This is a genomic window from Sorangium sp. So ce375 (assembly GCF_051473855.1).
Classification (GTDB): Bacteria; Myxococcota_A; Polyangia; order Polyangiales; family Polyangiaceae; genus Sorangium.
Genome location: NZ_CP150335.1, coordinates 11,655,534 through 11,770,876, shown reverse-complemented (window position 1 = coordinate 11,770,876; position 115,343 = coordinate 11,655,534). Strand labels below are relative to the sequence as shown.

The following is a 115,343-nucleotide window of genomic DNA, read 5'->3' as shown; positions in this document are numbered from 1 at the left end:
TGGCGAAGGCGCCGACGAACTTCGTCCCGTCGTTGTACTGCGGGCACGCCTCGACGCAGCAGCCGCACGTCATGCAGCGGGAGAGCGGATATCGCTCCTGCTGCCGCTCCGGCGACTCGCGCGGGCCGGGGCCGAGCTCGTGCGTGCCGTCGATGTCAATCCACGCGCGCACGCGCTTCATGTCCTCGAACATCCGGCTCCGGTCGACGAGCAGGTCGCGCACGAGCGGGAACTTGGACATCGGCTCCAGCGTGATCACCTCGCCCTTCGGCGCGATCTGATCGATGAGCGCCGAGCAGGCCTGACGGACTCGACCGTTGATCACCATCGTGCAGGAGCCGCACACCTCCTCCAGACACACCGCCTCCCAGACGACAGGAGCCACCTCCTTGCCGTCCACGGTCCGCGGATCCCTCTGGATCTGCTGCAGCGCGCTGATCACGTTCATCTGCGGCAGGTAGGGGACCTTGAACTCCTCCCAGCGCCGCGACTCCGTCCGGTCCGCGGTGTCCTGCCGCCGCACCCGCAGGTGCACGAGCCGGCCCTCGCCCTTCGGCTGCGCCGGCGCCGCCGCCCCGTTCGCCTCGTCTCCGCTCGCCTTGGCCATCCTACACGCTCTTCTGCGACAGCTTGCCCGTCGTGGTCTGGACGTTTGCGACGTTGGCGGCGCTCGCTGCGCTCGCCGCGCCCGCCTGCTCGTACTTGCGCTCCCGCGGCGTCACGAGCGACGTGTCCACCGCGTCCGTCACGTGGATCGACTGGCCGGCGCACGCGTAGTCGAACTCGCGGACGAACTTCACCGCGCCCTTCTCCTCGTGGCGCGCCAGCGTCGTGCGCAGCCACGAGGCGTCGTTCCGCGCCGGGAACGCCGGCTTGTAGTGCGCCCCGCGCGACTCGTCGCGGTTCCTCGCGCCCTGCGCGATGACCCGCGCGAGCACGAGCATGTTCTCGAGGTGACGCACGAACTGCGCGCCCTGGTTCACCCGCGGGGCCGTGTCCGTACACTTGATCCGCCCCGCCCGCTCCTCGAGCTCGCCGATCTTCTCGAGCACCCGGTCGAGCGCCGCGTTGTCGCGCTCGATCGTGCAGTCGCGCAGCATCGTCTCGCCGAGCTCCTGGTGCAGCCGGTACGCGTTCTCCGGCTGCTTCGCGTCCTGGTTCTGCGTCAGGATGCGCTGGTAGCTCGCCTCCGCGCGCTTCTCGGCCTTGTCGAAGATCGAGCGCGGCAGGTCGAGCGCGCTCCGCTTGATGCTCCGCTGATAGGTCGCGACCGCAGGCCCGCACACCATGCCGCCGTAGATGCACGAGAGCAGCGAGTTGGCGCCGAGCCGGTTGGCCCCGTGGTACTGGTAGTCCACCTCGCCCACCGCGTAGAGGCCCGGGATGCTCGTCGCGTGGTTGCGCGGCGACCCCGCCTTGAGCGAGCCCCGCGCGTCGGCCTCGTAGTCGACCCACAGGCCGCCCATCGAGTAATGGACCGCAGGGAAGACCTTCATCGGGTTCTTGTACGGGTCCGTGCCCGCGAACTTCTCGTAGATCTCGAGGATGCCCGCGAGCTTCGACCGGAGGAACTTCTCGTCCTTGTGCGTCAGGTCGAGGTAGACCTCGTTCTCGTTCCGGCCCGTCGCGGCGTTCCAGATGCCGCGCCCCTCGTGGAAGCACGTCTTGAAGATCGCGCGCGCGGCGATGTCGCGGGGGACGAGGTTGCCGTAGCCGGGGTACATCCGCTCGAGCAGGTAGTCGCGCTCCTTCTCGGGGATGTCCCGCGGGCTCCGCGCGTCGGTCTTGTCCTTCGGCACCCAGACGCGGCCGCCCTCGCCGCGCGCGCTCTCCGAGATGAGCCGCAGCTTGTCGGCGCCGGGGATCGCCGTCGGGTGCACCTGGATGAACTCGCCGTTCGCGTACACCGCGCCCTGCTGGTAGACCGCCGACGCCGCCGTCCCCGTGCAGATGACGCTCAGCGTGGAGCGGCCGAACACGATGCCGCAGCCGCCCGTCGCGAGCACGACCGCGTCGCCCGTGAACGCGCGGATCTGCATCGATTTCAGGTCCTGCGCGACGCAGCCCACGCACGTGCCGGAGTCGTCGAGGATCGCCTCGAGGAAGTCCCAGAACTCGAACTTCCGGACCATCTTCTCGCCCGGGATCGCCACGCCGTGCTCGTCGGTCACGTCGGCGAGCTCGAACCGCCGCACCTGCTCGTCGAGCGCGTAGAGCAGCTGCTGCCCCGTCGTCGCGCCGGCGAACGCTGTGCGGTGGTACAGCGTGCCGCCGAAGCGGCGGAAGTCGAGCAGGCCCTCGGGCGTCCGGTTGAACGGCACGCCCATGCGATCGAGCATGTTCACGATGCCCGGCGCGGCCTCGGCCATCCCCTTGACGGGCGGCTGGTTCGCGAGGAAGTCGCCGCCGTACGCCGTCTCCTCGAGGTGAACCTGGGGGCTGTCGCCCTCGCCCTTCGTGTTCACCGAGGCGTTGATGCCGCCCTGCGCGCACACGGAGTGCGAGCGCTTCACCGGCACGAGGGAGATCAGGTCGACGGGGACCTTCGCCTCGCACAGCTTGATCACCGTCATCAGGCCGGCGAGCCCGCCCCCGACGACGATCACGCGCCGAACCTTCCCCCCCTCGCTCCTCGTCGTGCTCTTCGCGGCCATATTCGATCCCGATGCTCCCGCGCCGCTCCCCCGAAGGGCGCGGCCGATATGGTCAGTGCGAGGCCTGCGCGGCCGCGCCGGCGCCGACAGACGCGCCGGTCGTGCCTCCGGTCGAGGACGACGCGATGTCCGCGCAGGTGCGGCCGCCCTCCGCGGACGGGCCCGGCGTCCCGGGGAACGGCGCGCCGGTCGCGAAATAGATCACCGTGTTGGCGCCGAACAGGAAGGCTACGAGGCCCACGGCGCCGAAGACCACCGCGGCCATCCGCTGCGCCCGGCGCGACACGGTGACCCCCCACGAGAAGCAGAAGCCCCAGAGGCCGTTGGCGAAGTGGAACACGCTCGCCGCGATGCCGAAGAGGTAGACGAGCGCGATCACCGGGACGCCGCCCACGGTCGACGCCATGTCGGCGCAGAGCCGCGGGTAGAACTCGTCGGGCGACATCCGGCCCAGCCACTTCTGCGCCCAGTACGCCCAGAGGTGGAACCCGATGAACGCGAAGGCGAGCACCCCGGTGACCCGCTGCAGCGTGTACATCCAGTTGCGCGAGAACGTGTAGCTGCCGACGTTCGGCTTGCCCTCGAGCACCAGCTTGACCCCGTAGAGGGCGTGGAACGCGAGCGGCAGCACGACGAGCCCGATCTCGAGCACGGGCAGGTACGGCATGTGCGAGATCTCCGCGACGGCCGCGTCGAACCGCTCCTGCCCCTGGAGCGCCTTCGCGTTCGTCCAGAAGTGGAAGAGCAGGAAACCGCCCACGGGGAGGGCGCCGGTGAGAGAATGCAGCTTGCGCAGGAGAAAGGACCGGCGGCTCTGGTGAAAGAGCGATCTCGCGGGGGTTGCCTCGGACACACTGACCTCGATGGAAGGCGGGCGCGGCGGGTGTATGGGATGCCCCGGGTGACGTCAAGGTGAACGAAGTCAACGGTTCCGGCCGGTTTTCCGCTGCCTTTGGCGCGTCGCTCGACGGCGCCGCGGCTCACCCGCGCCCCCGCGCCGTCCGGCGGCGGCGGCCGCTCCTCGCCCGCGCGGCCGCGATCGCGGCCGCGGGCCTGCTCGCGGTGGCCGCGGCCACCGCCGGCGCCGGCTGCGGCGCGCAGGACGGCGGAGAGCCGGTGAGCCCGCTGCTCGCCGGGTCGCCGGCGGCCCAGGCCGAGCTGCGCCCCCTCCTCTCGCGCTTCGCGAACGGCGCGCGCGCGGAGCGCATCGCGCTCGAGCCGGAGCTCCTCGCCTTCCGGGAGCGCCACGCCTCCGACGACCTCGCGCGCGTCGCGAGCGTCCACCTCGCGTGGATCGCGCTCGAGCGAGGGGATCTCCGCCGCGCCGAGGCGCTCGCGGCCGAGATCGAGGCGCTGGGGCGGAGCGCGACCGGAGATCTCGCGCGCGTGGTCCGCGGCGCGGCGCTCCGGCGCGCAGGCAAGCCGCGGCCTGCCTTCGGCGTGCTGCGCCCGCTCGTCAGCAAGATGATCGACGCGTACGTGCGCTCGCTCCTCAACGAGGAGGTCACCGCCGCCGCGATGGAGGCGGGCGCGTGGACGCAGGCGCTCGAGCTGATGAGCGTCTGGCTGCGCGAGGTCGACGACGATCGGCGCGCCTCCGTCCGGGCGCAGATCGGGGCGGAGCTGCGCGAGGTGCCGATCGATCACCTCGTCCGGGCGCTGCGCGCCGGGCGGGCGACGAGCGAGGTCGTGAGCCCGGAGATCGATCTGCGCTCGCTGGTCGCCGAGCGGCTCGCGATCGTCGCCCGCGAGCGCCGCGACGTGGCGCTCGCGAAGGAGCTGCTCGATCGGGCCGACGCGTCGCTCGGCACCCAGCGCGACGCGATCTTCGAGCTCGCGGCCGGCGCGGGCGCCGCGCGCGTCGAGCCGCCGACGGTCGGCCTGCTGCTGTCGACGCGCACGCCCGCGTCTCGACGCCGGGGCGTCGAGATCGCCGCGGGCGTGGCGCACGGGCTCGGCCTGCTCCGGCCGGGGTCGGACGCGCGGCTCGTGAGCCGCGACGACGGCGGCGAGGGCAGCGTGGACGAGGCGCTGAGCAGCCTCACCGCCGAGGGCGCGGCGGTGCTCATCGCGGGCTCCGATCGGGAGCAGGCGACCGCGGCGGCGAAGTTCGCGCGGACGCACGCGATCCCGGTGCTGCTCGTCCACCCGCCGGAGCCGGCGGCGCTGGACGGCGCGTTCGTCTTCGTGGTGGGCGAGGAGCCCGCGAGGAGCATCGAGGTGCTCGCCGCCGCGCTCGCGGAGCGGGGCGCGAAGCCGGTGGCGCTCGTGGGCGGCGACGCCGCGGGCGCGCTCGCCACACCGCTGGCCGAGCACGGCATCGCGCTCGCGCTCCCCTGCGACGGAGCCCTCGATCCGCGCGCCCTCCGGCCGCCAGCCATCCGCGGGGTGGTCCTCGCCGGCGACGCGCGCTGCGCGGAGCAGGCGGCCCGCGCAGCTCCCCGCTCGGTGACGATCGCGCTCGCCTTCGAGGCGGAGATCGCGCCGCCGCCGGGATCGCTCGTCGCGACGGCGGGGCTGTTCCCGCTCCTCGCGGCGCCGTCCGGCGCGCAGCCGTCGACGGGCGCGGGCGATCCGAGGGCGCCGCTTCCCTCGGGCGCGGGGGCCGCGCTCGCGGCGTGGCTCGCCACCCATCCGTCGCCGCCGAGCTTCTGGGCGGCGCTCGGGCGCGACGCCGGCGTGCTCGCGTGGGCCGGCGTGCAGCGGCTGCCGAAGACGGGCACCGAGGATCCGGCGGAGGTGAAGGCCCGGCGCCTCGCCGCGGCGAGCGCCATGAGCAGCGCGAAGGCGGAGCTCTGGACGACGTCGACGGCCGGCTTCGGCGGACAGCGCGTGCTGCCGCGGGTGATCGGCTACCGCGAGATCGGTAAGGCGCGATGAGCGGGGCGATGGCGCGATGAGCGGGGCGAAAGCGCGATGAGCGGGACCGATCGCCTGGCCGGCGACCGCTCGGCGCAGGGGACGATGCGCGAGCCAGAGCGTGGAGACCGTGCCCGCGCGTCGCCGTGGGGCTGCTCCGACCTGCCGGCCGGCGTAGCATGGCGCCGCATGATCCGCCGAGCCCTCTCCTGTGCCGCCGCCGCCGCGCTGCTGGCGATCGCCCCGGCCGCGCTCGCCGATCGGGTGGCGCTCCTACCCGCGCGCGGGGGCACCGACGAGGCCGCCCGGAGCGCCGCCCAGGCCGAGGTCGCGCGCGGGCTCGCCGCGCTCGGCCACACAACGGCGCCGGACAGCGCGGTCGCGGCCGCGCTCAAGGACGTCCCCGATGGCGTCGCCGACAGCGCGGACGAGTACCGCGCCGTGAGCGCGCGGACGGGGGCGGACTGGGTCCTGACCGGCACCGTCGAGCCTGCGGTCACCACGACCCGGATCGAGCTCACCGCGTATCTCGCCTCGACGGGCCGGGTCGAGTCGGTCGCCAGGGAGATCGACAGGGACAAGGGAGCCCGCCAGACGCAGGAGATGCTGGCGGTGCTCCTCCGCCCGGAGGGCATCGGCGTCGGCGAGCTCCCCTGGGAGCGCGCCGCGCGCTCAGCGCCCCCGCCTCCTGCCGCGCCCCCATCCGAGGGAGGGGCGATCGTGCTGCCCCCGGTGCCCGCGCCGCCGCCCGCGCCGCCGGCGAAGGAGGTGCTGATGGCGTACCCCCTCGGGCCGGAGCGCGTGTGGCCCGCGTACTCGGGCGGGCGCCGGGTCGCCGTGTCCGCGTCGCTCGGGCTGGCCGTCGCGGCGGCGCGCCTTCCGGGCGCGAGCGGCAGCGCGGCCTCGCTGGTCGGGGAGGCGCGCCTCGCCTACGCGCCCGGCGACCGCGGGCTCGAGCTGTTCGCCGGCGGCGGCGGCAACCTGGCCGGCCCGTTCGCCGGCTGGATCGAGGCCGGCGCACGCCTGTTGCTGACGCCCAGCCTGACGCCGCACGACGGCGCGTGGCGCGCGTTCCCGCTCCACCTCGGCCCGGCGCTCCACGCGGGCGCGTTCTTCCGGTCCAGCGCCGGCGTCGTGGGCCCCGACCTCGCGACGTACCGCAGCGATCTCGACGTCTACCCCGTGCTCGGGGCGTCGCTCGACGTCGTGCTGGCGCTGAGCCCCTCGGTGCAGCTCGAGGCGGAGCTCGGCAACCTCCGGTGGGTTCCCACGGGGGACGGCTCCCTGTTCCTGCTCGGCGCGACGCTCGGCGCCGGGGCGCGGTTCTGACGTATGCGCGTCGAGCTGCCGAGCCGCCGCAGCACCATCCGCCTCGCGCGCGGGCTGGCCGAGCGCCTCGCGGGCGGGGATCTCGTCGTCCTCGCCGGTGATCTGGGCGCCGGGAAGACGTTCTTCGCCCGCGCCCTCTGCCGGGCGCTCGGCGTCCCGCCGGACCTCCCGATCACCAGCCCGACGTTCACGCTGGTCCACGAGCACGAGGGCCGGTTCCCGATCGCGCACGCCGACGCCTACCGCCTCGGCGGCGCGTCCTCTGGGGAGGGCGCGCGCGGCGACGCGGCCGCGGAGCTCGCCCAGCTCGGGCTGCGCGAGCGCCGCGCCGAGGGCGCGCTCGTCTTGGTCGAGTGGGGCGAGCCGTTCGTGGACGCCCTCGGCGGCGACGCGCTCCTGATCCGCCTCGCCGCGCCGGAGGATCCGGCCGCGCCGGGCCGCGCCGCCGAGATCGAGGCGACTGGCGCGCGGAGCGGCGAGGTGCTCGCGGCGCTGGGTGACGAGCTGCGGAGCGGCTCCGGGGGATCGCGGGGAGCCGGGCCCGGCGCTGCGTGACCGGCGTCGAGCGGCCGTGGGCAGGCGACGACGCGCGGGGACCGCTGCGCTCTCTGGCGGGCTCGACCGCCGGCCTGGACGCGCGCCGGCGCGAAGCGCACGTCGCAGCGCGGGCGAGCGGGCGCGCGGGGTCGTCGCGAGCCCGGCCCCGTGCGCGGCGGCGTTGCGTGGTACAAGAGCGCACGGTGCACGGTGACGGTGAAGGAAGGCGCTGAGACCAGCCGCGGCCAGCTGCTCAACAGGGCGCTGGAGCCGGTCCTCGCGTTCCTCGACAACATCGGCAACATCGTCACGCTCACCTTCCAGACGATCGTCTGGCTCGTGCGCCCGCCGTACCGCCCCGCCCAGTTCCTCGCGGCGATGGACTTCATGGGCGCGCAGTCGGTCTTCATCGTCGGCCTGACCGGCGTCTTCAGCGGCATGGTCGTGACGCTGCAGACGTCCTACGCGCTGCGCGCGTTCAGCGCCGAGGGCCGCGTCGGCGGCCTCGTCGCGGTCTCGCTCGCCCGCGAGCTCGCGCCGGTCTTCTCGGCCATCATGGTCACCGCCCGCGCCGGCAGCGCCATGGCCGCGGAGCTCGGCAACATGCGCGTCACCGAGCAGATCGACGCGATCGCGACGATGGGCGTGAGCCCGGTGCAGTACCTGCTCTCGCCGCGGCTCTTCGCCGCGACGGTGATGCTCCCGCTCCTCTGCATCCTGTACACGAGCGTCGGCATGTGCGGCTCGTACCTCGTGGCCGTGGTCTGGCTCGGCGGCGACGAGGGCGCGTTCTTCCAGAGCATCCGCGACTTCGCCCTCCCCAAGGACATCTCCATGGGGCTCATCAAGGCGTGCGTCTTCGGCTTCATCCTCTCGGCGATCTCGTGCCGCCACGGCTTCTACGCCTCGGGCGGCGCGCGCGGCGTCGGCGTCGCGACCACGCGCGCGGTCGTCGAGAGCTGCGTCACCGTGCTCGTCACGAACTACATCCTGACGCAGCTCTTGCTCGACATGTGAGCCGCTGCGGCGGACCGCCGCCCTCCCGGCGCACAGATCACCTAGATGTTAGAGTCGACTCTCTGGATCCAGGCTGCGATCACCTGGATGTTAGAGTCCATTCTCTGGATCCAGGCTGTGATCACCTGGATGTTAGAGTCGATTCTCTGGATGCTGCCTTCGATTAACCCGATTCGAGCGAGTAGATTCTGGGCTGAGGGCCCATTTATCTAGACAACCAGATTCATTCTTAAAATTACGTCGACTGAGCTGCTGGCACGTGAGTTCAGCCCGCCACCGGCACCCAAACGTCCTCGGCCGGCACCTCGATCAGGCGCGTCGGCCACGGCCCTTCACTCGGCGCGTCGAGCGGGTGAATCGACCACACCTCCATCTCGAACGCGCGCAGTCGCACGCGCCGCGCCGGCCCGTGCAGGGGGAGCGCCACCGCCTCTGCTCCGGCCGCCATCGCCGCGGCCGCGTCGAGCCCGGCGCGCGCGATCTCGTCTTCCACCATCTCCTCGCAGCCCCACCTCGCCGCGCATCGCCGCGCGAAGAGCAGCCCTGGCTCGCTCACCGCCCCTCCGGTCAGCGCGCGGAGCGCCCGATCGGCCCAGCGCGTCCGGCAGAGATCGAAGAAGCGGACGCGACCCATCCAGCCGGGCGGCTCCCCCGCGGCCTCCGCGGCGCGGCGCTCCGTATCGAAGCGGAGCACCGATGCCTGAAACGGCGCGGACCCACCGATCCGGTGGGCCCAGAGCGTGTCCGAGTTCCGCGTGTACCCCGCGACCCAGAACGGCGCCCCGCGGGCCTCTAGCGCGCGGCGCTGGGCGGCGTCGAGCGCGTGCAGCCGCGCGCGTCTCAGCAGGGCGAGGGCGTCGAGCTCTCGGGGGTCGCTCACCGGTGGGACATCGAGCTCCGCCATCTCGCGATCGAGCGCCTCGATCTCCGCGAGGTGCTCCTCGGGCAGCCGGATCCCGGCCTCAGCCCTCAGCTCGGGCGCCAGGGCGCGCGCGTCGACGAGCGAGAGATCGGACTTCCAGTCGTCGAGCTGCTGGAACTCCGGAAAGCCAGCGTCGGGCCCGAGCGCCACGTGGAGCGCGCCTCCGAACGAGAGGCTCGCCCGAGCGCGGACGCCGATCACCCCGGGGATGGAGAGGCGATCGACGTCGAGTCGAATAGGGCGATCGTGCGCGCGGGGATCCATCGCTCTCCTGCCTGGCCCCCGTCTCCTCAGACCACCACCGTCCCGGCGATCTTCGTGATCGCGAGCACGGCCCGCAGCACCTCGCGCGCGCTCGGCGCCACGTAATGCACGCGGCGCGCGTCCAGGCGGATCACCCCGGGCACGATCTCCGCCGCGTCCGCGTACGCGGTCGTCAGCAGCGCCACCGTCACGCCGATCGGCAGCGGCAGCGTGTACGGCCTCACGCGCGCGAGCCCCCGCAGCGCCTCGCTCGCCGCGGCCCGGATCTGCCGGCACGCCTCGTCCGGGTGGATCGACCGCGCGCTGTACCGCGTGATCGACTCTTTCACGGCCACCGTCGTCACGCCCGGGAACCTCTCGCGCGCGTGCGCCGTCAGGGCCTCATCCCCCGTGACCAGCGAGACGGGCACCCCCGCCTCCCCCACGACGAGCGCGTTGATCGCGGCCTCGTCGACCCACAGCCCGGGATCGTCCGCCGTGCCGTTCGCGGGGTGCAGCCGGATCTCGCCCACCACCGCGCCGTAGTAGGTGTGATCGAGCACGCTCGCGCGCAGCCCCGCGCCCCCGTGGTACCCGACGAAGAACGCGGCGTCGGGCCGCCCCGCGTCGACGCCCTGGACCATCGACAGCGGCTTCAGCGCGCCCGAGATCACCTCGACGCGCGGATCCAGCTCCTCGAACAGCAGATTGCGCATGTCCGCGTGGCTGTCGTTGACGACCACCCGCGTGGCCCCCGCCTCGAACGCGCCGATCGCGGCGGCGTTCGCCTCGCGACTCATCCACCGCCGCGCGCGCTCGTAGTCGCCGCCGCCCCGGCGCGTCTGGTCGACGTGCACCACCCCCGCGCACCCCTCCAGATCGATCGAGATCAGCACGAACATCGGTATCCCTCCTCGCGCCCCCGCGGCGGCCACGCGATAGGCCTACCCGTCTTTGATCGCCGTCGAGCAACAGGGCCACGGGCGCACCGCAGCCGTAAGCGGCGGTCCGGCCTCGACCGGCGGCCAGCGGGCGACGCTTGGCGCAACGTGACTCACCACGCGGACCACTCTGGAGGTGGAACGCGAGCGTCCGGGCACGGGGTCCACGGCTACCGGCAGCAGACGCTCATTGTGTAGCAGCACATCAGCCCGTCACCTGGATCCTCGACGGTCGGCTCGCTCTGGAAGCAAACACCAGGTTCGGGGTCTTGGAGCTCGGAGAGCGGAGGACAGTCCACGGTGGGGTCACCGTTGGGTGTCCAGGTGGAGCCGGGCTTCAGCGACGTGAGGATATGGCTCTCGCTGAAGCACGCCTTCGTCAAACACCCGTCGTTCCCCACGCCGATGTCACCGCCTACTCCGGCCGTCGTGTCCTCTCCGCCCCCGACCCCGGATGGGCCGCTACCGCCGACATGATCCTCCGCTCCGAGCGCCGTGCCCCCGCTGCCCCCGGCCCCGGACGGGCCGCTGCCGCCGGTGCCGTCGGCCTCAGGCGACCCTCCGGCATCATCCGGTCCTGTCCCCGAACCATCACGGATCGTGGAACCACAGCCGAGCACGAACAGGAGCGAGAGAAGTGCGAAGCGCATGCATCCACCTTTGAGCCCCAGCACTGGAGCAACCCGTCTTGGCACAGTGTGGCAGCCTGGCTTCGAGGCGTTGCAGGCTGTGTTCCATCCGATCCTGCGCCGCGGCCAGCCTCGATGTAGGTTCGGTGATCTGTTGTCAGACCCGTTCAACGAGGGCTGACACGGATGCAGTTCCAATAGCCATCGCCCCCGACTCCCTCGCGCTCTCTCCAATCGAGTAGGCCAACTCGAATGAGTCGATCCCCCCTGCTCCGGCGCCACCGCCAGGCCCCCGCCCCCGCCGCGAGCTACCGCAGCCCCCCCGGCGGCTCCGGCTCCCGCAGCGCGATCAGCGCCGGCGAGAGCTGCACCGGATACCTCGCCGGCCCCCGCAGGTGTGCCACCGCGTCTGGCAGCTGCTGGCGCCCCGCCATGGAGCGCTCGCGCCCGGCGCCAGGCGGCTCGGGCGACTCGAGCGCCCGCCCGCCGCGCATCGCCGCGCGCGCGAGCGGCGCGAGCCTCGCGACCCCGAGCGCGCGCGGCGCCAGCATCCGCTCGTGCGCGAGGTGGATCACGTCGAAGGCCGCGCGCCCCGCGTCGTCGTAGTAGCGCGCCACCAGCTTGCGCCCCGGGATCACCTCGCCGCGATCGCTCGTGCCCTGGCGGAGCGCCCACGCGCCCGACTCCTCGAGCGCCACGAGCTCGCAGCGCGCCGCCGGCGATCCTTCGGCGGCCTCCGCGAGCCCCGACGCGACCCAGCCGCCGGCGCTCGTGCCCACGCGCCTCGCCTCGAGGAGCAGCGCCTCCTCGTCGTGGCCCCCGAGGTCGATCATCCGATCGGCGTACCAGGGCCAGCGGCCCTCGAGCGGCGACGGCGGCGGCGCGAGCTCGCCGAGGTCGATCCCCGCCTCGCAGCGGAACGGGATGCCGAGCGCCGTGGCCGCGAGCGCGCTCGTCGTCGCCGCCGCGCCGCCCACGTGCGCCGCGCGCGCCAGCGCGAGCGCCTCCTCGGCGAACGGCGCGAGCGCCGACGACCCGTCGACGACGTCGCCGCCGCCCGCGGCGATGTGCAGCCGCGCCGCCCGCGTCGCCGCGGCCGTGCCGCGGCGGAGCGCCGGCACGAGCAGCGCGCCCACGAGCAGCGCCTCGATGAACGGCCCCTCGACCGAGGCGACCGGCGTGCCCGGGAACGCGATCGTCCCGTCGGGCATCGCGTCGATGTCGACCGACAGCGGCGCGCCGGCGAGCCGCTCCTCGAGCGCGTCGCTCAGGCCGCACGCCACGCGCGCCGCGGCGACCGCCGCCCCGTCGAAGCGCGCTCCTTCCGTCGCGAGCGCCTCGAGCGCCGCCTCGACGCCGGCGACCACGAGGAAGCCCGTGTGGGGCGGCATCGCCGTGAAGGCGAGCTCGAAGCTCGCGCGACGGCCTCCGACCCCCGCGTGGACGAGGCGATCGGCGTCGAGCAGCGCGCGTCCGTCGCGGAGCAGCGGGCTCGCTCGCAGCATGGACGCCGGCATCGGCCCCGCTCAGAGCCGCTCGGCCAGCATCCGCGTGCCGGCGACCGTCGAGGCCTCGTCGAAGAGGAACGGCAGCATCACCGTGGGCAGGTCGAGCGCGCGGCGCAGGCGGGCCAGGCTCTCGCGCTGCACCGACTCGCGGATCGCCCGCCGCGCGCCGGCCACGAAGGCGCTCTCGACGGTGTCCGCGGCGCGCGCCGGCGCCTGGATGTCGAGGTGCGCCGGATCGACGAGCAGCGCCCGCTGCTCCTCGGGCGAGAACAGCGTCGGCAGCACGCCGTTGATGATCACCCGGTGGACGGGCAGGCCGAGATCGCCACGGACCTCCGCCACGAGCTCGACGGTCTCCGTGGCGGGCATCTCCTCCGGGAGCGTCACGACGACGACCCCGCTCCGCTCCGGATCCCTGAACATCGCCCACGCCGCCTCGGCGTCCCGGCGCAGGATGCCCGGCGGCGCCACGTCGAGGATCACCTTCGGCACCCGCAGCATGTCCACCCCGTGCCCCGTGGCGGGCGCGTCGAGCAGGACCACGTCGAAGCGGTTCGAGCCGTCCGGGAGCAGCTCGGTCGTGTGGAACCACGCCTTGCCGAGCATCGCCCACTCGAACAGCCCGGGCACCGCGCGGAAGAAGGTGCGCGTGTACTTGTTGTCGAAGACGAGATCGGCCGCGGCGCGCATCTTGAGGACCATCTCGCCGTACTCCCGGAGGGCCCTGTCCGGCGCGATGTTCACCGCCCACACGCGCTGGGCGACCTGGGCGACCTCCGGGCCGATCGGCTTCGAGCCGAGGATGGCGGAGAGCCGCTCCTTCGTGTGGCACATCGCGACGAGCACACGCTTGCCGCGGGCGGCGAAGGCGAGGGCGAGGGCGCCGGAGATCGTCGTCTTCCCGACCCCTCCCTTGCCGGTCACGAACAGGAAGCGCCGGCGCTCCAGCTCCGGCAGGTCCTGGCCGAGCCCGCCCGCTTCTGAGGCTTGATGGACGCTGGTCATTCCTCGTCAGCGGAGTTAGGCGCAAGCTCAGGCGAAGGCAACCCGGATCAAGGAAACGGCCTCTGCTATGCATCGCTCATGCGCATCACCGAGCGACACCTCGAACCGCTGAACCAACGCTTCCAGGGCGCGTCTCCCGTCGAGCTACTCCGCTTCGTCCGCGAGTCCTTCGGCCCGCGCGCGGCCATCATGAGCAGCATGCAGCGCGCCGGGACCGCGCTGTGCCACATGGCCGACCGCGCCGGGCTCTCCTTCGACGTGGTCTTCGTCGACACCGGCGTGCTCCACGCCGAGACGCTCGCCACGCGCGACGAGCTCGCGCGGACCCACCCGAACCTGCGCGTCGTCACGCTCTCGCCCGAGCGCAGCTTCGCGCAGCAGACGCGCGACGAAGGGCTGCTCTACCTCTCGAAGGAGGGCCAGGAGCGCTGCTGCGACCTCCGCAAATCGGCCCCGCTGAGCGCCATCCGGGGCCGCTACGACGCGCTCGTCGCGGCGCTGCGCCGGGGCGAGGGCGGCGCCCGCGCCAAGGTCGCGCCGTTCGGCCTCGACCCGGCGAACAACACGCTCCGCGTCCACCCCTTCGCGTCGCTGACGGGCGAGGAGCTCGACGCGTACTTCGCCGAGCACAAGGACGCGCTCGAGAACCCGCTGCACTCCATGGGCTTCCGCACCATCGGCTGCTTCCCCTGCACGACGCCGGTGCTGCCGGACGAGCCCGAGCGCGCCGGGCGCTGGCGCCACCTGGCCAGCGTCGAGTACTGCGGGATCAACCCGGTGGACCGGGGAGACACAGACGGCGGCGTCGAGCTCGACGACCGCTACAAGGGCCTGTTCGCGGCGTGATGATCGCCTGCGAACAGCGGTTCGCGGCAGCTCGATCTTGACTCAAACGGCATGCAGGGAGATTTGCCCCGCATGCCGGCGAGCTACTTCGACGTAGACGGCACCCTGGTCACGACCAACCTCGTGCACCCGACGGTGTTCTACATGCTGAACCAGCCAACGCCGATGCACAGCCTCGCGAAGCTCGGCCGCGCCCTCGTGAAGGCGCCGTGGATGGCGATGGCGGAGCTCCAGGATCGGCGCCTCTTCAACGAGCTGCTCTTCAGCTCGTTCGAGGGCGTCTCCGAGGATCGCCTCGTGGCGCTCGCGGAGGAGGCGTTCGCGAAGGTGCTCAAGCCGGCCATCTACGCGAAGGCGCGGGACCTCGTGAAGTGCAGCCTCGACAAGGGGCACGACGTCATCCTCATCTCCGGCGCGCTGGATTTCCTGATGCAGCTGCTCGCCGATCACCTCGGCGCGACGGGCATCATCGCGAACCGCCTCGAGGTGAAGGATCGGTTCGCGACGGGCAAGCTCCTGCGCCCCGTGGTGGCCGGGCCCGAGAAGGCGCGGCTCATCCGCGAGCACGCCCACGCGCACGGGCACGACCTCGACGAGTGCTTCGCCTACTCGGACAGCTACTCGGACGTCCCGATGCTCTCGGTCGTCGGCTACCCGGCGGCGGTGAACCCGGACCGCAAGCTCAAGCTGCTCGCGCAGGCGTACCACTGGCCGATCCTCGATCTCGCCGCATGACCCCCGCCTCCCCCGGACGACGGCGGGAGGCCACCACGACCCAGCCCAACACGTCGCACCCCCTGCTCTGAAGGTCCCATGAGCCATCCTTGCGTCGTCACGCTAGACAGCCGCAGCGCCCCCCGGGTGCTCTTCTCAGGCGACCAGCTGGTCGAGGTCGACCTGCCCACCGGCACCCGGGTGCTCTACGCGAAGCCGCCCCTCGAGCCGCTGAAGGACGTCGACGCCGCGATCCGCTACGCGATCAACCACCCGTACAACTCGGAGCCGCTCTACGCGAAGCTCCGCCCGGGGATGAAGGTCACGATCGCGGTGGACGACATCTCGCTGCCGCTGCCCCCGATGAAGCGCCCCGACATCCGCGAGCGGGTGCTCACCATCGTGCTCGACCTGCTCGCCGACTACGGCGTCGACGACGTGGAGATCATCATCGCGACGAGCGTCCACCGGCGGATGAAGGACTGGGAGGTCCGCCACATCGTCGGCGACCGGATCTTCAACGCCTACTGGCCGAAGAAGCTCTACAACCACGACGCCGAGAACCTCGCCAACATGAAGCACGTCGGCACGACCGACCTCGGCGAGGAGGTCGAGCTCAACAAGCGCGCGGTCGACAGCGACCTCGTGATCTACGTGAACCTGAACCTCGTCCCGATGGACGGCGGGCACAAGTCGGTCACCGTCGGCCTGTGCGGGTACCGGAGCCTGCGCGCGCACCACAACCCGCGGGTGATGCGCGACTGCTACTCGTACATGGACCCGAAGAGCTCCGCGCTGCACACGAGCGTCGAGCGCATGGGCCGTGTGGCCAACAAGAAGCTCAACGTCTTCACGATCGAGACGACGATCAACAACCGCATGTTCGATCGCCCGCTCGAGTTCCTCGCGAAGAACGAGGACGACCTGAGCGCGGGCGAGAAGAGCGCGCTGCGCGCCCTCCGGTTCACGCTCTCCAAGGTGCCGCAGCCCGCGCGCCAGGCGATCTTCCAGCGCGTCCCCTCGCCGTTCGGGGTGACGGGGGTGTTCGCCGGCGAGACCGAGGCCGTCCACGAGCACACGCTGAAGCGCAGCTTCGACCAGTACCTCGTCCCGGTCACGGGCCAGGCCGACATCCTGATCACGGGCATCCCGTACATCAGCCCGTACAACGTGAACTCGTTCCTGAACCCGCTGCTCGTGCAGGTGATGGCGAACGGCTACATGTTCAACCTCTACCGCGGCGCGCCGATGCTCAAGAAGGGGGGGACGATGATCATCCTCCACCCCTGCACCGACCTGTTCGACAACGAGCACCACGCCCCGTACATCGAGTTCGTGCACCGGCTCCTGCCGGAGACGCGGGACGCGATGGAGCTGCACAAGCGGTACGAGAAGAAGTTCTCGGAGAACCCCGCGTACATCGAGATGTACCGCTTCGGGCACGCGTACCACCCGACCCACCCGTTCTTCATGTGGTACTGGGGCGAGGCGGGGCGGCAGCACATCGGCCGGATGATCGTGGTCGGCGCCGACAACGAGTACATCCCGCAGCTGCTCGGCTGGGAGACGGCGCGCACGATGGACGAGGCGCTCCGGATGGCGAAGCAGTCGGCCCCGCCCACGCCGGAGATCATGGCCCTGCACAGCCCGCCGATCTTCATGGCCGACGTGACGGCCTAGCGAGCCCGCGGGGGGAGCCACCTTGCGGCTGCACCTCGTCGACGGCACCTACGAGCTCTTCCGCGCGCACTACTCCAAGCGGCCCGAGCACCGCGCGCCCGGCGGCTGGGACGCGAAGGCGACCGTGGGCGTCGCCGCCTCGCTCCTCGCGCTGCTGCACGGCGTGGACGAGGAGGTCACGCACCTCGCCGTCGCCTTCGACAACCCGATCCGCTCGTTCAGGAACGACCTGTTCGCCGGGTACAAAAGCGACGAGGGGATGGATCCCGAGCTGCGCCGGCAGTTCGATCCGGTCGAGGAGGCGGTGCGCGCGCTCGGGGTCGTCGTCTGGTCGATGGACGCCTTCGAGGCGGACGACGCGCTCGCGACGGCGGCGGCGCGGTTCCGGGGCGCGGTGGAGCAGGTGCGAATCCTCAGCCCGGACAAGGATTTCGGGCAGTGCCTTGCCGGCGATCGGGTCGTGCAGGTCGACCGCCGGAAGGAGAAGGTCATCGACGAGGCGGCGATGCGCGCCGCGCGGGGCGTTTCGCCGGCGAGCATCCCGGACTTCCTCGCGCTCACGGGGGACGACGCCGACGGCATCCCTGGCCTCCCGGGCATCGGCGAGCGGACGGCGGCCGCGCTGCTCGGCGCGTACGGGCACCTCGAGCGGATCCCGGACGACCCGGCCTCGTGGTCGGTGGCGGTGCGCGGCGCGGACCGGATCGGGCGCGCGCTGGTAGCGCAGCGGGAGGACGCGCTGCTCTACCGGACGCTGGCGACGCTCCGGACCGACGTGCCGCTCGAGGAGGGCCTCGACGACCTGCGCTTCCGCGGCGTGCCGCGCGACCGCTTCGAGGCGTGGTGCGACGCGATGGACGTGCGCACGCTGAAGTCGCGGCCGACGCGCTGGGCACCTTAGAGCCTTCCGGCGATCTTCGTTAAGGCAGCTTCCTCGCCGGCGCCTTGAGCTCGGCGAGCACGCGCTCGCGGATGAGCGAGATCGGCGGCGAGCCGTGCGAGAGGAGCGCGTCGTGGAAGCCACGCAGCGAGAACGCCGGGCCCAGGGCCGCCTTCGCCTCCTCGCGGAGCTTCAGGATCTGGAGCTTGCCGAGCGTGTAGGCGAAGTAGCCGGGGTCGAACGTCGCGCGCACCGCCTGCTCCCGCGCCGTCGCGCGGTCCTGGAAGCAGTCGTCGACGAAGCGGCGCTCGGCCTCGTCGAGGGTCATGCCCTCGGCGTGGACCCCGAGCGACACGACCACCCTGCAGTCGCGCAGCAGCGCGTCCGCGAGCTGGCCGAGGCGGTTCTGCGGGTCCTCCTTGCCGAACCCTTGCTCGATCATCATCTGCTCGACGTAGTGGGCCCAGCCCTCCACGAACGAGTAGCTCCCGAACATCTTCTGCGTGTCCGTCGGCGCGCGGTTCTCCCACAGGCCCTGGACGAAGTGCCCCGGGTAGACCTCGTGCACCGTCGTCGACAGCAGCGTGCCCCGCAGCATCACGTACTCCTCCTGCTCCTTCCGGGGCCAGGAGGGGTCCGGCTTCGTGATGTAATAGAACGCCTCGAGCCCCTTCCGATCGAACGGCCCCGGCGCGTCGAGGAAGGCGGCGTTCCAGCGCATGTAGGGCGGCGTCTCCTTCACGATCGCCCGCTCGTCGGACGGGAGGCTCACGATCTCCTTGTCGACGATGAACTTGCGCGCCGATTCCATCAGCCGCGTCGCCTCGGCGAGGAGCTGCTCCGCCTTCGGCCGGGAGGTCTTCACCTTCCTGGCGAGCTCCTGGTAGGCCGCCTTGTTCGCCGCGAGGTCGTCCTCGCCCATCTTCTTGAACTCGGCGAGCGGCATCGAGAGCCCCTCCTGCGCGAGAAGGAGCTTCCTGTACCGCGCCTCCCCGAGCACGTGGCTCGCGTCGCCCTTCGGCAGCTCGACCTTCGCGAGGTGCTCCGCGAGCTCCGCCGCCGCGGCGGCGAACGCGGCGTTCGTCTTCTCGAAATCGGCCTGGAACGCGGGGTCGCCCACGCCCTTGAGCAGCTTGACGACGTCGCCGCGCAGGTACTCGGCGTAGCCCCGGAAGATCTTCACGGCGACCTCGATCACCGGCTTCGGCATCGGGCTCGCGAGGTTCTCGAGGATACGGGGCACCTGGACGAGCGCCGCCTTCTCGTGCTCGAGGAGGCGCCGCGCGCGCTCGGGCAGCGGCGCGTACGCGCGATCGAGGTACTGGTTCACGCCGAACAGGTCGCTGTAGAACTGCGGCCGCCGGCGCCACTCCTCGATGTCCCTCCCGCCGAAGATCTTGAGATCGATCTGCTGGAGGAGGAGCGCGCGATCGAGCGCCTCGTCCGGGGAGAGCGCCGCGGCGTCGACGGCGGCGAGCGCCGCGCGGTCGCGCTCGAGGCGCGCGAGCCGCCGCTCGATCGCCGCGGCGGCGTAGTCGCCGACCTTGCCGTCTTGCTCGTGCAGCCCGCGCGAGCGCGCGAAGGCCGGCTCGTCCGCGACCCACTCGCGCAAGATCCGATCGCGCAGCGCGGTGAACGGCTCGCGCGGCGCGTCCGCCGGCCGCGCGGGCTCCGCCGTCGCAGCCTGAGGCGGCGCCGCGGCCGGAGCGAGCGCCGTGCCGGGGGGCGGAGGCGGCGTCGAGACGCTCCCGCCGCAGGCGGCGAGGACCGCGAACGGCGCGAGCAGCGCGAGACGGCGCCAGCGCGAGCGGCGGAGTGGTGTGGGGGCGGGTGCGGCCATGACGCGCGCGAGCCTGTCAAAGCGGCCCGCGCAGGTCAACGGCGCAGGTCAGTCGCGGAGCGCGCGATCGATGATCGTGTCCACGTGCGAGAGCGCGTGGTCGAGGTCGAAGCAGCGCGCGATTTCGTCCGGGGCGAGCAGCGCGGCGACGTCGGCGTCGGCGGCGAGGTTGTCGCGGAAGCGGCCCTCGCCCGCGATGGCGCGCATCGCGCAGCGCTGCACCAGCTCGTAAGCCGCCTGCCGCGGCCTGCCCTTCTGGACGAGCGCCAGGAGCACCGCCTCGCTGAAGAAGAGCTCGCCCGTGCGGTCGAGGTTCTCGCGCATCTTCTCGGGGTACGCGACGAGCCCCTCCACGAGCCCCGCGGCGCGGTCGAGCATGAACCCGAGCGTCGAGGTCGCGTCGGGCGCGATCATCCGCTCGACCGACGAGTGCGAGATGTCGCGCTCGTGCCACAGCGGCACGTTCTCGAGCGCCGGGATCACGGCCGCGCGCACGATGCGCGCGAGGCCGCACAGGTTCTCGCTGAGGATGGGGTTGCGCTTGTGGGGCATCGCGCTCGAGCCCTTCTGCCCCACGGAGAAGCGCTCCTCCGCCTCGCGGACCTCGGTGCGCTGCCAGTGCCGCACGTTGGTCGCGAGCCGCTCGATGCCCGCCGCGATGAGCGAGAGCGCGGCGAACAGCTCGGCGTGGCGGTCGCGCGCGACGACCTGTGTCGAGACCGTCTCGGGGCGCAGCCCCAGGGCGGCGAGCGCGCGCTCCTCGATGCGCGGCGACAGGTGCGCGTACGTGCCAACGGCGCCCGCGATCTTCCCGACGGCGATCGCCTGGCGCGCCGCGAGCAGGCGCGCCTTCCCGCGCTTCATCTCCGCGAGGTGGCCGGCGAGCGCCAGGCCGAACGTGATCGGCTCCGCGGCGATGCCGTGGCTCCTGCCGATCATCGGCGTGCGCCGGTGCTCGTCCGCGCGCCGCGCGAGCGCACCGCAGAGGTTGTCGAGCCGCGCCAAGAGCATGTCGGCCGCGCGGACCAGGAGCAACGCGAGGCTCGTGTCGAGCACGTCGCTCGAGGTCATCCCCCGGTGCAGCCACCGCGCGCCCTCGCCCGCGAGCTCCTCGACGTGGGTCAGGAACGCGATGACGTCGTGCTTGACCGTGCGCTCGATCGCATCGATCCGCGCCGGATCGAGCGAGAGCTGCTTCGCCCGGATCCCCTTCGCGATGCCGGCGGGCACGAGCCCTTCGGCCTCCATCGCCTCGCAGGCGGCGAGCTCTACCTCGAGCCAGGTCGAGAATCGGGTGGCGGGCGACCAGAGCTCTTCGAATTCGGCGGGAGTGTAGCGGGGGATCATGGGCGGGACGCTGCGAAGGTCTGGAGGGTGCGTCAAGGATGGAGTGGTCCCGGGAGGTCCGGGCGCGCGCCCTGGGACGTTCGCGCCGGCTCGCGCTGCTCGCCCGCGCGAGCGTCCGCCTGTGCACGGCGGTGCATGGCGCGCGCGCCGCGCGCGGCGGGGCGCTTGCGGAGGCGCGGCGCGCGGCGAACGTTGGCGCGATGCCAACCGAAGCACCGGCGCCCGCGCGCGCCGATCAGGGCAGGCCGTTCGCCCGCACGCCGCACGCGGCGGGCGACGCCGGGCCAGAGACGCTGCCCGCCGGGGCGAGCGAGCCGAGCGGTGTCGGCCAAGCGCCGCGCGTCCCGTGGGGCGAGCCTGGGCGCCGCGAGCCCGCGGGGCGCGCCGGCGGCGCGGCCGCCGACGCGAGCGAGCCGGCCGCCGTGCGCGAGCCGGCGCCCGTGAGCGAGCCGGCCCGCGCGAGCGCGCGCGCGGGTCGCCGGGTGAGATCGTACATCGTGGTGGTCGCGATGGACCTGTCCGAGCCGGGCGGGCGGGCGTGGCGCTTCGCCTTCGATCTGGCGGCGCTCCGCGGCGAGACGGAGATCCACGCCGTGGTCGTCGGCCCGCGGCAGGTCGCCCCCGCGGTGCGCGACGTGACGACGCCGGGCGCGTCGTCGCCGCCGTCGCTGCGCGTGCTCCAGCACCGGTTCGCGGATGGCCAGGCCCGGCTCATGGCGATGCACTTCCGCACGGGCCGGCCGGACCGCGCCATCGTCTCGCTCGCGCGGGAGCTCAGCGCCGATCTCATCGTCGTGGCCACGCACCCGCAGTCGCGGCTGCAGCGGCTCTTCGGCGGCTCGACCGCCGATCGGATCGCGCGGAACGCGCCGTGCCCGGTCGTCGTGGTGCGCCCCAAGGAGGACGACGACGCCGACGCCGCCAACTACGACCCCAGGCTGCGATGAGGCGGAGGCGCGCGGCGGCCCGCCGCGCGCTCGACGTCGCCCGCGCGCGGATCACCGTCGCTGCGCGCTGGGGGGCTGCGCGCCGGCCTGCGCCGCCGGGCCGAGCTCGCCGGGCGCGCTGACGCCCTCGGCCTTGCCCCCTTCGCGCGTGTCCGCGTAGCCCCACGCGACGCCGGCGGCGTCGACGAGGAGGTTGTTCGCGTCGCCGATCGGCATCGGGTCGAGCACGAGGACGTGCCCTCGCCGCGCGAGGTCGTCGAGGGCGGCCTGCGGCGGAGGCGTCAGCCGCTCGACGCGCACGCGATCCGGCATCCACTGGTGATGGATGCGCGCGTGGCGGACCGCTTCGTCGATCGTCATCCCGTGGTCGACCAGGTTGCGGAGGACCTGCGCCACGGTGTTCGGGATCGTGTCGCCGCCGGGCGATCCGAGGACGAGCGCGACCTTGTCGTCGCGGCTCACGATGGTCGGCGTCATCGAGCTCGCCATGCGCTTGCCCGGCGCCACGGCGTTGATGCCCGTCTCGGAGAACGCGCCCATCGCGTTGCCGAGCAGGATGCCGGTGCCGGGGATCACGACGCTCGCGCCGAAGCTCGCCGACTGGGTGGTCGTGCACGAGACCGCGTTGCCCTGCGCGTCGATCACCGAGAAGTGCGTCGTCTGCGGGGACTCCGGCGCGGCGGCGCTCGAGGGCGCCGCGATGTCGGCCGCCGGCGTGGCCCGCTCGGGGTCGACCGGCGGCCTGCGGCGCATCAGGTAGGCCCCGTCGAGGAGCTGCGCGAGCAGCGGCGCCGTCTCGGGCCCGACGAAATCGGGATCGGCGCTCACCTTGCGCCGATCGGCGTACGCTCGCTTCGCCGCCTCGACGAACAGGTGCAGCGACAGGGCCGAGTCGACGGGCGCCTCGTGCGCCTTGAGCCGCTCGAGCGTGAGCATGATCTCCGCGAAGGCGACGCCGCCCATCGAGGGCGGCGGCATCGTGTCGACGGTGAAGCCGCGGTACGAGAACCGGAGGGGCGCGCGCCACTTCGCCTGGTAGGCGGCGAGGTCGGCCTCCCTGATGTGGCCGCCGCGCTCGCGCATCGCGCCGGCGATCTTCCGGGCGATCGCGCCCTCGTAGAACGCGCGCGGCCCCTCCGCGGCGAGCGTCTCCAGGGTGCGGGCGAGGTCGAGCTGGCGCACCAGCTCGCCCTGAGCGACCGGCCCCTTGCCCCGCCCCCAGATGGCGCTCGCGGCCCGATCGGCCTTCAGCCGCGGCCACGCCCAGCGCAGCGTCAGCGCCTGCCGCGCGCCGAGGCGGTGCCCCTTGCGCGCGAGGGAGATCGCCGGGGCCAGGAGCTCGGCGAGCGGGCGGGCGCCGAACCGCTGGTGCGCCAGGGCGAGGCCGGCGACCGAGCCCGGGACGCCGGCGGACGCATAGCCGTGCGCGCCGGCGCGCACCATCGCCATGTTCGACTCGGTGGTCACCGACGCCGGCGCGGCCTCGCGGAAGTCGATCGCCTGCGTCTCGCCGTTCGCGAGGCGCACCAGCATGAAGCCGCCGCCGCCGATGTTGCCCGCGCTCGGGTGGGTCACCGCCAGCGCGAACGCCACGGCGACCGCGGCGTCGACCGCGTTGCCGCCGTGCCGCAGCACGTCGGCGCCGGCGTGCGTCGCGTGCTCCTCGACCGAGGTCACGAGCCCGGCGTCCCCGCGCACCGCCCGCGGGCCGCCCGAGGCGAGCGCGATCGGCGGCTCCGGCGGCAGCGGCTCCGGCGCCGCGGCGCTCGCGGGAGCCGCGGCGGCGCTCGCGGCCTGCGGCGCGGCGCTCGCGCTGGCGACGGCCGGCGCGCCCGAGGTCGCGGGCGCCTCCGGGTGCGGTGCGGGCGGCGTGCGGGTCTCGCAGCCCGCGAGCAGCGCGAGGGCGAGCGCCCAGCGCAGCCTCGAACGACGGAGCAGGGTCATCAGGGTGGGCGCGAATCTACTACGGTGCCGGAAAGAGCCGGGCCGGGCCGCGCAGGGCGACCCGGCCCGGGGACGTGGTTCAGGGTGCGAGGGTGCGCTGCGGCGCGCGCTGGAGCCGCCCGGAGGCGCCTCCAGCGCGGGCCGTCAGCAACACCGGGCTCCGGCTCAGGAGCGCTTGCGGCGGCGCGCGGCGGCCACGCCCACGCCGGCGGCGAGCGCCGCGAGCCCGGTGCCCGCGAACGGCGCGGAGGAGGACCCCGGCGCGGCGGCGCAGGAGACGCTGGCCTCGGCCTCGGCGTGAGCGTCCACCTGGATCTCGAGCGAGCTCAGGTAGTCCAGGCAGTCCTGCAGGCTCCCGGCGACATCGACATACTGATCGTTGCAGAACAGGGCGCCTTCCGGCTCCGTGCACTTCGCTTCACACCCGCCCTGGAGCTCGACCGTGCAGTTCGCATTGCAGTCGATATCGCAGTCGAAGTTCGCCTCGGCCTTGCACTCCCCTTGGCAGCTCGCGTCGCATTTTGCCTGGCAATCTGCGCTCGGCGGCGTCCCCTCGCAGCTGGCGCTGCACTCGCCGTCGCAGCTCGCCTTGCAGGCCCCCTCGCACTCGGCCTGCGAGCCGCTGGAGTTGGCGCTCGCCGAACACTTGGCGCTGCAGTCCGCCTTGCAGCTCCCCGAGCAGCTCGCCCTGCAGTCGAAGCTCCCGGGATCGACGTCGCACTTCGCAGTGCATTCCCCGGAGCAATCGACGTTGCAGTCGGCGCTCGCGCTGGCGTTGCACGAGCCCTCGCACCGCCCGGCGCACGCCGCAGTCAGGCTGACCGGCTCGCAGCTCGCAGTGCAGCCGCCCGAGGTTCTGAACTCGCAGTTTGCGCTCGCCGCGAGCTGGATGTTTCCACATGCCTCCGGGCCGGGCGCCGCCCACGCGGACGAGGTGATGGCCAGAGGGATCGCAAAAGTAAACGCACTCACAAAAAGCTGAGCAATGGTCCGTCGCATGCCAATTCTCCTGGGTTCAGAGCGCGGTATCCGCGTGTGGTCTCCGCAGGTGTTGCAATCGGACGACCAGCGCCACCCTTTGAAGCATTTCCCAAGAAAAAAGTCTCGCCGGTCGTGCCTGCTCGGCCATGGCGTATCGCTAAGTTCACGGTCTCATGTTGCGCCATGCCACACTGAGCGCATGTCCGCACAGGTGCGGATATCTGCGACGTGGTGATCAGCGGCTCACAGTGTCGGCGATTTGCCCCGTTCCGTAGCGCGCCACCACGCCCTTGCGAGCTCTGCCCGGGGTCGGCTGGCTAAGGAAGTCCCCGCCGACGGCCCAGAAGGCCCCTTCCCCGTCGGCCCACACGGCGTGGAGATCGGCGTAGGGCTCGTCGGTGAACTCATCGATCCAGGCCCCGTCGACGAGGCGCTGCTTCAGACCTCCATACCCGACGATCGCGACCTCCCCCGGGCGACCGCAGGCGACGCCGTTCACGTCGTTGGTGAGCTCTATCTCGAGCCGGCGCCACGCCGCGCCGTCCGAGCGGAGCACGTCTCTCCCGCCGACCGCGTACACCTCTTCACGGCTGCAGCCGGCGGTCGTGAAGAGGGTGCCCTGCGCGAGCGGCGGATCGGACTGCAATTCCCAGGTCGTGCCCGAGCGGTGCCAGATCACGCCGAACTCGCCGACGACGTAGAGGTCGTCGGACGATTGTCCCCATACCTTGTAGAGCGCCCGGCCGGTCGCCACCGGCAGCGGCTCTGGCGACCACGCGCTGCCGTCCCAGCGGAGGACGATATCCTTCTGTGCGTCCGCGCCGCTGCCGGGCATGCCGCCGACGGCCCAGGCGTCGTCGGGAGAGAACGCGATCACGCCCCACAGCGTCGCGTCCGTCCCCGTCTTGTGCTCCGTGAACGTCGCGCCGTCCCACCGCGCGGCGCGGCCGCGCTCGCCGACCATCCAGACGTCGTTCGGACCGGAGCCGGCCACCCACCAGAAGGTCTCGTCCCCGCCCGCCGGGAGCTCGCGCCACGTCGCCCCGTCGTAGTGCAGCGCGAGCGTCGCGAGCCCCGTGTTGCCGAGCGGCCCCCCCACGGCGAACACGTCGTCGGGCGCCGTCCCCCAGATCGACAGGACCGCGCGATCGAGATCGCCCTCGTCGAGCAGCACGCGCCACGCCGGCGGCTCCTCTTCGGGCGGACTCACAGGATCGTCGGGGCAGCCGGCGAGGGCGACCGCGCCGAGCGCCGCCACGGCAATGGAGTGAAAGCGGGTGCGCATGGGATAGAAGACCAGCCTGGAGAGGCCCTGCCGTCGCGCCGCCGACGTCGGCCACGCACGCATCCGGCGAGCATCCACCTGGAGCGCCGCTGTGGAGGGGCTCAGTTGCAGAACACGTCGGTCTGCTTCGGATAGTAATAGACGAAGATGTTGCAGTGCTCGTTCTTCTCGACGATCGGCCCGAACGTGTAGCAGCAATCGAGCGCTTCGTCGGCGGTCCCGTTCTTTGTCACGTCGTACTCGTCGAGGCCGCTGCACCCCACGGACGGGTCCGGCGGCTGCCACTCATAGGTGCACCCGTACCAGACGCCGCCGTTCATCGGGAGCTCCCTGTCGAGCTCCGGCGCGATGAGCATCGGCGGATCGTCCCACGCGCTCGATGTGTAGAAGCGATCCGAGGCCGGAGGCGTGCCGATGGTCTTGCCGTCCCATGCGTACATGTCGAACCGCGTGCCTCGGCTGTGGAAATGGCCGTTGGCGCCGATGATCTTCACGGGCGAGGGGCTGTTGATCTGGCACGAGCCCTCGAACGTGGGCCGCGGGTTCGACTGACAGACACGGATGGACTGCTTTGTCGCGAAGACAGTGCCCATCTCGGCCTTGACCTCGGCGTCGGGCAGCGCCCAGAAGTTCACCCGGACGCGGCCGACCGCCGTGGGGGTCTTCTGCGACGCCGCATTGACGTAGTGCGTCTGCAGCATCAGCCACTCGTCGGGCGCGAGGACGTTCGCGACACCCTCGGGGAACTCCCAGTCGAGGTGGCCGTTCTGCTGGGAGTTGGCGATGAGCGGCCAGTCGGCCCAGTTGGGGCTCTTGAAGCACTCCCCCACCCCGTTCTGGTTCTTCTGGATGCGCCCGCCCTCCGGCCCCAGCCCCTTCACGGTCTTCACGCGGAAGATGTTCATGTGGTGTGAGCCGTCGCGCTGCGCGATCTGCACGCGGTGGAGGTTCACGGGCGCGCTCGGGTCCAGCCCGTTCGACGCGGCGAGCTCGCTGACCTTGAAGAAGTAGCAGTCCTGCTGCTCGACCCCCGGCGGCACCTCGGTCTCCTCGGTCTGCATCTGGAAGCCCTGGCCCGCGGGCGGCACATCGAGCAGCGACTCGTCGACCGGCGCGGGCGTCTCGCCCCCGCCCCCGTCGACGCAGGCCACGGCCCCCAGCACGAGAGGAAGCAAACCAAGCGTCAGCGATCGAGCAGCCATGAATCCCTCCAGGCAATCGCGCAGCGATGATGAAAGATATACACGGCTGCACATTTTCAGGGCGCCCGTGTCACCGGGCAGGCATGGTTCCGTCGGGCGCCGGGGCGTCGTGGCCGAGCGGGGGCAGGTGCTGCTAGGATGTGGGAGAGGTTCAACCATGGCGGCGCCCAAGAAATGCGGTCCACACACGGAGCTCGCCTCGAACGAGGCGACGCGCATCACCCGGTGCACGTGTGGCACCGTCCACGTGACACTCATCGGTCCTGGCGTGACGTTTCGCATGCCAGCGGACGCGTTCCGCGGCGTCGCCTCCGGGCTCAAGGCAGCGGCCGAGCGGCTTGACGACGACGCGCGTTTCGGCACGACCTCCATCAATTAGCTTGCGCGCCCGCTGCGGAGCGGCCTACCAGTGGCTTCGCCGCTGAGATCTCTCTCTCCTCGGATGGCCGCTGGTAGAAAGAGGCGCCTTTCGTGTACGACGACGACGCGGAGCACTGGGTCGGCAAGACGTTCGCTGGGACGTGGTGGATCGAGCGCGTGCTCGGCACCGGCGGCATGGGGAGCGTGCTGCTCGGGCGGGCGGCGGACGGCTCGCAGGTCGCGCTCAAGGTGCTGCACCCGGAGCTCAACGCGATCGCCGAGGTGCGGAAGCGCTTCCTGCGCGAGGGGTTCATCGGGAACACGCTCGGCGGGACGGACGCGGTGCCCGGCGTGGTCCGCCTGCTCGGCTCCGGCGAGACGCCGGAGGGGCTCGCGTACCTGACGATGGAGGCGCTCCAGGGCGAGACGCTCTTCGATCGGATGGCGCGCACCGGGACGATGCCTGCCGGCGAGGTGCTCGCGCTCGCGGACCAGGTGCTCGAGACGCTGGCGATCGCGCACGCGCGCGGCGTCGTGCACCGCGATCTCAAGCCCGAGAACATCCACCTCGGCAACGACGGGCGCGTGCGCATGCTCGACTTCGGCATCGCGCGCGTCGTCGACGGGCTCACGGGCCTGCCCGAGAAGACCGCCACAAAGACGGGCATGATCATGGGCACGGCGACGTACATGGCGCCGGAGCAAGCGACGGGGCTCATCCACGACATCGACGGGCGCACGGATCTCTTCGGGCTCGGGGCGACGATGTTCCGGCTGCTCTCGGGCCGACAGGTGCACGGCGAGGTCACGGAGGCCATGGAGGTCATCGCCGCCGCGACCGAGGCCGCGCCGCCGCTCGCCTCGGTCGCGCCCGGGATCTCGCCCGCCGTCGCGGCCGTTGTCGATCGCTCGCTGGCGTTCATCAAGTTCCATCGCTACCCGAACGCCGAGACCATGCGCGCGGACGTCCGCGCTGTACGCGCAGGCGCGCTGCCTCCGTACGCGCAGGCCGTCATCGAGGGGCGCATCCGCGCCGGCCAGCCGATCTCTCAGCCGGCGCCTCCGCTGCACGCCGGCGGTTCGCCGAGCGCGCGCCCGCAGCCGACCGTTGTGGAGCCGCCCGCGGCCCCTGGCCACTCGATGAGCCGACCGGAGCGAACGCTCGACGACAACCAGCCTTCGCATCGCCGCGCCGGCGCGCCGCTCTCGCAGCTGTCGACGGGCAAGCTGCTCCTGCTCGTCGGCAGCGCCTCGCTCGTCACGGGCGTCATCGTGGCGGTGCTCGTCGGCCTGCTGGTGATGAGCCGCTGATGGACCGCGAGCGCGCCGCCAGGGGCGCGCTCGTCGACGTGGAGGGGAGCGTCGGAGGATCCGTCGTCGCGCTGTTGCTGAGCCGCTGATGGGCCGCGAGCGCGCCGCAGGGGGCGCGCTCGTCAGGTGGAGGGATCGTCGGGGGAAGGTGCCGGCGGGGCAGCGGGGCCCCGCCGCGGTCACTCGCGCTCGTCGAGCGGCGTGTAGTCGACGGCGTTCTCGCCCGTGTAGATCTGCCGCGGACGGCCGATCTTGCCGGTCGGGTCGTCGTTCATCTCCTTCCAGTGGGCGATCCAGCCGGGGAGGCGTCCGAGCGCGAACATGACGGTGAACATGTTCGTGGGGAAGCCGAGCGCGCGGTAGATGATGCCGCTGTAGAAGTCGACGTTCGGGTAGAGCTTCCGCTCGACGAAGTACGGATCCTTCAGCGCGGTCTCCTCGAGGCGCTGCGCGATGTCGAGCAGCGGATCCTTGATGCCGAGCTTCGCCAGGATCTTGTCGGCGGCCGCCTTGATGAGGACGGCGCGCGGGTCGTAGTTCTTGTAGACGCGGTGGCCGAAGCCCATCAGGCGGAAGTTCGAGGTCTTGTCCTTCGCGAGCTTGACGAACTTCGAGACGTCGCCGCCGTCGGCGCGGATCGCCTCGAGCATCGTCACGACCTCCTGGTTCGCGCCGCCGTGGAGCGGGCCCCAGAGCGCGCAGATGCCCGCGGCGACCGAGGCGAAGAGGTTCGCCTTCGAGCTCCCGACGAGGCGCACCGTCGACGTCGAGCAGTTCTGCTCGTGATCGGCGTGCAGGATCAGGAGCAGGTTCAGCACCTTCACGATGTCCTCGTCGATCTCGTACGGCTCCGCCGGGACCGAGAACATCATGTTGAGGAAGTTCGCGCAGTACGAGAGCGAGTTCTGCGGGTAGACGAACGGCTGGCCGATCGACTTCTTGTACGAGAACGCGGCGATCGTGCGCACCTTCGAGAGCAGCCTCGCGATGGTGATGTCGAGGTGCTCGGTGTTCTTCACGTCGATCGCTTCCGGGTAGTAGCTCGACAGCGAGAGCACCATCGCGGACAGGATCGCCATGGGGTGCGCCGTCGACGGGTAGCCGTCGAAGAAGCGCTTCATGTCCTCGTGGATCAGCGAGTGCCGGGTGAGCAGCGTGGAGAACCGGGACAGCTCGCTCTTGCTCGGCAGCTTGCCGTAGATCAGGAGGTACGAGGTCTCCACGAAGGTCGACTTCTCGCCGAGCTGCTCGATCGGGATGCCGCGATAGCGGAGGATGCCCTTCTCGCCATCGAGGAACGTGATGGAGCTCGTGGTCGAGGCCGTGTTGACGAAGGCCGGGTCGATACAGACGTACCCGGTCTTCGCGCGAAGGGATGCGACGTCGATCGCCTTCTCCCCCTCGGTGCCCGTGATCACAGGCAGCTCGATCGTCTGCTCCCCACCGTTCTTCTTCAGCGTTAACTTCGCGGTCTCCTGCACGCCTCCTCCTTCCGCCGCAGCGCGGCGTAAGCTATCACGGGCCAAGGGAAGAATGCTTCCCCGAGAAAATGAGGTGATGCATTTGAGCGAGCCGGTCGTGCGGGGGGAGCTGGCCCACCACCCGGAGGCGCCTCGGTTCGCGGCCGAGGTGCGTCGAGTCCACGGGCGTTACGCCGACGAGGTCGTCGCTCGCTACCGGCTCTGCCCGTTCATGCGCGACGCTGCAACCGGATTCGGACGCTTTTACGTCCTGCTCGATCGCGAGCCCGTCCTGGAGACGGCGCTGGCGGCGATGGAGGAGGCCGACTCCGCGGTCGTGCACCTGGTTTTCCCGTGCATCCATACTCCGTCGCCTCAGTTCGAGCGCTTCGCGTCGCGCCTGGGCGAACAGCTGCGGCGGCGGCTCAGCCCCGCTCCGGTGCTGGCCGCGTTCCACCCCGAGATGGCAGGGGACGAGACGAGCTCGCACCGGCTCGTCGGTCTCCTGCGACATGCACCAGATCCGTTTGTGCAAACGATTCCAGAGGGGCTGAACCATACGGGGACCGTCCTCGCCGGGGCGGGCGTCGAGCCCGCGGAAGACCCCGCTGAGGACAATTACCGACGGCTTCAAGGGGCTGGGATCGCCGCAGTCAAGATGAGGCTCGAGGAGATCATGGCAGATCGGGACTCGAGTTATGCGCCCTCGCTCGCGCGGCTCGGTCTGAGCCGCCCCGGTCCGCGCTTCGACCCCATCCCGCCGCGATAGCGCGCAGCCGAACGGCGCGGTCTGTCGCGCGCGAAACCCACATTAAACGCACGCGAAACGCGTGCGAAACACGAGATCTCGGCGCCTCGCTGGCACTCGGTTCAACCCGCGGGCGAGCGGGGCGGCGCTGGACTCGATCCGTCGGAGCCGGCCTTTGCCTCGCGCTGGGCGAGCAGCGGCATCAGGTACGGGAAGCCGGCCGCCATCGTGTCGAGGTGGGGATCGATCTGGGCGGCCAGCCAGAAGAGGAGCACGCAGGCCCGCTCGACGTAGAACCAGTCCTCCGGGTACTCGAACGACCGCATCAGCTCCTGGAGCTCGCCGCGCTCCAGCTCGGGGTCCGCCAGCCGCTCCAGCTGCTCGGGGCGGGCGCGCATCAGCGCCGCCGGCGTGCGATCCTGGATCTTGAGCAGCTTCGCGAAATAGGTCTTCACGGTCCGCTCGAGGAGCGCGTCGTTGCCCCCGGGCGCGACGAAGCCCATCCTCCGGAAGCCGCGCACGACCGCCGCGTCGTCCTGCGCGAAGATGCCCTTCAGGATGTCGAGCAGCCCGTCGATGAGCTCGTCCCGGGCCTCGCAGATCGCGCCGAAGTCGAGGACGACGAGGCGAAAGCCGCCGCCTTCCTCCGCGCTCCGCGCCGCGACAAGGAAGTTCCCCGGGTGCGGATCGGCGTGGAAGAAGCGATCCGCGAAGAGCATCTTGTAGAAGGCCTGCACGAGCCTGAGCGCCACGTCGGAGGGCTCGACGCCCGCGCTCCGGAGCGCATCGAGGCGGGTGATCTTGATGCCCTCCATGAACGTCATCGTGAGCACGTCGCGCGTCGTGAGCTCGTGGACGACCTCCGGGAGCGCGATGCCCGCATCCCCCTCGAAGTTCTGCGCCATCCGCTCCATGCACGCGGCCTCGTGCAGGTAGTCGGTCTCGCGGCGGAGCAGATCGACGAGCGACTCGTGCACCCGCTCGATGCGCCCCACCGGGACGAACCGCTTGTAGACGAGGATCGCGAGGCGCAGGACGCGCAGGTCGACGGCGATGATGCCCCGGATGCCGGGGTAGAGGAACTTGACCGCGACCTTGCGGCCGTCGTGGAGGCGAGCGACGTGGACCTGCCCGAGCGACGCGGCCGCGAGCGGCGTGGGCTCGATCGACGCGAACAGCTCGCCCGCCGAGCGGCCGAAGCTCGCGCGCAGCGCGGCCTCGAGAGCGCTGAAGGGGTGCGGCGGCACCTGGTCCTGGAGCTGCTCGAGCTCCTTGCCGTAAGCGCGAGGCAAGAAGCCGCCCATGATGGACAGCACCTGGCCGAGCTTGATGAAGACGCCGCGCAGCTGGAGCATGACGCGCAGCAGGCGCCGGGCGTTGTTCTGATCGACGCGGGCGCGGCGCGCGACGAGCCAGCCGGGCGGCTCCCGCGCAGGGGAGCCGCTCCCCAGGCGCCTCGTAAACACCCGCACGAGCCCCAGCTGAACGAGGTAGCTCGTCAGGATGATCGAAAACGCGAGCAGCGCGCGGAAGAGTCGGACGGCGAGCGTCATGTGCGGCAAAGCAGCCGCACCATGCTACCGCAGGGGCCGCGCGGGGCCAGCGGTGCTCGCCCTCTAGGGACGGGTGAGCCCCGGCGAGGGGGCCGCCGCGGGCCTCCGCCGCGCAGAGGAGCCCTCCGGCGAGCCGGAGAGGCTCAGGAGAGCGAGTCCTTGATCGCCTTGATGGGGCGGGCGCGGACCGACTTGCTGGCCGGCTTGGCCGCGAACGTCATCGGCTGCTTCGTGAAGGGGTTGATCCCCTCGCGCGCCTTGGTGGCGGGCTTCTTGACGACGCGGAACTTCGCGAAGCCGGGCATCGTGAAGATGCCGTTCTTCTTGAGCTCCTTGTACGCGATGTCGGTCAGCGACTCGAGGATCGCCTTGACCTGCTTGCGCGAGATCTCGTTCTCGTTGGCCTCGACCACCGCGTTGATCAGCGCGCTCTTGCTGAGCGACGTGCTCTTCTTCCCATCCGCCTTCTTGGCCGCCATGTTCATTCCTCCTGAGGTTTGTGCCCTCTTGCGGGCCAAAGGAACCACAACGGCCGCCGCAGATCCAGTGTCGAATCGTCGATCGGAGCTACAAAAGAAGGGGTTTCATGCCCCGGGGGGCGCGTCGCTCCGCCGGAAGGACGGCCGGGGGGCCCTGGCGCGGGCCGCCAAAACCGCGGGAAAACAGCCGAAATCGACCCTTTTTCAGGCCTCACGCGCCCGCCGCGAGGGAGGTCGTATGCCAGGCGCTCGACGTAGGAGATCACCCGAACCCCTTCCGTTGAAGGCGATCGAGGCTGGCCGGGAGCCCCCGCCGGGTCGAGCCTCCTCGGTCGATGGCCCCGCGCGGCTCGCCCGCGGGCGCGATCGCGCCGCAAAGGCCCGCTCGATCCAGGCCCGCGAGCGCGAGATCACCTCGCCCCGGCGCGAGATCACCTCGCCCCGGCGCGCGTTCGCCTCGCCCCGGCGCGCGATCGCAGCACGGCGGCGCGGTCCCGGGGCGCCCGTCTTCCCCGGGGCTCCGCGCCGCTCCGCAGCCCCGGCGCCCGCTCCGCGGAGCTAGCGGCGGCTCACCGCCGAGCCCGCGCCCCACTTCCTCTTGGCGGAGAGGCCCAGGATCGTCAGCGACTGAGGCGCCTGCGCGAACTCCATGACGTCGCCGAAGCCGACGTTCACCGAGTGGATCGGCCCGTCGAAGAAGAGCTTCGCGTCGTGCGTCTTGCTGCGCACGACGAGCGAGGCGCCCGGCTGGATCAGGGCGTGGCGGAGGCGGTACTCCTCGCCGTGAGGGGTGTAGGGCTCGCGGACGACGAGCTGGAGCCGCTTCGAGGTGAGCGGCAGGACGCGCCCGCCAGCGGAGCGCTGCGCGGCCGTGGACCCGGCCGCGGGGCCGATCCAGAAGCCGCTCGACTTCTGCTCCTCCTCCGTCCGACCGAGCCGGAGCACGTAGCGCGACGTGGCCGCGGGGGAGACGTGGCAGAAGAGCGCGTCGTTCAGGACGCGCCCCGTGGCGAGCTTGTCGTTCACCGTGACCTGCATGCGCGCGAGCACGGTGCTGCGGAGCGAGCCGCTCAGCGCCCCCGCGATCGCGTCCGCCGCGTCGCGGCTCGTCGCGCCGCAGAAGAAGCCGACCGAGTGGCCCGGCGCGCTGTTGATGCCGAGGATCGGCACGTCGCCGACGTTGTGGGACGCGCTAAGGAGCGTCCCGTCGCCGCCGACCGTGATCACGAGATCGAGATCGCCCGCGTCGAAGGACTGCGCCGCGCTGGCGACGACGTCGATCTGGGCGCCGAGGTCGTCGAGCGCCGCCTTGACCTCGCGCACGGTCTGCTCGTGCGCGTCGTGGGATGCCTTGAGGCGAGCGACCGCGGAGTCGCCGGCCTCGATGAGCCGCGTGATGCGCGGGTCCTTCCGCTCCTCGCGGTAAATCCTCCAGGCGGAGCGCTTCACGACGAGCGCGACGCGGGGCGGACGCCGCGACGCGGGCGCGGGGGGTCGTTCCGCCATCAGAGCTCCGCGAGGCGCCGGAGCGCCACCTCCGTCTTCGCGTCCTCGATCATGCCGCGCCGGGTGAGCTCGATCGCCGCGTCGAGCGGGACCGCCACGATGGTGGCGAACCGCTCGAGCGGGGAGCCGTCCTCGAGCGGCGTCCCGCGGCGCGCCGGGTCGACCTCGACATGAAAGAAGAAGTGTCGCTCGCCCACCATGCCCGGCGCCGGGAACGTCGACGGGCCGAGCGGCTGGAGCTCCGACGGAGGCACGTCGAAGCCCACCTCCTCGAGCAGCTCGCGGGCGGCCGAGCGCCGCAAGCCCTCCGGGCTCCGCTCGTCGAGCTCGACGAGCCCGGCGGGCAGCTCCCAGATCGCGCCGAGCGTCGGCGGCTCCGGGACGGGCCACACCTCGGGCGAGCGGGTCGCGGCCGGAGGCCGGAGCGCCGAGCGGAGGAAGACGTGACGGCGCCCGTCCGCGTCGCGGTAGTGCGGGGCGATGACCACCGCGTCGAGGCGCGCGCGATCGACACTGTCGTAGGTGAACGCGTCGCTCAGCGAGCCGTCCGGGAACTCCACGCGGAACACCTGGCGCCGCACGTTGAGGAAACCAGGACCGTCCAGCGAGGGGATCGTCCGGACCAGCTTGAGCGCGAGCTTCGGGAAGGGAGGTAGCCGCATGCGTCGAGGCGGAAAGCATAGCGCCAAACGGCCGTCGATCGCGATGCACCTCGCCCCCGCGCCTGGGGCGACGGCCTCGGGCTCGACGGCGTGCGCTCGCCCCCGCGCCCGGCGCGCGCTCGCCCCCCGGGCCCGGGGCGGCCTCGGGCTCGGCGCCGCGCGCTCGCCCCCCGGGCTCGGGGCGGCCTCGGGCTCGGCGCCGCGCGCTCGCCCCCCGGGCTCGGGGCGGCCTCGGGCTCAGCGGAGCACGAGGACCCAGACGTCGTACAGCGCGTGGGTCCAGACGGCCGGCGCAAAGCCGCGGAAGACGTAGATCGCCGTGAGCACGAGCCCGCACACCATGCGGAACACGAAGGAGGGGAGATTCCAGGGATCGCCCAGCGACCCGACGTAGTGCCAGCCGGAGAAGACGGCGGCGGCCACGACCGCCCAGCCGACCATGAGCACAACCCCCTGGACCCCCCTGCCGAAGAAGAGCTTGATCCCGAGCGCGCCCAGCCCATAGAGGCCGGCGCGGAAGGCGATCTCCTCGTAGAAGCCCGCGCCGAGCGACATCACGACCCCTGTGAAGATGTCGTTCGACGCCGCGGGCGGGCCGAGCCGCAGCGAGCCGACCACGTAGGAGCCAGCGAAGCGCATCAGGATGGCGTAGAGCGCGCCCTCGGTGGCGAGCAGCGCGAAGCGCCTCGTCTGGAGGGCATGGCCGCGGCCGAGGATGGAAAGGACGAGGACGAACGCGGCGCCGACGGCGACGGTGAGGCCCGCGTAGAGCGGGAGGCTGTGCTTGGCCAGCGCGCGGAGCTCGGCGGTGACCGGATCCGCCGCGTTGCGGATGGGGAGGAAGGCGACGCCGAGGTGGTACAGGACGAAGATCGGCATCGTCAGCGCGAGATCGGTCAGCGCATCGCTCTTCGCGGTGGGCTTGTCGCCGGCGGGGGCCGCCCCCGGCCGGGCGAGCTCCGGTCCGGCGCCGAGCATCAGGACGGCCTCAGGCGATACACGATCACCAGCACCTCGGCCGACCACATGACGACGTTCAGCACGAAGGGCGTGTCCCGGAGGATCTCCTGGGTGGGGCTCTCCGCCTTCGCGCTGCCGGCCACGAGCTGGAGGAACCGGATCCCGCCGAAGAGCGGGTGGACCGCCGTGAGCCAGAGGTACGGGTTCTGGAAGAACCGCTGCGTGTCGTGATCGAGCGTGTACGCCAGGTAGGTGGCGAAGGTGGCGAGGCCCGTGACGGCGAGCGCCGCCGTCAGGGCGGAAGGCGTGTAGCCGTCCAGCGCCGCGCGCTGCTTCGAGGCGTTGACCGAGGCGAGCTCGTGGCGGCGCTTGCCGAAGCCGAGGAAGAGCGCGAGCAGGGCGGTGCACGCGATCATGAAGCCGGAGAGCGGCGTCTTCGTCGCGAAGCCGCCGGCGAGCACGCGCAGCACGAAGAAGATCGCGATGCAGCCGACGTCGAGGTACGCGATCTTCTTGAGCCGGAACGAGTAGGCGACGTTGAGGACGTAGTAGCTGGCCGCGACGACCGCGAAGAGCGGCGGGCCGAGCAGGCTCGCGCCGAGCGCGATGACCGCGAGGCCGACCGCCATCGCCTTGGCGACCGGGATCGGCACGCGGCCCGAGGCGATCGGCCGGAAGCGCTTGACCGGGTGGACCCGATCGGCCTCGACGTCGACGATGTCGTTCAGGATATAGACCGCGCCGGCGAGCAGGCAGAAGATCGCGAACGCCCCGATCGCGCTCATGATGATCGAGGGGTGGGTCAGGTGCTTCGCGAACACCACGGGGGCGAGGACGAAGAGGTTCTTCACCCACTGGTGGGGGCGCATCGCGCGGATCATCCCGCGCACGCGCCAGAGCAGCGTCCCCTTCGGAGAGTCGGGCAAGAGGGGCGGCTGCGCGATCAAGCCGCCCGAGGGGGGCCCGCTCTCCGGCGAACGGGAGCTCGGCGCGCCGGCGCTCCGCGGAGGCGACGAGGGGGGCTTGCCCGCGGGGACGGAGCTCACCGACGCGGGCGAGCCGCCCTGCTCGGCGGGCGCCGACGCCTCCGGCGCGCCCGCGTCCGAGCGAGCATCGGCGCCGGACGCCTCCTGAGCAGGAAAGGATGCGGCACTGTTGCGAAATAGGGGCCCCGAGGCGGTCACGGCGGGCGGAGCATACTCGGGCGCACAGGTCCCGGCCATTCCGCGGCAAGCAAAAGAACAGAAGGCCCGGGCGCCCGAAACCGGGCGCTAGCGGCGAATCCGAAGCCCCCGCCACGCAACGAACCCGGAAGAACGTGGCGCAGCGCACCCGAGCCAGCGGCCTGGCCTCGAGGTCGCGAATTTGCGTTCGCACCCGCCGGCCCAGCTCGTGGAACGCTAAATGCGCATCCGCGCAGGCGGGCCGTAACCTCGTGCTACCATCGCCCCCGATGACATCGGCGCTCTCGGTCGCGCGTGAAGCTTCGCCTCTTCTCCTGAAGCTTCGCTCTGCCGTGGAGCAGGCCCTCGAAGGGAAGCCAGAGGCGGTCGAGCTGGCGCTCATCGCGCTGCTCGCCCGGGGCCACGTCCTCATCGAGGACGTACCCGGCGTCGGCAAGACGACGCTGGCCCGAGCGCTGGCGAAGGCCGTGGGGGGCGAGCTCCGTCGCGTTCAGTTCACAAGCGATCTCCTGCCGAGCGACGTGCTCGGGGTCAGCGTCTTCGACCAGCGGCTCGGGCAGTTCGTCTTCCGGCAGGGGCCGATCTTCGCGAACGTCCTGCTCGCCGACGAGATCAACCGGGCGAGCCCGCGGACGCAGTCGGCGCTGCTCGAGGCGATGAACGAGGGGCAGGTGTCGATCGAGGGGACGGCGACGCCGCTGCCGTATCCGTTCTTCGTGCTCGCGACCCAGAACCCGCAGGATTTCGCCGGCACGTTCCCGCTGCCGGAGTCGCAGCTCGACAGGTTCATGGTGCGGATCCGGATCGGGTACCCGCCGCCCCAGGTCGAGATGCGGCTGCTCCTTCAGGGCGGCGAGCCCGACCGGGCGCGGAACGTGCCGCAGATCATCGATCCCGCCCAGCTCGTCGCGCTGCAGCGCGAGGTCGATCGCGTCGAGCTCGACTCGTCGCTCGCGACCTACCTGCAGGCGGTGCTCACGGCCACGCGATCGAGCCCCACCCTGTCGCTGGGCGCGTCGCCGCGCGCCGGCATGAACCTGGCGCGCGCGGCCCGGGGGCGCGCGGTCCTCTACGGACGCTCGTACTGTATCGCGGACGACATCCACAACCTCGCGGTCGCCGTGCTGGCGCACCGGGTCCGGCTCTCGGCCCACGCGGAGGGCTACATGCCGACCCGCGACGAGTGCGAGGCCGCGGTGCGCGACCTCGTGGCGCGGGTGCCGGTCCCCCTCTGAGGGGTGGGCGATGGGCGCAGAGGACAGGGAGCGGGGATCACTCAGCGGCAGCTCCCGCGGCGCCGACGCAGCGGCGCGCAGCGCCGTCCGGCCGGGCAAGCCGAGGCGCGACAGGCCCCTGGTCGAGCAGCGCCCGCTGCTGCCCCAGCGCGGGGAGAAGGCGTCGTCGTGGACGAGGTTCCTGCTCTCGCTCAGGCCACCCCGAAAGCTCAAGTTCACCCGGGAAGGAAAATACTACCTCGGGATCACGCTGGGCGTCGGCTTCGCGGCGATCAACACGGGCAACAACCTCCTCTACCTGCTGCTCGGGATGCTGCTGTCGCTGATCGTCGTCTCCGGCGTGATGAGCGATCTGTCGCTGCGGCACCTCACCGTGACCCGGCGGCTGCCGGCCCGCGCCCAGGTGGGGCGGGCTCACCTCGTCGAGATCGAGGTCTACAACCACAAGAAGCGCGTGCCGTCGTACGCGATCGAGGTGGAGGACCTGCGCGCCGGCCAGCCGGCCGACAAGCGCTGCTTCTTCCTGAAGATCAGCCCCTCCAGCGCGCAGGTGGCCGCTTACCGGCGGACGCCGGCGCGGCGCGGCCGCGACCGGCACACCGGGTTCCGCATCGCGACCCGCTTCCCCTTCGGGCTGTTCGAGAAGTCGCGGGAGGTCGAGGCCGAGGGCGATCTCATCATCTACCCCGCGGTCGATCCGGTCCGGCTCCCGGTCGAGGAAGCGGGCCGGCGCGAGGGCGGCGCGAGCCTCAGCGGGCGCGGGGGCGGCGACGAGACCTTCGGGCTGCGGCCGATGCGCGACGGGGACGATCCGCGCGACATCTACTGGAAGAAGAGCACGATGCGCGACCAGCTGGTGCTGCGGGAGCGCACGCGCGAGACGCGGCCCGACGTGCAGATCGTCGTCGACACGGTGCGCCCCGCCGGCGAGGGCGACGGGTTCGCGCCGGTCTTCGAGCGCAGGATCCGAGAGGCGGCGTCGCGGGCCGTCGCCCACATCAAGCGCGGCGACGCCGTGGTCGTCGCGACGACGCTCGGCGAGCGCGTGCGCGGCGATCGCAACATCGGCTCCGACGCGATCCTCCGGTTCCTGGCGCTGCTCGACGCGGTCGATGACGGCCGGGCGCCCGCGCTCGGCGCCGCCCGCGCGTCGCGGCGCGAGGCGTCGAGCCCGGGCCCGAGCAGCGGCGAGCGCCGCGCCAGCACGACGAGGACCGCGTCGTGAGGTTCGGGATGGTGCACCGGGTCATGACCGACGCGCTCGCGGCGCTCGGCGTCATCGCCCTCGTCGCGAGCGGGCAGTTCAACCGCTACGTGAGCTGGGCCGTCCTCATCGGCCTCGGGATCGCGCTCGTCATGCGCGAGTCCTGGCAGCGGCACCCGGCGCTCCGCCACCTCGACACGGGCGTCCTGCTGGCGGTCATCGCCGTCCAGGTGGTCCGCATCGTCGCCACGGACGCGAGCGTGCTCGACGTGCTCGTGGAGTTCGCCGCCGCGCTGCAGATCATCCGGCTCGCGACGCGCAAAGGGGCGGCGCACGACCAGCAGGTCATCGTGCTCGCGCTGCTGCACCTCATCGCCGGGACCGTCCTCGGCGGCGGCATCGGCTACGGGCTGTGCTTCCTGGGGGTGCTCGTCGTCGCGCCAGGCGCGCTCGTGCTCAGCCACCTGCGGCGCGAGGTCGAGGGCAACTACCGGCAAGGGGCGCGCGACCGGACGGGGCTGCCCGTGGACGTGCCGCGCATCCTGCGCTCGAGGCGGGTCGTCGGGCGCTCGTTCCTGGCCGTCACGTGCCTGCTCTCGATCCCGATCTTCGTCTTCACGGCGCTCCTGTTCGTCATCTTCCCGCGCGTCGGCCTCTCGCTGCTCCTGCTCAACCGCGGCCACACCGGGCGGATGATCGGCTTCTCGGGCAAGGTCGATCTCGGCGCGGTCGGCGTGCTGCGCAGCGACCCCAAGCTGGCGATGCGGGTCGAGGTCCCCGAGCTCCCGGAGCCGCCGCCCCCGCGCCTCACCATGCACCTGCGCGGCACCGCGCTCGACGCGTACGACGGCCGCAGCTGGACCCAGAGCGAGACCTTCAAGCGGCCGACGGAGAGCGACGCGGGGCTCGTGCCGATCGAGCGGTACCCGGACCCGGCGGTCGACCCGGTGATGCGGATCGATCTCGAGCCGATCGATCCGCCCGTGATCTTCCTCCCGCCGAACGCGACGGGGCTCCGGCTGAAGCACCGCGGGCAGCTCGGGGTCGACGCGAACACGATGGCCCACCGCGGACCGGAGGGAGAGCTCCGGTACCAGCCTACGGACGATCGCGGGCTCGTCTACGACGTCTTTCTGTCGCGGAAGCGGTCGCCGACCTTCCAGCGCCTGCCGGGGGTCGAGCGGAAGCGCTACCTGGAGCTCCCGAAGGATCTGCCGACGCGCGTCGCCGATCTCGCGCAGCAGTGGACGCAAGGCGTGGAGCGCCCGGCCGACAAGGCGCGGGCGATCCAGGACCACCTGCGCACGGAGTACCGGTACGACCTCGCGTCGCCCTCGGGGGCGGACCCGCAGCCGCTCGACCATTTCCTGTTCGAGTCGAAGCGCGGGCACTGCGAGTTCTACTCCACGGCGATGGCCATCCTGCTGCGCGCGGTGGACGTCCCGACGCGCAACGTGACCGGCTTCGTCGGCGGGACCTACAACCGCTTCGGCCGGTTCTATGCGGTGCGCCAGGGCGACGCCCACTCGTGGGTCGAGGTGTACCTCGACGGCGAGGGGTGGCTGACGTTCGACCCGACGCCGCCGGCCGACGCGGCGCCGAAGAGCGAGCTGGTCGGGGTCTGGGCGTACCTCCGCGATTTCATCGAGGCGACGAGCCAGCGCTGGGACAGGCACATCGTCGGCTACGACCTGAACCAGCAGGTGAGCCTGCTCCAGACGCTCACGTCGCGGTACCGGCGATCCGGGTCGAGCGGCGACATCGCCGCGCTGTCGCGCCCGCGGATCCTCGCCGTCGCCGCCGTCGCGCTCGCGCTGGGCGGCGGCCTGCTCTACTGGCGCTTCCGCCGCACGCGCCGCGGGCGCGACGAGCGCCGCGCCGACTCCGGGCGCACGCCGAGCGCGATCCTGGCGACCGCGCTCTACGAGAGCCTGGAGGCCGCGATGCTCGTCCAGGGCGTGGCGCGCCCCCCCAGCATGCCGCCGCTGCGCCACGCCGAGGCGCTGGAGCTCGCGGAGCACCCGCTGGCGCGCGAGATCCTGACGCTCACGCACGTCTACCTGCGCGCCCGCTTCGGCGGGGAGGCGCTCACCGAGGACGACAGCCGCGACTTCGAGCGGCGGGTCAAGGCGCTCCGCTCGACGGACCGGCGGGCGCGCGCGTCGGGCGAGGCCGGGCTCACCGCGTCGCCCTGATCGAGGTCGTGGAGGCGAGCGGCGCGCTCGAGGCCGCGCCGCGCGGCCGCGTCAGCGGCGGCGCACGGGCCGCTTCGCGATGAACGCCTGCCGGATGCCGGTGACGGCGCGGCGGCTCGGGCCGCCGGACACGAACGGATCGTCGCGCGCGAGCTCGCCCAGCCGGTCGAGGAACGACTGCGCCACGACGCGCTCGCCCAGCAGGGTGACGACGTCCGACTGGCCCCGCATCGTCGACGCGAGGACGGCCGCGGTCGACGTGTCCGGCACCGCGGCGATCGAGAGCGACTCCAGCACGCGCCTGAGCGGCACGATCGACTGCGCGGTCGCCAGCTTGCGATCCGAGGCGCCGAGCGGCTGAGGGGCGTACTCGAGCCAGATGCCGGCGACGTTCAGGTGGCCGAGCAGCTTCTTCGACCAGCGCGGATCGAGCTCCACGTAGAGCGGCCGGACGTCGGCCAGCGTGGAGAGCGCGAACTCGCTGGGCTCGCCCGCGAGCGCGAAGTCGCGCAGGAGCGGCGCGAGCTTGCGTTCGTCGGCGAGCAGGCTCGCGGCGACGTGGCCGCGATCGAGCAGCGGGATCGGGACGACGAGGACATCCGGCCGCTCGCCGCGCGTGATCCGCGCCGCCCACGCGCGCCACGTGATGGCCGGGGAGCGCACGAGGATCGCGGTCCCGGGATCGAGGCTCCCGTACGCCTCGTCGGTCCAGACCTCGGCGGCCGTCTGCTCGCTCCGGTCGGCGGCGAAGCCGGCCTCCTCGCTCGTCAGCGCGACGAGCGTCAGCTGGAAGACGACGAGCAGCGCCGCGCCGCTCCGCGAGAACGGCACGCGCGTGTGGAGCAGCGCCCGCACCGCGGCGTGCGCCCCGAGCGCCGAGCCGACGGCGATCGCCGCGACCGCGAGCGAGCGCAGCGGGGTGAGCGGATCCGCGGAGAGCACGCCGGCGGCCCGCGCGGGCAGGACGGTGTCGAGCGCGAGCAGGACGAGGAAGGGCGCGACGAGCCACCGCGCGCGCGGGCGCAAGAGCGAGAGCGAGAGCCCGGCCGCGGCGATCAGCAGGGAGGCGACGCCGATCTCGCGGCTCCACGCGGCGAGCGCGGTGGTGCGGGCGCTCGCGACGTCGATGGCGGCGAGGCTCCCGGCCGTGAGCGCGCGGCCGATGTCGGCCCATGCGCGCGGCGCGAGCGGCCTGAGCACGAGCGGCGCGAGCAGGAGCGCGGCCGTGAGCGCGCCTGCGGCGGCGGCGGCGCCGAGCACGCGCCGGGGCGGGCCGCCAGGCGAGGCCTCGGCGGGCTGCCCGCCGTGACCGCCGCGCGCGAGGAACATCGCGCACGACGCGGCCAGCGCGGCGAGGCCGGCGGGGGGGCTCTCGGCGAACGTGGCCCCGAGGAGCGCGCCGAGCGCGATCCACGCGCGCCCGGCGTGCCGCCCCTGCTCGGCGCACGTCGACGCGAGCGCGATCGCCACGAGCGCGCAGCAGGTGGCGATCATGGCGCCGCCGCCGACCGTCGCCTCGCGCTGCCAGGTCGGCGAAAGCGCCGCCGTGAGGACGGCGATCGCGGAGAGCACGGACGCGAGCCGCGGGCTCACGGCGCCGCCGAGCACGCCCGGCGCGGCTTGCGCGCCGACGGGCGCGCCAGGCGCGGCTTGCGCGCCTGGCGTGGATCGCGCGCCGGCGGGGGTCGCCTCGGCCGCGCCGCCGCGGAGCTTGCGCCAGAGCGCGAGCCCGGGGAGGGGCGCCGGCTGCGCGGACTCCAGGAGGAGGCGGCGGACCATCTCGTAGAGCAGGCGCGACGCGAGCGCGAGCGCGAGCGCCGATCCGAGGGCGGTGCGGAAGGTCCGGGAGCCCAGCGGGAGCAGGCTCAGCGCCTGCGAGAGCGCCGTCGACAGGCCGCCGCCCACGCCGACGGCGACGAGGCCGAGATCCCGGACAGCCGTGAGATCTTCCCGCCATTGCCCGGAGGATGCGGCGCGGGCCAGCGACAGCCCGAAGGGCAGCGCGGCCGACAGCAAGGCGAGCGACCGATCGAGCCAGCAGCGTTTCTCTCCGGAGCCCACCGAGCGGCCATGCCAGATCGGTCGTGGCCGGGCCAAGTTCCGGCGCGCTCCAGCGCCGCGGCGGCGGCGCGTGGCCCGAGCCGCGCCGCCGCCGAGCCGCGCGCGCGGGGGCCGATCCGAGCGGCTCGGCGGCGCGCGAGCATCCGGAGAGGCGGTGGGCGGCGACCTGGGCTAGAGTCGCCGCTTCCACGGAAAATCGGAGGTCGGCTCGTGTCCCGTTTCATCGATGAGCTCAAGAGGACGCACCGCTGCGGCGATCTGCGCGAGGCGGACATTGGCAAGCAGGTCGTGCTGTTCGGCTGGGTCGCGCGGCGCCGCGATCACGGCGGCTGCATCTTCATCGACCTCCGCGACCGCACCGGCGTGACGCAGATCGTCTTCGATCGCAGCTACCTCGAGGCGATCAGGAAGCGCGGCCTGAAGGCGGAGGAGAAGGACCTCGTCGACGCGCACGCCGCCGCCGAGCGGGCCCGGTCCGAGTGGGTCCTCGGCGTCCGGGGCGTCGTGGTAAGCCGCGAAGGCAACGTGAACGACAAGATCGACACGGGGGCCATCGAGGTCTGGGTCGCCGAGGCGACGATCTTCAACAGGGCGGAGACGCCGCCGTTCGAGATCGCGGACGAGATCGAGACGCGGGAGGAGATCCGCCTCCAGCACCGGTACCTCGACCTGCGCCGGGCCCCGCTCCAGCGGGCGCTGCGGATGCGCCACGAGGTCAACCGGACGACGCGGAACTACCTGTCGGACCAGGGCTGCCTCGAGCTCGAGACGCCGTTCCTCGTGAAGTACACGCCGGGCGGGGCGCGCAACTTCCTCGTCCCGTCGCGGATCTCGGCCGGCAAGTTCTACGCGCTCGCCGAGAGCCCGCAGCTCTACAAGCAGCTCTTCATGGTCGCGGGCTTCGACCGCTACTTCCAGATCGTGAAGTGCTTCCGGGACGAGGACCTGCGCATCGACCGGCAGCCGGAGTTCACCCAGATCGACGTCGAGCTGTCGTTCGTGAACCAGGACGACGTCTTCGGGTTGATGGAGGGGCTCGTCTTCGCGGTCTTCAAGGCGGCCCTCGGCAAGGATCTCACCGAGCTCTACCCGACGGGCCGCTTCCCGCGCATGCCGTACGCCGAGTCGATGCGCCGCTTCGGCAACGACAAGCCCGATCTCCGCTTCGGGATCGAGCACACCGACCTCACGGACCTCATCATCGAGCACAACGGCGGCGGGGTGCCCTTCTGGGTCGAGCTCGCCGAGAAGTTCAAGTCGGGCAAGCTGCGGCGCGACCTGCCGGCCGAGATCGTGAAGGGGCTCGTGATCCCGGCGAGCGCCAACCTGTCCCGCCAGCAGACCGAGGACCTCGAGCGCGGGCTGCGCGACGTGAAGGGCTTCCGCGGCCTCGCGCGCGCCAAGCTCGCCGAGGACGGCTCCTGGACGCAGTCGCCGCTCACGAAGTCGATCACGCCGGAGCTCCGCCAGAAGCTGAACGAGGCGCTCGGCGCCAAGCCGGGCGACGTCCTCTGCTTCCAGTTCGGCAAGGAAGCCATCGTGCACACCGTGATGGCGAAGCTCCGCATCGACGTCGCCAAGAAGATGGGGCTCATCCCGGAGTACGGGCATGGCGACCAGTGGAGGTTCCTCTGGGTGACGAACCCACCTCTGTTCGAGTTCGACGAGGACACGGGGCGCTGGGCCGCCGCGCACCACGCGTTCACCCGGCCGATCGACGAGCACGTGCCGCTCCTCGAGAGCGATCCGGCGCGCGTCGAGTGTTACCGCTACGATCTCGTGCTGAACGGGTTCGAGATCGGCGGCGGCTCGATCCGGCTGCACGATCCCGAGGTGCAGGCGCGCGTCTTCAAGACGCTGGGCATCGACGAGGGCGACGCGCGCGACAAGTTCGGGTTCCTCCTGGACGCGCTCCGCAGCGGCGCGCCCCCGCACGGCGGCATCGCGCTCGGCATGGACCGGCTCGCGATGCTGCTCAGCGGCGCGCCGACGCTGAGGGACGTCATCCCGTTCCCGAAGACCAACCAGGGCACCGACCAGATGACCGGCGCGCCCGTGACCGTCGACGCCGCGCAGCTCACCGAGCTGCACGTGAAGACGACGGTCGCGGCGCCGGGCACGGACGCCCGGCCGGGCGCGGCGGGCACCGGCAGCGCCGGCGCCTGATGCCGGCCCCGGGGACGCGCCCGCGATCGGACGCGTCTCCGGTGGCGCGACGGCGCGGCGAGCCTCTCGCGGCGCGCGGCGAGAGGCTCGCCTCCGCGCTCGCTGTGCTCTGCCTCGCCGCGCGCCGCCGTTCCCCTTGGCCTTTATGTTTGCAGGCCGCGCACTTCTGATAGGGTAGGGCCTGTATCCTTCGCCATGGCCTCCCCGGCGCGAGTCCTCGTTGTCGATGACAGCCCGACCATCCTGAAGGTCGTCAGCGCCATCCTCGCACGCAACGGGTTCGACCCGACCGTGGCGCGCGACGGGCTCGCGGGGATCGAGCTGATCAAGAAGGGGCCGAAGTACGACGTCGTCCTCCTCGATTTCGTGATGCCGAGGATGAACGGCTACGCGTTCTGCCGGGAGCTCCGATCGAACCCGTCGCACCGCAACGTGCCCGTCGTCCTGATGAGCGCCAAGGGCGACAAGCTCAGGGGGCAGTTCGTCCAGCAGACCGGCGCCGTCGACGCGATCACCAAGCCGTTCGACGCGCGCGCGCTGGTCGCGGTGATCGAGGGCGCGCTCTCGAAGGCGGCGGAGGGGCGCGCGCGGCCCGTGCCCGAGGGCGCGAAGATGCCCGACGAGGACACGATCGCCGAGAGCGTGCGGCCGAGCCTCCTCGCCAGGAACATGCGCCAGCGCACCGGCGCGGAGTTCGCGCAGCAGCTGGCGACGGTGATGACGCCGGCGATCATGACCCTCTCGCCCGAGGCGCGGACCAACGAGGCGGCGGTGATGCAGGCGGTCGCCCGCGTGATGACGAGCGAGGTGGTCGCCAAGCTGACGCTGACGCTCCGCGATCTCGACGAGACGCCCCCGGACGCGAAGGAGGTGATGAGCGGCGACGTCTCCGCGATCCCGCTCGCCGAGATCCTCCAGCTGCTCCAGATGCAGCGGCAGACGGGCGTGCTGCGGGTGACCACGAACCGCGCGTCGGTCACGATCTCGCTCCGCCATGGGCTCATCGATCTCGTGCAGGCGCGCAACTCGTCGGACGAGTTCAAGCTGGGGCGCTACTTCATCGAGCGCGGGCTCCTGACGCGGGAGCGGCTCGAGGCGCTGCTCCGCGCGAAGCGGCCGCAGGCGCTGCTCGGCCAGGTGCTCGTGGAGGCGGGCGTCGCGACGGACGACGACCTCACCGCCGTGCTGGAGCGACAGTCGAGCGAGCTCATCTACGAGGTGCTGCGCTGGCCGTACGGGCGCTTCTCGTTCACGCGCGAGCCGTTCCGCCCCGAGGTCGAGCAGGCGCACCTCGGCCTCCCGGTGTCCGCGCTGGTGCTCGAGGGGTTCCGGCGCGTCGACGAGTGGCGGCTCATGGAGGGGACGATCAACTTCGACCAGGTGGTGGTCGTGGATCAGGTCGCGCTCGACGGCGTGGGCTCCGGCAAGCTGACGCGGACCGAGCAGCTCGTGCTCGGGGCGGTCAACGGCTCGCGCACCGTGAACGAGGTGATCAAGGAGAGCGCGGTCGGCTCGTTCGACGCGATCAAGACGATCTACCAGTTCCTGCAGTCGCGCGTGCTGAGGACCAGGGCGGCCTGAGCGCCGCGGCCGAGAGGACCACGGGGCCCGCGCGAGGCCGCGACGGCGCGATCGCCGCACACGCACGGCTCGCCGCAGCGGCACGAAACGCGATGGCTACCCGCGCGCCGCCGCAGCAGCGCGAGCGCGCGGCCCGCACGCGTGCGGGTCGTCTGATTGTGATCGCGGTGCTCAGGCCGCCGCACGACGGGCGTAGCGCTGAGCGTTCTCGCGGCGGAGAGGGCGGGATTCGAACCCGCGGATCAGTTTCCCGATCGCACGCTTAGCAAGCGTGTGCCTTCAGCCACTCGGCCACCTCTCCTGGTACCCAGGATGGTCCGCCCGCCCTGTGCTCTGCGCAGGGGCAGCGCGGACCTGGATGCTTGACGATAAAAAGAACGCTGGCCCGTCCGACGCTCAGCGCGGCGGTCGAGGGAGCGGCAACATACCAAAGAGGTTGTCGCCGTGCACAAAAGATCGTGCAGGGGGATGCCGACGGCGACGGATCCCGATGGGCGGGACGGACGACCCGGAAAGCGGACCACCGGGCTCGGCCGTTGGTGCTCGGGTCGCCGATCACCCTCGAACGAACGAAAAGCGCTGAAGGCGCCGGGCCAGCTCGGGTGGCCAGGGGCGCGCGCGCCCGTCACTGCGGCACCCAGTAGGCCAGGGCGAGCAGCACGGCGCCGAGCGCCGCGCACCCCCCCCACGCGCGGGCCGCGCTGCGGGCCAGGAAGGCGACGCACATGGCCGCGAGCCAGAGCGGAACCACGAGCGAAAAGCCGACGGCAGACCGCGTGGCCTCGCCGAACGGCGCGAATCGCGCGAGACACACGCTCCCGAGGACGGCGAGCGGGAGGGTCCCGATCAGCGCCGCGAGCACCCGCAGCGCGGCGTCGAGCCGGGCGCGACGGCGGCTAGCCATGCAGCGCTCCGAGGAGCGAGAGCGCGGCGATCGCCGGCGGACACAGGCCGGCGAGGCCCCAGACGGCGCGCGGCCAGAGCGGCGCGAGCAGGACGAACGCGCTCGCGGCGACGAGGAGCGCCGCGACGGGGACGAGGAGCGCCGCCGCGCCGGCCTCGGCTCGGCTCCACAGCCACACCGACAGCGAGAAGACGGCCATCGCCAGGACCCGGGCCGATGCGCGCCACGCGCGCCTCGCGCGCAGCCGCGCCGCGAGGCCGAACGGCAGGCGCTCCGGCCGCGCCCCGTGGAGCAGCGCGAAGGCGAGGTACGCCGAGAGGACCGACGCGGTCTCAACCATGGGACGCCGTCTGCCGCCTGGCCACGAGCCCCGCCCCGCCGTGGACCAACGACGGAGGCGGCGCGCCGCGCGTCGAAAGGAGCCGCGCCTCGGGTCGCGAGGTCGTCCGGCGAAGCGCCCAGGCCGACGCGCAGAGCGCCGCGGCCGTCAGCAGGAGCGCGACGTCCACGGCGACGACGGCCCCGAGCTTCGGCCCGGCGCCGAAGAGCCCCGCCCCCGACCAGCGCGCCGCGAGCGCGGGGACCGGCAGCAGCAGGAGCCCCGCGAGCCCGATCTGCCGCGACCAGAGGCGCCCGCCGTCACGCGCGGCGAGCGCCCAGGCGATGCAGAGCCCGAGCGCCCCGAGGAACGTCAGCTCCTCGGCCGCCGCGCGCGCGCCCCAGTCGAACGGGAACACCCGGCTCGCCAGGAAGAGCGCCGCCGTCGCGACGACCGTCCCCGCGCCGAAGCCCACGGTGAGCCGCGCGAGGAGGCGGTTGCCGAGGCTCTCTCGCCGCGCCTCCCGTCGAGCGAGCCAGATCCAGTTGCCGGTGAGGATCGTGGCGCACGTCGCCAGGGCGAGCACGAAGAACAGGACGCGGAGCGTGGTGCCGCCGAAATCGGCGAAATGAAGGCCATAGACCCAGCGAAACAGCTCGCCGCGCGCGCCCTCGGCGCCCGGCGCGTTGCGCGAGAGGACCGCTCCGTCGATCGTCCGCAGCCGCAGGCGCACGGCGCCGCGCGTGAACGGGACGCCCTCGAGCGATCCGCGGATATCGACGGTCCCGCTGTCGAGGCCGAGGTGCCGGACACGGAGCCTCTCGGGCACGAGCCGGGGCTCCGCGGCGCGCGCGCGGGCCATCAGCTCGTCCAGCGTCAGGCCGGGAGCGGGCGCCCCGGGCGCCGGCTCGTCCGCGTACGACGAACCCCAGGCCGCGAGGTCCGCCCGCGCGGCGTTTCCGCCGAACACGGGCCCCGTGAACACCCCGACGAGCACCCCCAGGAACACGATGAACGCGCCTGTGTACGCGTACAGGAGCTGAAACGGCAGCCCTATCACGCCGAGCACCTTGTGCATGTCCGACCACAGGACACGGCGCGTCTTGTCCGGCCGGAACTGATGAAACTGCCGGACGATGTCCTTCAGGTGGATGAGAACGCCGGTCGTCAGCGCGAGCAGGAGCGCGACGCACAGGAGACCGGCGAGATAGAACAGCCACTCGCCCGTCGCTCGGTGCCAGAGATAGTGCAGGTCGTAGAGGAAGTCGGACAGCCGCTCTCGCTCGGGCACGAGCCCCTCGTCGACCCACGACGAGACCGCCTCGCCCTGCGAGAAGTAGAGGAGCCGCGCGGAGCCCAGCCCGCCTTCCGGCAGGTCGAACCAGAGCTGATCGGGCGTCGTCCCCGCGGCGGCGAGCCCCCGATCGAGCGTGGCCTGGAGCCCCACCTGCTCGACGGAGGAGCGCTGTTGGGTCAGGGGCTCCTCCCACACCGCGAGCTGTCGCCGGAAGAGCGTGATCCCCCCCGACAGGAACATCACGTAGAGCAAGAGCCCACCGATCACGCCTGTCCAGGCGTGCACGTCCCAGAAGGTCGTGAAGGCATGGCGGGAGAGCTTCTTGGCCATATCGCGAGTCACCCTGTCCCTCGCGCGGAGCGCCGCGCGCCGCGCGAGCTTATCTCACCTTCGCCAAACCGTGCAGGTACCCCGGCGCCTTCAGGCCGAGCTTCGGGCCGCCCTCGGCCGTGAGCTCGATCAGCGTGCTCTCCGCGGAGCCGCTCCCCTCATCGATCGTGAAGACCCGGCCGTCGACCTCGAAGTAGGAGACGTTCGACGGCGAGGGAGCCAGCGCGTCGATCACCGCGGCCTCGTTCGTCGCGGTGTCCCACCGCCACCAGCGCCACGCCGGCTGGCTCGTGACCTCGAAGGTCTTTGTCTCCTCTTCGATCGTGGCGAGGCTCTCGTCGAACACCCGGAGGAAGAGGCTGTCCCCGCCCGCGGGGATGGGATCACCCGCGATCGCGCCGTCCGCCAGCTCGCTCAGGAGCAGGTGGAAGTCCGGGTCGAAGGCGTCCGCGTCCTTCAGGACGCGCAGCGCGCAGGGCTCGGTCTCCAGCCGCTCGACTCGATGGGCCGCTGCCCCGAGCGCCGAGCTCACGAAGTAGGCGTCGCCCGAGGCCATCTCGACGGGCTGCGTGATCCCGCCGCACCGGTCGTCGACGTCGAACCGCACGACGGTGTCCGTCTCGGTGTCGATGGCGACGAGCCCGGTCTCCGGGAGCCAGGTGTCCGTCGTGTTCCAGTCGACCCACCCCACCGAGACGAGCAGCGTCTTGCCGCGCAGGACAGACCCGTATCCGTACAGCGCCAGATAGCCCTCGCGGTGCGTGTCCGGCAGCGGGATCGTCGTTTCCACCTCCATCGTCGTGGGGTTCCACACGACGATCTGCTCGCCCGCGCGATCAGGATGGTAGACCTTCGTCGGAGAGAGGACGTAATTCGTGGGCCAGAGGCTCTCCACGCCGAAGGGCTGGAAGCTGACCGCGTCTCCCTTGGCGAGCGCGCCGCTCCCATCGAGCGTGTAGCGCGAGATCGTCGGGGACTCGGCGTCACCGACGCCGAACCACCCTTGCTCCTCGAACGCGAAGAGCCTGGCCGATCCAGTGACCTCGAGCGCCTGGGTGGGGTCGACCGCCGTGCCCGCTTCGAGCGACGGCAGCACGTAAAAGTAAGAGTTTGTCGCGGTGTCGTCCCAGACCCGCGTCGCGACGATGAACGCGTCGCCGTCGCCGCCCTGCACGACAGGGGCCGTCGCTTCATCGTCGGCGCAGCCGCCGCCGAGCGCGCCGGTCAGGAGCACGAGCACGAGGGTCGTGGCGCTCGTGCTGTTCGATGGCCGCTGCTTTCGCTGAATCCCACTCATCTGCGTTTGCTCCTGTCGTGCGAGCGAAGGGGCTCGCCTCGACATCGTCGTCGTCACATCTCCAGCGTCGCCTTGGAGGAGAGCGTCCGTCCGGGCCGCTGGACACCGTGGAAATCGAAGGCTCGCTCGTCGGTGAGGTTGTGAGCCTCGATGGTGAAGCTCACCGCGCGCGGCTGGTCGCGCACGACGTAGGTCAGCGCGAGCGAGTGCAGGAGCTGCGAATCCACCTTGGCCTTGGACGAGGGCAGCCCGACGTTCGCCCAGCCGACGTAGAACTCGTGGACGTAGCGCGTGTCCCAGGTGAGCGAGATCGTGTCGCGCGGCGCGAAGACCTCTTGGAGCTGCACGCGCGCAGAGCCGTTGGCGAAGAGCCACGGCCGGTCCGGCATCCGTTCGCCCTTGGACCTGGCGAAGTCCCCCTCGTCGGACGTGTTGCGAAAATCGTCATAGGTGATGTTGCCGTCGAGGGAGACGTGCTCTCCCGGCGACGTCCAGCCGGCGGCGGCCTCGACGCCCAGCGACCGGGCCCCCGGGACGTTGATGTACCTTGTGTCGTTCGGGCGGTTGCGCAGCACGATGAGCCGCTCGACCCCGCGGACGAAGCCGTTCGCGTCGAGCCGCCACGCGCCCCAAGGGGTGTCGCGCGCGTCGATCGTGACACCGACGTTTCCGTTGTGGCTCGTCTCGGGCAAGAGCTCGAGGTTCTGGAGGAACATCGCCCCATCGCCGAACACCTCGTCGGGGCGCGGGAGCCGCGTCGCCCACTCGTAGGACGCCTTGGCGTAGAGCTCCTCGGAGAGGCGATAGCGAAGGCCGTCCCCGACGCCGAGACGGTGGGTGTTGCGCTCCTGCTGACGGAAGCGCCCTTCGAGCCCCGGGAGGCGGCTCTTCAAGCGGACGAGCTGCACATAGTCTTTCACGAAGAGGCTGTTCTCCAGGCGATCGTCGAGCAGGTTGAGCTGGTGCTCGACGCCCTGCACCGAGGTGAACAGCCTGCGCACGGCCCTGAGCTGATCGTGGGCCTGGGGGTTGTCCTGCCTGCGTTCTTCTCCCGTCCGCGTGATGAACGTCGGAGACACGGAGAGCTGCAGCGCGTGCTCCGGGTGGGGCCGGTAACGGAGGTTCAGGCGGCCGAGGCCGCTGTGCTCCCAGAACACCTGATCCCTGGGGAGCGACCCGGCCTCCCCTGGCACCGTGCGCTTGCGGGTGCAGCGACCGCTCCAGGCGTAATTGCACTCGCTGACATCGAGGAAGTTGGCGCGCCCGTACGTGTACCCGAGGAGCGCTTCGAGGGCGACGCCTCGGCCGAACCCTTGCTCGTACCGGAGCGTCGCGCCGGGCGCGGTCTCGCCGTTCGTGACCTCGCCATACGGCACGTCCACGACGCCGAACTTGTGCTGATGCTCCTTGTCGTAATCGGTGAGAAAGGCGCGCAGGAGCAGCCGCCGCGCCCAGGGCCGGTTCACGAAGCCGAGCTCGGCGCTCCCGCCCGCCGCCCGGTAGGCGTCGTGGAAGCGGCGGACGCGGGTGGGCTCGGTGTCCTTGTGCCCGGTCGCGTCGTCCCAGAGGACGACATCCACCGGGTAATCGTTCTTCGCATAGTCGAAGAAGCCGCTCACGCGGGCGAAGAAGCCGCTCGGCTCGTGCAGGTGCCGCGCCGAGAGGGTGAGCCGGTGGGTGTCGTAGGAGCCGACCTCGTAGGACACCGCGCCATGGGTGCCGCGGACGTCCCGATCCGTGACCAGGTTGACGGCCCCGCCCAGCGCGTCGGCGCCGAAGCGCACCGGGACCACGCCGCGGTAGATCTCGACGCGCTCGACAAGGTTCACAGGCACGTTCGTGACGCCGAACGGGTACCCCGCGAGCTCGAGCGGCACGCCGTCGAGAAAGAAGCGGATCTGATCGTCCGTCAGGCCGTTCAGCGAGAACCGCGCCCACGACCCGAGCCCCGCGCTCCGCCGCACGCCGACGCCCTGGGTCCGGGCGAGCACCTCGCCCATGTCGGCGGTCCTCCGCTGCGCCTCCTCGGTCTCGAGGACCGTGATCGCCTGCGCGGATTGCCGGAGGCGCTCGGCCATCGCGGCGCCGCGCACGGTCACCTCGGCGGGCGCTGCGTCGTTCGCCTGGGCGGGCGCCGTGGCCAGCGCCGGCGGGGGCGCCGCGCCTGCCGGGTGCGCGGCCTGGACCGCGGGCGCGACCGGGACCGCGGACGCAGCCGGAGCCGCGGGCGCGGCAGGGGCCGTCGGGGCCGCTGCGACCCCGGCGCCGCCCGCCGCGCCAGACGACGGTGCAGCCGGAGGCTCCTCGGGGAGCTGGAACTCGTAGCCGTAGAGGATCCGTGAGGCGACCGGCGTGCCGCCACGGCGCGCCGGCGCGAAGCGGAACCGGAGCGCCGCCGCGCGGGCCGCCTCGTCGAGGCCGTGACCCAGAGGGCTCGTGACCTCGGCCTCGGTCACGCGCCCGTCCACGTCGATCAGGAGCTTCAGCACGACCGTGCCCCCCTGTCGTGCTGCTCGTGCCTCCGGCGGAACCTCGGCCTCGACGAGCTCGAGGAGCCGCGGCGGCTCGATCCCCGGGACACCGGCGGCGGGCGGCGAACGCTCGCCGCCTGTCGCGCCGGCAGCAGGCGCGTGTGCGCCCGCGTCGCGGTCGCCCTCCGCGCGTCCAGGGCCGTCCGGCGCGCCGCGGTCCTGAGCGTGCGCCGGCGAAGGCAGGCCCGGCAGCAGCGAAAGGGCGATCACGCCTGCGAGCAGGCCTCGACGAGCAAGAGAGCGTCGCTTCACCGCATCAACCTTCGGCCTGGAACGCGACGCGTCGCGCCATGAGCGGGAAAACCGGGCGGGCGTCCATGGCTGTGTTGATGTCGGTACTCGAAATGAAAACCAAAATCAATTTCACTTTCTCGCCGGGGCGTCCCGTCCACGGAGGTTTTTTCCTTGACTTCCCCCTTCACCGTGTTCCATACAACCGCCTCCGAGAAATTAATAATCGTTTTCATTTTCAAAAACGAGACAACAAGCGGCGGCGGCTGCCACGACACCACCTCGGCACCCCGCGTTGATGACGCCAAGCGTCATCAACGCCGTGCGCCGTTCATGGTGAGACAGCCCACTCCGCGGTCTGACTTTTTCGGTCTGGAGCTGAGGTGGCGATGGAGTCGACTCGATCCCGTGGGCGTGCGACTGGCGATCGCGGCGCGGCCGAGCCCGCGACGCTTGTCGCGCTGCTGCGGCGCCGCGCGGAGCAGCGCCCGGCAGGGCACGCCTATACCTTCCTGCTCGACGGGGAGACGGACGCTCGCTCGATGGCGTACGGCGAGCTCGATCGGCGGGCGCGCGCGCTCGCCGCGGAGCTCCAGGCCGGCGCGCGGGCGGGGGAGCGCGCGCTCCTGCTGGTGCCGCCAGGGCTCGACTTCATCGCCGCGTTCTTCGGCTGCCTCTACGCGGGGCTCGTCGCGGTGCCCGTCCCGCTGCCGCAGCGCAAGAGCGGGCTGCTCCGCGTGCTGGCCATCGTGCGCGACTGCCGACCGAGCGTCGTGCTCACCACCGACGCGTTCCTCGGCGCGGTGGCGATGCTCCGCGACGATCCGAGCCTCGCCGAGCTGAGCCACCTGCGCTGCATGGCCGTCGACGCGATCCGGGACGGCCAGGAAGACGCGTGGCGAGCGCCGCGCGTGACGGCCGAGACGGTGGCGTTCCTCCAGTACACCTCGGGCTCCACAGGGACGCCCAAGGGCGTGGTGCTCACGCACGGCAACCTGCTGCGCAACGAGCTCATGATCCAGCGCGCGTTCGCGCACACCGAGGAGAGCGTGATCGTCGGGTGGCTGCCGCCGCACCACGACATGGGGCTCATCGGCAACATCCTCCAGCCGCTCTACGTGGGCGTGCCGTGCATCCAGCTCTCGCCCGAGCACTTCCTGATGCGGCCGCGGCGCTGGCTGGAGGCGATCTCGCGCTACCGGGCCACGACGAGCGGCGGGCCGAACTTCGCCTACGAGCTGTGCATCCGGAAGATCTCCCCGGAGCAGCGCGAAGGGCTCGACCTCGGCTCATGGCAGGTGGCCTTCAACGGGGCCGAGCCGATCCGGGCGGCGACGCTCGACCGCTTCGCCGAGGCGTTCGCGCCGGCGGGGTTCCGGCGCGAGGCGTTCTATCCCTGCTACGGCCTGGCCGAGGCGACGCTGCTCGTGAGCGGCGGGGCGGCCGAGGCGCCGCCGGTCGTGCGCGCGGTCGACCGCGCCGCGCTGGCGCAGGGGCGCGCGGCGTTCGATCCGCGCGATCCGGAGGCCGGCGTGTCCCTCGTGGGCTGCGGGGGATCGCCGGCCGGCGACGAGGTGCGGATCGTCGATCCCGAGACGCTCCGGGCCTGCGAGGACGAGCGCGTCGGGGAGATCTGGGTGGCCGGCGCGAGCGTGGCGCAGGGCTACTGGGAGCGGCCGGAGGACACGGCGGCGACGTTCGAGGCGCGGCTATCGACGGGAGGAGGGCCGTTCCTGCGGACCGGCGATCTCGGGTTCTTCTCGCGCGGCGAGCTGTATGTGACGGGCCGGCTCAAGGACCTGATCATCGTCCGCGGGCGCAACCTCTACCCGCAGGACATCGAGCTCACCGCGGAGGAGAGCCACCCGGGCCTCCGCGCCGGCGGCGGCGCGGCGTTCTCGGTGGACGTCGACGGCGAGGAGCGCGTCGTCGTCGTCCAGGAGCTCGGTCGGCGCGCGCCGGCGGCGACGGATCCGGCGGAGCTCGGCGCGGCGATCGAGCGCGCCGTGGCCGACCGGCACGAGGTCGCGGTCCACGCGGTCGTGCTCATCAAGCCGGGGAGCCTGCCGAGGACCACGAGCGGCAAGGTGCAGCGGAGGGCGTGCCGCGCGCGGTTCCTGGATGGGTCGCTGGACGCGGTGTGGCGGTCGACGAGCGGCGACCCCGCAGCGCGCGCGGGCGTCGAGGCCGAGACCGCGGAGCCGCCGCGGTCGGCGCTGGAGGGCACGCTGGCAGGCATCTGGGCCGAGGTGCTGGGGCGCGCGCGGGTCGGCCGGAGCGAGGAGTTCCTGAGCCTGGGCGGCGATTCGCTGCGGGCCATGCAGGTGAGCGGGCGGGTGAGCGAGGCCCTCGGCATCGACGTGGGGCCGGCGCAGCTCTTCGAGTCGACGACGGTCGCGGCGCTCGCGGCCTGGATCGAGGCGAGGCAGGCCGGGGCGCCCGCGGACGGCGCGGCGGGCAGGGCCGCGACGATGACGCCGGTGGAGCGGCCGGAGCGACTGCCGCTGTCCTTGGTCCAAGAGCGGCTGTGGTTCCTCGAACAGCTCGTCGCAGGCGCGCCCGTCTACCACATCGCGGCGGCCCTGCGGCTCTCCGGGGCGCTCGATCGGAGCGCCCTCGAGCAGGCCGTGACGGCGATCTCGGCGCGCCACGAAGGCCTCCGCACCAGCTTTCCCTCGGTCGCGGGGCAGCCGATCCAGCGGATCGCGCCGCCCGCGCCGGTCCGTCTGCCGCTCCACGATCTGCTCGATCTGCCCGAGGAGGACCGAGCGCCCGCGCTGCAGGAGCGCCTCCGCGGGGAGGCCCGGCGCGCGTTCGATCTCGCGGAGGCGCCGCCCGTGCGCTGGATGCTCCTGCGCGTGGGCGAGCGCGAGCACGTGCTCTCGTTCACCTGCCATCACCTCATCGCCGACGGCTGGTCGCTGCACGTGGTCTTGCGCGAGCTCACGCTGCTCTATGGCGCGTTCGCCGCCGGGCGCTCCCCTGCCCTCGCGCCGCTGCCGCTCCAGTACGCCGATCACGCGCTCTCGCAGCGCGGTCAGGCCGAGTCAGAGGGGCAGCGGAGGGAGCTGGCCTATTGGCGAGAGCGGCTCGCGCGCGCCGTGCCGCCGCTGGATCTCCCGACCGACCGGCCGAGGCCCCACGTCCAGACCTACGCCGGCGCGCGCGAGGAGCTCGAGCTCCCTCCGGATCTCCTGGAGAGGCTGGCCGCGCTCGGGCGGCGAGAAGGAGCCACGCTGTTCACGGCGGTGGCCGCTGGGTTGTTCGCCCTGCTGCACCGCACGACGGGCCAGACCGATCTGTGCATCGGGACGCCCGTGGCGGCGCGATCGCGGGTGGCGTTCGAGGGCGTCTTCGGGTGCTTCCTGAACACGCTCGCGCTGCGCGTCGACGTGTCCGGGAACCCCGCGATCGAGGAGCTCCTGACGCGCGTCCGCTCGGCGATCACGGAGGCGCAGGCGCACCAGGGCGTGCCGTTCGAGCGCGTGCTGCAGGAGCTGCCGCTCTCCCGCGACCTCGGCCGCTCGCCGGTGTTCCAGGTCATGCTCTCCATGCAGCCGCCGCAGGCGCCCGCGCCGGAGATACCGGGCCTCGATCTCACGTTCTCCCAGGTGGATACGGGGACAGCCCAGTTCGACCTCGCGATCGACCTTGTTCCGCACAGCCAGGGTGTGCGGGCCGTCTGGGAGTACAACACGGACCTGTTCGAGGCCGCGACGATCCGCCGGCTCTCGGAGCGCCTGCTCCTGCTCCTCGAAGGGATGGTGGCCGCGCGCCCGCAGGCCCGCCTCGGCGAGCTCCCGTTGCTGACCGAGAGCGAGCGGCTCCTTTCGCTGGGGGAGTCGGAGCGCGTGGCCGTGCCGCCGGTGTGCGTCCACGAGCTCTTCGAGGCGCAGGTCGCCCGCCAGCCCGAGGCGGTGGCGTTGATCCACGAGGAGGAGCGGCTCACCTATGCGATGGTCGACGAGCGGGCGCGCCGGCTCTCGCGCCGCCTCGTCCGGCTCGGCGTCGGCCCGGAGACGCGGGTCGGTATCTGCCTTGATCGCTCGGCGGACGTCGTCATCGCCGTGCTGGCCGTGCTCAAGGCCTCGGGCGCCTACGTGCCGATCGATCCAACGCACCCGGCGGACCGGATCGCCTTCATGCTCGCGGACGCCTCGCCCGCGGTCCTCATCACGCGAACGGAGCTGAGCGGGCGCCTCCCCGCGACGCAAACCGTGCTCTGCGTCGATCGCGAGGGAGACTGGGCCGCGGATACCGACACGGTCGATCACGACGAGCCGCGACCGACAGGGAACCTCGACCACCTCGCGTACATCATCTACACGTCAGGCTCGACCGGCCGGCCGAAGGGCGTGATGGTGACGCACCGGACGCTCGCCAGCGTCTTCGCGGCGTGGCAGCGGCTCTATCAGCTGCCGGCGGCGGATCTGCGGCTCCTCCAGATCGCGAATCCGGCGTTCGACGTCTGGACAGCCGACTGGGTGCGGGCGCTGTGCGCGGGTGGCACGCTCGTGATCGCGTCCACCGACGTGTTCCTCGATCCGGCGGCGCTCTCGGCGGTGATACGCCGCGAGCAGGTGACCCTCGTCGACGTGGTGCCCGCGGTGATCAAGCCGCTCATGGCGCACTGGGATCGCGAAGGGCAAGGCGTCGACAGCCTTCGATTGCTGATCGTGGGGTCGGACGCGTGGTCGGTGCGGGATTACCTGGAGCTGCGCCGGCGATGCGCGCCCCATACCCGCCTCCTGAGCTGCTATGGCGTCACCGAGGCGACGATCGATAACGCCTCGTTCGAGGGCGACGTGGACGCGGAGCCGTCTCCCGAGCGGAGCGTCCCCCTGGGCCGCCCCGTCGCCAATACGCGGCTCTACGTGCTGGATCGGTACGGCCAGCGGCTGCCGGTCGGCGTCCCCGGGGAGCTGGCGATCGGGGGAGCGGGCGTGGCGCGCGGGTACCTTCGGCAGCCGGGCCTCACCGCCGAGCGGTTCATCCCCGACCCGTGGAGCGGCGAGGCGGGCGCCCGGCTGTACCGCACAGGCGATCGCGCGCGCTGGCTCCCGGACGGGACGCTGGAGTTCCTCGGGCGCGTCGATCATCAGGTGAAGCTGCGCGGGCTCCGCATCGATACCGCCGAGATCGAGGCGTGCTTGCGGATGCACCCGGACCTCCGAGATGCGGTTGTCGTGCTCAGGGAAGACGCCGAGGGCGACAAGCGGCTCTTGGCCTACCTGGTCCCGGCGCGCGAGCCCGCCCCGGAGAGCTCCGCGGTAAGGCAGTTCCTTCGCTCGCACCTGCCCGAGGCGATGATCCCGTCCGCCTTCACGTGGCTCGACGCTCTGCCGCTCTCGCCGAACGGCAAGGTGGACCGGCGCGCGCTGCCCGCGCCCACGGAGCGGGCCGAGGCGGCGGCGAGCGCCGCCGCGCCGCCTCGATCCCCGCTCGAGCTCGCGATCGCGGAGGCCTGGCGGGAAGTGCTCCCGACGTCGCAGGTGGGCCTCCACGACAACTTCTTCGACCTCGGTGGGCACTCGCTCCTGCTCGCGCAGGTCCGGGCCCGCCTGCGCGAGAAGCTGAATCGCGAGATCCCGATGATGGATCTGCTTCAGCACCCCACCGTCGCCTCGCTCGCGGCGGCCCTGAGCGGCGACCCAGGCGCTCCGCCCGCGCAAAAGGCGGACGAGGGCGCGCAGGATCCCGCGCGAGCGCGGGCCGCTCAGCAGCGGCGCGGAGAGATGTTCGCGCGGCGGCGCGGCAGCCAGGAGAACAAGCGATGAGCAGTGGGAGCAGCGAAGAGCCCCGTCCGGGGCTGGACATCGCGATCATCGGTATGGCCGGCCGGTTCCCGGGCGCGCGCGACGTGGAGACGTTCTGGCGCAACCTCTCTGCGGGCGTCGAGTCGATCTCCGTCCTCCGCGACGACGAGCTGTTGAAGGAGGGTGTCGACCCGGCGCTGCTCGCGCGGCCAGACTACGTGCGGACCCGCGCGGTGCTCGACGATATCGATCGCTTCGACGCCGAGTTCTTCGGGTTCACGCCGCTCGAAGCCGCCGCGCTGGATCCGCAACACCGGCTCTTCCTGGAGTGCGCGTGGGAGGCCTTCGAGAGCGCAGGTTACGATCCGGAGCGCGCGGGCGGCGCCGTCGGGGTCTACGCCGGATCGAGCCTGAACGGGTACCTGGAGCACGTGCTCCCGCGCGGTACGCGCCTGGAGTCGGCGGCCGACATGGCGGCGTTCCTTGCGATCGACAAGGACTTCCTGACCACCCGCGTCTCCTACAAGCTGAACCTCGAGGGGCCCAGCATCGCGGTGCAGACGGCCTGCTCGACCTCGCTCGTCGCCGTGCACCTCGCCTGCCAGGCGCTCCTCGGCGGCGAGTGCGATCTCGCCCTCGCGGGCGGCGTCTCGATCAGCGTCCCGCAGAAGGCCGGTTATCTGTACCAGGAAGGCGCGATCGCCTCGCCCGACGGCCACTGCCGGGCGTTCGACGCAGAGGCCCGAGGCACGGTCGCCGGCAGCGGCGTCGGCGTCGTCCTGTTGAAGCGGCTCGAGGATGCCCTGGCCGATCGGGACGTGATCGTCGCGGTCATCAAGGGCTCGGCGGTCAACAACGACGGTCGCGCCAAGATCGGTTACACCGCGCCGCGCATCGACGGTCAGGCCAGCGTGATCCGGGCCGCCCACAGGGCTTCCGGGGTCGACGCGGGCTCGATCACCTACGTGGAGGCGCACGGCACGGGCACGCCCCTCGGCGATCCCATCGAGATCGCCGCGCTGACCCGGGCGTTCCGGGAGAGCAGCGACGAGACGGGGTTCTGCGCGATCGGCTCGGTGAAGACGAACATCGGGCACCTGGACGCGGCCGCGGGCGTCGCGGGGCTCATCAAGGCGGCGCTCTGCCTGTCGCGCGGCCGCATCCCGCCGAGCTTGCACTTCCGCGAGCCCAACCGAGCGATCGACTTCGCCTCGAGCCCCTTCTACGTGGCCACCGAGCTCGCGGAGTGGGCGCCCTCCGCCACGCCCCGCCGCGCCGGCGTGAGCTCCTTCGGCCTGGGCGGCACCAACGCCCACGTCGTCCTCGAAGAGGCGCCGCCGCCGCTGCCGGCCGGAGAGCGGGCCTCGCAGGGCGAGCTGCTCGTGCTGTCGGCCCGGTCGCGCGGGGGGCTCGACGCGCTGACGGACGCGCTCGCGACGCGCCTCGAGACGGACGCCGATCTCGACCTGGCCGACGTCGCGTTCACGCTGCAGCTCGGCCGGCGCGCCTTTGCGTACCGCCGCTCGGTCGTGTGCCGCACGCGGGAGGAGGCCGCCCGCGCGCTCCGCGATCGCAGCGCTTCGCGGAGCTCGGGCGAGCCGGTGGCCGGAGCGCGGCCGGTCGCGTTCCTGTTCCCCGGCCAGGGCAGCCAGCACGTCGACATGGGCCGCGCGCTGTACGAGGCCGAGCCCACGTTCCGGGCCGAGGTGGACCGCTGCGCCGAGGGGCTCGCGCCGCACCTCGGCGTGGACCTCCGGACGCTGCTGTTCCCCGCGCCCGCGGATCGGGAGGCGGCCGCGGCGCGCCTCGATCACACGTCGATGACGCAGCCGGCCCTCTTCACCGTCCAGTACGCCCTCGCCCGCCTCTGGATATCGTGGGGCCTGACCCCCGACGCGATGATCGGGCACAGCGTGGGCGAGATCGTGGCCGCCTGCGTGGCCGGGTGCCTGTCGCTCGAGGATGCCCTGGCGCTTGTCGCGGCGCGCGGGCGGCTGATGGAAGCGACGCCGGACGGCGCGATGCTCGCCGTGTTCGCGCCGGAAGACGAGGTCGCGGGGTGGCTCGGCGACGAGGTCGCGCTGGCCGCGACAAACTCCTCGCGCCAGTGCGTGCTGTCCGGATCGCGAGCGGCCATCGAGCGGGTGGAGCGCGAGGTCGCGGCGCGAGGGATCGAGGCCCGCCGCCTGCGCACGTCCCGCGCCTTCCACTCCCCCCTGATGGATGCGGCTCTGGCCGGCTTCCGCGAGGCGGTGGCCCGCGTCACGCTGCGGGCGCCGCGCATCCCGTGGATCTCGAACGTCACCGGGACCTGGATCACCGCGGCCGAGGCGCAGGACCCCGGCTACTGGGTCCGGCACCTCCGGAGCACGGTCCGGTTCGCGGACGGCGTGAAGACGCTGGCGGCGCGGCCGGAGCGCATCCTCCTCGAGGTCGGGCCGGGACAGACGCTCACCGCGCTGTGCAGGGAGCTCGCCGCGGGATCGCTCGTGGTTCCATCGCTGTCCGCCGCCCGCGATCCGGGCGGCGCGGGCGCGGCGCTGCTCGACGCGGTCGGGCAGCTCTGGGTGGCCGGCGCATCGGTGGACTGGACCGGCCTGCAAGCCGGGCGAGGGCGCCGGCGGGTCGCGCTGCCGGCGACGCCGTTCGAGCGGAAGCGCCACTGGATAGAGCGCCCCGGCGCCGGAGCCGCGGCCGCGCCGGAGCGGGCCGAGCCCGAGGTGGAGCGGGCGAGCACGGCGGCGGATCTGGAGGGGTTCTTCTATGTCCCGTCCTGGAAGCGCTCCCCGCTCCAGCCGATCGCGCCCCGGACCGACGACGCGCGCTGGCTGGTGTTCGCGGACGAGGAGGCGCTCGGCCTCCGGATCCTGGCGCGGCTCGAGGGCGCTGGCCGGCGGGTCGTCCGGGTCAGGAGCGGCGCTCGCTTCGAGCGCGTGACGGAGAGCGAGCTCACCCTCCGCCCGGATCACGCCGAGGACTACGCCGCGCTGGCCCGGGAGCTCGGCGCCGGCGCAGGGCTGCCCGAGCGGATCGTGCACGCCTTCGGGCTCGGCAGCGCGGCCGGGGCGCAGCTCGACGCCGGCACGTTCCAGGAGGCGCAGCGCCGGGGCTCGGTGAGCCTTCTGTGGCTCGCGCGGATGCTGGCAGGTCAGCCGGGAGGGTGCCGCCTCGTCGCGCTCGCCAGCGGCCTGCACGACCTGAGCGGGCGCGAGGCGCTGCGCCCCGAGCACGCCCCGCTGCTCGGGGTGTGCCGGAGCATCGCGCTGGAGTACCCGCGCGTGCGCTGCAGCGTGCTCGACCTCGATGCCGACGGCCCGGACACGTCGGAGGCAGCGCGGCTCGTCGAGCGGATCCTCGACGAGGTGCGGTCCGAGGCCGACGAGCCCGTCGTCGCGTACCGCGGGCTCCACCGCTGGGTGCCCACCGTCGAGCCGGTCGCGCTGAAGGCGGCGGACGGCTTGCCCTCGCTCCTGCGAGAGCGGGGCGTCTACCTCATCACCGGCGGGCTGGGGGGCGTCGGGCTGCAGGTGGCGGACTACCTCGCGCGCACGGCGCGCGCGCGGTTGATCCTCGCGGGCCGCTCGGCGCCGAGCGAGGAGCAGCGCCGGCACCTCCTGGCGCTCGAGCAGGCCGGCGCCGAGGTGCTGGCGGTGCGCGCCGATGTCGCCGACGCCGCGGCGATGCGCGCCGCGGTGGGCGAGGCGCTGGCGCGGTTCGGCGCGCTGCACGGCGTGATCCACGCCGCCGGGGTCGCGGCCGGCGGGCTCATCGACCGGCTGACGGCGGACGCGCTCTCCGCGGAGCTCGCTGGCAAGGCGCTCGGCGCGCTTGTGGTGGACGAGATCGCCCGCGAGCACCGGGCGGATTTCGTCCTGCTCTGCTCCTCGGTCACCGCGCTGAGCGGCGGCCTCGCGCGGGCCGGGTACGCGGCCGCCAACGCCTTCCTCGACGCGCTCGCCCACGCCTCCACGCGCCGGGGAGGACCGTACACCGTGTCCGTGAACCTCGACCGCTGGCGCGACGTGGGCATGGCGGCCCGCGCCGAGGCGCGCCTCCTGGCCCTCGGGATCGAGGGCGTGATCCTCGGCGGCATGAGCCCGGCGCAGGGGCAAGAGGTCGTTCACCGCGTCCTGAGCCAGGCGGCGCTGCCGCAGGTGGTCGTCTCGGTACGCCCGCTCCGCGGCCTGCCGAGGGACGACGAGGGCGCCGCCCTGGCCCGGCGGCTCGGCATCGGCGAGCCCCCGTCCTCTGGCGTCGACGGCGCCCGACGGGGCTCCGAGGCCCCGATCGCCGCGCAAGGCGAGCGCCTCTCCCCCGAGGCGGTGACGGCGCAGGTGGCGGCGATCTGGGCGCGGGCGTTCGGCATCGAGCACCTCGATCCGCAGAGGGACTTCTTCTCGCTCGGCGGAGAGTCGCTGCTCGCCCTGCAGATCCTCAACCGCGTCCGGGACACGTTCGCGGTGGAGCTGTCGCTCCGCGAGTTCTTCGAGCGGCCGACCCAGGCGGCGCTCGCGGAGCGCGTTCTCATGGCGCGAGGACAGCGGCCCGCGGGTCCGGAGCCGGCGCTGATCGCGCTGCCCCGGAAGGCGCGGCAGCTCCCCGGCGCGGACGGCTCGCAAGCGCAGGCGCAGGCGCGCTCGGAAGGCGGGCGCGGCGAGCAAGGCAGTCGCGGCGAGCAAGGCAGTCGCGGCGAGCAGGGCGTCGCGAAGGGAGAGGGGAAATGAGCGCCCTCGGCTTCCTGCTGCGCCACGCCTCCCGGCTCCTCGCGCTCGCGATCGCGGCCGGCGTCCTCAGCGGGCTCGCGGGCGCCGGCCTGATCGCGCTCATCCAGGAGGCGCTCTCGGCGGACGGCCGCCCCACCGCGCGGCTCGTGGGGGCCTTCGTGGGGCTCGCCCTCGTCGGCGTGCTGACCAGGGTCGTGTCCCAGGTGGTCCTGACCCGGCTCGGACAGGCCATGATCGCCGAGCTGCGCATGCAGCTCAGCCGGCGCATCCTGGGCGCGCCGCTGCGCCAGATCGAGGAGCTCGGCGCCCACCGGCTGCTGGCGGCGCTCAACGACGATCCGGCCGTGATCACGCAGGCCTACGTCTACCTGCCGCTCCTGTGCGTGAACGGCGCCACCGTCGTCGGTTGCCTCCTGTACATCGGGTGGCTCTCGTGGCCGGCGCTCCTCGTCACGCTGGGCGCGATGGGGGTCGGGGCCTTGCTCTTCCAGACGCACTCGCGCCGCGCGCTCCGCTCTTTCACGCGCGCCCGCGAGACGAGCGACGCCCTGTTCAAGCACTTCCGCGCGCTGACCGGGGGCATCAAGGAGCTCAAGATGCACCGCGACCGCGGGCAGGCGTTCCTGTCGCACGCGGGCCGCAGCGTCACGGCGTACCAGCGCGATCAGGTGGCGGGCACGACCGAGTACGCCATCGCGCTGGGCTGGGGCGCGCTGCTCTTCCACGCCGTCCTCGGGCTCACGCTGTTCGCCCTCCCGGCCTGGACAGGGCTGACGGCCACGGCCGCGGCCGGCGTGACGCTGGCGATGCTCTACCTGATGGCGCCGTTCGCGGAGAGCATCGAGTTCCTGCCGTTGATCGGCCGGGCCGGCGTCGCGCTGACGAAGGTGAATGATCTCGGGCTCGCCCTGACGCCCGGGGCCGAGGCGCCGAGCGCCGGAGCGCGGCCGGCGGAGCCGCTCGGCGGGCGCGATGAACGCGATGGACTCGATGGCTCGCGCGCGTGGACACGCCTCGATCTGGTCGGCGTCACGCACCGTTATTACCGGGAGCAGGAGGACGGGAGCTTCCGCCTCGGGCCCATCGACCTGAGCTTCCAGCCCGGAGAGCTCGTGTTCCTCGTGGGCGGCAACGGGAGCGGCAAGACGACGCTGGCGCTGCTGCTCCTCGGGCTCCATGCGCCGGAGTCCGGCGAGATCCGGCTCGACGGCGTGCCCATCGACGATGGGAACCGGGAGCAGTATCGACAGCTCTTCTCGGTCGTCTTCGCGGATTACCACCTCTTCGAGCACCTTCTCGGCCTCTCCGACGCCGACCTGGACGAGCGCGCCCGGCGCTACCTCGCGCGGCTGCGGCTCGATCACCGCGTGCGCGTCGAGGAGGGCGCCCTCCACGTGAGCGGGCTGTCCCAGGGGCAGCGCAAGCGCCTCGCGCTCGTCACCGCCTGCCTCGAGGACCGGCCGTTCTACGTCTTCGACGAGTGGGCGTCCGACCAGGACCCCGAGTTCCGGAGGGTCTTTTATACCGAGCTCCTGCCCGAGCTCCGCGCGATGGGCAAGACGGTGCTCGTCATCACGCACGATGATCAGTACTTCGCGCTCGCGGATCGCTGCCTGCGCCTCGACTTCGGCGTCCTGACGCAGACGTCCGGCGCCCCCTTGGGGAGCGGCGCGGCCCCGCGGAACGCGCTCGAAACCCGCCCTCGCAGGCGCGAGGCCGTGAAGGCCACGGAGCAAGACGCATGAAACGACCTGTGCGCTCATTCCTCGTCTCGGCGCTCGTCTCGCTCGCGGCCGCCGGCTGCGCGCCGGGCGCGATCCGGTCGCCGTCGCCGCAAGCCGACGGCGCGGTGACCCTGGCCGGCCTGGAGCACGCGGTGACGGTGACGTCGGATCACCTCGGGATCCCCACCGTCGACGCCGCCTCGCGGCAGGACGCCCTCAGGGCGCTCGGGTACCTGACGGCGCGCGACCGGCTTTTCCAGATGGATCTGCTCCGCCGGAGCAGCGGCGGACGGCTCGCCGAGATCCTCGGGCGCGAGCTCCTGGAGGCCGATACGCGGCAGCGGCGCTACGGCGTCCCGCGCGCCGCGAAGGCGATCCTCTCGCGCCTGCCGGAGGGGCAGCGCGCCGCGCTCGACGCATATGCTGAGGGGGTCAACGCCTATCTCCGGAGCGCGAAGACGCTGCCGATCGAGCTCCGCGAGCTCGGCTACAGGCCCGAGCCGTGGCGGCCGGAGGACAGCGTGCTCGTCGAGCTGGGCATGTTCCAGGCCCTCGGCGGGAGCGAGGACGTGGAGCGAACCCGCACGGTCCTTTCCCACAGCCTGCCGCCGAGCGTCGTCGCCTTCCTGTTCGAGGGCACCGACCCTTACACGAAGGCGCTGCTCGGCGCGCAGGCGGCCGCGTCTCCGCCGCTGCCACGGGAGGAGCTGCGAGCGCTCCTGTCGCGGGGCCGCGGCGCGCGCACCGCGGTGCTCAGCGCCGCCGCCGGCGAGGCGCCCCCCGGCTCGAACGGCTGGGCGGTGGCCGGCTCGCGCACCCGCGACGGGCGCGCCATCCTCGCGAACGACATGCACCTCGATCTCGGGGTGCCCAACGTCTGGTATCGCGCGGAGCTCCGTTATGGCGACACCGAGATCGCGGGCGTCGTGCTGCCCGGGATGCCCGTCGTGGTCGTGGGGAGTAACGGCCATGTCGCCTGGGGGCTGACAAACCTCGACGCCGATGTGATGGATCTCGTGCAGCTCGAGGTCCATCCCGAGCGCCCTGACGAGTACCGGACGCCGTCCGGGTGGCGGCGGTTCGACGTCGCGCGGGAAACGATCAAGGTCCGCGGCGAGCCCGACGTCGCCGTCGAGGTCCGCGCCACGATCTGGGGCCCTGTCGCGTCGAGGCCGCTGCTCGGGCGGCCGGTCGCCGTCCGCTGGACAGCGCTCGATCCCGAGGCGGTCGACTTCGGGCTGATGGAGATGGACCGGGCCCGGAGCCTCGAGGAGGCCGCCCGGGCGATGAACGCCGCCGGCGGGCCGGCGTGCAATGCCCTCCTCGCGGATCGCCGCGGCCGCGTCGCGTGGACGATCACCGGGCGCATCCCGCGGCGCCGCGGCCTCGACGGCGCCCTCAGCGTCCCGTGGGCGGACGGGCGCGCGGGCTGGGACGGCTTCGTGCCTCCCCCGCAGCTGCCGCGCGTCGTCGATCCGCCGTCGGGGTTCGTCGTCAACGCCAACAACCGCATGCCGCTCGGCGAGGGGGCGCCGGCGCTCGGCCGCGAGTACGCGAACGGCTACCGCGCCTACCGCATCAGCGAGCGCCTGCGCGCCGCGCGCCCGGTCACCGAGGCGGACATGTTCGAGCTGCAGCTCGATACGCGGACCGAGTTCTTCGACTTCTACCGCGACCTCGCGCAGCGCGCGCTCACGGAAGAGGCCGTGTCGCGGCGGCCGGCGCTCGCGGAGGCGCGGGCGGCGATCGCGGCGTGGGACGGACGCGCGGAGGCGTCGGGCATCGGCCTCCCCTTGATCACGAGCTTCCGGCGCGTCCTGGCCGACGAGGTGTTCGCGGCGTGGCTGGACACGTCCCGCGCCGCCGACCCGACCCTCGAGCTCTCGCTGACCGACATCGACACGCCGCTGCAGCGCGCGCTGAGCGAGCGGTCGCCCGATCTCGTGTTGGCGCCGGCGGGCGGCTGGGACGCGTTCGTCCTCGCCGCGCTGGAGAGGGCGATGGCGGACGTGAAGCAGCGGCACGGCGGACGGCCGCTCGATGCGCTCGAGTGGGGCGCCGTGAGCCGGGTGAAGATCGCGCACCCGCTCGGCGTGACGCCGGAGCTCGGCGCGCTCCTCAACATGCCCGTCGAGCCGCTCTCCGGGTGCGGCTTCTGCGTGCGCCTCGCGGCAGGCACGCTCGGCGCCAGCGAGCGGCTCGTCGTCTCGCCGGGGCACGAGCCGGACGGCATCCTGCACATGCCAGCAGGGCAGTCCGGCGACCCGCGCTCGCCGCACTACCGCGATCAGCAGCGCGCCTGGGTCGACGGCCGCCCGCTGCCCTTCTCGGCAGGTCCGGCCGTCGAGAAGCTCACGCTCTCGCCCGAGCGGGCGGAGCGCCGCGCGCCGCGCGGGGATCAGCCGGCGCGCCGGTAACACCGCTCATCCCATCTCGAACGGAGGAAGACATGGCGAACGAGGAACAGGAAGACAGCACAATTTACAAAGTCGTCGTGAACCACGAGGAGCAGTATTCGATCTGGCCCGAGTACCGCGAGAACCCGCTCGGATGGCGGGACGCGGGCAAAGCCGGCACCAAGGCGGAGTGCCTCGAGCACATCAAGGAGGTCTGGACCGATATGCGGCCGCTGAGCCTGCGCAAGCAGATGGCGGCGCAGGCGGGCCGGTCGTCGTGAGCTCGCTCGACGCCGTGTCGCCCGCGGGGGCGCGGGGCGAGGCCGATGGGCTCGCGCGGTCCAGCTTCCCCGGCGCCGCGCTGCCGCTCGTCGTGAGCCCGCTCCGGCGCGGCGACGTCTCAACAACGTTCGCGGCGGCCATCCGGGCGTGCGCGGAAGCCGAGTTGACGTCGCGCGGAGCGGTGCTGTTCCGCGGGTTCCCGGTCCGCGGGCTGGCCGACTTCGAGGCCTTCGTGAAGCTCGTCACGCCGGATCTGCTGGATTACACGTTCGGGTCGACGCCGCGCTCTCACCTGCAGAGTCGCATCTACACGTCGACAGAGTACCCGGCGCACCAGCACATCCCGCTCCACAACGAGCAGTCGTACACGCGCGAGTGGCCCCTGAAGATCTGGTTCCACTGCGCGGAGGCCGCGCCCGAGGGGGGCAGCACGCCGCTCGCGGACAGCCGCGAGGTGCTCCGGCGCATCCCTGCCCGGATCCGAGAGCGGTTCACGGCCAAGAAGGTGATGTACGTCCGCAATTACGGCGGCGGGCTCGACGTGCCCTGGCAGAAGGTCTTCGGCACGACCGACCGGGCCGAGGTCGAGCGCCTCTGCCGCCAGCGCGGGATAACGTGCGAGTGGAAGGCCGACGGCGAGCTGCGCACACGGGAGGTGTGCCAGGCCGTGGCCACGCACCCGCGCACCGGCGATGTGGTGTGGTTCAACCAGGCTCACCTGTTCCACGTCTCCAGCCTGGAGCCCTCGGTGCGAGAGGCGCTCCTCGCGGTCTTCTCCGAGGACGAGCTGCCCCGCAATGCGTTTTACGGCGACGGCTCGCCCATCGAGGGCGCGGTCCTCGACGAGATCCGCGACGTCCACAGGCAGCTCGCCGTGGAGTTCCCCTGGCAGCAAGGGGACGTGTTGCTCGTCGACAACATGCGGGTCGCCCACGGGCGCGCGCCGTTCCGGGGCCCGCGCAAGGTCCTTGTGGCGATGGCCGAGCCCTACGGGGCCAAGGCCCTCTGAGGTTCTTTCATGAGCGATGACGTCTTCGTTTTCCCGATGAGCTTCGCGCAGGAGCGGCTCTGGTTCTTGGCCCAGCTCGAGCCCGACAGCGCCTCGTACAACCTGGCCGCCGCCGTGCGGCTCACCGGGTCGCTCGACGCTGGCCTCGTGGACCGGTGCGTGGCCGAGATCGTGCGCCGTCACGAGGTCCTGCGCACGACGTTCGACGTCATCGACGGCCAGCCGTCGCAGGTGATCCGGCCGGAGGGCGCGGCGCGGGTCCCGCGCGTGGACCTCACCGGGCTCCCCGAGCCGCAGCGCGACGCGGAGGGCCGGCGCCTGATCGAGCGCGAGGCGCGGCGCCCCTTCGATCTCGCGAGCGGCCCGCTGCTCCGGCTCCTGCTCCTCAGGATGAGGGAGGACGAGCACGTCCTCGTCTGGGTCGTCCATCACATCGTCTTCGACGGGTGGTCCACGGGCCTCGTCCTGCAGGAGTTCGCCGCGCTGTACACGGCGTTCGCGGGAGGCCGGCCCTCCCCGCTGCCGGAGCTGCCGCTGCAGTACGCGGACTTCGCCCACTGGCAGCGCCAGCGCCTGGAGTCGGGCGCGCTGAAAGCCCAGCTCGCCTACTGGACCCGGCGGCTGGCCGGCCAGGAAGCGCTGCTGGAGCTGCCGACCGATCGGCCCCGGCCGGCGATGCAGTGCTACCGCGGGGCGCGGCACTCGTTCCGGCTGCCCGCGGCGCTCGCCGACGCGCTGCGCGCGCTGGCGCGGCGGGAGGAGACGACGCTCTACGCGGTGCTCGTGGCAGGGTTCAAGGCCCTCCTCGCGCGCATCACGGGCGCGCTCGACCTCAGCGTGGGCACGCCGGTGACGAACCGGAGCCGGGCCGAGCTGGAAGGGGTCGTGGGCTGCTTCGCCAACACCGTCGTGCTGCGCACCGATCTCGGCGGCGATCCCCGGTTCTTGGCGCTGCTCTCGCGGGTGAACGAGACCGTCCGGGAGGCGCAGGCGCACCAGGAGGCGCCGTTCGATCAGGTCGTGGAGGCCCTGCGCCCGGCGCGGGATCTGAGCCACGCGCCGCTCTGCCAGGTGCTCTTCGCGCTCCAGCCCGCGCTCCGGGAGGCCCCCGAGATCCCGGGGTTCGGCGTGCGCCTCCTCGACCTGGACGCGGGCGGGGCCCAGCTCGATCTGTCCCTCGAGATGGCCGTCGACGACGGCGGCATCGCCGGGGCGTTCGAGTACGACACGGATCTCTTCGATCGAGGCACGATCGAGCGGCTGACCGCGCACCTCGAGCGGCTGCTCGCGGGCGCCGCGGCGAACCCGGAGGCGCGGCTGTCCGAGCTGCCCCTGCTCGCGCCGGAGGAGCAGCGGCGCGTGCTCGGCTGGGGCGTGGCCGCGGCGCCGGACCGCGCGCCGCGCGCCGTGCACAGGGGCTTCGAGGCGCGGGCGGCGCTCGCGCCCTCGGCCGTGGCCGTCGTCCAGGAGGGGCGGTCGATCACGTACGGAGAGCTCGACCGGAGGGCGAACCAGCTCGCGCAGCGGCTGCAGCGGCTCGGCGTGGGGCCCGAGGTCCGCGTGGGCATCTGCCTGCCTCGCTCGATCGAGATGGTCGCCGCCGTGCTCGGGGTGCTCAAGGCCGGTGGGGCGTACATCCCGATCGATCCCTCGACGCCGCGGGAGCGGATCGCCGCGATGATCGCGGACGCCGGCGTCCGCGCGGTGGTGACCGGGGAGGACGCGGTGGACGGCGCGGTGGAGAGCCGCGATCTCGCGCTGATCCGCCTCGATCCACGCTGGGCTTGCGTGGCTGGCGAGCCGGAGGCGCCGCCGGCGGGGGAGCCGGCGCCGGAGCAGGCCGCGTACATCCTGTACACGTCCGGATCGACGGGCGTGCCCAAGGGCGTCGTCGTCCCTCACCGGGCGCTCGCGGGCTTCGTCGACACCGCGGCGGCGCTCTACGAGATCGCGCCGTCGGACCGGGTGCTGCAGTTCGCGTCGCTGAGCTTCGACGCCAGCGCCGAGGAGATCTTCCCCTGCCTCACGCGAGGCGCCGCGCTGGTGCTGCGCACCGAGGAGATGCTGGCGTCCGTCGCCTCGTTCCTCGAGGCGTGCGGGGCGTGGGGCGTGACGGTGCTGGACCTGCCGACCATGTACTGGCACCGCGTGGCCGCGGAGGTCGCGCGCGACGGGGGCTTCGCCCTGCCGCCCGGCCTCCGGCTCGTCATCGTCGGCGGCGAGGCGGCGCTGCCCGAGCGCGTGAGCGCCTGGCGGGCGTCGGTGCCGACCCGGGTGCGCCTTGTCAACACCTACGGGCCGACCGAGGCCACGGTGGTCGCGACCGCCTGCGACCTGACGGCGGCGAGCGCCGACGCCGGCGCGGGCGCGGGGCGCGAGACGGCGGTCCCCATCGGCCGGCCGATCGCGGGCGCGCGGGCCTACGTGCTGGATGTCGCGGGGCTGCCGGCGCCGGTGGGCGTCGTGGGCGAGCTGTACCTCGGAGGTCAGGGGCTCGCGCGCGGCTACTGGGCGCGGCCGGCGTTAACCGCGGAGCGCTTCGTGCCCGACCCGTTCGCGGATCGGCCCGGCGAGCGGATGTACCGGACCGGCGACCGGGCGCGGTGGCGTGCGGACGGGCAGCTCGAGTTCGCAGGGCGCGTGGACCACCAGGTGAAGCTCCGCGGCTTCCGGATCGAGCTCGGCGAGATCGAGGCGCGGCTCGCCGAGCAGCCCGGCGTGCGCGGGGTGGTCGTTGTCGTGCGCGAGGATCGGCCGGAGGATCGCCGGCTCGTCGCGTACGTCGCCGCCGGTGAGGGCGTGGCCCCGGAGCAGCTCCGGCGGGCGCTGAGGGAGCAGGTGCCCGACTACATGGTGCCGTCGGCCTTCGTCCTGCTGGACGAGCTGCCGCGCACGGCGCAGGGCAAGATCGACAGGCGCGCGCTGCCGGCGCCCGCCGTGGAGGGCGCGGGCGACGCCGCGACCCCGCGGACGCAGGCCGAGGCGGCCCTCGCGGGGATCTGGGCGGAGCTCCTCGGCCGGGCCGCGGTCGGCGTCCGCGAGAACTTCTTCGAGCTGGGAGGCGACTCGATCCTGGCGCTCCAGGTGGTGGCGCGCGCGCGCGCGGCGGGGCTGTCGATCGCGCCGCGGCAGATCTTCCAGCACCAGACCGTCGCCGAGCTGGCCGCGGTGGCCGAGGCGGCCTCCGCCACGAGCGCGGCCGCGGAGCCGATCGACGGCGACGTGCCGCTCACGCCCATCCAGCGCTGGTTCTTCGAGCACGTCGGGGAAACGCCGCACCACTGGAACCAGTCCGTGCTGCTGGAGCTGCGGGCGGCGGTGGCGCCGGAGGCGCTCGAGGCCGCGGTCGCGGCGGTGGCGGAGCACCACGAGGCGCTCCGGCTGCGGTTCACGCGCGAGGGCGGCGCGTGGCGGCAGCGCCACGGGCGCGCGGCCGGCGCGGCGGTCGCGCGGGTGGACCTCTCGGAGGTCCCGGAAGCGGAGCAGGCGGCGGCGCTCTCGCGCGCGGCAGGGCAGTGGCAGGCGCGGCTCCACCTGACCGACGGGCCGCTCCTCTGCGCGGTGCTCTTCGACCTGGGCTCAACACGCCGCGGCCGGATGCTGCTCGCCGCCCATCACCTCGTCGTGGACGCTGTCTCCTGGCGGATCCTGCTCGAGGATCTCCAGGCGGCGTACCAGCAGCGCGCGGCCGGCGAGGAGATCCGGCTCCCCGAGAGGACGACCGGCTTCGCGTCCTGGGCCCGGCGCCTGCAGGCGCACGCCCAGTCCGACGAGGTGGCGCGGCACGCGGACGCGTGGATCGCCGCCGCGCGGCCGACGCCGCAGCTCCCGGCGGACGATCCGGGCGGCGCCGGGCTCGAGGGAGACACGGTCCGCCGCACGGATCGCCTGGACGAGGGCGAGACCCGCGCGCTGCTCGCGGCGACGTCCGCGTACCGGACACGGGTCGACGAGCTGCTGCTCACGGCCCTCGCCGGAGCGCTCGCGCGGTGGACGGGGGACGCCGCGGTGCTCGTCGACATGGAAGGCCACGGGCGCGACGCGCTCGGCGACGTGGATGTCTCTCGCACGGTGGGGTGGTTCACGAGCCTCTACCCCGTACGGCTGGAGGTCCAGCCCGACGCCGCGTTGGATCAGGCGCTCAAGGCGGTGAAGGAGCAGCTCCGCGGCGCGTCGCGCCGCGGGGCCACCTACGGCCTGCTCCGCACCCTGAGCGAGGGCGAGCGCGGCGCGCGGCTCTCGGGCCAGCCGGCGCCCGCGGTGAGCTTCAACTACCTGGGGCAGTGGGACGATCTGCTCGCGGCGAGCCCGCTCTTCGCCCTCGCCGAGGAAGACCTCGGGGCGGAGCGCGATCCGCGGGCGCCGCGGGGCTACGAGCTGGAGGTCGACGCCGCCGTCGTCGGCGGGCGCCTCCGGGTCACGTGGAGCTACAGCGGCGCTCGCCTTCGACCGGAGACGATCCAGCGGCTGAGCGAGGACTTCGCGGCGCGGCTTCGCGCCCTGGTCGCCCGCTGCCTCGAGCCCGGCGCGGGAGGGTGCACGCCGTCGGACTTCCCCCTGGCGCGGCTCGACCAGCCCACGCTCGACCGCCTGCTCGGGCCGGGCCGCGACGTGGAGGACGTGATGCCGCTCAGCGCGCTCCAGCAGGGGCTGCTGTTCCACAGCCTGTGGGAGCCCGGCACCGGCGTCTACGTCGAGCAGGTGACCTGCCGGCTGCTCGGAGCGCTCGACACCGACGCCTTCCGCCGGGCCTGGGAGGCCGTGGCGCAGCACCACGGCGTCCTGCGCACGACCTTCGTCTGGCAGGGGGCCGACGAGCCGCTCCAGGTCGTGCGGCGCGCCGGCGCGGCGGCGGCGGTGGAGATCGAGGTCGAGGACTGGCGCGGCGGGGACGCGGAAGAGCAACGCGCGCGGGTGGCTGCTCGCCTCGAGTCCGACCGCGCGCGGGGCTTCGATCTGGCCCGGGGCCCGCTGATGCGCCTCTCGCTCCTGCGCGTGGAGGACGACGTCCACCTCGTGCTCTGGAGCCATCACCACCTCCTCCTCGACGGGTGGTCGGCGGCCCTCGTGCTGCAGGACGCCTTCTCCGCGTACGACGCCCTGCGCGCCGGCCGCGCGGTCGCGTTGCCGGCCCGAAGGCGTTACCGCGAGTACATCGCCTGGCTGCGCGAGCGGGACGCGAGCGCCGAGGAGCCGTTCTGGCGGGGCGCGCTGGCGGGGTTCGGCGCGGCGACGCCGTTGCCGCTGGAGCGGGCGGCGCCGGCGCCGGTCGAAGAGGCGAGCGGACAGGGGACGAGGACCGTCTCGCTGCCGGAGCCGGTCACGGCGCGCCTCTCGCGCTTCGCGCAGCAGCACCACGTGACGTCGAGCACGCTCGTCCAGGCCGCCTGGGCGCTGCTGCTCAGCCGGACCGCGCGGACCGACGACGTGCTCTTCGGCGTCACGATGGCCGGGCGCTCGGCTCCGCTGGCCGGGATCGAGTCCATGGTGGGGCTCTTCATCAACACGCTGCCGCTGCGCGTGGCCGTGCCGCAGGCGGCCACCGTCGCGGACTGGCTGCGCGATCTCCTGCGCACGACGACCGAGCTGGGCCAGCACGAGCACACGCCGCTCGCGCAGGCGCGGGCCTTCAGCGTGGTCCCGGCGGGACAGCCGCTGTTCGAGAGCCTCCTTGTCTTCGAGAACTATCCCACCGACCCCCGCGCGCAGCAGGGGTTGCCCGGGCTCGGCGTCCGCGACGTCGCGTTCGCGGACCAGACAAACTACCCGCTCACCCTGACCATCCTGCCGGGGCAAAGGCTGGAGCTGCGCCTCGCGTACGACCGGCGGCGCTTCGATGACGAAGGCGCCTCCCGCCTGCTCGCCCTCGTGGAAGGGGCGCTCCGGCAGATCATCGGCCGTCCCGAGGCCCGGGTCGGCGACCTGTCGCTCCTCGGTGATCTGGAGTCCAGACGCGTGGTGGCCGCGTGGAACGCGACGGAGCGCGCGTATCCGGACGACCTGCGTGTGCACGAGCTCTTCGAGGCGCAGGCCGAGCGGACGCCGGACGCCGTGGCCGTGATCTTCGACGAGAAGCGGCTGAGCTATCGAGCGCTGAACGAGCGTGCCAATCAGATGGCGCACGCGCTGCGGCGGCGCGGGGTCGGGCCGGACGGGCTCGTGGCCATCGCGGCGGAGCGCTCGGTCGAGATGGTCGTCGGGCTGCTCGGCATCCTGAAGGCGGGCGGGGCGTACGTGCCGATCGACCCGGAGTATCCCGCCGATCGCATCGCCTTCATGCTCGAGGACGCGGGAGCGCCGGTGCTCCTGAGCCAGTGGCCCGTCGCGTCGCGCCTGCCAGCGCACCGCGCCGAGGTGCTCTGCCTGGACACGGACCGCGCCGAGATCGACAGGGAGCCGACAGGCAACCTCGCGGTGCCGGTGTCGCCGGACAACCTCGCTTACACAATCTACACCTCGGGCTCGACCGGGCGGCCCAAGGGCGCCGGCAACAGCCACCGTGGCCTGCTCAACCGGCTGCAGTGGATGCAGGAGCGCTACGGGCTCACCGCGCGAGACCGGGTGCTGCAGAAGACGCCCTTCAGCTTCGATGTCTCGGTCTGGGAGTTCTTCTGGCCCCTCATGACCGGCGCCGGCCTCGTCGTCGCCAGGCCCGGCGACCACCGCGACGGCGAGCGGCTCGTGGAGCTGATCACACGGCACGGCGTGACAACGCTGCACTTCGTCCCGCCCATGCTCCAGGCGTTCCTGGAGACGCCCGGGGCGCCGTCGTGCGTCTCGCTGCGGCGGGTGATCTGCAGCGGCGAGGCGCTGCCCTCAGAGCTCGCGCGGCGGTTCTTCGAGCGGCTGGGTGCCGAGCTCCACAACCTCTATGGCCCGACCGAGGCATCCATCGATGTGACCTCCTGGGCGTGCCGGCGGGACGACACCTCGGCCTCGGTGCCCATCGGACACCCGATCGCCAACACGCAGATCTACCTGCTCGATCGCCACGGGCAGCCGGTGCCGGTGGGCGTCGCCGGGGAGCTCCACATCGGCGGCGTCGGGCTCGCGCGCGGCTATCACGAGCGGCCCGCGCTGACCGCCGAGCGCTTCGTGCCCGATCCGTTCGGGTCCGCGCCCGGCGGGCGGCTGTACCGGACAGGGGATCTCGCGCGCCACAGGCCCGACGGAGCCATCGAGTTCCTCGGCCGCCTCGATCACCAGGTGAAGATCCGCGGCCTGCGCGTGGAGCTCGGCGAGATCGAGGCGCGCCTGCTCCAGCACCCCGGCGTCGGCGAGGCCGTCGTTGTCGCGCGCGACGAGGCCCACGGCGGCAAGCGCCTCGTCGCCTATGTCGCCGGCCGCGACGGGTCGGCGCCCGAGCCGGAGGCGCTGCGCGCGTGGGTGGGCGAGGCGCTCCCGGCCTACATGGTGCCTTCGCCGATCGTCGCGCTGGAGCGACTGCCGCTCTCCCCGAACGGCAAGGTCGACCGCCGCGCCCTGCCGGCGCCGGAGGCGGCGGGGCTCGGCCATCGCCCCTACGTCGCGCCCCGGACCGAGGCGGAGCGGATCCTCGCGGAGGTCTGGGCGGAGGTGCTGCACCGCCCGCAGATCGGCGTCGAGGACAACTTCTTCGAGCTGGGCGGCGACTCGATCGTCACGTTGCAGGTCATCGCGCGCGCCGCCCAGCGCGGGCTGCACCTCTCACCCAAGCTGCTGTTCGAGCACCCGACCGTGGCCGAGGCCGCGGCGCGGCTGACCGTGGCGGCCCCGCCCATCGAGGCCCCGCCCGCGCCGCCGCCCGCCCCCGAGCCCCCTGACGCCGGCCTCTCCGCGGAAGAGTGGAGCGATCTGCTGGACGAGCTCCAAAGGTGAACCGTGTCTACAAAGCCTGATCCCTCCGCCAACATCGAAAGCGTCTATCCCCTCTCACCCATGCAGGAGGGGATGCTGTTCCACACGCTCCTCCGCCCCTCCTCGGGCGTCTACCTCATGCAGAACCGCTATCGCATCGAGGGCGATCTGCAGCTCGACGCGTTCGAGCGGGGCTGGCGAGAGGTGGTGGCGCGGCACGCGATCCTGCGCACCTCCTTCGTCTGGAGGAGCCAGAAGCGCCCGCTCCAGGTCGTCCACAGGAGCGTGGAGCTGCCGTTCGAGCTGCTCGACTACCGGGGCCTCACCGGGGAAGCCCAGGAGGCGCGCATCGCCGAGGAGCTCCGCGACGAGCTCGACCGAGGGCTCGACTTCGGCAAGGCGCCTGTGATGCGCATCCGCCTTATCCGGCTGGGCGACCGGACTCACGAGCTCGTTCACAGCTTCCATCACATCCTCCTCGACGAGTGGTGCACGTCGCTCCTGGTGATGGACTTCCTCGCTCACTACGAGGCGCTTGTCCGGGGCGACGCGTCGCGCCCTCCGCCCGCGCGCCCCTACCGCGATTACATCGACTGGCTCGGGCGGCGGGATGCCCAGGCCGCAGAGGCGTTCTGGCGGGGCGCCCTCGAGGGCTTCGGGGCCCCGACGCCGCTCGGGTTCGAGGAGCGCTCCGACGGCCCGGCGGCCGCGGATCACGGCGAGATCGACGACCTCACGGTCCGGCTCGGCGCGGAGCCCTCGGCCGCGCTGCGCGCGCTCGTCCAGCGCCATCGCCTCACGCTCAACACGATCGTGCAGGGCGCCTGGGCCCTGCTGCTCAGCCATTACAGCGGCGAGCCCGAGGTGCTCTTCGGCGTCACCGTCGCCGGGCGTCCCCCGGAGCTGCCAGGGGTCGAGTCCATCCTGGGCCTCTTCATCAACACGCTGCCGCTGCGCGTTCCCGTCCCCGCGGACAAGCCCCTCTTGCCGTGGCTCGCCGCGCTGCTCGATCAGAACCTCGGGCTGCGGCAGCACGAGCACACGCCGCTCGTGGACATCCAGCGCTGGAGCGAGATCGAGCGCGGACAGCCGCTGTTCCAGAGCCTCTTCGTGTTCGAGAACGCGCCTGTCGACCCCGCGCTCCGCGAGGGGCGGATCGTCTTCCGGGTCGAGGACGTCCGCGACCGCGTCCACACGAATTACCCGCTCACCATCATGTCGTGGCCCGACGTGGAGCTGCCCCTCAAGCTCTCGTACGACCGGTCGCGCGTCCGGCCCGAGCTCGCCGCGCGGCTGCTCGGGCACCTCCGCGCGCTCCTCGAGGGCATGGCCGCGCGCCCCGACGCGCGCCTCGGCGAACTGCCGCTCCTCACGCCGGCCGAGCGGCAACAGGCGCTCGTCGCGTGGAACACGACGCCCCCGCCCCCGGAGGATCTCTCGTCCTACGCCGCGCGCTTCCACGCCCAGGTCGCGCGGACGCCCGACGCCATCGCCGTGTCCTCCGCGGATCGGCGGCTGACCTACGCCGCGTTGAACCGCGACGCGAACCGCGCGGCGCACGCGCTGCTCGCGCGCGGCGTCGGCCCCGAAGAGCGGGTGGCGCTGCTCGACGACCGGGGCATCCCGCTGCTCACCATGATCCTCGCCGTGTTCAAGGCCGGCGGGGCGTACGTGCCGATCGACCCCACCTACCCGGCCGAGCGCGTGGCGCAGATCCTCGCGTCGAGCGAGCCCCGCGTCGTCATGACGCGCGACAGGCACCGCGGCGCTTTGGAAAGAGCCATTTCTTTGCTGCCCGAGGCGCGCCGGCCGGCGATCGCGACCATCGAGGGCGCCCTCGACGAGGCCTCGTCTAACGAGGACCCTGAGGAGCGCGGCGGGCCGGGGCACCTCGCCTACGTCATCTACACGAGCGGCTCCACCGGCGTGCCGAAGGGCGCGATGGTCGAGCGGCGCGGGATGCTCAACAACATGCTGAGCAAGATCCCGCGGCTCGGCCTCACGGCGGGCGACGTCATCGCGCAGACGGCGTCGCCGTGCTTCGACATCTCGGTCTGGCAGTTCCTCACGGCCCTGCTCTTCGGCGGCACGGTCGACATCGTGCCCGACGAGATCACGCGCGATCCGGCCCGCCTGCTCGAGCACGTCGAGCGCCGCGGGATCGCCGTCGCCGAGCTCGTCCCCGCCGTGCTCCAGGGCATGCTGGACGCGGCCCTGGAGCACGCCGCGCCGCCGGCCCTCGCGCGGCTGCGCTGGATCCTGCCGACCGGCGAGGCGCTCCCCGCGGCGCTCGCCCGGGCGTGGCTCGACCGCTACCCGGCGGTGCCCCTCATGAACGCCTACGGGCCCGCGGAGTGCTCGGACGACGTGGCGCTGCACGCGATCACGGCCCCGCCCGCGGCGCACGAGGCGCAGGTCCCGATCGGGCGGCCGGTGGACGGCTTCAGGCTCTACGTGCTGGATCACCTGCTCGTCCCGTCGCCGGTCGGCGTGACCGGCGAGCTCTACGTGGGCGGCATCGGCGTCGGGCGCGGCTACCTGGGCGAGCCGGGGCGGACCGCCGCCGCGTTCCTCCCCGATCCCTTCAGCCAGGCGCCGGGGCGCCGGCTCTACAGGACCGGGGATCTCGGTCGCTACCGCGACGACGGCACGATCGAGTTCGTCGGCCGGCGGGATCACCAGGTCAAGCTGCGGGGCTACCGCATCGAGCTCGGCGAGATCGAGGCGCGGCTCGCCGAGCACCCCGCCGTGAAGGAGGCCGCGGCGCTCGTCCGCGAGGACCGGCCGGGCGTGCGGCGGCTCGTCGCCTACGCGGCCGCCTGCGCTGACGTGGCCGCAGGCGCTGACGTGGCCGCAGGCGCTGACGTGGCCGCAGGCGCTGACGTGGCCGCAGGCGCTGACGTGGCCGCAGGCGCTGACGTGGCCGCAGGCGCTCAAGCGCCGGCCTCGGAGGCGCTGCGCGCGTGGCTCGCGGAGCGCCTGCCCGAGTACATGGTGCCGCAGGCCTTCGTGTTCCTGCCGGCGCTCCCCCGCACGGCGAACGGCAAGGTGGATCGGCGCGAGCTCCCCGCCCCCGAGACCGGCGACGCGCGCAGCCACGTCGCGCCGCGCACCGCGACCGAGGAGCTGCTCGCCGGGATCTGGGCCGAGGTGCTGGGCGTGGAGCGGGTGTCCGTCGAGGACTCGTTCTTCGACCTCGGCGGCCACTCGCTGCTGCTGACGCAGGTCCTGTCGCGCGTGCGCCGCGTGCTCGACGTCGAGCTCCCGCTCCGCGCGCTCTTCGAGACGCCGACGGTGGCCGCCCAGGCGCGCGCCGTCGAGACGGCGCGGCGCGGACCGCTGGCCCCGCCGGCGCCGCCGCTCCTCGCCGCGCCGCGGAGCGGCCCGCCGCCGCTCTCCTTCGCCCAGGAGCGCCTGTGGTTCATCGCGCAGCTCGAGGAGACCGCGGCGTCGTACAACATCCCGGCGGCGGTGCGCCTGCTCGGGCCGCTCGACGTGGCCCGCCTCGAGCGCAGCTTCGCCGCGGTGGTCCGCCGCCACGAGTCGCTGCGCGCCACGTTCGAGGAGCGCGACGGCCGGGCGGTGGCGGTCATCCACGCCGAGCAGCCGGTGACGCTCTCGATCGTGGACCTCCGCGTCGCGCCCGAGGAGGCGCGCGAGGCCGAGGCGCTGCGGCGGATCGAGGAGGAGGCCAGCCGCCCCTTCGACCTCCGCGGCGGGCCGTTGCTCCGGATCACGCTGGCGCGGCTCGGGGAGCGCGAGCACGTCCTGCTCGTCGTCGTCCACCACATCGTGTCGGACGGGTGGTCGATGAACGTGCTCGTCCGCGAGGTGGCGGAGCTCTACGCCGCCGACGCGGAGGGGCGCGCCGCGGCGCTCCCGTCGCTCCCGATCCAGTACGGCGACTACGCCGGCTGGCAGCGCGCGTGGCTCGCGGGCGCGGCGCTCGACAAGCAGCTCGCGTACTTCCGGCAGCGGCTCTCCGCGGAGCCGCCCGTCCTGCGGCTGCCCACCGACAAGCCGCGCCCCGCCGCGCGCTCCTACCGGGGCGCCCGCCTCGACTTCGAGCTCCCGCGCGAGCTCTCCGCCGAGCTCGGCGCGCTCGCCCGCGGCCAGGGCGTCACCACGTTCATGCTGCTCCTTACCGCGTTCCAGGCGCTGCTCGCGCAGCGGAGCGGCCAGACGGACCTGTGCGTCGGGACGCCGGTCGCGGGCCGCACGCGCGTCGAGCTCGAGGGGCTCATCGGGCTCTTCGTCAACACGCTCGTGCTGCGGGCGGACCTCGCGGGGGACCCGCGCTTCACGGAGCTCCTCGCGCGGACGCGGGAAGAGGTGCTGGCCGCGCAGGCGCACCAGGACCTGCCGTTCGAGCAGCTCGTGAAGGCGCTCCGGCCAGCGCGGGATCTCGGGAGCACGCCGCTGTTCCAGGTGATGTTCTCGCTCCAGGAGGCGTCGCGGCGCGCGCTGCCGCTCGCCGACCTCGAGCTCCGGCCCGTCGACGTGGATCCGGGCAGCGCCCAGTTCGACCTGTCGCTCCACATGGCGACCGCGCCGGAAGGGCTGAGCGGCTCGTTCGAGTACAGCACGGAGCTCTTCGAGGAGCGCACGATCCGCCGCATGGCGGACGACCTCCGCGCGCTGCTCTCGGCGGTCGTGGCGCGGCCGACCGCGCGGCTCGGCGAGCTGCCGCTGCCCGAGCCGCCGGCCCCGGCGCTGTCCGAGGCGGCGGCGCCTGCGGATGCGGCCCTCGAGGCGGCGGCGCCTGCAGACGCGGCCCTCGAGGCGGCGCCGCCTCTCGGCGCGGGAGGAGCGTCACCTGCCGCGGCGCAGGACGCCGCTCTCGCCACGGACGTCGAGGCAGCGCTCGCGCAGATCTGGGCCGCGGTGCTCGGCCGCGAGCGCGTCGGCCGCGACGACAACTTCTTCGAGCTCGGCGGCGACTCGATCCTGAGCCTCCAGGTCGTGTCCCGCGCGAAGCAGGCGGGCCTGCGCCTGACGGCGCGCCAGATGTTCCAGCACCAGACCGTCGCGGAGCTCGCGGCCGTCGTGGGCGTGGCCTCGGCCGCGGCGGCCGGGGACGAGCCGGCGACGGGCGACGTCCCGCTGACCCCGATCCAGCGGCGGTTCTTCGCGCGCGATCTGCCGAACCCCCACCACTGGAACCAGGCGCTCCTGCTCGCGGTCGATGAGCCGCTCGACTGGCCGGCCCTGCAGGCGGCGGTGCAGGCGCTCGTGCACCACCACGACGCCCTGCGGCTGCGCTACGTGCCCGAGGGCGGCGGGTGGCGCCAGACGCAGGCGCCCGACGAGCCCGAGATCGTCGCGCACCGGGCGGACCTCACCCGGGTGCCCGAGGCCGATCAGCCGCGGGCCATCGAGGCGCACGCGTCCCGGTGGCAGGCCAGCCTGGACCTGACGACGGGGCCGGTGCTCCGCGTCGTCGGCTTCGACCTGGGCGCCGGCCGGCCCGCGCGGCTCTTGCTGGCCGCGCACCACCTGGTCGTCGACGGCGTGTCGTGGCGGATCCTCCTCGACGATCTCCAGAGCGCCTACGATCAGGCCCGCCGCGGGGCGCCGGTGCAGCTGCCCGAGCGGACCACCTCGTTCAAGCGGTGGGCAGAGCGCCTGGAGGACGCCGCGCAGGGGGCCACCCTCCAGGACGAAGCGGCCTTCTGGCTCGGGCTGCCCTGGGACCGGGCGGCGCCGCTGCCTGTCGACACGCCGGCGGGAGATCGCGCGGAGACGGCCATGGCCACGCTCAAGGCGGGCCTGAGCGGGGCCGAGACGCGGTCGCTGCTGGAGGCCGTGTCGGACGCGTACCGGACGCGCATCGACGAGGTCTTGCTGGCCGGGCTGGCCCTCTCGCTCGCGCGGTGGACCGGGCAGAGCGTGACGGCGATCGAGGTCGAAGGCCACGGGCGCGAGGCGCTCGACGGCGACGAGCTGGACCTGTCGCGCACCGTCGGCTGGTTCACGAGCGCCTACCCGGTGCTGCTCGACGTCGCGAAGGACGCGGCGCCGGGCGACGTGCTCAAGGCGGTGAAGGAGCAGCTCCGCCGCGTCCCGCGGCGCGGCCTCCCCTACGGCGCGGTGCGGGAGCTGGGCGCGGGGGCGATCGCCGAAGGGCTGCGCCGCCTGCCGACGCCGGGCATCGCGTTCAACTACCTGGGCCAGTGGGATCAGGTGGTCGGCGCCGGCGCGCGGTTCTCTCTGGCCGCGGAGTCGCCCGGCGCCGAGCACGACCCGCGCAGCCCGCTCGCATACGAGATCGAGATCGACGCGGCCGTGTACGACGGCCGGCTCGAGGCGACCTTCCGTTACAGCGCCGCGCGGTACCGGCAGGAGACCGTCGCGGCGGTCAGCGCGCTGTGGCGCGACGCGCTGAGAGAGCTGATCGCGCACTGCCTGTCACCGGACGCCGGCGGCTACACGCCGTCGGACTTCACGGACGTCGCGCTCGCGTCGGACGAGCTGGACTCCATCCTGGAAGCCTTGGACTGACGCCATGACGAACAAGAAGAAAGACGTTGAGTCGATTCACTACCTCTCCCCGCTCCAGCAGGGGTTGCTCTTTCACGCGGTCTCGGACAGGTCCGCCGACCCGTACTTCGTCCAGACGGCCTTCCTGCTGGAGGGGCGCCTCGATCTCGACGCCTTCGAGCGGGCCTGGCAGGCGCTCGCGGAGCGGCACCCCATCCTGCGCACCGCGTTCGTCTGGGAGGGCGTCTCGAGGCCCGTGCAGGTCGTCCGCCCGCGGGTGACGATCCCGGTGGCGCGCCACGATCTCCGCGGGCTCTCTGCCGGCGAGCGCGAAGAGGCCCTCGCCGCGCTCATGGACGCGGACCGGCGCGCCGGCTTCGACCTGCTGAGAGCCCCCCTCATGCGGCTCACGGTGGTCCAGGCCGAGGAAGATGCCTTTTATTTCATCAACAGCCATCACCACCTCTTGCTGGACGGGTGGAGCTTCGCCCTCCTGCTGAGAGAGGCGCTGCTCGTGTATCGCGCGCTCGCGCGGGGCACCGTGCCCGAGCTGCCGCGGGCGCGCCCGTACCGGGACTACCTGACGTGGGTGCAGGCGCAGGACGAAGGCGCGGCCGAGCGGTTCTTTCGCGGCGCGCTGGCCGGGTTCCGGGCGCCGACGCCGCTCCCGATGGAGGCCGGCCCGGCGGCGGCCGCGGCGGGCGGCGACGCGTTCCCCTGCGCCGAGCAGGCGCTGCGCTTCTCGCGGGCCGAGACGGAGGCGCTCGCGGCCTGCGCGCGCCGCCTGCGCATCACGCTGAACACCCTCGTGCAGGGCGCGTGGGCCCTCCTGCTCTCCCGGCACAGCGGGGAGCCCGACGTGGTCTTCGGCGCCACGGTCTCGGGCCGTCCCCCGGAGCTCCCCGGCGCGGAGGCCATCGTCGGCATGCTGATCAACACCCTGCCGGTGCGGGTCCGCGTGGACGAGCACGAGCCGCTCGCCGCCTGGCTCTCGCGGCTGCAAGACCAGAACAGCGAGCTGCGCCAGCACGAGTGGACCCCTCTCTCCAACGTCCAGCGCTGGAGCGACGTGCCGGGCGGGCGGGCGCTCTTCGACACCCTCGTGGTGTTCGACAGCTACCCCGAGGAGGAGGTGCCCGACGTGGCCGGCGCGGGCAACGCGCGCGACGTGCGCGTCCATCCCCTGCCCCGGCCCGGCGGCGGGCGCGTCGGCGACGCCCTGCTCACCACGGGGCGCAACAACTACCCCGCGTCGCTCATCGTCGAGCCGTCGCGCGAGCTCGGGCTCATCCTCTCGTACGAGCGCCGCCGCCTCACGCACGAGGCCGCGGCCAGCCTGCTCGGCCAGTGCCGCGCGCTGCTCGAGGCGATGGCGGCGCGGCCGCGCGCCCGCCTGGCCGAGCTGCCCCTCGTGGGCCCCGCCGAGCGGCGCCGCCTGCTCACCGACCTGAACGCGACGGCCACGGCCTCCCCGCCGGCGGCCTGCGTCCACGAGCTGTTCGAGGCGCACGCCGCCGCGCAGCCCGGCGCGCTCGCGGTCGTCTGCGAGGAGACGGCGCTGACGTACGGGGAGCTCGACCGGAAGGCGAACCAGCTGGCGCGGAGGCTGCGGGCGCTCGGCGTGGGGCCCGAGAGCCGGGTCGTCCTGTGCATCGAGCGATCGGCGGAGATGGTCCTCGCGCTGCTCGGCGTGCTCAAGGCCGGCGCCGCGTACGTGCCCGTCGACCCGAAGTTCCCGCGCGAGCGGCTCCGCGCGGTGGTCGAGGACGGCGGCGCGCGCGTCGTGGTCACGCAGGAGCGATGGGCCGGCGCGTTCGACGGGCCGGGGCCCGCGCTGCTCTTCCTCGATCGCGACGCGGGCGCCCTCGCGGCCGAGCCCGACGCGCCGCTCGACAGGACGGCCCGGCCCGAGAACATCGCCTACCTCATCTACACCTCGGGCTCGACCGGGCGGCCGAAGGGCGTGGCCGTCGAGCACCGCCACCTCGTGAGCTACGTGCGCGGCGTGCTCGCGCGGCTGCCCCTCGCCGAGGGCGGCGGCATGGCGCTCGTCTCGACCGTGGCCGCGGATCTCGGGCACACGTCGCTCTTCGGCGCGCTCTGCTCTGGCCGCACCCTGCACGTCCTGTCCGAGGCGCAGATCTTCGATCCCGACGCGACCGCCGAGCACATGAGCCGCCACGGGGTCGACGCGCTCAAGATCGTCCCCAGCCACCTCGCCGCGCTCCTCGAAGCGGCGCAGCCCGCGCGGGTGCTCCCGCGGCGCTGCCTCGTGCTGGGCGGGGAAGCCTCGAGCTGGGAGCTCATCGAGCGGATCCGGTCGCTCGCGCCGGGCTGCGCCGTGGTGAACCACTACGGCCCCACCGAGACGACCGTTGGCTCGCTCACATGGCAGGTCGACCCGGCGGACGGCCGCGCAGGAGCGACCGTGCCCATCGGTCGGCCGCTCCCCAACACCCAGGCGTATGTCCTGGGTGTAAATATTGAGCCGGTGCCGGTGGGCGTGCCCGGGGAGCTCTACCTCGGCGGAGCCGGCGTGACGCGGGGCTACCACGCGCGCCCCGAGCTGACAGCGGAGCGGTTCGTCCCGGATCCGTTCGGAGGTGTCCCGGGAGGTCGGCTGTACCGCACGGGGGATCGGGCGCGCCTGCGGGCGGACGGCGCGATCGAGTTCCTCGGGCGAACGGATCACCAGATCAAGCTGCGCGGCCACCGCGTCGAGCTGGGCGAGATCGAGGCCCTCCTGCGCGAGCAACCCGAGGTGCAGCAGGCCGTCGTCGTGGCGCGGGATCACGGGGGGACGAAGCGCCTCGTGGGCTACGTGGTGGGCCGGGAGGCGGCGGCCGTCGACGCTGCCGCGCTCCTCGCGCGGCTCGCGCAGCGCTTGCCGGACTACATGGTGCCCAGCGCGATCGTGCCGCTGCCCGCGCTGCCGCTGACCGCGAACGGCAAGATCGACCGCGCGGCGCTGCCGGAGCCCGACGCGGCCCGAGCGCCGCGCGGCGACGAGCACGTCGCGCCGCGCAACGACGTGGAGGCGACGCTCGCCCGGATCTGGGCCGAGGTCCTGCGCCGCGGGCCGGTGGGCGTGCACGACGACTTCTTCGCGATGGGCGGCGACTCCATCATGAGCCTGCAGATCATCGCCCGCGCCAACCGGGAAGGGCTGCGCCTCTCGCCCAAGCAGATCTTCGAGCGCCGGACGATCGCCGCGCTCGCGAGCGATCTGGCCGGCGCGCCGGCCGCGCCGGAGCCGCCGGCCCCGCCGGCGCCGCCCGCGATCGAGCCTTTCCAGCTCGCCCGGCTGGAGCGGGCGCAGCTCGACGCCCTGCTTCAGGCCGAGGACGGCATCGAGGACGTGCTCCCCGCGTCCCCGGTGCAGCAGGGCATGCTCTTCCACTCGCTCCTGACGCCGGAGGCGAGCCCGTATTTCAACCAGATCGTCTGCACGTTCGCGCGGGGCCTGGACGTCGAGGCGTTCGCGCGGACCTTCGAGGTTCTCAGCGCGCGCCACGCGATCTTGCGGACGGGCTTCCTCACCGCCGTCGCGGAGCCCCACCAGATCGTGCGGCGGGCCGCGCGCCTGCCGCTCGAGGTCCTCGACTGGCGGGAGCTCTCGAGCGCCGAGCAGGCGGCGGCGCTCGATCGCTACCTCCGCGACGATCGCCACCGGGGCTTCCGGTTCGAGGAGCCGCCGCTCATGCGCGTTGCGGTGATGCGCCTCCCGGGGCACGTCGACAAGGTCGTCTGGAGCGTTCACCACGCGCTGCTCGACGGCTGGTGTCAGGGGCTCGTCCTCAAGGAGTGGCTGACGCTCTACGAGGAGGCGCGGCGCGGCGCGCTCGGCGAGCGCGAAGCGGCGCCCCCCTACCGGAGCTACATCGCGTGGCTCGAGCGGCAGGACATGGCGGCCGCCGAGGCCTTCTTCCGAGCTCACCTGAAGGGGCTGACGGCGCCGACCCGGCTGCCGGAGCTCGCCGAGGCCCCGCAGCCGCAGGGCCACGCCGGCTTCCGCGAGCACCGGGCGCTGCTCTCGCCGGACGCGACGAGCGCGCTCCAGGGGTTCGCGCGGGCGCAGGGCGTCACGCTCAACACCGTCGTGCAGGCCGCGTGGGCGCTGCTCCTCGCCCGCTACAGCGGCGAGCCGGACGTGCTCTTCGGCATCACCGTGGCCGGCCGCCCCGCCGATCTGCCGGAGGCCGGCTCCATCATGGGCGCGTTCATCAACTCGCTCCCCCTGCGACTGCGCGTCCCCCCGGCCTCGCGGCTCGCGGACTGGCTGCAGCAGATCCAGGCGCTCAACCTGGAGCTGCGGCAGTACGAGTACAGCCCGCTGGTGCAGGTGCAGCGATGGAGCGAGGTGGAGCGGGGCACGCCGCTCTTCGACTCGCTCCTCGTGTTCCAGAACTACCCCGTGGACCAGGCCGTCGACGAGCACCGGCGGGCCCTCGGGATCGAGGTGAGCACGGCGGAGGCCTGGACGAACTACCCGCTCACGGTCTACGTCGTCCCCGGCAACGAGCTCGCGCTGACGCTCTCGTTCGACGCGCAGCGCCTCGACGAGGGCACCGTCGCCCGCATGGCGGCCGCGATGTGCGCGCTGCTCGAGCGCATGGCGGGCCAGCCCGAGGCGCGGCTCGGTGGGCTCGCGCCCCTCGGCGATCCGCAGATGGATCGGCTCGCCGCGGAGCGGCGCTCGACCCGGCGGGACTACCGATCGCATCCCTGCCTGCCGGAGATGCTCGCGGCGCAGGCGGCGCGGACGCCCGACGCCGTCGCGGTGACGTGCGGGCGAGAGCGCCTGACCTACGGAGAGCTGAACGCCCGCGCCAACCGCCTCGCGCACGCCCTGCGGCGGCGCGGCGTCGGCTCGGAGACGCTGGTGGGGCTCTGCGTCGAGCGCTCGCTGGAGATGATGGTGGGCCTGCTGGGCATCCTGAAGTCGGGCGGCGCCTACGTCCCGCTGGATCCCGCTTATCCGCGCGAGCGGCTCCGCGCCATGCTGGAGGACTCGCGGCTGCCGCTGCTCCTCACGCAGGAGAGCCTGCTCCACGCCTTGCCCGACACCGGCGCGCGCGCGCTCTGCCTCGATCGGGACTGGCCCTCGATCGCCGGTGAGCCCGATTGGGCTCCGGCGCCGCTCTTCAGCGAGGAGAGCCTCGCCTACGTCATCTACACGTCCGGATCCACGGGCCGGCCCAAGGGCGTCATGGTCCGCCACGGGGGCGTGACGAACTTCCTCCTGTCGATGCAGGAGCACCTCTCGCCCCCGCGGGACGTCGCGGTGCTCGCGACAACGTCCATCTCCTTCGATATCGCGGTGCTGGAGCTGTTCCTGCCGCTGCTCACGGGCGGGCGGGTGGAGCTCGCCCGCCGCGAGGACGCGGCGGACGGCGAGCGCCTGACGGCGCTGCTCCGCGCGTCCGGCGCGACGCTTGTGCAGGCGACGCCGACGGGCTGGAAGGTGCTGCTGGAGAACGGCCGGCCCCGGCTCGCCGGCCTGACCGTGCTGTGCGGCGGCGAGGCCTTCCCGCGGGAGCTGGCGCGCCGGTTCCTCGAGGCGGGCGTGGCTCCCTGGAACCTCTACGGGCCGACGGAGACCACCGTCTGGTCGAGCATCCACCGCGTGACCGCGGGCGACGGGCCGATCCCGCTGGGGACCCCGATCGCCAACACCGAGCTCCACGTGCTCGATCGGCAGCTCTACCCGGCGCCCCTCGGCGTGGCCGGCGAGCTCTGCATCGGAGGCGCGGGCCTCGCGCGGGGGTACCTCGATCACCCCGATCTGACGGCCGATCGCTTCATCCCGGATCCGTTCAGCGAGGAGCCGGGCCGCCGCCTGTACAGGACCGGCGACCTGGCGCGGTTCCGGCGCGACGGCACCCTCGAGTTCCTCGGGCGGCGCGACCACCAGATCAAGATCCGCGGCTTCCGGATCGAGCTCGGCGAGATCGAAGCGCAGCTGCGGACCTGCCCGGACGTGCGCGACGCCGTGGTCGTGGCCCGCGAGGACGCGGGGACGCCGCGCCTCGCCGCGTACGTCATCCCGGAGCGGAGCGCGGCGCTCACCGCGGATGGGCTGCGCGCGTGGCTGAAGGAGCGGCTGCCCGACTACATGGTGCCCGCGGCCTACGTGTGGCTCGACGAGCTGCCGCTGACCCCGAACGGCAAGGTGAACCGGAAGGCCCTGCCCGCGCCGGGGCTCGTCGCGCGCGAGCAGCGCGCGCGGCCCCGCACCGCGACGGAGGAGATCGTCGCGGCGATCTGGGCCGAGGTGCTCGGCCTCGAGGCCGTCGGCGTCCACGAGAGCTTCTTCGAGCTCGGAGGGCACTCGCTCCTGGCCACCCGCGCGATCTCCCGCATCCGCGGCTCGTTCCAGGTGGAGCTGCCGCTCCGGTCGATGTTCGATCACCCGACCGTGGCGCGGCTCGCCGGCGCCGTGGACGACGCCGCCAAGCGACAGCGCGGCGCGGCGCTGCCGCCGATCACAAGGCAGCCGAGGGACGGCGAGCTGCCGCTCTCGTTCGCGCAGCAGCGCCTGTGGTTCCTGGCCCAGCTCGAGCCCGACAGCGCCGGGTACAACATGACCGCGGCCGTGCGCGTCGAGGGAGCGCTCGACGTCGCGCTGCTCCGGGAGAGCCTTGCCGCGCTCGTCCAGCGCCACGAGTCGCTGCGGACCACGTTCGGCGTGGCCTCCGGCGAGCCGGTGCAGGTGATCGCCGCCGAGGCCGCGCCGGCGTTCGAGGTCGTGGACCTGTCGACGGCGCCCGCCGCGGAGCGCGGCGCGCAGGTCCAGCGCCTGGCCGCGGAGCGCGCCGAGCGGCCGTTCGATCTCGCTCGCGGGCCGCTCCTGCGGGTGACCGCGATCAAGCTCCGCGACGACGAGCTCGTGCTGGTCGTCGTCGTGCACCACATCGTGGCGGACGGCTGGACGATGAACGTGCTGGTCGCGGAGCTGGCCGAGCTGTACGCGGCCGCGAGGGCCGCGCGGCCGCCGGCGCTGAAGCCGCTGCCGGTCCAGTACGCGGACTTCGCGGTCTGGCAGCGGCGGTGGATGCAGGGCGCGACCCGCGAGGCGCTGCTCGGCGCCTGGCGCGAGCGGCTCTCCGGGCACCCGCCGCCGCTCGATCTGCGCCCGGATCACCCGAGGCCCGCCGCGCCGAGCTACCGCGGCGCGCGCCACACGATCGCGGTGGACCGCGCGCTCTCCGAGGCGCTGCGCGCGCTCGGCCGGCGCGAGGGCGCCACGCTCTTCATGACGCTGCTCGCGGCGTTCAAGGTCGTGCTGCTCGGGCGCACGGGCCAGAGCGATCTCCTCGTCGGCACCGACGTCGCGGGCCGCAACCGCGCCGAGATCGAGGGGCTGATCGGGTTCTTCGTGAACCTGCTCGTCCTGCGCACGGATCTCGGCGGCCTGCCCACGTTCCGGGAGCTCCTTCAGCGGGTCCGCGAGGTCACGCTCGACGCGTACGCGCACCAGGATCTGCCGTTCGAGCAGGTCGTCGACGCCCTGCGCCCCGCCCGCGAGCCCGGCCGCCACCCGCTCGTGCAGACGCTGTTCGTGCTGCAGAACGTGCCGGCGTCCGAGATCTCGCTGCCCGGCGTCCGCTTCAGCGCCGTGGAGCTCGACCGGGAGGTGTCGCGGTTCGACCTCGGCGTGTTCGTCGAGGAGACCGACGAGGGGCTCACGTGCGCGTGGAAGTACCGCGCCGATCTGTTCGAGCCGCCCACGATCGAGGCGATGGCGGCCCACTTCATGGCCGTGCTGCGGGCCATCGTGGACGACCCCGACCGCCGCGTGACGGCGCTCGCGGCAGCGGAGAGGAAGGAACGCATCATGGAAGGACGCGCGCGCGACGAGGGCCGGCTCCGGAGCCTCAAGCGCATCACCCCCCGCAAGGTGGACGTGGGTCCGAGCGCGCTTGTCGCGACGAGCACGCTCGGGGACGGCCCGCTGCCGCTCGTCGTGAAGCCGGCGGTGGCCGACGTGGAGCTCGCGGCCTGGGCCCGCGAGGAGCGGGCGTTCGTCGAGGCGCAGCTGCTCCGGCACGGGGCCTTGCTGTTCCGCGGCTTCCCGATCCGGTCGGCGCCGGAGTTCGAGCAGGTCGCGCAGGCCATCTGCGGCGAGCTGTTCGGCGAGTACGGCGATCTTCCGCGGGAGAAGACCGGGCAGCACATCTACAGCTCGACGCCCTACCCCGCCGACAAGGCCATCCTGTTCCACAACGAGAGCTCGCACCTGCCGCGCTGGCCGCTCAAGCAGTGGTTCTTCTGCGTGCAGGCCGCGCCGGAGGGCGGCGCGACGCCGATCGTCGACTGCCGGCGGCTCCACGAGGCGCTCGCGCCCGACGTCCGCGAGCGCTTCCGGCGGTCGGGGCTGCTCTACGTGCGGAACTTCACGCCAGGCTTCGACGTGAGCTGGCAGGACTTCTTCCACACCACGGATCGCGCCGTCGTGGAGGAGCGCTGCCGCGCGGGCGGCATGCGGTGCGAGTGGCTCGCGGGCGATCGGCTGCGGATCAGCCAGCGCGGGCCGGCCGTGCTCTCGCACCCGAAGACGGGGGAGCAGGTGTTCTTCAACCAGATCCAGCTGCACCACCCGGCGTACCTGGAGGCGCCGGTGCGCGAGTCGCTCCTGGCCATGGTCGGCGAGCAGTGGCTGCCCCGCAACGTGACCTACGGCGACGGCGCGCCGATCGAGGTCGAGACGACGCGCGCGCTCGGCGAGGCCTACGAGCGCTGCGCCGTGCGGTTCCCGTGGCAGGAGGGCGACATCATCCTGCTCGACAACATGCTCGTGGCCCACGGCCGCGATCCGTTCTCGGGCCCGCGGAAGATCGTGGTGGCCATGGGCGAGATGATGACGGCCGAGCGGGCGGCGCGGGCGTCGGATGGCGCGGTGGCGTCATGACGATGCAGACAACCGAGCTCGGGCCGAGCGTGCAGGGCGTGCGCCTGTCGCCGCAGCAGCGACGCCTGTGGGCGCTCCACCGGAGCGGAACCACGGTGTTCACGCGCGCGTCGATCCGGCTGGAGGGAGACCTCGATCCCGCGCGGCTCGCGGGCGCGCTCGACCGGGTCGTCGCGCGCCACGAGATCCTGAGGACGACGTTCCGCCGGGATCCGCGCCTCAAGTTCCCGCTGCAGGCCGTCAGCGGTGCGGCGCCCGCGTGGCACCGGGTCGATCTGGGCGGCCGCGCGGCCGGCGAGCAGCAGGCGCACGTCGAGGCGCTCTGGCGCGAGGCCGCGCGGCTCGAGGTCGACCTGGAGCGCGGGCCGCTGCTCCACGTGTGGCTGGTGCGCCGCGCCGACCGGCTGCACGACCTGCTCGTCGCGGCGCCTGCGCTCTCTGCCGACGCGTGGACGCTGGACCTCCTGTTCCGCGAGCTGGCCGATGCCTACGCCGGCGATCGGCGGGAGGACGGGGAGGAGCCCGTGCAGTACGCACAGTTCGCCGAGTGGCAGAACGAGCTCGTCGACGCGGCGGAGAGCGCGCCGGCCCCCGCGGGGGTGCCCGTCGTCCTCCCGTTCGAGGGCGCCGCCGAGGAGGGCGGCGCCTCCGGCGAGGTGGTCGACATCGAGGTCGACGCGGCGCTGCTCGGCCGGCTCGAGGCGCTGGCCCGCGGCGAGGGGGCCTCGCTCTCGTCGGTGCTGCTCGCGGCCTTCCAGGTTCACCTCGCGCGCCTCACCGGCGCGCGGGAGCTCGTCGTCGCCGTGGCCTCGGCCGTGCGGAGGCTCGAGGACGTCCAGGAGGTCATGGGCCCTGTGGCCAAGTGGCTCCCGGTGCCGTGCCGCGCGGACGACGCGCAGCGGTTCGCCGAGCTTGTGCGCCGGGCGCACGCCGGCGTCGAGGAGGCGACAGAGGAAGAGGAGCACTGGAACCCCGATCTGCCCGCGGACGGCGCGGGGCCCGGGAGCACCGTCGGCTTCGAGTTCTCCTCGCTCCCCGAGCCCAGGGTCGCGGGCGGCCTCGCATGGCACGTCGAGCGCCAGTGCACGGGCGCGGGCGGCCTCAAGCTGGCGCTCTCGGCGCAGCGCGGGCGGGGCCGCGTGCGCGTCTCGCTCTGGCACGACGCGCGCCGCTGCGGGGCGGAGGCCGCGGTGGGAATGGCCGAGCAGTACCGGGCGCTGCTCGGCAGCGCGGCCCAGGCCTGGTCGGAGCCCGCCTCGCGCCTCGGCCTGCTCGGCCCCGCGGAGCGGGCGCGGCGGCTCTCCGAGGGCCGGGGGGCGGCGCACGACGCCGCGCCCGCGCGGTGCCTGCACGAGGCGTTCGAGGAGCACGCGGCGCGGCAGCCCGACGCGCTGGCCGTCGTCGCGGGCGACCGGCGGCTGACCTACGGCGAGCTGAACCGGCTGGCCAACCGGCTCGCCCACCACCTCCGCCGGCGCGGCGTCGGCGGCGGCAGCCCGGTCGGCCTCTGCGGCGAGCGATCCGTGGACATGATCGCGGGCCTCCTCGGCGTCCTGAAGGCCGGCGGCGCCTACGTGCCGCTCGACCCGCACGCCCCCGTGCAGCGGCTCGCCCAGCAGATCCGGCGCGCGGGCTTCTCCGTCCTGCTCACGAACGCGCCCGTCCGCGCCCGGCTGCCGGACCTGTCGGACACCGAGTGCGCCGTCCTCTCCCTGGACGACGCGGCGCTGCTCGACGGCGCGCCCGAAGGCGACCCGGCCGCGCCGGTGCTGCTCGACGATCTCGCGTCCGTCGTCTTCACGTCGGGCTCGACCGGCGAGCCCAAGGGCGTAGGCGTGACGCACCGGGGCATCGCCAGCTACACCCGTTCTGTGTGCGAGGCGCTCGGCATCATCGAGGCCGGGCTGCACTTCGCGACCGTCTCGACGTTGAGCGCCGATCTCGGCAACACGAGCATCTTCGGCGCGCTCGCCTCGGGCGGGTGCCTCCACGTGATCGGCTACGAGACGGCGACCGACGGCCGGCTCTTCTCGGAGTACTACCGGCGCTGGCCGATCGACGTGCTGAAGATCGTGCCCTCGCACCTGAGCGCGCTGCTCGACACGGGCGAGGGATCGGCGGTGCTGCCGCGGCGGCTCCTGGTGCTCGGCGGAGAGGCGCTGCCGCTCGCGCTCGTCGAGCGGATCGCGGCGCTCTCGAGCGGCTGCGCGGTGGCGAACCACTACGGGCCGACTGAGACGACGGTGGGCGCGCTGGTCTTGCCGCTGCGCGCGCTGCGCGACCGGCGCGGGTGCGCCTCGGTGCCGATCGGCCGCCCGCTCGCCAGCGCGGAGGCGTACGTGCTCGACGAGCGCCTGGAGCCGGCGCCTGCCGGCACGGTGGGCGAGCTGTACCTGGGCGGCGCCGGCCTCTCGCGCGGCTACCTCGGGCAGCCGGATCTGACCGCGGAGCGGTTCGTGCCGCACCCGTTCGGCGTGGGCGCGCGCCTCTACCGGACGGGCGATCGGGCGCGGTACCGGCCCGACGGCGCCATCGAGTTCATGGGCCGGCGCGATCACCAGGTGAAGATCCGCGGCTTCCGCGTGGAGCTCGGGGAGATCGAGGCGCGGGTCCGGGAGCACCCCGCCGTCGGGCAGGCGGTCGTCATCGCCGCACGCCAGGACGGCGCAGTCGGACCGACGATCGTCGCGTACGTCGTCCCCCGGGAGGGAGCGCTCGACGAGGCCGCGCTGCGCGCGTTCCTCAAGGACCGGCTCCCCGAGTACATGCACCCGAGCGCCTTCGTGCTGCTGCACGCGCTGCCGCTGACCGCGAACGGCAAGGTGGATCGCAAGGCGCTGCCCAGCCCTGCCGCGCGCCGGCGGCGCGAGTACGTCGCGCCGCGGACGCCGGTCGAGGAGACGCTCGCGGCGATCTGGGCCGACGTCCTCGGGCGCCCGCAGGTCGGCGTGGAGGACGACTTCTTCGACCTCGGCGGGCACTCGCTGATGGCGATCCCGCTGATGCACCGGATCCAGCAGGCGTTCGGCGGATCGCTGTCGTTGATGGCCATCTTCGAGGCGCCGACGGTGGCGGGGCTGGCCCGCCTCCTCGACGCCGGGCGCCCGGCGTCGAGCGTCGTCGAGCTCCGCGCGGGCGGCTCGCGCCCTCCGCTCTTCTGCGTGGATCCCACGGGCCACCATGTCGCCGCGTACCAGGGCCTCGCCGACGCCCTCGGCGAGGGCCGGCCCGCGCTCGGGCTCGATCTGGGCCCGGCGCTCGCGCGCGAGGCCGGCGCCGTGTCGATCCGACGGATCGCCGAGCACCTGGCGCGCGAGATCCGGGAGCGGCAGGCGCGCGGGCCCTATCGGCTCCTCGGGTGGTCTCTGGGCGGCGTGCTGGCGCTCGCGATCGCTCGGGCGCTGGAGGAGCAGGGCGAGCCGGTCGCCTTCCTCGGCATCCTGGACACGCAGCCGCGAACGCGCGTCTACGCGGCGACGGGCGAGCCGGACGCGGTGGAGGAGCTCGCGGAGTACGTCTCGTCGGACCGCAGGGCGGCGCTGCTCGCGCTCTCGCCGGCGGAGCTCGACGGCTTGCGTGAGCGGCTGCGGGGCCTCGGCGAGATCGACCGGGTGAACGAGGCTGTGCGGTGGGCGCAGGCCCACGGCTTCTTGCCGGCCGACGTCCCGCCCGCCGCCTTCCACCCCCGGTACGCGCTGCTCCGCGACGCGGCGCTGTTCCTGAACGATCTGCCGCCGCGGAGCCTCGGCGCGCCCATCCACGTGTGGTGGAGCAACGAGACGATCGAGCGCCACGGCGGCCCGCCCGTGGACTGGCAGCACTACACGGCTGGAGCGGTGCGCACGGCGATGGTCTCCGGCGATCACCTCGCCGTGGTGCAGGGAGCCGATGTGCACGCGCGCGTCCGCGAGGCCCTGGAGGTGCTGGACACCGCAGAGCGCGCCCGGGAGCGCGCGGAGTCGAACAACGCTTCTCCGCTAGGGAGTACCCCATGAATCTGTCCGCAGCTTCCACTTTGCCTCTGTCGGATCAGGTGCCGGCGGCCTCCAGATCGCCCCTCCACGCGGGCCTCGCCGCGGAGCTCGGCGAGCGCCACCGGCGTCGAGCGCTGTACGAGCTCGGGGATCACCCGTTGCTCGAGCGTCAGCGGCAGCGCGAGTCGAACGCCCGCTCGTACCCGCGGCGGCTGCCGCTGGCGCTCTCTCGCGCGCAGGGCGTGTATGTGGAGGACGTCGAAGGGCGCGTGTTCCTCGATTGTCTGGCCGGGGCCGGCACGCTCGCGCTCGGGCACAACCACCCTGCGGTCACCGACGTCCTGGTGCGGATGCTGCACTCCGGTCTACCGCTCCACACGCTCGACATCACCACACCGGTCAAGGATCGCTTCACGCAGGACGTGCTCGGCGTGCTGCCGGCGACCTTCGCCCGCCATGCGCGCATCCAGTTCTGCGGCCCCACCGGGGCGGACGCCGTGGAAGCCGCGCTGAAGCTGGTCAAGACCGCGACCGGGCGCGGCACGGTGCTGGCGTTTCAGGGCGCGTACCACGGCATGACGCAGGGCGCGCTCACCCTGATGGGCAACCTCGGCCCCAAGGTGGCGCTCGGCACCAGCCTGAACGGCGTGCAGTTCCTGCCGTATCCGTACGAGTACCGCTGCCCGTTCGGGATCGGCGGCGACGCCGGCATCGCGGCCTCGCTCGCGTACATCGGCAACGTGCTGTCCGACCCGGAGAGCGGCGTGCCCAAACCCGCCGCCATCATCGTCGAGGTGGTGCAGGGCGAGGGGGGCATGATCCCGGCGCCGGTCGCCTGGCTGAAGGGGCTGCGGGAGCTCGCGACGCGCCACGATATCCCGCTGATCCTCGACGAGGTGCAGACGGGCTTCGGCCGCACCGGGCGCATGTTCGCGTTCGAGCACGCCGGCATCGAGCCGGACGTGCTGGTCCTGTCGAAGGCGCTCGGCGGCGGACTGCCGCTCTCGGTGGTTGTGTATCACGAGCGCTTCGACACCTGGCGTCCGGGCGCCCACGCCGGCACGTTCCGCGGCAACCAGCTCGCGATGGCCGCGGGCTCGGTCACGCTGTCGGTGCTGCGCGCCGAGCGCCTCGACGCGGCGGCCGCGGAGCTCGGCGCGCGGCTCACGGCGCAGCTCACCGCGCTCGGCAAGCAGCACGCGAGCATCGGCGACGTGCGCGGCCGCGGCCTGATGGTCGGCGTGGAGCTCGTGGACGCCGCGGCCGCGCCCGACGCGCTCGGGGCGCGCCCTGCCCACCGCGACCTCGCCGGGCGCGTGCAGCGCGAGTGCCTCCGCCGGGGGATGATCGTGGAGCTCGGCGGCCGCTACGGCAGCGTCGTGCGCTTCCTCCCGCCCCTCGTCATCACGGCCGCCCAGATCGACGAGGTGGCCAGGATCTTCGGACAGGCGCTCGCCGCAGCCACCGTGTAGGGCCGTCCGTTCGATCCGCTGGGTCCTCGGTCGTCGCGCTCGCTCGCCCCTCGACCCCTCGCGCGCGCGCTCGTCGAGGTTCCCGTCGTCAGCGTTGCCACGGAAACTGCCCCGTCTCCATGTACCTGAAGATCCCTTCGAGGTTGCCCGGATCGGAGAACACCTCCGTGGCGGCCGCCAGCGCACCCGGCTTGGCCTGCTCGAGCGCCCCGCCCAGCGCGTTCATGTAACGCTTGTAACGCGCGATCCCCACCTTGGACATGTTGCGCAGGCGGAGCAGGTGCATGCGCAGCACCGAGCCGCTGTTGGCGGCGTGCGCGTCGACGAGCCGCCACTCCAGCGCTTGCTGCACCGACACCGGCTTTGTCGAGAGCGCCATGTAGTGCGCCTTCTGAAAGCCGGTGCGGCGCACGAGGAACGGCATCACGCAGGCCGGCATCAGACCGAACAGCAGCTCGGAGAGCGAGAACTGCGCCGTATCGTCCGCGATCACGATGTCGCTGGCCGCGACGAACCCCACGCCGCCCGCGTTGGCCTTTCCCCGGACGTGCGCGACGCTGACGTACGGCCCGGTCGCCAGCTGCAGCCACAGGTCGTACAGCGGCTCCGGGCTCTGCGCGACGCCGCCGCGCGCGTGGTGCTCCCGCAGCTCCTTGAAGTCCGCCCCCATGCAGAACACCTCCGGAAGCCCTTCCAGCACGACGACGGTCGCCGACTGCTCGCAGATCGAGAGCACGTGACGGCACTCCTCGATGAGGCGATCGTTGATCGTGTTGTTGGCCTCCGGGCGGTGGAGCTGCAGGAAGCAGATCGACTCCTCGAACCGGACGCGGACGGTCTCGTAGCTCATCCGATCCACTCGTACTCGCGGTGGAACCCGTTGATCTCGCGGAGCACAAGGGCCTTCGTGCCCGAGAGCGCCTTCCGTACGCCGGGCACCATGTCGGTGTCGAGCTTCACGTTGCGGGTGCCGAAACGGACGACGCCGCTGCTGCGCACGATGGACTCGTACTCTTCCATCGAGAGCTCGTAGCGCTCGTCGAGCCGCTGCTTGATGTGGAACTGGCGCTGGTGCTCCTGGGCCTCTCTCGTCACCACCCCGCTGTAGAACTCGGAGCAGCAGCCCGAGCCGTACGAGAAGATGCCGATGCGCTTGGGCGAGTCGATGACCGCGTTGTCGATGGTGCTGGCGAGGGCCATGTAGACCGTCGCGCCCATGATGTTGCCGACGCGCTGGCAGTAGGTGAGCCCCGGCATCACGCGCTGCCGGAAGTCGGCCTCCGCCGTCGCGGGGTCCGCCCTCGCCATCTTGCGCATCATCGCGCGGTGCGCGCCCTTGACCATGCCCCCGAACGGCGTGTGGAACACCAGGTACTGGAAGGTCTCGCGGTAGTCGACGTCGCTGACCCGCTTCCTGTACTCCAGGAACGACTTCTCGGAGCAGTCGAGATAGGACATCAGCGACAGGTCCGCGTCCCCCGCCTCGCTGTCCGGGATCGGGCGGCACGTGTCCATCACCTCGTAGCCGTAATAGCCGTTCGCGCCGACGTCGAGCTGGAGCACGCGCGGGGTGTCGCTGACGAGCATCGCCACGGCGCCCGCCCCCGCGCTGGGCTCCGCGTAGGACCAGTCCTCCGTCAGGCCGTCGCCGCCCTCCGCGGCGAGGAAGCGCGAGATGTCCGTGCCGATGACAAGCGCCTTGGCCCCCGGCGACGTGCCGGAGAGGATGAAGCTGGCCGCCATCTGGAGCCCCGCGGTCACCGAATAGCAGGCTTGCTTGATCTCGAACAGGCGGCAATTGCGGCCGAGGCCGAGGTAATGGTGGATGTACGTGGACATCGATTTCCCGAAATCGATGCCGGACTCCGTGCAGGTGATCACGAGCTCGATCCGCTCGCGCTCGGCGGGCGCTAAGGCGTCGAGGACGGGCCTGGCGGCGTTGACGCCGTAGGAGACCCCGTCCTCGTACGGCAGGGCCAGCGCCTTCTGCTTCATCATCAGGTTGTCGAACCGCTGCATGTCCAGCTTGCGGTGGCGGGCCAGGGCGGTCACGTCGAGAAACGCGGAGCCGCCAAACACGTTCATTGCCTCAATTCCGACGGTCATGGATGGAACCCCGAGCTCATCAAGAGTTGTACCGACTCAAGACCACGGCCGCGTTGATGCCGCCGAACCCCATGCTCATCTTCAGCAGATGGCCGATCTCGTGCGCCACGGGCTCGCCCCGAACCCAGCGGAAGCGGGGATCGATCGGCTCGTCCAGGTTGCGCGTCGGGTGGAGGCGCGACGCCTGCATCTGCAGCAAGGCGGCGATGAGCTCGACCGTCCCCGCCGCGCTCAGCCCATGGCCGATGATCGACTTTGTCGCGTTGATGGGCGCGTGCGAGAGCTCGCAGTCGTGCAGCACCCGGAGCTCCGTCTCGTCTCCGATGATCGAGCCGGTGCCGTGCGGATTGACATAGTCGATGTCCCGCGCCGAGAGGCGGGCCTCGCGCAGGGCCCCCTGGATCACGCGCACCTCTCCTTCATAGGAGGGGTTGGGGTTGCGGTTGCCGTCCATCGCCACCGCCCAGCCGGAGGCCCTCGCATACGGCCTGACCCGCTCCCGCTGCCTCGCGGACTCGGCGCGCTCGATCACCACGGCGCCGCAGGACTCACCGTAGATGAACCCGTCCCGCGAGGCGTCGAAGGGGCGGCAAGCGCCGCTCGGGTCGCCCGCATACCGGCTCGAGCCCATGGCGCCGAGAGAGCGAAACGCCTGGAGCTCGAAGCACGACAGATCCGCCAGCGCCCCCAGCGCGACGCAGACGTCCACCTGCGAGGACCGGACGGCGTGGATCGCCTGGATGACGGCCAGGAGCCCGCTGGCCGAGGCCCCGCCGATGGTATAGGCGAGCCCCTTGATCCCGAGCTGCTCGGTACAGAGCCCGCAGACGTCGCTGTCCATGTAGGCCAGCGCGTGGTTCGGGCGGATGTACTCGGCCTGATCGCGGTACGACTCGTACGTCTGCACAAGCTCGCGCTGCTGCACGTTGGAGCCACCGACGATCAAGCCGACGCGCTCGGGAGGCACGGACGCCAGGTCCGCGTCCTGCCAGGCTTCCTGGAGGGTGACGAGCGCCGCCTGCCCGGTCAGCGAGGCGGTCCGCAGCGTGCGCTTCGCGATCGACGGCGGGATGGACAGCTCCGGCAGCTCCGCCCCGAGGAACGCCGTGCCGCGCTGGCGGCCCGGGCGCTCCATCACGCGGAACGAGTGCCGCCCCTCGAACAAGGCGGAGCGAAACGCCTCCTTGCCTTGCCCGATGGAGGCGGTGACGCCGATCCCCGAGATGACCAGCTCAGGCGGCTGTGAGCTTTGCATGGAACGCCTCTGCCAGCCCTCCGATGTTCTGGACGTGTCCCAGCTCGACGAGGTCGAACTTGAGCCTCAGGGCTTCCATCGTCATCATGACGATCTCCACGCGATCGAGCGAGTTCGCGCCCAGATCCTTCAGCTGGTCGGTGGGGTAGAACGTGCGCCCTTCGAGCTCGGGAAGAACCTGGCACGTGTGCTTGACGACGAGCTCGAACACTTCCTGCGCGGTCATGAGACGTGGCTCCTTTGAGAGATCACCGGGGTGGACCTATACCGAGTCGACGAGCTGCGAGCGCGCGGGCGCGCTTCCGTGGATCTTCTCCGCCTCCCGGCGGAACGCCTCGTGGAACTCAGGCGGCAACCCCTGGAGGGAGTACAGCGCGCCGCAGAACCGCGAGATGGTCTCGAACACCTGGGCTTCCGACAGGAACCACATGTGATTCGATGCGTCGACGTCGACCATGCTCAGGTTCGGCAGGAGCTGCTCCCACTCGCTCCAGTAGTTCTCCTGATCGACGGCGAAGATGCCGTCGGCGATCGCGAAGTACGGATCGAGCTCGCCGAAGAAGTGGCCGTTCTTGTTGCGGAAGTAGTGGCACGCGACCTCGGCCGGCCGGGGGAGCGGCTCGATCGCGTACTCGGTGATCTTGTACGCCTCCTGGACCTTCGTGCACTGCCTGATCATCTCGTGCATCAGGCTCTCCGAGCGGGTCAGGCCTCGCGACTGGGCGAGCTGGATAAGACGCTTTACGAACTCCTCGTAGTCGAGATCGACGTCGACCTCGCCGCGGTGGATGAGCGTCGACGTCATCTTCTCGGGGTGCTGCACGATGGGGAGGAACAGGGAGGCGTTGACAGTCTGGAGCGCAAGGCTCTTTCCGAACAGCGCGTCGGGGATGTCGATCTTCTTCGCGCCGATGGAGTCGAAGGTATCCAGCATGACGATGGAGCTCACGACCTCGCCCATCTCCTGCAGCTGGCGGGTGACCTCGTAGGCCAGCATGCCGCCCAGCGAATAGCCGCCGACATCGTAGGGGCCCTGGGGCTGGACCGTGCGAATGATCTGCACGTAGTAGGCGGCCATCGCCCGGATCCCGTGCAGCGGCGGCTGGTCGTTGAGCCAGCCGCGCGCCTGGATGCCGTAGAACGGGCGCTGAATCTTCGGAGCGAGCGGCTGGTAGAGCTCGACGCCGCCCAGCGCGGCGTGGACCCAGAAGACGGGCCGCCCCGCGGTCTCCCGGTTCAGGGCCACCAGCTCCGAGATCTGCGACGGTGCGGCTTGCGCCGGCGTCTTTGGGAGCGGCAGCGGCTCATTGGCCGAGGCGCTTTTGCCGTTGCCGTTGCCGTTACCGTTGTAGGTCACGGGCTTCAGGCCATTCGTGCCCGGCTCCGGTCCGGAGCGGCCGGTCCGAACAGGCTGGAGCGACGACAGCTGGAGCGGCCGCGGCGCTTCGGGCTGCGGGCCGGGGGCCGAGACCGCCTTGACGGTCGATACCGGCGTCAAGGTCAGCCGCGGGGGCGCTCCTGCCTGGGGCGGTGAGCTCGGCGTCGTGCTGACCGGCTGCAGCACCGTGCTGACCGGCTGCAGCACCGTGCTGACCGGCTGCAAGGTGACCGCCGCCGGCTTGCTGGGCGCGGGCGCGGCCGGCGCAGGCGGCGGGGCCGGTGCGCGCGGCGCGGGCGCGGCCGCCTCCGCGGGCGGTGGGGCCGGTGCGCGCGGCGCGGGCGCGGCCGGCGCCGCGGTCCCGTTCAGCTCACCGGCGAGGAAGCTGGCGAACTCCGCGATGGTCGGATTCTCGTAGACGTTGTTCGCGGTGATCGACACCCCGTACTTCTTGTTGAGCGAGTGCACCCACTCGACGCCCAGGATCGAATCGAGGCCCATCTCGATGAGCTTCTTGTTGACGTCGATATCGCTCTTGGCGAGGAACAGGAGCTCCGCGAGGCTCGCTACCAGCTGCTCCTGCAGCTCCGTCGGCGAGACCACCGCCCGCCGCGGGGCGCTCGCCGGGGCGCCCGGCGCTCCGGCGGTCGCCGTGGCCTGCGCCGCGGGCGGCGTCGCTGCCGCAGCAGGCGGCGCTGCCGGAGCAGGCGGCGTCGCCGCCGGGGCGGTCCGGACGGGCTGGAGGCCGGCATCCTGCGCAGGGCTCGCCGCGGCCTGGCCCTGGGCCGCGCTCAGCTCGCGCGCCAGGAGCTCCGCGAACTCCGCGATGCTCGGGTGCGCATAGACGTTGTTCGCCGTGAGCGTGATACCGTACTTCTTGTTGAGCGACTGGACCCACTCGACGCCGATGATGGAATCGAGGCCCATCTCGATGAATTTCGCATTGACGTCGATGTCGGCCGGGCTGACGAACAAGATCTCTGCCAGGCTCTTCCTTAGCTCCTCCCGCAGCTGCTGGGCCGAGACCGAGGCTGACGCGGCGGCGGCCGGTGCCCTCGGCGGCGGCGGCGTCGCGACCGCGCTCAGCGGTGCCGGCGGCGCCACGGCCACGCTCGGCGGCGGAGGCGGCGCGACGACCGCGCTCGGCGGCGGAGGCGGCGCCGCGATCGCGCTCGGCGTTCGCGGGGCGAGCGCGGGTGCCTCTTGCCGGGCCTCCGCGACCCAGTAGCGCTCGCGGGAGAACGGGTAGGTCGGGAGCGAGAGCTTCGAATACGCCCCTCGCGGGAACAGGTTCGCGAGCTCCAGGCCGTACCCCTGGACGAACAGCTCCGCGATCGCAGCCAGGTTCTCGACGTACCGGTCCGCGTCGCCCGGCGACCTGCACTCCTGGATGCACTGCTCTCCGTACCGTTTGAGCGACTGGACCTCACGGCGCGGGTTCTCTTGCAGGTTCGCCGTGAACACCTGCGGTGCCTTGCCCTTCTCCAGCACCCTCCGGAGCACCTTCAGCAGGTCGCCCCGATCCCGGACCACGACCGCCAGCCGATGCTTGAAGTGCCTGCGCCCCACCAGCAGCGTGTAGCTGACGTCGCCAAGGTCGAGCCCTTCATTCCGCTCGCAATGAGCGACGAGCCGCTCCACCTGCTGCTTGAGCTGCTCCTCGGTGCGCGCGCTCAGCGCGATCAGATAACCCGGCGCGGCGGCGTGCCTGCGCGCCACGCGCGGGGCCTCCTCGATCACCAGGTGCGCGTTGGTGCCGCTGAACCCGAAGGAGCTCACCGCCGCGCGGCGCTTCTCGTTCCGGGCGACCTGCCACTCCTTCAGCGTCGTGTTCACGTAGAACGGGCTGTCCTTGAACGTGATGTGCGAGTTCGCCTCGCTGAAGTGCAGCGACGGAGGGATCTGCTTGTTCTTCATGGCGAGCAGGATCTTGATCACACCCGCCATCCCGGCCGCGGCCGACGTGTGCCCGAGGTTTGTCTTCACGGAGCCGAGCGCGCAGAACTCTTTCTTGTCCGTGTGGGCCCTGAACGCCCTGTTGAGCGCGTCGAACTCGATCGGATCGCCCAGCTTCGTCCCGGTGCCGTGCGCCTCCACCATCTGGATCTGCGCCGGATCGATCTGGAAGGACTCGTACACGCGGAGCTCCAGCCGCTCCTGCGACAGGGCGCTCGGCGCCGTGATGCCGTTGGTCGTGCCGTCCTGGTTGAGGCCGGACCCGCGGATGACGCCGTGGATCTGATCCCCGTCCGCGATCGCCTCGCTCAGGCGCTTCAGCACGACGAGGCCGACCCCTTCTCCGGGGACGAACCCGTCCGCGCCCTGATCGAACGCGCGGCACTTCCCCGTCGGCGACAGCATGCCCGCCCGGTTCGAGGAGATGTAGAACCCCGGAGAGGACTGCACGAAGACACCGCCGGCCAGGGCCATGTCGATCTCGTGCGTCCAGAGCGCCTGACACGCGTTGTGGATCGCGACGAGCGAGCTCGAGCACGCCGTGTCGATCGCCACCGCGGGGCCTTGCAGGTTCAGGTGATACGAGATGCGGGACGGGATCACCGAGTTGTGGTTGCCCCAGAAGGCCTGGGCAGGCGGCTCGCCGTCGAACAGCACCTGGTAGTCGCCGACGCAGCACCCCGCGTACACCCCGCACGGGAGCCCGCTGACCTGCTCGCCCACGTACCCGGCGTTCTCCAGCGCGTTCCAGGCCTCTTCGAGGAAGAGCCGCTGCTGCGGGTCCATGTACGTCGCTTCGCGCCCGGAGATGTTGAAGAACACCGGGTCGAACCTGTCGATGTCGTCCAGGAAGCTGCCGTGGTTGCAGAACGGCTTGTCCGCCGGAAGGTGCTTGGACAGATCCCAGCGCTTGACCTCGCCGGTCAGGTCCCTGCCGGCGGCGAGGTGCTCCCAGAGCTCACCGGGGTCCCTCGACCCGGCGAACCGGCCGCTCACGCCGATGATGGCGATCGGCTCCTTGAACACGGCCTGCTTTCGAGCGTGAACCGCGGCCCCCGCGCCCTCGGCTTCCCGGTACTGGTACGCCTCCGGGATCGAGACGACGATCTTGCCGATGTTGCCCCGGTTATCCATGCACCGGTACGCGTCCTTGATCTGCTCGAAGGAGAACTCGCGGGAGATCGTGGGGCGCAGGACGCCCTGTTGGACGTACTCGGACAGCTCGGCCTGATAGTCGGCGATCGTCTCCGGCCTCTCGAAGCAGAGCTTGCGCAGGTCGACGCTGTAGAAGACCTGGTTGTTGTTGAGGACCGACAGGTCGATCGACTTCGCCGACTTCAGCGCGGTCATCGCGAGCTCGACATAACGCCCGCCCGACCGCAAGCAGTTCAGCCCCTTCTGGATCGCGTCGCCGGACAGCGTATTGATGACGACGTCCACGCCTCGACCGTTCGTCAGGCGCTTCACCTCTCGCTCGAAGTCGGACTCCAGGTAGTTGATCACATGGTGAACGCCCATGCGCTTCAGGTAATCGAGCTTGTGCTGCGAGCCCGCCGTCGCGTAGATCTCCGCGCCGAGGTGCAGCGCCAGCTGGACCGCGATCAGGCCGGTGCCGCCCGTCGCCGTCTGGATGAGGATCCGCTCACCCTTCTTCAGCTGGGCTTTGCGGAAGGCGTCGATCATCGTCAGGGCGACGGTCGGGAGCGCGCAGGCCTCCTCGAACGTCAGGCCCTCCGGCTTCGGCGAGACCTGCTCCTGGTTGCACGTGATCAACGTCGCCTGTCCGCCGAACGCCTCGGCGGCTCCGAAGATCACCTCATCACCCGGCGCGACCCCCGTGACGGCGCGCCCGACCTTGACCACCACGCCGCTCGCCTCGAACCCCGGCGTGAACGGGTACGGCGGCATGGTCGGATACAGCCCTCGGACGCAGAGGATGTCCCCGAAGTTCAACGAGAAGGCGCGGACGGCGATCTGCACCTCGCCGTCCTTCAGCCCCGGCACGACCGCCTCGACAAGGCGGAGGTCGTCGATCGCCCCCGGGCGGTCGATCACCACCTTGTGGTACGTGGGCAGATCAGCGCTCCGCTCCAGCGGCTCGACGACGGTCGGCGTCAGAGGCCGAGCCGGCGCGGCCGCGGCGACCGCGGGAACGGCGGCGCGAACGGCGCGTTCCGCCGGAGCAGAGGCGAGGCTCTGCTGCGGCGTCGCCTGTGACGCGACGGCCGCCAGGCCAGGGCGCGCGGCCTCCGCCGGCTCCACCCGCCCCGGGTCGCCGAGCGCGGCGTCGTGCGCGACGGGCGCGGGCGCTCCCCGCGGCGCGCTCTCTCGTCCGCGAGCCGAAAGAGCCGCCCCATGGGACTCCACGATGTGCCTGCTCAAGCGGTCCACGCTGTTGTAGTCGAACAGCACGGTCGTCTGAAGGGTGATCCCGCACTTGTCATTGACCTGGTTGATCAGGTTCACCGCGAGGATCGAGTCCACCCCGTACTCGGCGAAGGAGAGATCGTCCTGGATCTCGTCCTCGGTCATCTTCAGCGTCTCGCAGATGCTCTCGCGGATGGCCGCGCGCACCTGCTCCGCCACGACGCTCGACGGCGCGGCGCCCGCTCCGGACGGCGCGGCGCGATGGGCCGGCGCCTCCGGGACCGGCGCGGCTCGGCGAGCCGGGGCGTCCGGGGCCGGCGCCGCCCGGCGCGCCTGCGCGGCGACCACCCCGTCGCTCTCCGCCGCGACGATCTGCTGCCCGAGATCGTGCATGCGCTCGGCCGGAAAGAACACCTCCCGGTACCCTTCCGCCTCCAGGGCACGCTGCCAGCCCTGCGGAGAGAGGCCCGGGCAGCCCGGGATGCGCAGCTCCGGGTCCTCGTATCGCCACCAGCCCTCGAGCAACCCGAAGGTCAGGTGCGTGAACAGCGAGTTGACGCTGATCTCGTTCAGCAGCAAGAGGCCGTTCGGCCGTAGAGCCTCCTTGGCGTGACGGAGGGCCTGGCGCGCGTTCTTCGTCGCGTGCAGCACGTTGGCGGCGATGACCAGATCATACCCGCCGACCTCGACGCCCTGGGCCGAGAGGGGCTGCTCCACGTTGACCAGCTTGTACGAGAGGAACGGGCGCTGCGGCCCGTATTCCCGCTCCGCGTGCATCAGGAACGCCTTGGAGACGTCGGTATAACAATACTCCCGCACGTGCTGCTGGTACGGCGTCAGCTTCCGGAAGAGCATGGCGCTCGTCCCGCCGGTCCCCGCCCCGATCTCCAGGATGCGGATCTTCGCGCCCGCCTCTTCCAGCACGCGCTCCTTCAGATAAGCGACGACCGTGTCGGCCAGCACCTCGTTGAAGTGGTCGGAGACGGGGTTGTTTTTGTAGATCCCCTCCACGAGCCGCATCGACGATCCGGGGAACATCACGTCGGTCGCCGGCTGCTTGCCGGTGAGGATGGCCGGGAGCGCTCGCAGGGTCGCCTCGACGAGCTCCGCCTGCGCCTTCGCGCTCGGGTCGTCCATCGCTTTGGTCTTCCTCGCGTGCCAGTCCGCCCATGCGGCGTCGAGGTCGACGGCGGATGGGTCGCGCAGCACGCACGTCCGGCCATCGAAGCTGAGCTCGCCGCTCCGCTCGAAGACGGCGATCGTCTCGTCCAGCCATCGCTGATAGGGTGCGATCACTCGGCTCCGAAGATCGGCGACCGTCGCCTGCTTCTCTTGGAACAAGCCGATCGACTGCAGCTGCCCGAGGAACAACTTCAGGGGAATCTCATGCATGCTCGTAGTTCCCGTCTTGCGCCGAGAGGTGGCGCCGCATCCTGCTGATCATCGAACCGGGTGCTTTTTTGGCCGTGTTAGCCGCGGGCGCCGCGGCGGAGGCCGTCTTGACGAAGGCCACCTGGCTCGCCGGACCCGACATCAGCGTCTCCAGCGCCTCCATCGCCTCGGCAGGCTCGATCGAGCCGATGCCCGCCTGCGCCATGCGCTCGCGATAGGCCTTCGACGCCACGACCCCCACGCTCCCCCAGTAGCCCCAGTTGATCACCTTCACGGCGCAGGGCCACTCGCCGGCGAGCGCCTGCGCGAAGGCGTCCTTGAAGACGCAGCCAGCAACGTAGTTGCTCTGCCCCGGGCCTCGGGTGAACGAGTTGAGCGACGAGAAGAACAGCGCGAAGTCGAGCGGCTCCCCCTGGAAGGCCTGCGCCATGCGCACGGTGACATCCACCTTCGCGGACAGGCTCGCGCGGAACCGGCCCTCATCCATGTTGGCGAGGCTCTGGTCCAGGAGCACGATGGCGGAGTGGACCACGCCGTGGATCTGCCCGAAGCGCTGCTTGATCTCCCGGCACGCCCACCGCATCCGCTCCAGGTCCGCTGCGTCGGCTGACAGGTAGACGGGGGCCGGGCCGTGGGCCGAGAGCTTGTCGATTTTCGCCTGGATGGCGGCGTCCTGAGGGCGCCGGCCGATCCAGACGATCTGCGCCTGATACCGGCGGATCATGGTCTCGCTCCAGACCTCGCCGATCCCGCCCGCGCCGCCGATGACGACGTAGACTCCCCCGCGCCTGTACACCGGCTTGCCGGCTGGCGCGGCCTCCATCGGCGCCAATTTGGGCTCGTACCAGCGTCCATCCCGGTACACCCGCGCGTTCCCCTGGGGATCGGCCGGGAGGGTGAACAGCTCGGCCAGGGGCCACTCGCCCCCGCGCGGCATGTCGAGGACGCGGACCCTCCAGCCCGGGTACTCCTTCGCCATGGATCCGATCAGCCCGTGAAGCCCGGCGTGTGTGGGATCGACGGGATCGTGAGCGCCGACGCTCTGCGCCTGCGTGGTGATCACGGTCCAGCCCAGCGCGCGGCTGCCGAAGCCCAGGCCCAGCAGCGCCTTCACGAACCGGAAGCAGAGGAGCACCCCGCCGTTGTGCTCCTCGATCAGGGCGTCCGCGAGGAGCGCCGAGCCGGAAGGCTCCGGAGCGATCCAGAGGACGTGGTCGATGGAGCCCTGCGCCTGCAGCTTCGCCGTGATGTCGTCGATGGAGTCTCCCGGCGCGAGCTCGACGTCCTGCGCCTCGGGGAAGACTCGCTTCACGCGGAGCCGTTGCTCCGTCGTCCCGCCCACGACCGCGAGGCGGTCGGTCGGCGCCGGCTGCACGGCGCCCACGCGAACCGCGCTCGGGTTCCATTGCGGGACCAGCATGGCCAGGGAGGGATCCTTGTGCGGCCGGGTCCCTTCCAGGGCCCTCGACGACAGGCCCTTCATGCGGACACAGACGGTTCCGCCGTCATCCAGCAGATCGATGTCGATCTTCGCGACCGGCGCGTCCGCGCGGCTGCCCTCGCTGAACCGGATATGGGCCCACATCGTGGGCGACACGTTCTTGTAGACATCGAGCTGATCCAGGGCAAACGGGAGCATGGCCTTGCCCTCGCCATTGCCCTTGCCGGCCGCCAGGCCGATGGAGGCCTGGAGCGCGGCGTCGAGCAGGCTGGGGTGCAGGACGAACTCGGGCAAGGTCTCGGCGACCGAGGCAGGGAGGACGAGCCTCGCCAGCACCTCGTTCGCGCCGAGGTGAATCGCCTCGATCGCTCGGTGGGCCGGGCCGTACTGGATGCCGAGCGACTCGAAGGCTTCGTAGCACTGCGCTGCCGACATCTGCCCGCTGCACGCGGCCCGCAGCGCTGCCAGCTCGACGGCGGGCGCGCCCTGCACCGGTCGGAACACGGCGATACCCTGGCTGTTGACGCTCGCGCCGTCCTGGGAGACCCGGACGACGATATCGCCGTTCTTCCTCTTCTCCAGGCCGATCTGCACGTCGACGGGCGCTTCCCCCACGACGATCGGCCTGGCCCAGACGATGTTGCACAGCCGGAGGGCCTTGCGCTCCTTCATCGAGCCGGCCGCCGCATGGACAGCGGCCCGCGCCATCTCCAGGTACGCCACGCCCGGCAAGACTCCATCACCTTTGATCCGGTGATCGGTCAGGAAGAACTCTCGTCCCGAGAACGTGGTGGAGAAGCGGATCCCGTCCAGATCCGTCGTGTTCTGGTGCACGAGGGGATGAAGGATCGCGACGGCCGGCGCGGCGGTGGCCGCCGCGGCGGGCGCCTGCACGGACAGTGTGGGGACCCAGTAGCGCTTGCGCGCGAACGGATACGTCGGCAGCGCCACACGCCGGGGTTTGTGCGCGCCGTACAGCTGGCTCCAGTCGACGGCGAGCCCCTTCGTCCACAGGGCGAGCAGCTCGCCGTTGCGGAACGACCTCTCCACGTCTCGATTCGCGGTCAGCTGCGCCAGCTGGTCCCTGTCGCGCTTGGCAGCCCCGCGGAACAGGCCCGCCACGCCCTCGTCGCCGGCGAGGTACTGCTCCAGCTTGTGCTGGAGCTCTTGGACCGACGCCGCCGTCAGCCCGAGGCGCTCATCCATCGCGTCGCGGCCCGTCTGGAGCGTGTACGCGACCCCGGCGAGCTCCGCGTCGGTGAGCCGGCCGTCGCGGGCCGCGTCCACGAACCGCCGCACGAGCTCCCTCAGCTGCTCCTTGTTCCTCGCGGAGAGGACGATCCAGGCGGGGTGCTCCGCGTCGATCGCGTGCTCAGGGGCTCGCGGCTCCGCCCGGTACTCCTCGATGACCACGTGGGCATTCGAGCCGCCGGCCCCGAACGACGAGATGCCTGCCAGCCGCGGAAACTCTCGGGCTGCGCCGTCGACCGAGAGGACCGGGCGCTTCCACTCGGAGAGCCCTCGCTGGACATAGAACGGCGTCTGGGTGAAGTCGATGTTGGGGTTCAACGTCTCCGAATGGAGCGAGGGCGCCAGCTGCCCGTGCTTCATCTGCAGCAGGACCTTGGTGATCCCCGCGATGCCGGCCGCGCTCTCGCAGTGGCCGATGTTCGACTTGACCGAGCCGATCGCGCAGAACTGCTTGTCCTGCGTCATCGGCAGGAACGCCTTGGAGAGCCCCGTGATCTCGATCGGGTCTCCCAGGGACGTGCCGGTCCCGTGCGCCTCGATGTAGCTGACGGCGCGCGGGTTCAGGCCCGCGCCGTCGTAGGCGCGCTGGATCACGGTCCTCTGCGCGTTCGGATTCGGGACGGTGTAGCCGTTCGTCTTGCCTCCGTGGTTTATCGCGGTGGCCTTGATGACGCCGAGGATCTGGTCTCCATCCGCGATCGCCCTGTCCAGCGGCTTCAGCAGGACCGCGCCGGCGCCCTCGCCCGGCACGTACCCGTCGCCGCCCACCCCGAAGCTCTCGCAGCGCCCCTTGCTCGAGGCGAACTTTCCCTGTCCGAGCAGCAGGTATTTGTTCGGGTGAACCGACACGTTGACGCCGCCCGCGATCGCCATCTCGCACTCGCCGCGCAAGAGGCTCTGGCACGCCAGGTGGATCGCGGTCAGCGAGGACGAGCACATCGTGTCGACCGCCATGCTCGGGCCGTGGAAGTCGAAGAAGTACGAGACGCGGTTCGCCACCGACGACGGGTTGCCGGACGTGGCGAACGGCTCGCCGAGCAGCTGCGCCTGCGCCCCGTAGAGCTGGTATTCCTCGTACATCACCCCGACGAACACACCGACGTTCCGGGTGAGCCCGGCCCGCTGTCGCGCGGTGAAGGTGTCGCGGGAGTAGCCCGCTCCCTCCAGCGTCTCGAAGGCCACCTCCAGGAACAGGCGCTCCTGCGGGTCCATCATCTCCGCTTCGCGCGGGGAGATGTTGAAGAAGAGCGGGTCGAAGAGGTCCACCCCGTCGAGGAAGCCGCCCCACTTCGCGTACGTCTTTCCGAGCTTGTCCTTGTCGGGGTCGAAGTACTTGCTGTGATCCCAGCGCTCCCGCGGGATCTCGGTGATGCAGTCCCTGCCTTCGCAGAGGTTCTTCCAGAACTGCGCCACATCGGACGCCTGCGGGTAGCGCCCGGCGACGCCGACGATCGCGATGTCGAGCGCGCCGCCCTGCCGCTCCACGGCAGGGTCTGCGGCGTGAGGAGCCACCGCCGCGACGTGGTGATGCCCCGAGACGCCGTTCGCCAGCGCAGGAGGAGCCACCGCCGCGAAGTGCTGGTGCCCCGAGATGCCGTTCACCTTGGCAGGAGGAGCCACGTCCGCGAAGCGCTGACGCCCCGAGATGCCGTTCGCCAGCGCGGGGGCGGCGCGCGGCGCCGCAGCGGCCGGCGCCTGCACGGACGCCGGCGCGGGCTCGCTCTTCGCTTCGTCCCCGCCGAGCAGCGCGACCAGCTTGGCCCGGTGCGCTGCCACGAAATAGCCGGTGAGCGCCTCGATGGTCTGGTACTCGAAGAACAGTGTCTTGGAGAGCGAGCCGAACTCCCGCTCCAGGACGTTCGTCAGCTCCATGATCATGACCGAATCGATGCCGTACGCCTCCATCGGCGCGTCGGCGTCGATGCGGTCTGCCGAGGTCTGGATGACGGACGAGAGCAGCTCCTTGAGATAGCGGACAGCCTTCTCGTGGAGCAGCGCCTCGCCGCCTGCTGGCCGAGCCTTCCCCGCCGCCGCCGCCGGCCTCGCCTCGGCCGCGGGCCGCTCCGCCGCGGCCGGCGTGGTCGGCGTGGCCCCGGGCACGCGCAGCGCCCTCCGATCGCCCTCCAGGGCCATGATCTGATCGTGGCCCGACGCGAGCCCTTGGTGCAGCGCGCGCAGGCCCGAGCTCGTCTCCATGGGCACGAGGCCCGTGGTCTCCATCATCCGCCTCTCCGTCTCCGGATCGACGCGCATGCCGCCCTCTCTCCAGAGCGGCCAGTTGATGGAGAGCGTGCGGCCGTGACGAGCTCCGCGCCGAACGAGGCCGTTGCGGTGCGCCGCGAACGAGTCCATGAAGGCGTTGCCCATCGCATAGTCGGCCTGCCCCATGTTCCCCACCGCGCCCGCGACGGACGAGCACAGGAGGAAGTAGTCGAGGCGCATTCCCTGCGTCGCCCGGTCCAGGTGGAGGGTTCCGGCCACCTTGGCGGCCAGCACCTCCCGGAGCTCCTGCGTCGTCTTCTTGAGGATGAAGCTGTCCCGCTTCACGCCGGCGCAATGGATCACGCCGTTCAGCGAGCCGTGCTCCGCCTGCACCTCCTCCAGCAGCGCGTCGACCGCGCGCGCGTCGGCGACGTCCACCTGGCGATAGACGGCCCTGGCGCCGGCCCCTTCGAGCTCCGCGAGCCGCGCCCGCCTCTCCTCGTCGAGCGGAGACCGCCCGGTGAGGATCACGGTCGGCTCGGAGGCT

At 72.4% G+C, this 115,343-nt stretch carries 61 protein-coding genes, 1 tRNA gene and 1 pseudogene (2 of these 63 cut by a window edge); 29 read left to right on the top strand and 34 right to left on the bottom strand.

Features of this window, described 5'->3' with window-relative positions:
• The 3 genes in view from sdhB to WME90_RS43750 are tightly spaced (at most 52 nt apart) and all read right to left on the bottom strand, a layout consistent with a single transcriptional unit that may run on beyond the window.
• Positions 1 to 607: the 5' portion of a succinate dehydrogenase iron-sulfur subunit gene (gene sdhB, locus WME90_RS43760; protein WP_437278035.1), read on the bottom strand. It extends 215 nt beyond the left edge of the window; the window shows 607 of its 822 coding nt (coding positions 1-607); it begins with the start codon at positions 605 to 607; its stop codon lies beyond the left edge, outside the window.
• Position 608: 1 nt separating this feature from the next.
• Positions 609 to 2,654, bottom strand: a complete 2,046-nt coding sequence (gene sdhA / locus WME90_RS43755) for a succinate dehydrogenase flavoprotein subunit (RefSeq protein WP_437278034.1) — start codon at positions 2,652 to 2,654, stop codon at positions 609 to 611.
• Positions 2,655 to 2,706: 52 nt separating this feature from the next.
• Positions 2,707 to 3,507, bottom strand: a complete 801-nt coding sequence (locus WME90_RS43750) for a succinate dehydrogenase (RefSeq protein ID WP_437278033.1) — start codon at positions 3,505 to 3,507, stop codon at positions 2,707 to 2,709.
• 59 nt (positions 3,508 to 3,566) lie between these two features.
• Between WME90_RS43750 and WME90_RS43745 the strand changes: the two genes are divergently transcribed.
• The 4 genes from WME90_RS43745 (at position 3,567) to WME90_RS43730 (ending at position 8,396) form a co-directional block, all read left to right on the top strand.
• Entirely contained in the window at positions 3,567 to 5,534 is a 1,968-nt protein-coding gene (locus tag WME90_RS43745) for a hypothetical protein (protein WP_437278032.1), read from the top strand.
• 168 nt (positions 5,535 to 5,702) lie between these two features.
• On the top strand, positions 5,703 to 6,842 hold the full coding sequence (locus tag WME90_RS43740) for a hypothetical protein (RefSeq protein WP_437278031.1): 1,140 nt from the start codon (positions 5,703 to 5,705) through the stop codon (positions 6,840 to 6,842).
• 3 nt (positions 6,843 to 6,845) lie between these two features.
• The gene (gene tsaE / locus WME90_RS43735) at positions 6,846 to 7,397 is read left to right on the top strand and encodes a tRNA (adenosine(37)-N6)-threonylcarbamoyltransferase complex ATPase subunit type 1 TsaE (protein ID WP_437278030.1); all 552 of its coding nucleotides are present in this window, start codon (positions 6,846 to 6,848) and stop codon (positions 7,395 to 7,397) included.
• Positions 7,398 to 7,595: 198 nt separating this feature from the next.
• A complete protein-coding gene (locus tag WME90_RS43730) occupies positions 7,596 to 8,396 on the top strand; it encodes an MlaE family ABC transporter permease (RefSeq protein WP_437278029.1) in 801 nt (266 codons plus the stop codon).
• Positions 8,397 to 8,661: 265 nt separating this feature from the next.
• On the opposite strand, the gene WME90_RS43725 is transcribed toward WME90_RS43730, so the two are convergent.
• From WME90_RS43725 to WME90_RS43705, 5 genes are all read right to left on the bottom strand, one after another.
• Positions 8,662 to 9,582, bottom strand: coding sequence for a hypothetical protein (locus WME90_RS43725; protein WP_437278028.1), 921 nt, complete (start codon positions 9,580 to 9,582; stop codon positions 8,662 to 8,664).
• A 26-nt stretch (positions 9,583 to 9,608) separates the two neighbouring features.
• Positions 9,609 to 10,463: a M55 family metallopeptidase gene (locus WME90_RS43720; protein ID WP_437278027.1), complete on the bottom strand. Its 855-nt coding sequence runs from the start codon at positions 10,461 to 10,463 to the stop codon at positions 9,609 to 9,611.
• A gap of 209 nt (positions 10,464 to 10,672) precedes the next feature.
• Complete coding sequence (locus WME90_RS43715; RefSeq protein WP_437278026.1) at positions 10,673 to 11,152, bottom strand: hypothetical protein; 480 nt, start codon at positions 11,150 to 11,152, stop codon at positions 10,673 to 10,675.
• Between the two features lie 287 nt (positions 11,153 to 11,439).
• Positions 11,440 to 12,636 (bottom strand): hypothetical protein, encoded by a 1,197-nt coding sequence (locus WME90_RS43710; protein ID WP_437278025.1) that lies wholly within the window; start codon positions 12,634 to 12,636, stop codon positions 11,440 to 11,442.
• Between the two features lie 21 nt (positions 12,637 to 12,657).
• On the bottom strand, positions 12,658 to 13,644 hold the full coding sequence (locus WME90_RS43705) for an ArsA family ATPase (RefSeq protein WP_437278024.1): 987 nt from the start codon (positions 13,642 to 13,644) through the stop codon (positions 12,658 to 12,660).
• 78 nt (positions 13,645 to 13,722) lie between these two features.
• On the opposite strand from WME90_RS43705, the gene WME90_RS43700 reads away from it, so the two are divergent.
• From WME90_RS43700 to WME90_RS43685, 4 genes are all read left to right on the top strand, one after another.
• Positions 13,723 to 14,490, top strand: coding sequence for a phosphoadenylyl-sulfate reductase (locus WME90_RS43700; protein WP_437278023.1), 768 nt, complete (start codon positions 13,723 to 13,725; stop codon positions 14,488 to 14,490).
• Positions 14,491 to 14,541: 51 nt separating this feature from the next.
• Positions 14,542 to 15,225 carry an HAD family hydrolase gene (locus WME90_RS43695; protein ID WP_437278022.1) on the top strand — a complete coding sequence of 228 codons (684 nt, stop codon included), beginning with the start codon at positions 14,542 to 14,544 and terminating at the stop codon, positions 15,223 to 15,225.
• A gap of 78 nt (positions 15,226 to 15,303) precedes the next feature.
• Entirely contained in the window at positions 15,304 to 16,884 is a 1,581-nt protein-coding gene (locus WME90_RS43690; protein ID WP_437278021.1) for a lactate racemase domain-containing protein, read from the top strand.
• Between the two features lie 22 nt (positions 16,885 to 16,906).
• Positions 16,907 to 17,785: a 5'-3' exonuclease gene (locus WME90_RS43685; RefSeq protein WP_437278020.1), complete on the top strand. Its 879-nt coding sequence runs from the start codon at positions 16,907 to 16,909 to the stop codon at positions 17,783 to 17,785.
• A gap of 19 nt (positions 17,786 to 17,804) precedes the next feature.
• On the opposite strand, the gene WME90_RS43680 is transcribed toward WME90_RS43685, so the two are convergent.
• Together WME90_RS43680 and purB are read right to left on the bottom strand one after the other, a co-directional pair.
• Positions 17,805 to 19,604, bottom strand: a complete 1,800-nt coding sequence (locus tag WME90_RS43680; RefSeq protein ID WP_437278019.1) for a DUF885 domain-containing protein — start codon at positions 19,602 to 19,604, stop codon at positions 17,805 to 17,807.
• A 48-nt stretch (positions 19,605 to 19,652) separates the two neighbouring features.
• Positions 19,653 to 20,951, bottom strand: a complete 1,299-nt coding sequence (gene purB / locus WME90_RS43675) for an adenylosuccinate lyase (RefSeq protein WP_437278018.1) — start codon at positions 20,949 to 20,951, stop codon at positions 19,653 to 19,655.
• 200 nt (positions 20,952 to 21,151) lie between these two features.
• Here purB and WME90_RS43670 point away from each other — a divergent pair, with 200 nt between their 5' ends.
• Positions 21,152 to 21,898 carry a universal stress protein gene (locus WME90_RS43670; protein WP_437278017.1) on the top strand — a complete coding sequence of 249 codons (747 nt, stop codon included), beginning with the start codon at positions 21,152 to 21,154 and terminating at the stop codon, positions 21,896 to 21,898.
• 51 nt (positions 21,899 to 21,949) lie between these two features.
• Here WME90_RS43670 and ggt read toward each other — a convergent pair whose 3' ends face one another.
• The 4 genes from ggt to WME90_RS43650 form a co-directional block, all read right to left on the bottom strand.
• Positions 21,950 to 23,842 (bottom strand): gamma-glutamyltransferase, encoded by a 1,893-nt coding sequence (ggt, locus tag WME90_RS43665; protein ID WP_437278016.1) that lies wholly within the window; start codon positions 23,840 to 23,842, stop codon positions 21,950 to 21,952.
• A 165-nt stretch (positions 23,843 to 24,007) separates the two neighbouring features.
• Positions 24,008 to 24,814, bottom strand: coding sequence for a hypothetical protein (locus WME90_RS43660; protein ID WP_437278015.1), 807 nt, complete (start codon positions 24,812 to 24,814; stop codon positions 24,008 to 24,010).
• A 244-nt stretch (positions 24,815 to 25,058) separates the two neighbouring features.
• The gene (locus tag WME90_RS43655; RefSeq protein ID WP_437278014.1) at positions 25,059 to 26,171 is read right to left on the bottom strand and encodes a WD40/YVTN/BNR-like repeat-containing protein; all 1,113 of its coding nucleotides are present in this window, start codon (positions 26,169 to 26,171) and stop codon (positions 25,059 to 25,061) included.
• A gap of 38 nt (positions 26,172 to 26,209) precedes the next feature.
• Positions 26,210 to 27,310, bottom strand: coding sequence for a hypothetical protein (locus WME90_RS43650; RefSeq protein WP_437278013.1), 1,101 nt, complete (start codon positions 27,308 to 27,310; stop codon positions 26,210 to 26,212).
• A 157-nt stretch (positions 27,311 to 27,467) separates the two neighbouring features.
• Here WME90_RS43650 and WME90_RS43645 point away from each other — a divergent pair, with 157 nt between their 5' ends.
• Positions 27,468 to 27,689 (top strand): hypothetical protein, encoded by a 222-nt coding sequence (locus WME90_RS43645; protein ID WP_437278012.1) that lies wholly within the window; start codon positions 27,468 to 27,470, stop codon positions 27,687 to 27,689.
• A gap of 92 nt (positions 27,690 to 27,781) precedes the next feature.
• Entirely contained in the window at positions 27,782 to 28,981 is a 1,200-nt protein-coding gene (locus WME90_RS43640) for a protein kinase domain-containing protein (protein WP_437278011.1), read from the top strand.
• 179 nt (positions 28,982 to 29,160) lie between these two features.
• Here the strand turns inward: WME90_RS43640 and WME90_RS43635 are convergent, their stop codons facing one another.
• A complete protein-coding gene (locus WME90_RS43635; protein ID WP_437278010.1) occupies positions 29,161 to 30,462 on the bottom strand; it encodes a citrate synthase in 1,302 nt (433 codons plus the stop codon).
• Between the two features lie 76 nt (positions 30,463 to 30,538).
• Between WME90_RS43635 and WME90_RS43630 the strand changes: the two genes are divergently transcribed.
• The gene (locus WME90_RS43630; protein WP_437278009.1) at positions 30,539 to 31,210 is read left to right on the top strand and encodes a hypothetical protein; all 672 of its coding nucleotides are present in this window, start codon (positions 30,539 to 30,541) and stop codon (positions 31,208 to 31,210) included.
• A 101-nt stretch (positions 31,211 to 31,311) separates the two neighbouring features.
• Here the strand turns inward: WME90_RS43630 and WME90_RS43625 are convergent, their stop codons facing one another.
• The 6 genes from WME90_RS43625 to WME90_RS43600 form a co-directional block, all read right to left on the bottom strand.
• On the bottom strand, positions 31,312 to 32,742 hold the full coding sequence (locus WME90_RS43625; RefSeq protein WP_437278008.1) for an ABC1 kinase family protein: 1,431 nt from the start codon (positions 32,740 to 32,742) through the stop codon (positions 31,312 to 31,314).
• Positions 32,743 to 32,885: 143 nt separating this feature from the next.
• Complete coding sequence (locus tag WME90_RS43620) at positions 32,886 to 33,221, bottom strand: HU family DNA-binding protein (protein ID WP_012240887.1); 336 nt, start codon at positions 33,219 to 33,221, stop codon at positions 32,886 to 32,888.
• A gap of 558 nt (positions 33,222 to 33,779) precedes the next feature.
• Complete coding sequence (locus WME90_RS43615; RefSeq protein ID WP_437278007.1) at positions 33,780 to 34,727, bottom strand: NAD(+)/NADH kinase; 948 nt, start codon at positions 34,725 to 34,727, stop codon at positions 33,780 to 33,782.
• Complete coding sequence (locus tag WME90_RS43610; RefSeq protein ID WP_437278006.1) at positions 34,727 to 35,389, bottom strand: NUDIX hydrolase; 663 nt, start codon at positions 35,387 to 35,389, stop codon at positions 34,727 to 34,729. The genes WME90_RS43615 and WME90_RS43610 overlap by 1 nt, the downstream gene beginning before the upstream one ends.
• A gap of 237 nt (positions 35,390 to 35,626) precedes the next feature.
• The gene (locus WME90_RS43605) at positions 35,627 to 36,367 is read right to left on the bottom strand and encodes a CPBP family glutamic-type intramembrane protease (RefSeq protein WP_437278005.1); all 741 of its coding nucleotides are present in this window, start codon (positions 36,365 to 36,367) and stop codon (positions 35,627 to 35,629) included.
• A complete protein-coding gene (locus WME90_RS43600; RefSeq protein ID WP_437283735.1) occupies positions 36,367 to 37,218 on the bottom strand; it encodes a decaprenyl-phosphate phosphoribosyltransferase in 852 nt (283 codons plus the stop codon). Before WME90_RS43600 ends, WME90_RS43605 begins: the two co-directional genes overlap by 1 nt.
• Between WME90_RS43600 and WME90_RS43595 the strand changes: the two genes are divergently transcribed.
• The 4 genes from WME90_RS43595 (at position 37,133) to WME90_RS43580 (ending at position 42,167) form a co-directional block, all read left to right on the top strand.
• Entirely contained in the window at positions 37,133 to 37,483 is a 351-nt protein-coding gene (locus tag WME90_RS43595; protein WP_437283769.1) for a hypothetical protein, read from the top strand. The genes WME90_RS43600 and WME90_RS43595 overlap by 86 nt on opposite strands.
• Before the next feature lie 319 nt (positions 37,484 to 37,802).
• Complete coding sequence (locus tag WME90_RS43590; protein ID WP_044967114.1) at positions 37,803 to 38,768, top strand: AAA family ATPase; 966 nt, start codon at positions 37,803 to 37,805, stop codon at positions 38,766 to 38,768.
• A gap of 10 nt (positions 38,769 to 38,778) precedes the next feature.
• On the top strand, positions 38,779 to 39,993 hold the full coding sequence (locus WME90_RS43585) for a DUF58 domain-containing protein (RefSeq protein ID WP_437278004.1): 1,215 nt from the start codon (positions 38,779 to 38,781) through the stop codon (positions 39,991 to 39,993).
• A complete protein-coding gene (locus WME90_RS43580) occupies positions 39,990 to 42,167 on the top strand; it encodes a transglutaminase TgpA family protein (protein ID WP_437278003.1) in 2,178 nt (725 codons plus the stop codon). Before WME90_RS43585 ends, WME90_RS43580 begins: the two co-directional genes overlap by 4 nt.
• 51 nt (positions 42,168 to 42,218) lie before the next feature.
• Here WME90_RS43580 and WME90_RS43575 read toward each other — a convergent pair whose 3' ends face one another.
• Positions 42,219 to 44,228, bottom strand: coding sequence for a hypothetical protein (locus WME90_RS43575; protein WP_437278002.1), 2,010 nt, complete (start codon positions 44,226 to 44,228; stop codon positions 42,219 to 42,221).
• 210 nt (positions 44,229 to 44,438) lie between these two features.
• On the opposite strand from WME90_RS43575, the gene aspS reads away from it, so the two are divergent.
• Together aspS and WME90_RS43565 are read left to right on the top strand one after the other, a co-directional pair.
• Positions 44,439 to 46,394, top strand: a complete 1,956-nt coding sequence (gene aspS / locus WME90_RS43570) for an aspartate--tRNA ligase (RefSeq protein ID WP_437278001.1) — start codon at positions 44,439 to 44,441, stop codon at positions 46,392 to 46,394.
• Positions 46,395 to 46,589: 195 nt separating this feature from the next.
• Positions 46,590 to 47,975, top strand: a complete 1,386-nt coding sequence (locus WME90_RS43565; protein WP_437278000.1) for a DUF4388 domain-containing protein — start codon at positions 46,590 to 46,592, stop codon at positions 47,973 to 47,975.
• 214 nt (positions 47,976 to 48,189) lie between these two features.
• Here WME90_RS43565 and WME90_RS43560 read toward each other — a convergent pair.
• The 6 genes from WME90_RS43560 to mxcH form a co-directional block, all read right to left on the bottom strand.
• A tRNA-Ser gene (locus WME90_RS43560) sits at positions 48,190 to 48,276 on the bottom strand.
• A gap of 324 nt (positions 48,277 to 48,600) precedes the next feature.
• Complete coding sequence (locus WME90_RS43555) at positions 48,601 to 48,879, bottom strand: hypothetical protein (RefSeq protein WP_437277999.1); 279 nt, start codon at positions 48,877 to 48,879, stop codon at positions 48,601 to 48,603.
• Positions 48,872 to 49,219, bottom strand: a complete 348-nt coding sequence (locus tag WME90_RS43550; RefSeq protein WP_437277998.1) for a hypothetical protein — start codon at positions 49,217 to 49,219, stop codon at positions 48,872 to 48,874. The genes WME90_RS43555 and WME90_RS43550 overlap by 8 nt, the downstream gene beginning before the upstream one ends.
• Positions 49,212 to 50,825 carry a PepSY-associated TM helix domain-containing protein gene (locus WME90_RS43545; protein WP_437277997.1) on the bottom strand — a complete coding sequence of 538 codons (1,614 nt, stop codon included), beginning with the start codon at positions 50,823 to 50,825 and terminating at the stop codon, positions 49,212 to 49,214. The genes WME90_RS43550 and WME90_RS43545 overlap by 8 nt, the downstream gene beginning before the upstream one ends.
• Before the next feature lie 49 nt (positions 50,826 to 50,874).
• Positions 50,875 to 52,122 carry a hypothetical protein gene (locus WME90_RS43540; RefSeq protein WP_437277996.1) on the bottom strand — a complete coding sequence of 416 codons (1,248 nt, stop codon included), beginning with the start codon at positions 52,120 to 52,122 and terminating at the stop codon, positions 50,875 to 50,877.
• 53 nt (positions 52,123 to 52,175) lie between these two features.
• Positions 52,176 to 54,905, bottom strand: a complete 2,730-nt coding sequence (mxcH, locus tag WME90_RS43535) for a TonB-dependent siderophore myxochelin receptor MxcH (RefSeq protein WP_437277995.1) — start codon at positions 54,903 to 54,905, stop codon at positions 52,176 to 52,178.
• Positions 54,906 to 55,273: 368 nt separating this feature from the next.
• Here mxcH and WME90_RS43530 point away from each other — a divergent pair, with 368 nt between their 5' ends.
• From WME90_RS43530 to WME90_RS43480, 11 genes are read left to right on the top strand one after another with little or no spacing between them, the layout of a single operon-like run.
• The gene (locus WME90_RS43530; RefSeq protein WP_437277994.1) at positions 55,274 to 60,661 is read left to right on the top strand and encodes an amino acid adenylation domain-containing protein; all 5,388 of its coding nucleotides are present in this window, start codon (positions 55,274 to 55,276) and stop codon (positions 60,659 to 60,661) included.
• Complete coding sequence (locus WME90_RS43525; protein ID WP_437277993.1) at positions 60,658 to 65,364, top strand: SDR family NAD(P)-dependent oxidoreductase; 4,707 nt, start codon at positions 60,658 to 60,660, stop codon at positions 65,362 to 65,364. Before WME90_RS43530 ends, WME90_RS43525 begins: the two co-directional genes overlap by 4 nt.
• Positions 65,361 to 67,109, top strand: a complete 1,749-nt coding sequence (locus tag WME90_RS43520) for a cyclic peptide export ABC transporter (protein WP_437277992.1) — start codon at positions 65,361 to 65,363, stop codon at positions 67,107 to 67,109. Before WME90_RS43525 ends, WME90_RS43520 begins: the two co-directional genes overlap by 4 nt.
• Entirely contained in the window at positions 67,106 to 69,505 is a 2,400-nt protein-coding gene (locus WME90_RS43515; RefSeq protein WP_437277991.1) for a penicillin acylase family protein, read from the top strand. The genes WME90_RS43520 and WME90_RS43515 overlap by 4 nt, the downstream gene beginning before the upstream one ends.
• 32 nt (positions 69,506 to 69,537) lie before the next feature.
• A complete protein-coding gene (locus WME90_RS43510) occupies positions 69,538 to 69,765 on the top strand; it encodes an MbtH family protein (protein WP_437277990.1) in 228 nt (75 codons plus the stop codon).
• Positions 69,762 to 70,775 (top strand): TauD/TfdA family dioxygenase, encoded by a 1,014-nt coding sequence (locus WME90_RS43505; protein ID WP_437277989.1) that lies wholly within the window; start codon positions 69,762 to 69,764, stop codon positions 70,773 to 70,775. Before WME90_RS43510 ends, WME90_RS43505 begins: the two co-directional genes overlap by 4 nt.
• Positions 70,776 to 70,784: 9 nt before the next feature.
• Positions 70,785 to 78,632 (top strand): amino acid adenylation domain-containing protein, encoded by a 7,848-nt coding sequence (locus WME90_RS43500; protein ID WP_437277988.1) that lies wholly within the window; start codon positions 70,785 to 70,787, stop codon positions 78,630 to 78,632.
• Between the two features lie 3 nt (positions 78,633 to 78,635).
• On the top strand, positions 78,636 to 85,112 hold the full coding sequence (locus tag WME90_RS43495) for an amino acid adenylation domain-containing protein (protein WP_437277987.1): 6,477 nt from the start codon (positions 78,636 to 78,638) through the stop codon (positions 85,110 to 85,112).
• 4 nt (positions 85,113 to 85,116) lie between these two features.
• The gene (locus WME90_RS43490; protein WP_437277986.1) at positions 85,117 to 94,002 is read left to right on the top strand and encodes an amino acid adenylation domain-containing protein; all 8,886 of its coding nucleotides are present in this window, start codon (positions 85,117 to 85,119) and stop codon (positions 94,000 to 94,002) included.
• Entirely contained in the window at positions 93,999 to 97,997 is a 3,999-nt protein-coding gene (locus WME90_RS43485; RefSeq protein ID WP_437277985.1) for a non-ribosomal peptide synthetase, read from the top strand. The genes WME90_RS43490 and WME90_RS43485 overlap by 4 nt, the downstream gene beginning before the upstream one ends.
• Positions 97,994 to 99,448: a diaminobutyrate--2-oxoglutarate transaminase gene (locus WME90_RS43480; RefSeq protein ID WP_437277984.1), complete on the top strand. Its 1,455-nt coding sequence runs from the start codon at positions 97,994 to 97,996 to the stop codon at positions 99,446 to 99,448. The genes WME90_RS43485 and WME90_RS43480 overlap by 4 nt, the downstream gene beginning before the upstream one ends.
• An 88-nt stretch (positions 99,449 to 99,536) precedes the next feature.
• Here WME90_RS43480 and WME90_RS43475 read toward each other — a convergent pair whose 3' ends face one another.
• The 6 genes and pseudogenes from WME90_RS43475 to WME90_RS43450 form a co-directional block, all read right to left on the bottom strand.
• Positions 99,537 to 100,298, bottom strand: a complete 762-nt coding sequence (locus WME90_RS43475; RefSeq protein WP_437277983.1) for an enoyl-CoA hydratase/isomerase — start codon at positions 100,296 to 100,298, stop codon at positions 99,537 to 99,539.
• A complete protein-coding gene (locus WME90_RS43470) occupies positions 100,295 to 101,554 on the bottom strand; it encodes a hydroxymethylglutaryl-CoA synthase family protein (RefSeq protein ID WP_437277982.1) in 1,260 nt (419 codons plus the stop codon). Before WME90_RS43470 ends, WME90_RS43475 begins: the two co-directional genes overlap by 4 nt.
• 19 nt (positions 101,555 to 101,573) lie before the next feature.
• Entirely contained in the window at positions 101,574 to 102,809 is a 1,236-nt protein-coding gene (locus WME90_RS43465) for a beta-ketoacyl synthase N-terminal-like domain-containing protein (protein ID WP_437277981.1), read from the bottom strand.
• The gene (locus WME90_RS43460) at positions 102,787 to 103,035 is read right to left on the bottom strand and encodes an acyl carrier protein (protein ID WP_437277980.1); all 249 of its coding nucleotides are present in this window, start codon (positions 103,033 to 103,035) and stop codon (positions 102,787 to 102,789) included. Before WME90_RS43460 ends, WME90_RS43465 begins: the two co-directional genes overlap by 23 nt.
• A gap of 36 nt (positions 103,036 to 103,071) precedes the next feature.
• Positions 103,072 to 109,902, bottom strand: a complete 6,831-nt coding sequence (locus WME90_RS43455; protein ID WP_437277979.1) for a beta-ketoacyl synthase N-terminal-like domain-containing protein — start codon at positions 109,900 to 109,902, stop codon at positions 103,072 to 103,074.
• A 256-nt stretch (positions 109,903 to 110,158) separates the two neighbouring features.
• Positions 110,159 to 115,343, bottom strand: a pseudogene (locus WME90_RS43450) (SDR family NAD(P)-dependent oxidoreductase); its annotated part runs 4,571 nt beyond the window's last position; the annotation flags it as partial.

Bases quoted from the DNA above. Each gene is read 5' to 3' on its own strand.
- WME90_RS43625 (WP_437278008.1), bottom strand. From the start codon at position 32,742: ATGACGCTCGCCGTCCGACTCTTCCGCGCGCTGCTCGCGTTTTCGATC.
- WME90_RS43715 (WP_437278026.1), bottom strand. From the start codon at position 11,152: ATGCGCTTCGCACTTCTCTCGCTCCTGTTCGTGCTCGGCTGTGGTTCC.
- tsaE (WP_437278030.1), top strand. From the start codon at position 6,846: ATGCGCGTCGAGCTGCCGAGCCGCCGCAGCACCATCCGCCTCGCGCGC.
- WME90_RS43460 (WP_437277980.1), bottom strand. From the start codon at position 103,035: ATGACCGCGCAGGAAGTGTTCGAGCTCGTCGTCAAGCACACGTGCCAG.
- sdhA (WP_437278034.1), bottom strand. From the start codon at position 2,654: ATGGCCGCGAAGAGCACGACGAGGAGCGAGGGGGGGAAGGTTCGGCGC.
- WME90_RS43540 (WP_437277996.1), bottom strand. From the start codon at position 52,122: ATGAGTGGGATTCAGCGAAAGCAGCGGCCATCGAACAGCACGAGCGCC.
- WME90_RS43585 (WP_437278004.1), top strand. From the start codon at position 38,779: ATGGGCGCAGAGGACAGGGAGCGGGGATCACTCAGCGGCAGCTCCCGC.
- WME90_RS43615 (WP_437278007.1), bottom strand. From the start codon at position 34,727: ATGGCGGAACGACCCCCCGCGCCCGCGTCGCGGCGTCCGCCCCGCGTC.
- WME90_RS43455 (WP_437277979.1), bottom strand. From the start codon at position 109,902: ATGCATGAGATTCCCCTGAAGTTGTTCCTCGGGCAGCTGCAGTCGATC.
- WME90_RS43470 (WP_437277982.1), bottom strand. From the start codon at position 101,554: ATGACCGTCGGAATTGAGGCAATGAACGTGTTTGGCGGCTCCGCGTTT.
- WME90_RS43545 (WP_437277997.1), bottom strand. From the start codon at position 50,825: ATGGCCAAGAAGCTCTCCCGCCATGCCTTCACGACCTTCTGGGACGTG.
- WME90_RS43480 (WP_437277984.1), top strand. From the start codon at position 97,994: ATGAATCTGTCCGCAGCTTCCACTTTGCCTCTGTCGGATCAGGTGCCG.
- WME90_RS43490 (WP_437277986.1), top strand. From the start codon at position 85,117: ATGACGAACAAGAAGAAAGACGTTGAGTCGATTCACTACCTCTCCCCG.
- ggt (WP_437278016.1), bottom strand. From the start codon at position 23,842: ATGACCCTGCTCCGTCGTTCGAGGCTGCGCTGGGCGCTCGCCCTCGCG.
- WME90_RS43600 (WP_437283735.1), bottom strand. From the start codon at position 37,218: ATGCGCCCCCACCAGTGGGTGAAGAACCTCTTCGTCCTCGCCCCCGTG.
- WME90_RS43620 (WP_012240887.1), bottom strand. From the start codon at position 33,221: ATGGCGGCCAAGAAGGCGGATGGGAAGAAGAGCACGTCGCTCAGCAAG.
- WME90_RS43510 (WP_437277990.1), top strand. From the start codon at position 69,538: ATGGCGAACGAGGAACAGGAAGACAGCACAATTTACAAAGTCGTCGTG.
- WME90_RS43720 (WP_437278027.1), bottom strand. From the start codon at position 10,463: ATGTTCGTGCTGATCTCGATCGATCTGGAGGGGTGCGCGGGGGTGGTG.
- WME90_RS43500 (WP_437277988.1), top strand. From the start codon at position 70,785: ATGAGCGATGACGTCTTCGTTTTCCCGATGAGCTTCGCGCAGGAGCGG.
- WME90_RS43650 (WP_437278013.1), bottom strand. From the start codon at position 27,310: ATGGCTGCTCGATCGCTGACGCTTGGTTTGCTTCCTCTCGTGCTGGGG.
- WME90_RS43725 (WP_437278028.1), bottom strand. From the start codon at position 9,582: ATGGATCCCCGCGCGCACGATCGCCCTATTCGACTCGACGTCGATCGC.
- WME90_RS43655 (WP_437278014.1), bottom strand. From the start codon at position 26,171: ATGCGTGCGTGGCCGACGTCGGCGGCGCGACGGCAGGGCCTCTCCAGG.
- WME90_RS43690 (WP_437278021.1), top strand. From the start codon at position 15,304: ATGAGCCATCCTTGCGTCGTCACGCTAGACAGCCGCAGCGCCCCCCGG.
- WME90_RS43475 (WP_437277983.1), bottom strand. From the start codon at position 100,298: ATGAGCTACGAGACCGTCCGCGTCCGGTTCGAGGAGTCGATCTGCTTC.
- WME90_RS43740 (WP_437278031.1), top strand. From the start codon at position 5,703: ATGATCCGCCGAGCCCTCTCCTGTGCCGCCGCCGCCGCGCTGCTGGCG.
- WME90_RS43465 (WP_437277981.1), bottom strand. From the start codon at position 102,809: ATGCAAAGCTCACAGCCGCCTGAGCTGGTCATCTCGGGGATCGGCGTC.
- WME90_RS43645 (WP_437278012.1), top strand. From the start codon at position 27,468: ATGGCGGCGCCCAAGAAATGCGGTCCACACACGGAGCTCGCCTCGAAC.
- WME90_RS43530 (WP_437277994.1), top strand. From the start codon at position 55,274: ATGGAGTCGACTCGATCCCGTGGGCGTGCGACTGGCGATCGCGGCGCG.
- WME90_RS43680 (WP_437278019.1), bottom strand. From the start codon at position 19,604: ATGGCCGCACCCGCCCCCACACCACTCCGCCGCTCGCGCTGGCGCCGT.
- WME90_RS43565 (WP_437278000.1), top strand. From the start codon at position 46,590: ATGGCCTCCCCGGCGCGAGTCCTCGTTGTCGATGACAGCCCGACCATC.
- WME90_RS43705 (WP_437278024.1), bottom strand. From the start codon at position 13,644: ATGACCAGCGTCCATCAAGCCTCAGAAGCGGGCGGGCTCGGCCAGGAC.
- WME90_RS43605 (WP_437278005.1), bottom strand. From the start codon at position 36,367: ATGCTCGGCGCCGGACCGGAGCTCGCCCGGCCGGGGGCGGCCCCCGCC.
- purB (WP_437278018.1), bottom strand. From the start codon at position 20,951: ATGATCCCCCGCTACACTCCCGCCGAATTCGAAGAGCTCTGGTCGCCC.
- WME90_RS43610 (WP_437278006.1), bottom strand. From the start codon at position 35,389: ATGCGGCTACCTCCCTTCCCGAAGCTCGCGCTCAAGCTGGTCCGGACG.
- WME90_RS43515 (WP_437277991.1), top strand. From the start codon at position 67,106: ATGAAACGACCTGTGCGCTCATTCCTCGTCTCGGCGCTCGTCTCGCTC.
- WME90_RS43525 (WP_437277993.1), top strand. From the start codon at position 60,658: ATGAGCAGTGGGAGCAGCGAAGAGCCCCGTCCGGGGCTGGACATCGCG.
- WME90_RS43670 (WP_437278017.1), top strand. From the start codon at position 21,152: ATGCCAACCGAAGCACCGGCGCCCGCGCGCGCCGATCAGGGCAGGCCG.
- WME90_RS43555 (WP_437277999.1), bottom strand. From the start codon at position 48,879: ATGGCTAGCCGCCGTCGCGCCCGGCTCGACGCCGCGCTGCGGGTGCTC.
- WME90_RS43590 (WP_044967114.1), top strand. From the start codon at position 37,803: ATGACATCGGCGCTCTCGGTCGCGCGTGAAGCTTCGCCTCTTCTCCTG.
- WME90_RS43695 (WP_437278022.1), top strand. From the start codon at position 14,542: ATGCAGGGAGATTTGCCCCGCATGCCGGCGAGCTACTTCGACGTAGAC.
- WME90_RS43710 (WP_437278025.1), bottom strand. From the start codon at position 12,636: ATGCTGCGAGCGAGCCCGCTGCTCCGCGACGGACGCGCGCTGCTCGAC.
- WME90_RS43520 (WP_437277992.1), top strand. From the start codon at position 65,361: ATGAGCGCCCTCGGCTTCCTGCTGCGCCACGCCTCCCGGCTCCTCGCG.
- WME90_RS43485 (WP_437277985.1), top strand. From the start codon at position 93,999: ATGACGATGCAGACAACCGAGCTCGGGCCGAGCGTGCAGGGCGTGCGC.
- WME90_RS43550 (WP_437277998.1), bottom strand. From the start codon at position 49,219: ATGGTTGAGACCGCGTCGGTCCTCTCGGCGTACCTCGCCTTCGCGCTG.
- WME90_RS43630 (WP_437278009.1), top strand. From the start codon at position 30,539: ATGCATTTGAGCGAGCCGGTCGTGCGGGGGGAGCTGGCCCACCACCCG.
- WME90_RS43700 (WP_437278023.1), top strand. From the start codon at position 13,723: ATGCGCATCACCGAGCGACACCTCGAACCGCTGAACCAACGCTTCCAG.
- WME90_RS43595 (WP_437283769.1), top strand. From the start codon at position 37,133: ATGATGATCGAGGGGTGGGTCAGGTGCTTCGCGAACACCACGGGGGCG.